Here is a 100,060-nt window from a genome sequence, read left to right as displayed (position 1 = left end):
CAGGCTCTATTATTAATAGCTTTAATTGCTCAGTACACATTGTATCTTATTGGAAAGGCAGCAGAAATATTAAAATATCATTACCACTTCCAAGCAAACACAATAAAGAAAAGACGAGTATTATCTTATTGTTATTTGGGAAAAAGAATTCTGGTACATAAAAATTATCATATACCAGAATGTATCATTAAAAAGGCTCAAAGAAGCCTCATAAATGAGATTAAATAAAATGGAAAAGATATGGGGAGCCCTAAGGCTAAAGCCTCACCTACATAAATATGGTTAAATTTTTTTGTAGATTGGCCTTAGGCTAATGATTTGATTAAAGTTATAAAATTGTTGGCTAGTAGTTATGTGCTCTTGTATTGCTCGTTACTCCGTAAGGCTAAAGTCTCACCTACATAAATATGTAGGGTGAGCTTTAGAAAATAGTTATCAAAATTAATAAAACGCTTAATTAAATACCTTCTACCATCAAGCGTGTATCAGGTAAGTTTGCTAAATGCGCTATTTCTAAATCAGGGCGGGCAATTCGACTTACAACATTTAATGCTGCTGCAATTGCACCTTCTTGCCATCCCGGTAATGACGATATTTGATCTCCAACAATGAAAAAACAGGCATCACTTATTGAGCCATCGTTATTATAAACACCTGTTCCTTGTGCTATCACGTTGAATTGTTTTGTTGCGAAATTAGCGTCACCTACTGCTTGCCAATAAGCCCATCCGCCTTTTATGTAAGGCATGTTTTGCCATGCGATAGCCAAACCATCACCTAAGCCAAGCGCAAATTTTTCATTGAATTTACTGGCATCTGATCGTGCTTTTTCTAATCTTTCACTTACAGGTAACTTGCCCCATTCATGAGCGATTTTATCAAAATTATAAGCGCCTGTGAGCACTCCTTTTTGATCTTGATAAGCACTAGAGGGGTACCAAATTTGTTGTATTTCATTATCTGTCCAAGAAATTCCACCAAAAATAGGTACTACACCGACTTCAGAATCTTCAATACCAGAGACATGGGCCGACAATTCTACTTTATGTGTTGTACATACTTGGCTACCTTGCCATAAATATCTATCTGCTTGCCAACCAACTTTTGAAGTCGATGCTAAAAATTTAGGCGTATATCCATCTTCACTCGCTTGGAATCCAGGTGCGTTAGTTGGATCAAATTGTGCGACATATACGGCATCCAGGGCATTTTTGAATTTATTTTCGAACCCTGATTGAGTCGATTTTTTTTGAAGTTTATCTGACAATATTTTACTTAAGAATGGCATTGCTAAATTACAGATACAATAATCAGCCTCGTACTCTATTAAGTCTTCGGTACCTACTTGGCTAACATATATTTTAAATTTTTTGTTTGCTTCATCCCAGTCTATGGTTTTTACTGGGCTGTTTAAATGAATATCTCCACCTAATGCTGCAACTTGTTGAGAAAAAGCATGTTGCACCTGATCCATGCCTCCAACGGGTTGAAATAATGTCGGTTGCCATAGAAAATCAACGGGTTGATAGAATTTAGTGCCTTCCCAAAACTTAGACTCTAATAAGCTATCAAAACTTAAAGCTTCAGCAACTTTGCCTGTTGCAACACCTGGTAATACTGTATAACCAGCCCTAGTTTTACCATTTTCAAATCCTTCAGTGCCAGCACTTACTTGATAGTTTCCTTCGCTGTCTAGTTCTCCAAAACTTATCATTAAACTACGTAACGCGTTTATGCGTTCAGTCATTACTTTTTTATCGATACAAAAACTTGGGTTATCTAGTAATTCCTCTGCATTACTAAATACCATTTGAGCTAACCAGCCACGGGTATTGTGATCTAAACGGCGATATGTAACGGCATTGCCACCAAAGCTTTCATTTTTCTGAACTAAGTTTGATTCACTGTTCATCATATATACTTCTATTTCTACAGAGAACTTTTTCAAATATGATAACAAACGTTTATGGCTACTTGGAATTCTTCCAGGTCCTGCATTTAAATAGGGTTGGCTGTCACCAGATGGGCGTTTAAAACGTACAACCTGAGGCTTAGAAGGTTTAGAATTGAATAAATTACTATTTATATCTTCTGTTAATGTATCACCTGTTCTTAAGCTTAAGCAACGACCACCGGTGCGATTTTGAGCTTCTAATATGGTGACTTGTGCACCGGATTGTTGCTCTAATATTTCATAGGCTGTAGTAAGGCCTCCCACACCAGAGCCTATGATGACAACTTTTTTATCTTCAAGTTGGCCCTGTTTCAATTTTATTGCGCCATCAGTAATTGTTTGTTGCTGTAGAGTTGCATTTGCTAATGCTGCAAAAGCACTTGCTTTAGGGTTTTTATTCAGAAAATCGGACCGACTTTTGTAATGAGACATGTGGATTTACCTTATTGTATTAAAAGTTACATTCCTTTATCGGTACAAATGTAGTTCATTTTTACTTAAAGTAAATTAATTGGTAAATAATCACAGTGTGTAATGGTGCTCTTTTAACTTGCCTATATAAATGTATCTTTGATGTTTTATACAGAAATTGTTAACTTAAAGTGTGATTTAACGATAAGGATATTCTGATGAAACATTATTACTTTTTATTAATTGTTATGATTTTAACGGGGTGTAATAAAAAGTCTCAGCCTCAAGCCAGCAATACTGAAAAAGTTGATACAAATGATTTTTCATTAAGCATGTGCATCAGTAGTGCGAAAAGAAAAGTGAATGGAGATGCAAGTAAAGTAATACGTTTAGTATGTCAAACAGGTGGTGTTAAAACACTTAAAGGCATATCTGAGTTGGTTAATCTTGAGCAGTTATATTTGCAGAATAATAAAATAAATACCTTAATTGACTTAGGTAAAATGCCATCCTTAAAAATTATTTCGCTTGCTGGTAATCATGAATTAACCTCTTTGGCGGGATTAGAAGGTGCGATTAATTTAGAAGAGTTACAAGCGACTAAAAGCAAAAATTTAAAAAATATATCAGCCATAAAAGGATTAACAAAATTAAAAACAATTGCAATTATGATGGCAGATATTAGCGATATATCAGCTTTGAAAAATTTAAATGAGCTTGAAGAAGTCAATTTTAATTATAATAAGGTTCAAAATATTTCATCTTTAAGTAACAAGCCCAAACTCACATCTTTACATCTTTATAATAACCAAATAGATTCACTTGAACCTCTAGTAAATAATAAAAAAATGAAACTTGTAGGAATAGGAACTAAAAATATGGCGCACTGCGAAGTACTGATTGAGCTTGATAAAACATTAGCCAATGATGCCAGAATTTTTGGCCCTAAAGAGTGTGGCGTTAACCCTGAATAGTTTTGTGTTTGTAGATTGATCTTTAGGTTAATGATTTTACTTTAATGTTTTATGAACAAATGTATGGTTACCGGAAATTTAACTTAGGGTTATGAATTCATAACACTTAATTCGAATTAAAATATCACTAATTTATTATTGGTTTTTACTGAAATCTTATAATTAGCAAAGTCAGATAATTTTTTAATAATACTCAGCCCCTAGACCGTGATGTCCCGTATGAGGTCTTGCTTTATCTATCTGATAAAAAGGTTATTTAGTTCTGAATCATTCAGCATACTAACTTCCTCATTTATGATACTGATATTAATGTGAAACAAGCCAATTGCGAGAGGGCAATTTTTATAAACCTATTGTAATTTATAGAATAAACAATATTAGTTTCCATTTAATAAAACTAATTAACATGTGAAGTCTTGTTCTATCCATGTACTTTATATGAACTATAATTTTGATTAGTGATATAAATATCACTCTCAACGCTTGGATATAAGACAAAATTTGTAAAAGTAGCAGAGTATTTCTTTAACAAAGAGGCAAAATGAACAAGTATATTATTTTCTTTTTGATTATAAATTTTTCATGGCTAAATTGTAGCTTTGCTACGCCTCTCACAATGGCACATACACAGAGGCCCCCTTATCACTACAAAGAAGGTGAGCAATCGATTCCAAAAGGAATCATGGCTGATATTGTGTTAAAGGTCTTATATGACGCTGGGATTGAGGTAGAGTTTCAAGTGATGTCTGCAAATCGAATTATGTTAGAAACTAAAAGAAAATCCTCATTTTGTTCATTCACCTGGTTTAAAAATTCTGAACGTTCTAAGTTTGCAAAATTTACCGAGGCGCTTTGGCAGGATCAACCTTTTGTGGTTGTTACCAGTAGAGAGAAAATAGAACTTTTCGAGCAACATAGAACATTAGCTGAAGTGTTCATGAGGATGAACTTGTCGTTCGGAACAAGAGATAAAATGTCCTATGGTACATATATTGATGAATTATTAAGTCATCCAGATGTTAAGTTAAATATAATCAAAGTTGTCAATACACAAAAAAATACGGCAAGGATGTTAAAGAGTCGAAGAGTCGAAGATTCGATTTTATGATTCTTTCTCCTGAAGAGATTGAAGAAATATTTAAAATTGCCGGAATCGAGTCATCAAATTACGTTTCAATACAATTTGATGACATTCCTAAAGGTAATAAAAGGCGAATTATGTGTAGTAAAGGAGTGAGCGATAGCTTGATAAAAAGCATGAATAATTCAATCCGAAAATTTATTCCTTCTGCTATTCTTTATTAAATGGTAAAGGTACAATTCAGCCCAAATTAGAGTTCAAGGTTTTCGAAAAGAGAGAAAGAGGTCACATCACTTTCTTCATACATATTAAAAAATAATTATAGATAAATATCATGTTGACATTTAGTTGAAAATACAAAAAAGGTCATCGTGTGCTGTAATGCCAGTCAGTTAAGCTGATTGGCATTTTTGTTTTTATTCGCAGTACAACACTAAGGGTTATGGTTAATTCATTTTCAAAAAACATAAAAAATCCGGTACCATTCAATGACATCGTATTCTGAATGATTAAAAAGCTCGGTAAAATTTCTTAACTGAGCAGCATTATATAGTGCGTGGCCTTTTTCTATATATTTGGCCCTTAGATTGATTTGAATAAATATGAATTTAAGTATTGAGCGGTGAGTTGTTCTTACTTAATTCAGTCTGATATTAATAATATAATACTTTGCTTATTATAGAGTATTGCCCATATTATTCTTAATAATATGGGCAATACTAGCCAGTGGTTAGGCTGTAATACCGGTTACATAGGCAAACTAGTGAAGCCTCATTGAGTGGTGACACCAGTTATATTATGTGATTCTTGTGTGAAAAAGTAATATTAGGGTGTTTCAGTGTTTACAAGTCGAAGTTTGAAATGATTAAAATTCTGAGGCCGTCAATGAAAATATACTCTAACTTTGCAATAACTATTTTTGCCAGCCGCGGCATAATCAAATGGTCTCAATATGAAAGGGGTAGAAAAAAGAATAACAAAACCAAAATGAAAAGCTTCAAGTTTGAAAATAACATTTGTAACACCCTCTAAAAAAAATTAAACAAAGCAGTAAAAAGAAGTGATAAATAATGAATTGGTTGCTACTACATTGAAAATGTGTTGTTTTATAATTTTGTATCGCAAACATGCTTTAAACCATCTAATCAAAGAGGTTTAGTGAAAAATTTGATACTTAAGAAGCGCTGAAAGAATACTATGCGTTTACTTAAGATTTTAATAGCCCGTATATTCAAACGCATAAGTTGTAAATTAAATACAAGCATATATTTAAAAATTATTGCAATTAAAACAAAGCCGATCAATTATTGTAATAGGATAATAATGAGTCTTTTTTATGCATTTTATTTTTAATAATATAAAACATTATTATGTGTGTTTTTTATTGTTAGTACTCCCTTTGTTTGCCCATACAAAGACATTTGATGTTCTACTTTATAACGATGGTAACCCTCCATATAGTATGTTCAATAGTGGGCAAAAATCAGGCATATTCATTGATATTTTCAAAAGATTAAGTGAGTTAACTGGTCATAAATTTAATTTTAGGCAGTTACCTGTTGCACGTGGTTTAAGAGAATTTGATATGGGTAATATAGATATAGAGCCTGGAATAAATATTAGTTGGCGAAAAAGTAGGGCCGAGGTTGGGTTATATACCATAGCTTATGCATCATCAACGGAAGTTTTATTTGGAAAAAAAATAAAAAAAATCGGCTCAGCAACTGATATTTATCACAGCATGGTTGGTATTGTTAGAGGTTACAAATATGCTGTTTTAGAAAATCACTTTAGTAAAGATAAAATAATAAAAATTGAAAATCGCTCAGAGAAAGAATTATTAAAACAACTGGTTAGAAATCATATCGATTATGTTTGCATAGGATATATCACTGCAAAATACTACCAATTACAAAACCCGCAATATCGCATTTTTGAAAATGTATTTGAACTAGGAAATGCTGATGTTTCTATGCGATTACATCCTAAAAATGAAAAGTACCTTAGTGAATTTAATAAAGCTTTGGCGTTCATGATAAAAAATAAAGAAATTGACGCTATCTATCAAAAGTATACTTTTTCAAAGTTAAAATAAACTTATAAACTAGTTGGAAATTTTGATTGTATTATCTTAATTCATGACCCAGGCATCTTCTTTTAATAACTCGGATTTATTATCAATTATTTGATTAATCATATCTCTTAACCAAGCTAGTCCTAAATCTTGATTATTTCTATTATGCCAGGCCATTGAAATTTCAGCTGGCGCTAAATTAAAGGGTAATATTTTGGCAATTAATGTACCGGATTTAATATCATTAGAAACAATAGAATAAGGCAAAACAGAAATTAAATTACTGTACTTTAGTAAATAAGTCGCATTTGCAAAACTATTCACTGTCATAGCAATACGGCGTTTTAATTTGAGCTCATTGAGTTTTATATCAACAGCACCAGATGCATTGCCTGATAATGAAACCAATACATGTTCAGCTTGAACGAATTGTGCTAAAGAAAGGGTTTCATTGGCTAATGGATGATTTGCAGACATAACCGCAACAAAATAGTTATTACATAAAAATTGGCGCTGGATTGGTTCTCCTAAATTTGGTACATAATCAGCCACTAAATCAACGTGTGCATTTTGCAATAATGATTGTGCATTCATAGTATAAGGCACTGCATGTATATCTATATTTGGCGCTTGGCGTTCAATGATTTTCCTAATATCTAGCCATAATAATGTTGCCATACCATCTGTTAATGCAATTCTAAAGCATCGGTTAGCTGTTTCAGGTATAAACTTGTCAGGATTCACTGCTTGTGAAATGGTATGTAGTGACGATGAAATATGCAGCCATAATTGCTCTGCATAAGGCGTTGCTTTTATACCTCGTCCTGATTTTACAAATAAAGGATCGCGCCAAGCATAACGCATCCTAGAAACGGCATTTGATACAGATGGTTGTGTCATAGCTAAACGTTCAGCAGCGATACTTATGGATTGTTCTTGCATTATAGCGTCAAAAATTACCACTAAATTTAAATCAGGTTTGTTCATATTTAACTCATCATATAAATCAATGTATAGTATATTAACTATCAATTATTCAATATCAATATTTTTTAGCATACTGGTTTCATCAAAAAAAAATACCAAATTTAATACGAGGATTAATATAATGAAAGCAGCATATATAAAACAATACGGCGCAGTAGATAATTTAGTTGTTGGTCAATTAAGTAAGCCTAGTATTTCTGAAACACAAGTACTGATAAAAGTAGTTGCAGCGGGAGTTAATCCTGTAGATTTTCATATCAGAAATGGTATGTTGCAAGACACTGGAACACATAAATTACCACTTGTAATTGGCTGGGATGCATCAGGCATAATTGAAGAAATAGGCTCTCAAGTTACTGATTTAAGCATAGGCGATGAAGTATATGTTTATACACCTTTGACAGAGCAAGGAACGCAAGCCGAATATGTCGCAGTCAATGCAAATATTGTTGCCCATAAACCTAATGCATTAACATATATTCAAAGTGCAGCAGTTCCTCTTGCGGCATTAACTGCTTTACAAGCTTTAACTGATGAAGGGCAAGTTAAAGCGGGTAATAAAGTGTTGATACATAATGGTGCGGGTGGAGTAGGGAGTTTTGCGATTCAAATTGCTAAACACTTAGGTGCTTATGTAATTGCAACTGGTTCAGAGGCAAAAAAAGACTTTATTATGCAACTTGGCGCTGATGAATTTATTGATTATAAACAAGATAACTTTGAACAAAAGGTATCAAATGTTGACTTAGTTTTTGCTGCCGTAGGCGGCAATAATATTGTTGAACGTTCGCTTGATATTATTAAAGAAAACGGACGGTTAATATCAGTTTTAGATGAAATTTCAGTTGAAAAATATGAGAATAAAAATATTCATTTTAATCGCATGCTCGTTAATCCATCTCGTGAAGGGTTACGTAAATTAACAGATTTAATTGAAAATAAAGAAATCAAAATTACGATAGATTCAGTATTTAGCTTAGATGAAGCAAAGCAAGCAATGGTTCGCAGTGAAAGTGCAAGAGCAACTGGAAAGATAGTCATCGAAGTAATAGACGAGAACTTATTATAAGTATTGAGTTTTAGATATTTACAATAAACTCATTAATTAAAACAAGACTCATATGTCACTAAAAAAGTATCTATGAGTCTTAATTAAATATGGCATGTTTTTAATAAAACACATTAGTACTTTATATTTGAATTCACTGCGTTAAGTTTTGTTTTTAAGTAAGTTTATAATTTCCTGAGCAACTAAAACCGATGATAAATGATTTTGTCCTGTTATTATTCGGCCATCCACTTCAACATGAGGTTCACCTTTGGCTGATGTTTTAAAAATGCCTTTTCTATCTTCAATGGTTCTTTGAATTAAAAATGGAAATTGTTTGAAGTATTCTGCATTTTGGTTTTCATAAGCTTCGGGGTAACCACTTATCTGTTTATTATTAACTAAATACTGACCATCTTTGGTTTTCAAATTAACGATACCCGCAGTGCCATGGCAGACGGAAGAAATGATGCCATGATGTTTTTCATAAATATCCATAGCGATTTTTTGAATTTGAACATTTTCAGGCACACCATAAATTGCACTACTACCACCTATGTAATGTATCGCTTTATAATTTTTAGATATTATTTCAGTAGGCTGTTTAGTATGTTTAATAGCATACATAAAATCACTATTATATAGGTATTGTTTATGTAAAGTGTTAGACGTATTAATATAAGCAAGTGTTATAGCACCACCTTGGGGGCTTACAAAGTCAACTATATAGCCGGCTTTAACAAATGTATCGTAGGCTTTAATGATTTCTGAAAAACTGCTGCCAGCAGGTTTTGTTGAAGTACCATGAAATTGGGCGTTGGAGACAACAAATAAAATACGCTCACCTGTTGCATTTGATTTTTTACTTGCAGCTGTTTTACTTATTATTTTCCACTTACTCGCAATTTTACGTAATAAAAACAAATCCGTATATATGAGTTCATATTCAGGAATAGTGATATTTACTTTTGCTGTTGCGACATCATCCTCTATTTGAATATTCGTTATATGACCGTATCGACCATTAAAGGTGTCTTTATTTTTGTTATACCAATTTGCATATTCGGTAGAAGGTACAATCCAGAGATCTTTATCTTGTTTTCTAGGTGATAAAAATAAGTTTGATTTAGGGTGAAATGCATGTTTGATTTGTTCTGTACGATTATATGAAGTACCTTCGATATAGTTATTTAATGTATGTTTAATTAAATAATGATCTGACTGTGCAAATAATGAATTGTTCATTAAAAAAAACATAATTAAAACTAGTAAATTAATCTTCATAGCTGACCTCTTTTATTAATAGAAAGGCCAGCATAAAAATATACTTTAAAGAATGCTTTAATGAATGATAATTCCGTTCTCCTAAATTATAAAACAGGAATCATTATATTTTACTATCTCTATATTTTGCGGGCGTTGTATGGGATATTTTCTTAAATGCAGTATAAAAAGTAGATTGAGAGTTAAAACCACTTTGCTGTGCTATATCGTCCATTTTCATTGCTTTTTCACCCGTTAACAACTGCTTTGCAGCTTGGATCCTAAATTCATTAACATAAAATGAGAATGATTTTTTTAGGTTGTCATTTAATAATTGAGACAAATGCTGTGTACTGATAGTTAATTTTTTAGCAAGTATTGGCAAGGTTAAATTAGCATCTTTATAAAGCTGTTGTTCAGTCATAATATAATTTAACTGGCTGATTAAAGGCTGTGCATTAGGTTCAATTATTTTTTTATCAAGATATTTTATTGGCAATTTTTGTACGTTTTTTTGATGTTTAAAAAAAGCAATAAGTGCCATTATATAAAAAATAAAAGAGAATGAAATCGCACCAAGTATGTAAGAGGTATAGGCTGATGTATAAAAAGCAAACCAAATAGCAAAGTTACCAGCAAATATGCTTAATTGCCAAATAGTTTCTTCATCGGTTTTAAGTTTTAATTGCATTACATTTTTAAATTTAGGTGCTAAAACAAAGCTTGATAAAACAATATAAAAGAGCCAAACGTAATTGATAATTTTATAGAGAACGTTTCCCCATAACTGGCTATTGTTTTGGTATGGGTATATTAGACCTAATATAAGAGTTATTAATATTAGGCCACCAAGATGAATTGGCCATTTGATTAGTTGCTCTTTTAATTGGTCTGTTTTACTTAGGCAATAAAAATATAATAAGGGGCCAATTAAAAAACATGCAGATAAGCCTATTTGTAATATTGTTTTTGTGATCTCTGAATTAAAATAATAGAGGACTGATTTTAAAACACGAATACTGATCATTAAGACCATTGCACCTAAAAATTTATTAGACAGATCCTTTGGTTTTGAAATAAAAAAATATATGGCAATAAACAATCCATTAAATGCACCAAAAGCACTTAATAGCAATAGAATTTGACTATCTAAAGGCATTATAAAAATATCAATCCTAATAAGTAATACATGTGATAATAACGTTTAATTTGAAATAGAGAAATGTAATTTTACTTTGTCCATAAGTAAAATAAAAAACACAGCATAAACTGTGTTTTAAATATTAACTTTGTTTTTTAATCCACATTTTAAGTGATATTATATTGGTACTACTTTTAATGATACTAATACCCACTAAATAGTGTTTATCATTTTTAGTTGTTGTCCAATGTCCACCTGCTGTTGTTGCTCCTAACCAATTTGAATCATTTGACCAACCTTGTTGCATTAATTGTGGTACAAAATGTTGATAAATATCTCCAATAGACATTTTGCTTGAAATACTTGTATGTGTTGTTCGCTCTCCTCGGCCACTTGAGCTTCCTGAAAGCCCCATGAGTGCTTGGTTGTGTGTCATCTCATTATCATGTGTAATATTTTGATCCGGTAGTTCAAGTTCTGGCATAGGAAGTTGTTCTTTTGTCATCAAAAATGGGTTTTGATTTACATCTGGTAAATTGCATCTCATGCTATGCTTTTGATGTGGTGAGTACGACAATTTAGCAAAACTACCTGACTTAAGTTCACTAATCGTAAGCGTAATATTACCAAACTTTTCATGACAGTACGGCAGTAGTGATTTATAAATGTTTTTTTCATTTTTAACTCTAAAACCATTATTAAAATTCCCTGGGTAATTATGGGGAACACGCCAGTTATTTGCGTTTAATTGTTGTTTTATTTTCTCTCCAAGTACTGTTTTACTTAAGCGTGTTATATAAAAATTAGTTTCAGATTTATGGCCAAATGAACTGGCTGTGCTACTACCATATAAGGTTATTTTTTTGTCAAAATTCAGTTCCGGAAACTTTTTATTTGCAGTGCCAAGTTGTAGATGTGTTTTGCCTGTATGGCTAAGCAAGGCTTCTACTATCTCAATTGGAATTTTCTCTTGTGTGGCAAAGGTTAACGAAGGGGTTAGTATTAATAATAAAAAGGGTAGAACGCGTTTCTTATTGAATTGATTCATAGCTATCCATAGTTTATGTGCATTAAATTTAATATAGAACAAAAATCTGTCAATGAAATATGCAAAGACCATAAATAAGGGAACTTTTGAAAAGCCCCTCATATTCATTTTTTCAGGCTCAATGAATTATATCAGAGCGAGTCGCAATGAGACCACTTGTGTTTACATTGACCTGATAGGGTGTTGCATAAATGTCATAAGCTTTAAAAATAATATTATCTATATCAAAAATAAGAGGAAGGTTAAGCGCAAATTTTTTAGCAAAGGTCTTTGCTATATTTTGATCCACATAAAATGAACTTATCACTCCAATCCAGTTTCTAGAATGATCACTTTTAACTAATTTATTTACCTTAGCCAGTTTTTCTTCGCATAAAGGGTAATGTGGCATAGGGCAAAGTGAGTCCATAAATATAATACTGATGGGTTTATTATTTTTTAGTGATTTCATCAATGAAACAGTGCCTCCATTTAGTGTTTTTTGAGAAAAAACAGGAGCCAAATCGCCTATCAAAGGTTTAATTGGGCCCTTTGATGATAATTTAATTGAGGTGTTTTCTGATTTTATATACTCTTCCATTTTTTCTTTTTTAGATAATAACTTATCACTATTTTTATAATCATTATGCTTAGTTTCAGGTTCATAAAGCTTTCCAACATATTTTTGTAACGATTGCCCATCTCCTGAAAAAATCACATCATCCTCTTTTAATAAAACATGATAGGGAGACTGCCATACATTGAATGCACGCATTATTTTGGAACCTTTATCTAATATTAATGGTGAAGCATTTGGAAAAAATTGTTGGAACTGTGATAATTGTGTCTCAGTTACATTAAACTCTCCCTGAAGCCATATTTTTTGGCTTGTTTGTAAAAAACTCTTAGGTAATTTGTCTAACATAGCCTCATCACCTGCGCCGTTATAACTACGCCAAATATCAATAAAAACCAAATGCGTTACTTTAGATTTATCTAATATAACATTCGAAGGTAATTCACTTTTAAGTTGCACTATTACTTTACTAGGTGTCGCTAAAACTATGGTAGGCAAGCTTGTTAAAATAAGTAGTAATATTGAAATTAATTTCATTTTTGTATCCCCACCTTTGAGTTAGTCGCAGTGTTTTGTTTTAAAGAATGATCCGACCAGTCTTTAATTTGATTATCTAAATGATCGGTAGATAAAAATGTGCGATAAGCAATTTTGCCATTAGTGTCTATTAATATGTGATGGGGTGTACCTACTACACCAAAACTGTTGGTGAGTTGTCCTTTTTTATCAAAAACGGTAGGCAGTGCATAATTATTTTTATCGTAGAGTTTTTTTATATTATTTATTGAATCATTCATGCCAATATTTATTGCAACAACCTGAATATCTTCACCAAATTCATTATATATGCTTTGTAGATGCGCAAATTCATATTTACAATAACTACACCATGTAGCCCAAAATTTAAGATAAATAGGCTTTTTTCCTTTTAATTCACTTAATGAAATAGACTCCCCTGAAAGTGTTGTTACATTAAAGTCGGGTGCAATATCACCAATTTTTAATGTTTTTGCATTTATGTTGATTGAAAAAAATGTTAGTGAGATAGCAGCAAGACTGCTATAAATTTTAACTTTGGTTTTCATGTTATTTCCATATTAAAGTAAATTGTTTTAAGAAACGGCTGTAAAAATCAAATAAATACTTGCGCCAAACATAGACAGAGCCATTAACCATTTAGTGATGTTCAACCAATTACCTGAGCGGGGTAATGAAGTTAAAAACCCACTAAAACAGCCTGCAATTATAAGCAATGCACTCATGCCAAATGCAAAAGTAAACATTAATAAAGCAGCCCAAATTTGGCTTCCTTCACCAGCGACATACATCAAAAGCATTCCCAAAACTGGAGAAGTACAAGGTGCCATGATTAAGCCTGACAACCCTCCGGTGATGAAAATATTAATCGGAACGTACTGGGTTTTTATTTGATGAGATAAAGTGATATTAGGTAATTTTAACCAGCCTAAAATCCACATCGCCATTAATGAACAGAATGCGGCAACTAAACTTAGCGTGATAGGGTGGCTAGCAATGGCACCAAATAACTGTCCGGTACTTGCTGCTAGCATACCCAAAGAGGCATAAACAAGCGCTAAACCTGATACATAAATAAGTGAATAACCAATGCTTTGAGATTTATTTTTTGCCTGACTGCCTATCACAGAAACTGTTATCGGTAGCATGGGATAGATACAAGGGGTTAAGCTGGTTAAAAGTCCTGTAGCAAATATTGCAGCTACAATAAACACTGATTCTTGTCCGTTTTGTAATGCGGACTGAATAATAAATTCCATTATTTATATCCATTTCATTTTTGGTATTTGAGTTATAACTAAAAAATTGAAATAGGTTATGAAATGGAAGTAAAATCTATATAAAATCTTTGTGATATTTTTATTTTATAAATAAAATCATGAGGATAGTTCTTTTGTTTGTGCTTAATAAAAATGTTTTTTGAAGTGCTTTATTGTAGAATATGCCGATAAATTAGTAATGAATATACAATAGAGAAGTATGCCATATTATCAATTTGCACAATTTTGTTTTGATGTTAATAAAGGAAGCCTCATTAATCATCAGCAAATTGGAACTGAACAAGAAATACAGCTAAGGCATAAAGTTGCCAATTTACTTGCATATTTAATTGAAAATAGAGATCGCATTGTAAGTAAAGAAGAGCTTCTAAATGAATTATGGCAACATGGTGACTATAGAGAAAACTCTCTAATACAAAGTATTAGAGAGTTACGCTTAGCATTAGGAGATAAAGCAAAAGATGCTACTTTTGTAAAAACCTATCCACAACGGGGTTATCAATGGATTTGCGAAATAGAAGATACAGATAATAAACCTGAACATATTCAAGCTGATTATGAAACACAAAAAATAGCAGTTACAGATCCTGATAAAAAATATAAAGCACCATTAATGAATTATTATTTTATTATTTTATTTGTGTTGATGTTTATAGCGCTTTCATATTGGTTTATTTTTAACAAAACTGACTATTTTCAACAAACTGAATCGAAGCAATACAGAGCAATAGAATCGGTTTTAGTATTGCCATTTATAAATGATACTGAGCAGTCTAATATGGCGTGGTTAGAACTTGGTCTTGCAGATATGCTCGCAATTGATATTCAAAGACACATTCAGCTGAAAGTCACGCCACCTGCGATTGCAAACGCGCTTATGCTTGATGCGCAAATGCAATGGCCAAGTTTGCCCGTACATATCCGAAGCCTGTTAAAAGAACATCAAATACACGTGGCCTTATTTGCAAGTGTTAGATTACATAATAAACAACAAGTACTCGATTTTCAGTTGATTTACGCAGATGGTAAAACAAAGCAGGGTAGTATCAGTTATCCTTCTTTACCCAGTGCCGCGCAATCTATTACACAACAACTTCTATATTTATTATTGCCAGACGAAAAAAATAGGCTTCCTATTAAGGATGAAAATCCAATAGCTGCTTTGGCTTTAGTTGAAGGGATGCAGGCTTTGCAAAAAGAAGGCCCGCTAAAAGCGCAAAAATATTTTAAAGCCTCTCTGACATTAAATGAAACGAGCCACTGGACTCGTGCTTATTTAGCTAGAAGCTTGTATTCACTGGGGGATTGGCAAAGGGCTGAATCGCTATTTGATGAAATCTCAAATGAAATACTCATCAAAGATCCCAGTTTAGATGCTTTTGTTCAATATTGGCGAGCTGAACTGGCTTTTCGACGTGGTGATAAAAATGTCAGTGAACGCATTGATATTGCGTTGAATAAAGCTGAAATAGCCGTAGATACACAACAAATGGCACTCAGTTATAGGTTAAAAGCTAAGATAGCATGGGATAAAATGCAGTGGTCTGAATATAAGATATGGTCAACAAAAGCAAAAAGGTTATTTGGTAATAAAAATGCGTTAAATATTGAAGCCCAAAAACAATTTTACTTAGGTAACCCGAGTAATATCGGGCTGGAGAAATCTCCTGATATCGATTTAAAGTTAAACCAAGTTAGATTACTCAAAGCACTCAATTTTTATCAGCAATTAGGTGATTTAAGCATGGTAGCTGCAAGCCAGTTAGCAATTGCACAAAACTACACATTTGAGCTTGAAATACGTGAAAAAGCGCTAAAGCAGGCTTTGTCTTTATATGAAAAATTAGAACATCCATATGAGCTAGCATTAACACTTGTTTATGCAGGTTTTTACCATATGCAGCTTCATGATGGCCTCACTGCAAGTCAGTATTTTTATAAGGCTAAAAACATAGCCGTTAAAATTGGCGCAAAGCCATTAATTATCAATATCGATTTTTATTTGGCATTTGCGAACTTAGATTTAGGGTTAGATCAAAGCACAATTGGTGGGCATGACAAAAATGAAGCTAAATTACTTGAATCGATAAAACAGTTTGAACATTTTATTGCTAAAAGCCCATCTGAGGTACTTAAAGCGAATGCCTTGGTTTTTTTAGGATGGGCAAATACAGATTTAGGTAATTTTGATATTGCACTTGAACAGTTAAAACAAGCAAAAAAATTAAATGTAAAATTGAAAATGCCAACAAGTTTTGGTTATAGCAGTTATTCAATTATGCGAATTCATTTAGAACGACAAGATTATGATTCGGTGACTAATATGTTGGATGATACAATTACAACAAGACTACAGGCAAACTTTTTAGCGCGCGCTTTTTATGAAAAGGGGCAAGTTCAGCAAGCTATAAATGTATTGAATGATTTTAAACATAAATTACCACAATTATGGCAACCAGATGATACACAGCGTTTAGGTTTATATGAAAATGCGATAACGGGTGATAAACCTATTTTATTACCAGAGCCAAAAGCACATTTAGTATATTGTGAGTCAGATTGGATACAATAAATGAGCATAGTTGAGGTGAAAATAAAGAAGTTTGAACAATTAAAATCATTAGACTCGTAAACTTTTTTAAAAAATATAGCCTGAAATCACTTTAATTTTTAAAGATAGATTTACAAATTAAATTTTTAAGCTGCAAAGTGATATGGTACCCCCATTTTGTGTACTAACCGTTGTAAATGAGCTAAAGGTTGTCTGAAACTCCTCTGAGTTTATAGTGCAGTATGGCACGGGATTAATTTGTTTTTTTGAAATTAACCTATGTGTTTGATAATGCACAAACCTGTAAATGAGGTTGTAAAATAATAAAACTTGGTAAAGAAGATATAAGGAAATGAATGAATAAAAAAGTGGCTATAATAACGGGAGCAAGTCGTGGTATTGGCGCTGCGACTGCCAAACTTTTTGCTAAAAATGGTTTTACTGTATGTATAAATTATAAATCTAACTTTAAAGCTGCAAATTTAGTGGCAGGTGAAATTAAAAGTGATGGTGGTAATTGTATTATCGTTCAGGCGGATGTTTCTAATGAAAATGATGTTATTAGATTATTTGAAACGGTAGATAAAAAACTGGGGGCTATTACTGTACTGGTTAATAATGCAGGTATTTTAAAAAAGCAGTCTCGTTTACAAGATATGACAGCACATAGAATAAATGAAATTTTAACAACTAATGTCACGAGTTATTTTTTATGTGCACGTGAGGCAGTTAAAAAAATGTCAACTAAACAACAAGGTTTAGGTGGTGTCATCGTGAATGTTTCATCGGGTGCTGCAAAGTCAGGTTCGCCTAATGAATATATCGATTATGCCGCCTCAAAAGGTGCGATTGATACATTAACACTGGGTTTATCACGAGAAGTAGCCGATGAAGGGATACGTGTTAATTGTGTACGTCCGGGATTAATTTATACTGATATGCATGCCGATGGCGGCGAATCTGAACGAGTTGAGAGACTTAAAAATATCATCCCAATGCAACGAGGTGGTAAGGCCTCTGAGGTTGCTGAAGCGATATTTTGGCTAGCGTCAGATAAAGCCTCTTTCTCTACTGGTAATTTTTTAGATTTAGCGGGTGGATTGTAGTTTTAAGCCCATTTTTTTAGTTTATTATAATTGCTTTTCTAAAACATAATTTTTTAGAACTTGGCCTCGCACATTGTTCTGATTTTCACGTGAAAGGGTAAAACAAAAATGTTCAAAAAAAGGTTTTGCTGTAATGCTCACATGGCTATACAGGTGTGATATCTTTTTGTCAGTTGCATCTTGTAAAATTTTGTTTATTAAAGTTTTTCCAATTCCCTTTCCTTGAAATTGTGTATGACAAAAAAAATGATCAATTAGACCATCATCTTGTAAGTCAGCATACCCTACAATTTGTTCATTAATGGTGGCAATATATGGATTCATTTTTTGCATACGTTGCTCCCATAAAGCATGGTCATATTGTTCAGGCGCCCAAGCTTCAACTTGTTGTTGTGTATAGTCTTTAATATTAATATTTCTGACGGTATTAAAAAAAATAGTGTGTAGTTTAACTGCATCACTTATTTTAAAAGCACGAATTTTAATCATAAATAAACCTAAAAGTTAGAAAGATATTTTATTGAAAAGGAATGTATGTGAAACCATTAAAACAAATCATAAGTCGTATTGCGCTTGTTGATGATAATTATGATGATGCAATTTAATTTTACACTAAAAAATTACAATTCACCTTAGTTGAGGATACAAATTTAGGTCAAGGTAAGCGTTGGGTATTAATTTTTCCTCCTAATAGTAACGGTACTAACTTATTATTGGCGTAAGCTGCATCGGGTGAACAAACAAAATCCGTAGGGTATCAAACCGGTGGGCGCGTTTTTTTATTTTTGCAAACAAATGACTTTTGGCGTGATTATGAAAAAATGATTTTAAATGGTGTTAAATTTAATGAAAAACCAAGAGAAGAGAGCTACGGTACAGTCGTTGTATTTGAAGATTTATATGGTAATAAATGGGACCTTTTAGAGTTAACACAGAGCGAACTTAAAACATTTTTGATGTCCAAGCTTAACCTATAACTACAAAAAAACCTATCAAATGATAGGCTTTTATTTTTAATTTTATTTTATCAATAAATTAATGATTTGCATCTGCATATTCTGAACATGCTTTCGTATCACTACACTCACCATATAAATATAATGAATGATTTGTTAAACGCACACCATTTTTTTCAGCAATGCTTTCTTGACGATCTTCAATAATTTCGTCATGAAATTCAATAACTTTACCACACTTTAAACACACAAGATGATCATGGTGTGTGGTACCAGATAATTCAAAAACGGACTTTCCGCCTTCAAAGTGATGACGCGAAACAATGCCTGCATCATCAAACTGGTTTAGTACACGATATACAGTGGCTAAACCAATTTCTTCATCTTTATCTAAAAGAATTTTGTAAACGTCTTCAGCACTGATATGTTGATTTTCAGGTAATTGTAAAATCTCAAGAATTTTAATTCTTGGCAGTGTTACTTTTAAGCCTGCTTTTTTTAATTCTAAATTATGATCAGTCATTAAATTTTTTCTCAAATATCATTATTGTTTACTGTGTTTTAAGACAATGTTTATTATATCTTAATATACACGATATAATTGAAATAAACAGGAATTTACTGTTTTACTAATCGGCTAATTCAGCTAAACACATTTCTTCAAAAATTTGTGCACACCATTGCTTAACACGATCATTTGTTAATTCAGGTTGTCGGTCTTCATCTATACCTAAACCAACAAAGTGTGAATCATCAGCCATGCCTTTTGATGCTTCAAAATCGTACCCTTGACTAGACCAATGTCCAACAACAATGGCGCCACGTTCAGTTACAATATCATTAACCATTCCCATCGCATCAAGGAAGTATTCTGCGTAATCTTCTTGATCTCCACAGCCAAATATAGCAACTAACTTTTCGTTAAAATCAATTTCTTCTAATTCAGGGAAAAAATCATCCCAATCACACTGTGCTTCGCCGTAATACCAAGTCGGAATACCAAATAATATTAAATCAAACTCAGCTATGTCTTCTTTACTGCTTTTTGCAATATCAAAAACATCAACCATTTTTTTACCAAGCTCTTTTTGAATAAGCTTAGAAACATGCTCTGTATTACCGGTATCACTACCAAAAAATATACCTACACTTGCCATGATGAAATAACCTTCTATCTATCAAAATCGTATTATTCAATTCTATATGCTAATTTTTCTTGCAGTATCATCTCTACAAGCGCACTTCTGCTAATATCTTGTGCATCAGCCATATCATTTAATGCCTGATAAAGTTCTGCAGAAACTTTAAATTCAACTCTTTTTAATCCACGTGCTTTATCCCGTTTCAACTGATTTCTTTTATTTACTTTCAGTTGTAGCTCTCGCGATAACGGATTCGTTTTTGGTCTACCTGGACGTTTCTCATTTTCAAATAAGTCAATCGTCGTTCTATCTGTTTGTGCTTTTGCCATATTAGCTGACACCCGCGCCTTGCCAAAAGACTTGGATCAAGCCTTTAGCGATAAAACCAGAACATCCTAAAAAGAGTACTAACCAAACAACTGCACGACCAAAGAAAGGCACATTTCCTTTTTTTAAAACATCTTGAATCGCCATTCCAATAAAGAAAAATAAAGCTGCAAGGCCAAAATATAACCCTAAGGTTTCAAATTCATTGATTAATTTACTGATCATTTGTTGACCTATTTAAGATGACCTATGAAATAAACGGCGGCACTATAGCATAATTTTAACGAATTAATTAGCAAATATTGTATTAAGATAAAATAAAGTCAGTGATTGATTTATTCACTGCGGTTGGTTTCTCTGCATGGAGCCAATGGCCTGTACCGTGAATGACTTTAGCTTTACAGTTTGGGAATAGCTTTAAAAAAGTATTACGCATTGCAGATGTAATGTATTGTGAGTTACCCCCTTTTATAAATAGCGTATCCCCCTCAAAAGGGTGCCCTGAAGGAGCTGCTAAAATTTGGTGATATTTATTTTCTATTATTGGTAAATTGAAACGCCATTGAAATCCAGCCTCTGATTTTACAAAACTTTTAAGTAAAAACTGCCTAACGCCCATTTCTTTAACAAATTCACTCATTAAATTGTCCGCATCTTGTCTGTTTGAAGTGGGGGAATTATTCACGGCGTTTAATGCTTTGAACACATCATCATGTCGCGCGTCATATGCTACAGGGGCAATATCTAATACAACTAATTTATTTACTTTTTCAGGGTGAGTCAAAGCCATTTGCATCGCAACTTTACCTCCCATGGAATGCCCAACAAATATCGCTTCTATAATATTTAATTGAGACATCAAATGAACAACATCTTGACACATATCAGGATATGTCATTTCTGTCTTGTGCATTGAGCGGCCATGGTTTCTCAAATCAATCGCTGTAACGGTGAAAAACTCAGATAAAGGTCGCGCAATTACATTTAGATTTTCAAAAGAACCAAATAAACCATGAATTAAAATAAGGTGAGGACCTTGACCTGTTTGTTTGTAATGTAATTGCATTTTTGCTCCGAATACTGCCCATGTTTAGAAAAATAATTTTAACATACAAGATTTAGGCATTATATAATGTTCAATTGAAAATTTTGTATTCAAAGCATTTGAATTTAATTTACAAATTCAAATGTGCCCATAGAGTATGAAGTTAAAAAAAGATATAATGCGCTCGAAACGCTATCCCAAAGCAGTTAAGACAGGAAAATCATGAAAAAAATAGAAATAGATGACGAGTTATATCACTACATTGCAAGTAATACGCAAAGCATAGGTGAAAATGCCACTCAAATTTTACGTCGTTTATTAAACTTGTCTCCTATTACTTCTTCGGCTCAAGATGTTACTTCTGTACAAGTCGAAACTATACAAGATGATTTAAAAACTGATGTTGCATCAGAAAAAACAAATACAAAAAATAGCAAAAAAGCAAAAAAGCTACCAAGTGCAAAATCAAAAGGTGACGTATTCAATCTTCTAAACAAAGAAGAGCTAGCAATTCAAAAAGGTGTTGTCGGAAGGTTTTTATTTATTTTAAGCGCACTGCATAGAACACATAAAGATGCTTTTGATAAAGTACTCGAAGTGAAAGGAAAGCACCGTATTTATTTTGCAACCAGTAAAGAAGCCTTATTAGATTGCGGTAGCAGTATGAATCCTAAAAACATACCAGAATCAGACTATTGGGTTATGACCAACTCTAATACAACTCGTAAAAAGTTGATGCTTCACGAAGTTGCAACAATTTTAGATTATAGTGAGTCTCAAGCTGAAAAATTAAGAGATTATTTATAATTAAATATATTATTAAAAAAGGAAATTAAATGGCTATTCATGACAACGCAGGAAAGCGCGCTACCCAAGCTGACCTAGTTAATATTCCAAAATTAATGTCAGCATATTATTTAAATGAACCAGATATTGAACAATTTCCAGAACACAGAGTGGCATTTGGTACATCAGGGCATCGTGGTTGTTCATACAATACGCAATTTAATGAATCACATATTTTAGCAATCACACAGGCAATTTGTGATTACAGAAAAAATAATAATATATTTGGGCCTTTATTTTTAGGTAAAGATACTCACGCTTTATCAGAAGCTGCATTTAATTCAGCAATAGAAGTACTTGTTGCAAATGAAGTACAAGTAATAACACAAGAAAATGGTGACTTTACGCCTACACCTGTTATTAGTCATGCCATTGTTACTCACAATGCTAAAAATCCTCATGAACTAGCCGATGGCATTGTTGTTACGCCTTCTCATAACCCACCCCAAGATGGCGGTTTTAAATATAATCCACCCAATGGTGGTCCAGCTGATAAAGACGTAACAGATTGGATTGAACAAAGGGCTAATCAGCTACTCATTGAGGATTTAGTTGAAGTTGAACTATATCCATTTGTAAAAGCATCACGTTCGGGTTTTACAAAATATATTGATATGATCACCCCTTATGTTGAAGACTTAGGTAATATCATTGATTTTGAGTCTATTGCAAAATCGGGAGTTCATATTGGTATTGACCCTTTAGGGGGGTCAGGTATTAATTTTTGGCCTGTGATCGCACGTCACTATGGACTTAACATTACAATAGTGAATGATGAAGTCGATCCGCGCTTTGGTTTTATGCCGTTGGATAAAGATGGCAAAATCAGAATGGATTGTTCGTCTAAATATGCCATGACAAACTTAGTTGCCCTTAAAGATAAGTTTGATATTAGTATCGGAAATGATCCTGATTACGATCGACATGGCATAGTAACACCTGATGGATTAATGAACCCTAATCATTTCTTAGCAGTGTCAATTGATTATTTATGTAATCATCGTGAACATTGGCGCAAAGATTTAAAAATAGGTAAAACTTTGGTATCAAGCGGCATGATAGATAAAGTGGCACAAAAAAATGCCCGTGACGTATATGAAGTACCTGTTGGATTTAAATGGTTTGTTGAAGGGTTAAGCAATGCAACATTAGCATTTGGTGGTGAAGAGAGTGCTGGGGCATCATTTTTACGCTTAGATGGTTCTGTATGGTGTACAGACAAAGATGGTTTTATAATGGGGTTATTAGCAGCAGAAATATTAGCTGTTACCGGAAAGTCTCCCTCAACGATATATCAAGATTTTGAGCATGAATTTGGAGCGCCAATATATAAGCGAATCGATGCGCCAGCAACAAGTCTGCAAAAAGAAAAATTATCTAAACTTCAATCGTCTGATGTTACTGCAACTGAGCTTGCTGGTGAAGCAATTATTACCAAACTGACACATGCACCTGGTAATAATGCCGCAATTGGTGGTTTAAAAGTGGTAACTAAAAATGGCTGGTTTGCGGCCCGACCTTCTGGTACAGAAGATATTTATAAAATTTATTTAGAGTCATTTAAAGGTGAAGAACACCTGGCTTTATTAGAGGTTGAGGCTAAAAAATTAGTTAACTCGGTCATTAAATAATCGAAAAATGATAAAAAAGGCGAATTTATTCGTCTTTTTTTATGTTTACAGTAAAACAATTGTGGGTTGGGCTTTAGCCTAATAATAAAAGTTTTTAAAAATATAACGTTAGGTCAAACAATGTATATCGAAACATTAAAGAAAACAGGCGATTTTTTATCTATAAGTCGTAAAAATGAATGGTCTTTAAACCCGTGCTCTTTTGAACTTTCAAATGGTACTTTAGTTGAAGTACTCGACACTGGCGTGATCCAATTCACACCTAAAACTGCCACCCAAAAAGACATCGTTTTATCCAGCGCTGTGCATGGTAACGAAACGGCTCCAATTGAAATATGTGATGAACTTATTCAAAATATTATTACACAAAAAATCACATTGAAACAAAGAGCTTTGTTTATTTTTGGTAACCCAGCATCAATCAATATTGGCAAACGTTTTGTTACTGAAAACTTAAATAGATTATTTAGTGGTGAACATTCTAAAGGTGAGGGTTTAGTTAACTTAGAGCGTAAACATGCTAAGAAATTAGAGCAATATGTGACGCAGTTTTTTACCTCCCAAGAAACGGGGCGTTATAGATGTCACTATGATCTTCACACTGCCATTAGAGGCTCAAAAAATGAAAAGTTTGCTGTTTATCCCTATTTAAATGGTAAACCTTGGAAAAAGCACCAACTTAATTTTTTACTCGCTTGCGGTGTAAATACGGTTCTAATGATGAAATCAGCCGCCACCACCTTTAGTTATTTTGCATCAAATGAATTAGGGGCCGATGCATTTACAATAGAACTTGGTCAGGTACGTCCTTTTGGTGAAAATAATATGGCGAGTTTTGATAAAGTAAAAAATACTTTAACTGCGCTTTTAACACTCGAAGAACTTGTTTTACCTGAGTATAAATCAGAAAATTTTGAGCTTTTTGAAGTATATCGTGCAATAAACCGCACTAAAGAGGATTTTTCTTTCTCATTTTCTGATGATGTAGAAAATTTTACAGGTTTTGAAAAAGGTGCACTTATGGCAACTGATGGCGATAAACATTATGTTGCAGAAGTGGATGGTGAAGCGATAATTTTTCCAAATGCCCAAGTTGCATTAGGTCAAAGAGCACTATTGACTGTGATCCCATTACTTTCAAAAAATATTGTATAGATAACTTTCCACCTTTTTAATAAACCATGCTTATAAATCACGGATATTCATCTAAACTTAGTTGAATATCCGTTTACGTTAACGTAAAGTCTTAACAGTTTTAATTTAAACTAAGCAAGTTTGATGACCAATTATTACCAAACACCTGAAAAAATTAGAAATAAAATCTAAATATTATCTTTTTAATGAATAAAAAAGCTGTATTTAGATAAGGTAATGGTAAAAATGAATATAACAGTTCATCAACTTAGCTTTAACAACAAGAGTTGACAGGTTATGAGTAATCCAAATAACGTATCGATGAATGTAAAGCATGATTTAGAATTTATAGATGGTCATGCTTTAAATATTCCGACACTAAAAGTTTTAAATGCCAATGGGGAAATTTACCCCGGCGCAGTTGAGCCAAATATGAGTCAAGACACTGCATTGCATTTATACCGCACAATGCGCTTTATTCGCGCTTTAGATGAACGCATGCAAGCAGCTCAAAGGCAGGGACGTGTTAGTTTTTACATGCAATGTCTTGGTGAAGAAGCGGCAATTACAGCAAGTGCGGCCGCTTTAGATAAAAATGATATGATAATGGCGCAATATAGAGAACAAGCAGCGTTACGTTATCGTGGTTTTACTTTAGATCAATTTATGAATCAGATGTTTTCAAATGAATTGGATCCGGCCAAAGGTCGTCAAATGCCAATTCATTATGGTTCTAAAGAATTGAACTATATGACAATTTCTTCTCCACTTGCAACGCAGATCCCACAAGCTACGGGATATGCATATGGTCAAAAAATTAAACACGTAGACAAAGATACCAATACGCTTTCAAGTCAAATAGATAATATTACTTTATGTTATTTTGGTGAAGGTGCAGCCTCTGAAGGTGACTTTCATGCGGGTTTAAATATGGCCGCTGTATTAAAAGCGCCAGTAATATTTTTTGCTCGTAATAATGGTTATGCAATTTCAACACCTGCAGAAGAGCAGTTTGCAGGAGATGGCATTGCAAGTCGTGGTGTTGGTTATGGCATAAAAACTATTCGAGTTGATGGTACCGATGCTTTAGCAGTATATGCTGCAACACAAAAAGCACGTGAAATGTGTACAATGACAGGCGAACCAATTTTAATTGAATCAATTGCTTACCGCGTTGGTGCACATTCAACATCTGATGATCCATCTGGGTATCGTTCTAAACAAGAAGAAGCAGATAATAGTGAAACGTGCCCAATTAAGCGTTTTGAATCTTGGTTACTCAAAAAAGAATGGTTAGATTTAGAAGCTGAAAATAAATTAGATGAACAAGTAAGAGAGCAAGTACTCGAAGCATTAAAAGTGGCAGAAAAAGTAGCAAAACCTGAGCTAATGGATTTGATCACTGATGTTTATGATACACCTATCCCAGCTTTAACTAAGCAGTTTGATGAATTAGAGTCTCATATTAAACAGCATCCTCACGCGTACCCGACAACGTCAGGGAGATTGAAATAATGGCTAAAGTGAATATGTTAAAAGCGATTAACTCCGCTTTAGAAATTTCAATGATTGAAAACCCAATGGCGTGTATCTTTGGTGAAGATGTGGGCGTTTTTGGTGGTGTATTTCGTGCAACTTCTGGATTACAAGAACAGTTTGGTCGTCATCGTGTATTTAATACACCATTAACTGAGCAAGGTATCTTAGGATTTGCCAATGGATTGGCCGCATTTGGTGCACCAACAATAGCTGAAATTCAATTTGCAGATTATATTTTTCCTGCATTTGACCAAATCGTAAATGAAACTGCAAAATTCAGATATCGTAGTGGTAATGAATTTAATGTGGGGAACTTAACAATTCGTACCCCATACGGTGGTGGTATTGCAGGTGGTTTGTATCACTCTCAATCACCAGAAGCGTATTTTGCACATACACCCGGTCTTAAAATTGTTGTTCCAAGAAACCCATATGAAGCTAAAGGTTTATTAAGAGCAGCGATAAAAGATCAGAACCCCGTTTTATTTTTTGAACCTAAACGTTTATATCGTGCTTCAATTGGTGAAGTACCTGAAGATGATTACATTATTCCATTAGGCAAAGCACAAGTTGTAAAAGAGGGCTCAGATGTCACTTTATTAGCTTGGGGTGCGCAAATGGAAATTATTGAAGATGCAGCTAAACAAGCCGAGGAAGCAGGGATCAGTTGTGAAGTTATTGACTTACGTTCAATTATTCCTTGGGATGTTGAAACAATTGCTAAATCAGTGACTAAAACAGGCAGATTGATAGTGAGTCATGAAGCACCTGTGACAAATGGTTTTGGTAGCGAAATAGCAGCTACGATAGGTGAAGAATGTTTCTTACATTTAGAGTCTCCTATTATGCGTGTATGTGGCTTAGATACGCCATATCCACTGGCTTTAGAAAAAGAATATGTGCCAGATGCTTTAAAAGTATTGGCAGCAATAAAGAAATCAGTTTCATTTTAAAGAGCCATTATCAGGGAATATAAACTTATAAGGTTTTATATTCCCTGTTATTGATTAAATAAGTGATTGCATGCTGAATATACAATAATATTTTGAGGTGATTTTAATGTTACAAGATTTTATTTTACCTGTTATTGATAAAAATAGAGAAGGCATGTTTAAGTTTACAATAATTTTTCGAGGTGATTTTAATGATACAAGATTTTATTTTACCTGTTATTGATAATAGTAGTGAAGGCATGTTTAAGTTTACAATAATTTTTCGAGGTGATTTTTAATGTCACAGGATTTTATTTTACCAGATATTGGTGAAGGCATTGTTGAATGCGAAGTTGTAGAATGGCTTGTAGTTGAAGGCGATACAGTTAATGAAGATCAGCCTATTTGTGATGTAATGACAGATAAAGCTTTGGTACAAATCCCGGCTGTACATAATGGTGTGATCAGTAAGCTTTATTATGCAAAAGGCGATATAGCAAAAGTACATGCCCCTTTATTTGCTATGAATGTTAATGGTGATACATCTGTAGCGCCTATTTCAATTTCTGAGCAAACTGCAGAGCAGGTTGTTGAAGTTGAAGCACCACTAGAGAACTCTGGTGATCCGCATTTAGATGATTTTATTTTACCAGATATTGGTGAAGGCATCGTTGAATGTGAAATTGTGGAATGGTTAGTCGAAGAAGGCCAACACATTGTTGAAGATCAAGCTGTCTGTGATGTGATGACAGATAAAGCTTTGGTTCAAATCCCTGCTAAATATTCAGGGATAGTTGAAAAGCTTTATTATGCTAAAGGTGATGTGGCACAAGTGCACAGTCCTTTATTTCAAATGCGCTTACAAAGTGGTGCAAGCTCAAGCCAAGTTCCCGCACCGACAGTTATAGCAGCATCAAAATCTTTAGAGCTTGAAAAGTCAGCTCCCGTCATTAAAAAGGCCCAAAGCGCTATACAGACTATTATTAATGATAAAGCGGTTGCTTCACCAGCAGTTCGACGTCGTGCACGTGAAATGGACTTAGACATAAAGTGTGTGCCTGGTTCTGGAAAAAATGGCCGTATTTATAAAGAAGATTTAGCACGTTTTATAGAAGAAAAAACAAGTATAACAACGCCTGATAATGTAACACCAAGATCTATTGCCATGAGTGAAAATTCCTCGGATCATGTTGAACCAATTCGTGGCATCAAAGCTGTTATGGCAAAATTAATGACGGAATCAGTTTCAACTATTCCACACTTTACTTACAGTGATGAAATTGATTTAACACAATTAATAGCCTTGCGTGGTGATATTAAAGAAGAGTATAAAAAGCAAGGTATTAAAGTCACTATGATGCCATTCTTTATCAAAGCTTTGTCTTTAGCGATTAAAGAGTATCCAGTACTTAATTCAAAAGTAAATGATGATTGCACTGAGCTTAAATATTTTGGCGATCATAATATTGGTATGGCTGTAGACTCAAAAGTAGGCTTATTAGTGCCAAATATTAAACAATGTCAAAATAAAAACATTGTTGATATTGCACAAGAGGTCTCGCGTTTATCAGACTCTGCCAGAACTGGCCGTGTATCACCTGAAGACTTAAAAGGCGGTACCATTACAATTTCGAATATTGGTGCAATTGGTGGCACAATTGCAACACCTATCATTAATAAACCTGAAGTTGCGATTGTTGCACTTGGTAAATTACAACATTTACCACGTTTTGATGATCAAGGTAATGTGGTATCCCGGGCAATTATGCAAGTTAGTTGGTCTGGCGATCATCGTGTAATAGACGGTGGTACAATTGCGCGATTTAATAACTTATGGAAAGATTATTTGGAAAATCCATCTAAAATGATCATGGCAATGAGCTAAACCCTGTGAGATTTTAACCAAAAGTAATGTAATTAATTATTAAAGTCAGTGTATTATTACACTGACTTTTTATTTATTTTTGGACCATTCTATTTTGCTTCAATATCCTTTGCTTTTAATTGCACATTTAATTGGATGGGCTTTATATGGATTATTTGAACATATAAGTCATCTGGTTTATGGCTCTAACCATTGGTTCGGAAGCTTTTTTAGTGCATTAATTGGTTGTTTATTAACAGGTGTTTTAGGGATCATTTTTGATAAAATAAAAGAATTCCAGCAAATACTTCGTACTCTTTTACTTATTTCTTTTGCACTTGTTATTTCTCTTTTTTGGCATAATATAAGCCGAATATTACATGATCGCATTTCATATCAGAGCTTAATTAATTCATCGTTAGATGTTTGGTTTAGTGGTGGTTCTTATTCCGTATTGCTTATTGCAGCATGGTGTGGACTGTCTTTTTCCCTTTTATTTTATTTACAAAATCAGCAAAAACAAAAAGAACTTTTATTATTAAGTGTCCAAACTAAAGAGGCGCAGCTTCAAAGTTTAAGGTATCAACTTAATCCACATTTTTTATTTAATGTTCTTAATAGTATCGATGTGGCTGTACAGGAAAAAAATACTGATATTGCACATAGTATGTTATTAAAATTAAGCCGCTTTTTAAGAACAACGCTTGAACTTGATTACTCAGATAAGGTGCGCCTATCAGATGAAATGTCTTTATTAAGCGACTTTATTGAAATTGAACAGCAAAGGTATCAAGGGAAAATCAGTATAAACAAACAGGTTGACTTGCAATGTGAAAATGCATTTATACCGCCATTAATTTTGCAACCTTTAATCGAAAATGCAATTAAATTTTCATGGCAAAATAAATATGAAAAATACATTGAATTAAGCTGTCACAAAGTATCTGAAAAATTAATAATAAAAATTACAAATCCAATAAGTCGTGAAAAATATAATGTAAAAAATAAAGGGGTAGGAATAGGATTGAAAAACACGGCCTCACGACTTTCTATGTTATATGGGACTAAGGCACATGTAACAAGTATTACCGAATCAGAAAGATTTATTGTTACTTTAGAACTTCCTTGGGAAGAAGGTTTTTGATGAAATATAGATGCTGGGTGGTGGATGATGAAATTGCAGCCCATAAAGGGCTATCTATGGCATTTTCTGATTATAAAGATTTTATAATGTGTGCGCATTATTATTCAATTGATGAATTACCGGAACAGCAGCCTAAAAATGTAGATGTTATATTTTTGGATATTGAAATGCCAAGAGCTGATGGCTTTTCGTTATTCGAATTATGGCAAAACCCTTTACCTTTGGTTGTATTTGTCACAGCGTACAATCGTTATGCGCTTAAAGCATTTAAGTACAATGCTTTTGATTATTTGCTCAAGCCGTTAGAAAAAGACATGGTTGAGCAACTCGTTGAAAACTTGAGACAGAGATTACTCGAAAAACAGGCGTTCACGCAACAAACTAAATTTAAATCTATGATTGAACAATTTAATATTACGCCTAACTCGCAAGCAATCAGTTTACAAACTGATGAAGGCTTGTTTAGGGTAAAGATCAAAGATATTTTTTATTTAGAAGCCGTTGGAGATTTTGTTGCTGTATATTTTAATGATAAAAGCCTGTTAACGCGTAGCACCTTAAAAGGGCTAGTATTAGAACTCAATAATGAGATATTTGTACAAATTCATCGTTCATTTGTTATTAATACAACAAAAATAATTAAAATTGAAAAAGGGCGTTTTGGTGATGGGCAAGTTCGTCTGAATAATGAACAGGTTTTAAAAGTAAGCCGTAGATATAAGCATCAAATTTTAAATGTAATTACAAAATAATAGCCTCTTAACTTATTCTATTAGCCGCCTAACTTATGCACTCTTTTTCATTATTTTAGTTTCGATACACTCCATTTTACTTTAATTTTAGGAGTTCCCAATGAAACATATTTTAATCGCCTTTTCATTATTGACCATCTCATCTGCAAGTCATGCATTAAAACCAAGTCCTTACTTTGTTGTTGCCGATGACTATATTGCACCAGCACTTGTAAAGGATCATGAAAAAGCGCTTGTTGATTTTAAAGTACAAGCGGATAAAAATGGATATAAGGGGAGTTGGCGGTTTTATGCCTTTGATGATGGGCGTCATGTTGCTTTTAATAAACAAAAAAATCACGATTATGAGGCACAAGATAGTGCGTTATGGGAACAAGTGTCAAGTAAGTTCTCAAAAGATTTTTTGAACTCTAATGATGCTGTTTATCGCAAAACTATCGTAAATCAAAATTTTTATTTGATGCGCCATTTAGTTGAATTATCAAATGAGCCCAAATCAATGCAATATGAAGCATCTCCTAATATGGTGTGGTTAGAGCTTCAATTATTGAGGGTTCCAGTAAAAAAGTATTTAGTACAATGGAGTAAAGATCTTAAAAAGCAAAACAGTCAGCTTCATTTCTCTGTTTATTCTAAGCAATATGGCGCAAATTTACCAAGCGTATTTATCGCCTTTCATACGACATCTATTGTTGATTTTTATCAGATGATGGCTAAAAAAGGAATTCATGATCCAATTAAATTATTACCCGAAAAGCTATTGGAAGGTGTTGAAAAATATAATGTGAGTTTGGCAAAATATATCCCAGAAATTAGTTATTAATATCTCAGTAGAATATGAAGTGAGTTTGTAAAAATGATAAATATCTTCTCTTATCATTTTTACAAACAAGATTATTCAAAAAAGCCATATACAAAATAACCAATTAATAATGCAGGAATAGTAGAGTAGAGGGTCGCCATTAGCGCTGCTTTTGGCGCAAGTGCAATAGCGGGGAACAAGGCATCTCCATCATTTGATATTGCATTTGCCATTAGCGCTGAAAAAGGAATAATGCCTTGAATATATAAAGTTGTTACCACTATTTGAGGACCACAGCCTGGCAATAGCCCAATTAGAACGCCAATTAATGGCGCAAATATACCATAGCTGGCAAACCAAGATTTTAAATCTAGACCTAAAAAAGTAATTGTAACTTCGTATAAGACAAATGCTGCAATAACCCAAGCAGTTACAAAGTGAGTATCTTGCATAACCTTATCAATAATTGAGGGTTGTGCGGTATTTGGTTCCTCGGCAGTAACTTCTTTATAAGTCACTCCTTTTGATGAAAAAGACCAAAATAATACCGTCAAAAAAGCACAAGCAGTACCAAAAAATTGAATTTGTGTATTCAAATATGTTGAAACAGTTGTAAAGTTAAATTGAAATGCCAGTAGAAATGCAATTATTAAACTTGGTATAAAGACGAGTTTCCAGAATGTTCTGCTTAAAAAGTGAATCGGATTATTAACTGATAGACTAGTATTGTTTTCAGATAAAGGTGTTTTGGGTATCAAATAATCACTGTGATGTATTTTATTAACAATATAGCCAGATAAAGTGCCCACTATTAGTCCACTCGATAAAACGATAAGCCCATCAAAAGGGCGTGTGGCTAATAATAAAAATGCAGCATCTCCCATAGTCGCCGTTAATACCGCAACAACAGAGCCAAAACTAGCTTGTCCTTTGGTAAATTGTGTTACAACTATGATAGCACCCCCACACCCAGGTAAAGCACCTAAAAAGGAAGCTAATGGTATTTCTAATGCAGGTGCATTCTGGCGTATATAACTCATTTCAAATTGCGGAAATTTTTCCGCAAGGTAATAATATAAAAATAAAGTAGCAGCAACAAAAATAGACACCTGCAAAAAAGCATCTGATAAGGATTGAATAATGATACTTTGAGTATGTTCATTGAAAAATAAGAGAGTTAAAATTAATGGTAGTAAAGCGCGCTTAAATGAAATTTTGCGTGTATTTAAGTATTGTTGAAATATTAATATTTGCTGAAAAGTCATAAAAGTTCTGGTTAAATTGTAAAGTATAATCACTTTAATTTAAATCTAAATGATATTCAATATCATTTAGATTTATTTTTTGTGTTTAATTCACTTTGTAAATAGCTTACCCCTAACAAGATATATTTCCTTGTTATTTCAATTGAATTATTTATTTATCTCGCTAATAGCACTTTTATTAAAACTATGATGTATTTTTACGGTAAAATACATTTATGAGTGATTGGCACTCAATTTTATTGAAAGGTACTTCTCAAGGTGAAAATAAGGTTTGAACCAGAGCAAAACTGGTCATTAGATTTTTTAAAGTTTGGCTTGTTTGATCAATTAAATAAGTTATTTGCACTAGATAATAACCCTCAGTGGCCTAATTGTGACTGGTTAAACTCACATGCACCAGAGTTAACTTTAGCCAGTGGTAATACTTTAAAGTTTGTTCCGGATCCTGAGGTTAAAGATGACCCTAGATATTATGAACAAATTATTTATGAAACAGGAAATGTGCCAACACGTATAGATAATTGGCATGATTTATTTGGTGGTTTAATTTGGGTTTTGTTTCCTAAAACAAAAACTTTATTAAATAAAATGCATATAGAACAAATAAATGAACATGGTTTAGTGAAGCGATCGACTTCAAGGAATGCGATTACTTTGTTAGATGAGTGCGGTGTATTATTACCCTATAATGTGGATGATAACATTGGTAAAGAAATTAAGTCGCAATTACAAAACCATCTATGGCATGAAGTATTTGTAACCAACCGAGCGTTATGGAATAAGCATATTTCAGCTTTTATGTTTGGCCATGCTAATTATGAAATGGCAACAAAACCGTATTTAGGTTTAACAGGAAAAGCCTTGTTTCTACCTGTGAGTGAAGATTTTTACCGCTTATCATTAAAAAGACAATATAAGTACCTCGACACTGTACTTTATAAGCAAATTATTGATAATCACTTATTAAAAAATAATAAGTCATTATCACCTATGCCATTTCTAGGTATTCCCGGCTGGTATGCCGATAATGAAAATGTTGAATTTTATAATAATGTTAACTATTTTCGGCCGAAGAACCATTCAAAACAAAGGAAAGTAATATGATTGAAGTTGTGGGACTTAAAAAACGTTTTAAGTTAACCAAAGATCATAAAATTGATAAACATGAAGATATCGATCCGCGTCAAGATTCAGATTATTTTAATTCTGTAAGAGATGTCAGTTTCCATTGTGAAAAGGGGGAAGTTCTAGGTTTGCTTGGCCCTAATGGTGCGGGTAAAACGACCACACTACGTATGCTTTCAACTGCTTTACTACCTGATAACGGCAAAATACATATAAACGGTGTTGATGTCGTTAAAAGTCCACTGTTAGCACGTAAAAAAATTGGTTTTTTGTCCGGTTCAACTGGTTTATACGGACGCTTGACAGCCAAAGAAAATATTGAGTATTTTGGTCGCTTGCATGGCATGAATAAAAAGACTTTAAAAAATCGTACTGAAGAGCTGTTTGAAATATTAGACATGAATAGCTTTGTACACAAACGTGCTGAACATTTATCGACGGGCATGAAGCAAAAAACGAATATTGCGCGTGCGGTTGTACATAGTCCGGAAGTTGTTGTGCTCGATGAGCCAACAACAGGGTTAGACATTATGACAACTCAAACCGTGATAAAATTTATTCAAGACCTAAAAGCCCAAGGAACCCCTGTCATTTTTTCAACCCATCATTTAGATGAAATCGATTTATTATGTGAACGTGTCTCGGTCATTAATGAAGGGCTTAGTTGTTTTAATGGTACTTTGGCAGAATTTAAAGAAACCGGTAAAAGCCAAGTTCTCAATCAAGCTTTTCTTAATATTTTGCAGGAGCAATCACATGTTTGAAGTCTTTAAGAAGGAAGTTAAAGAGCTTTTACGCGACAAAAAAACGTTATTATTTGTAGTTGCTTTGCCTGTATTAATTTTCCCTATTTTATTTGGTTTAATGGGGTTCTTAATGAGTCAGGCGAATTTAGAAGCAGAACAAAAAGTTCATATTTATGCGATAACCGGGAGTCAATATGCGCCCGAATTCTCTGAAAAAATTAAATTTCATAAAAGTTTTAAATTGAGCAAAATAAAATATGAAAGCATAGAAGAGATGAAAAATGCCGTACGTACAGGCGTTTTAGATGTTGGTATTTTTATCTCAAGTGATGCAAGAGCGTCTTTGACACAAGGCTTGCAAAGTAATTGGAAAGTTGTATTTAATGACGCATCAGCACTGAGCTTTATTTATAAGCGTGTTAATGATGCTATGAAATCGTTTAGTGAAATTCTTCAGGCTGAAAAGTTTGAGTCATTAGGGGTATCTAAAGAACAAAGCATTGCATTACTTAATCCAATTAAAATAGAAAAAATTGATACAGCCGATAAACGTGAAAACATAGGCGAAAAACTTGGCGCTTTTATTCCTTATTTATTGATACCTCTGGTACTTGCAGGAGCAAGTTATCCTGCTATTGATTTAGGTGCAGGTGAAAAAGAACGAGGTACATTAGAAACCTTATTATTAACACCTGTAACTCGTACTGAACTAGTGCTCGGTAAATTTTTTACTGTATTGGCTTCTTCCTTAATGACCGCACTCATCACAGTTGTCAGTATGGGATTTTGGGTCAGTATTGCGAGTAACTTTGTTGATGCAAAAATAATTACAGATGTAATGGGTACTATTGGCGTATTAGACTTAAGCTTAATTTTGCTTATGCTAGTGCCGCTTGCTGGTATATTTTCATCTTTAGTATTGGCAATCTCTATTTATGCGCGTACTTTTAAAGAAGCGCAAAATTACATGGGGCCGTTATCTATGGTGGCATTTATGCCTTTGGTTGTTGCTATGATGCCAAATATGGAGTTGACTATGAATACTGCAATGATCCCTATCACAAATGTGGCTTTAGCAATTAAAGAGTTAATTAAAGGTACTGTAGATTATTCAATGGTGGCTATGATATTTGTTGCAACATTTGCTCTTGCGGGAATATTAATGGGGTTTTGTGTTCACTGGTTCAAGAAAGAGTCTGTTTTATTTAGATAATCCTATTTTGTAAGATAAAAATAAACCCAGCATATGCTGGGTTTATTGATTCAAGGGAGGTTAATCGTTTTAAAACTCGTATGAAACGCTTAAAGTGAATGAGCGAGGCAATATATAACGGGCATTAGCAGCAAGTGGGTCTGTATTTCTTGGATCGCCTTCTGTAATACCTTCAGAGTCAGTTAAATTGTCGACTGAAGCTTGTATTTTTAAGTTATCAGTAGGAGAAAATATAACGCCAAAATCTATTTTTTCGTAACTTGATAATACGTTTTCTTTTATATTGGCATTGGTTGAATATCTATCATCAACAGCTGAAAGCGTACCGTATATAGAGGCCCACATACCATTTTCAAACTCCATATCATAACTTGGTGTAATACGAAGTTGCCAGCCAGGCTGACGTTGCGCTTGGTTTCCTATTAAATTTTCATCAGAATGCTCTGTAATTTCAGTTTCTTGTACAGTTGCATTGGTATTGACTGAAAACCCAGAGTCGTGAAAGTAATTAAAGTCAATTTCTACGCCATAAGCTTCGTTAGTGAAGCGCTCAGCAGGTGCACCAGGGCGGGGCACAAATACATCGCCTTTTACTTCATTGGCAAAAAATGTAGCGTATACACTGATATTTTCTTCAGCTAGTTTATATCCTAATTCAAATTGGCTAACATCTTTGATTAAGTCTTCACCAGATTTATATGCATCAAAATTATCTCTAAAATCATCAAAGAAAGGCATTTTGCTTCCCTTATTTACTCGAGTAAATATTCCTGACTTTTTATTGATGGTGTAATTTGCACCTGCGGTCCATGAAAATGTATTTTCATCATATTGCACTGATTGAGTGATTTTCCCGTCAAGTCCTTCATCGACGGTATAATTTATTTCATGGTCTTCACTACGTAAACCAAGATCTAATGTGAGATTTGATAAAACTTTAATTTCATAAGCAGTATAAAAAGCACGGGTATTACCATCACCAGTTGAATTTATATCGTAATTCCAGTCACAACTGTCTGCATTGTCATTGCAATCAATGCCTGTTAATGCTTCACCACCAGGTGTTACAACATGGTAGGCTTGATTACCTATTGACCACCAATCATTTGCTGAAAAATTTGCGTTATATAAACCAAAACTGGCCTTGCTATTTTGCCATTCTTTGGTGAAAGCCATATCATTGGTGAAAGATTCTATTTGTTTACGTACTACCCAACGGCCAATTTTTTGTACATAAGTATCGCCTGAATATGTATCACCCGTGACTTGTCCTATTGCGGAACTGCCATTATCTGCAACATTTGATAATAAAACGGGTCCGTCTTCTGGGACTAAACCTAGAGTATCTGCATCGCCTTGAGTGTAGTTGAATTTATCAAAAAATGACCAGCCATCATCTAATTCCAAATGTATACTGGCACCTGATATTGAACCTTTCCAACCACGACCTTCGCCAAAGTCGAAACTTTCACTTGTACCATCAGGTCCATATTGAATTGTTGCTTGGCGATTTAATGGGCCAATTTGAGTATATGTATTATCTACCCCATCAATTTTAATGGGAATAGGCAAATACCAAGTACCATGATCGTCAGTTTGACGAGTGTAAAAGTTTAGCTTTCCGTTATCTAACTCTTTTGTGATATTAATAGTGAACTGATTGCCTTTTTCCGCATTAAAGCCTGCGTCTCGAGCACCTGGCGAACTTTTTACATATCCACCTATCATATAATATAAACCATCAGAGAGGCTGCCGCTTAACACTGCATCAACTCTTTGTAAGCCAAAATCAGAGGTTGTAAATTTAAATAAACCTTCTGTATCTTCTGAACCTTCTTTAAGTTTAAAATTAGTTGTTAAACCGGGTTGACCATTTGACAAAATTGGATTTGGTCCGCCTCGGAGGCCTTCCATATAATCTATGGTTTCATCAAGTCGAAACATGGATGAATTTTCAAGGAAAGATAAGGTTGGTGGGGCATAAATAGGAGAATCTTGCAATTGAATTGTTAAAAATGGCGCATCACCTCCTGCTGGAAAACCACGAACAAATACATTGGCACCTGCAACACCACCGGAGCTTTCAGCCCAGACACCTGGAATGGCTTTAAAAAGATCAGCCGTACTTTTAGGGGCTAATTTTTTCATATCATCATCGCTTAAAGTTGATACAGCATAGCTGGCATCAACTTTTCTAATAGCCTTACCACTGGCATTACCAGTAATTATGATAGATTCCATTTGATTATTATCATTTGCTTGAGATTTTTCTTCTTCTGCTAAAACATTGTGTGATAATAAGGTTGAGATCAGTGATGCGACAAGTGTCAGTTTGTATTTTTTTGTACTCATAGTTGTATTCCCCAGTCTTGATGACTTCATCACTCTTTATTAGCGTAATGAAACACGGAACATAAAGCCAGTAGCTGTATGCAGAATTATCATGTTGTCAATAACTACAATTATTAATAAATTGTTGCAGTTTCATTTTTACAATAAGATGCTTTGCAATCGATTGCAATAAGTTTTTTGCATTCGATTGCAAAGTGCTTGTTGTGGATTGGTTTTAATTGAACTAACTTACAGATATAATTTGTTTTTATGATTTGATTAAGAGATAGATTTTGGTAAAAAATGAAATGAAAAAAGCAATAACAATTAAAGATATTGCCAAAATTGCTCAAGTGTCGGAATCTACAGTATCTCGAGCTCTGAGAAATAACGAAGTGATCAATAAAAAAACCAGAGAACGAGTGCAAGCAATCGCAAAAGAAAATAACTTTAAAATAAATGCCGCGGCTCGAAACTTAAGACTTCAAAAGACCAATACCATAGCTGTTATCATTTTATTTAATGAAAAGTCAGGGCAATCAATATCAGATCCATTTATGTTAGAACTGCTAGGAACAATTGCTGATGAGCTGACGATACAAGGTTACGATATGTTGTTAACAACCAGCAAAACGACACCTGGAGATTGGGGGAATTACTATTTTGAGTCAAAACGTGCAGACGGCCTAATTGTGATAGGTCAAGGCGAAAAAGATGAAAGAATAGGCTTACTTGCCGGTGAAAATACACCCTTTGTCGTATGGGGGTTACCTGACGAAACAAAAAACTATAGCACAGTAGGCAGTGATAATATTAAAGGCGGTTATCTCGCGGTATCACATTTAATTGCACAGGGTTGCAAACGCATTGCTTTTTTTGGGGATATTAAACACCCGGAAATTCTAGCCCGCTGGCAAGGGTATCAACAAGCACATAAAGAAGCTGGGCTGATAGTTGATGAAAATTTGAGAACAAATTTAGACTTCACTTCAGCTGATGGTTATAAACATGCAAAAAATGTTTTTTCTAAGAATGTTATTTCAGCTGATGCTACTTTTACTGGGAAAAATTGTCCTGATGCATTATTTGCAGTGAGCGATGCTATTGCACTGGGGGCAATGAAATACTTTAAAGAAAGTGACATTAGAATGCCTGAGCAAGTTTCAATTGTTGGTTTTGATGATATAGCCCAATCTGAATATGCTCATCCATCTTTAAGTACTATTAAACAAAATACCAAGCAAGGTGGCGTGATTTTAGTGCAGAATTTACTTAAAAAGTTAAAAGGTGAAGTGATTAAAACACAATTACTTGAAGTTGAATTGGTAAAAAGAGAGTCGAGTGCGAGTTAAAAGGGTTTTTGGAAAATTAAATCGGTACTGATAACTTTGCTTTGTTGTAAAAATAAGGTACAGATTTTCATTATCACTTGAAAACAGGACAAATTTAGAAATTGGGTTTTGACCAAGTTTAAATCACTGTTTTAAACAATTGATATATTGTATTTCTCATCTCATTTATAAATAAATAGATGAAGTCTTGGTAAAGTTATAACTGGTGCAGTTTCAGGGAGATGGTAGAATATTTTATAATTAAACGACTGACATTCAGTAAACAGATGAGTATGTTGACCGAAACTCAAAATGACTAACGGGGCTGTATGCGGTAGTTTTGTTTAATCTTCTTATATGGATTCTGCCTAATAAATGGAACCTGTTAATACTATTTTTACAATTATTTGTGGGAGAGCTTTAATGATTTCTCAATCAATTTTTAATATTATGTTTACTTTTCTAACTGGAGTTAACCCTTGAATAAGTATCTTTTTTATATATCGCAAGATTATAGCTTTGCTATTCTACGTCCACTTCAGGAAATACTGGTAGCAAGAGGAGATGAAGTTAAATGGTTTTTTGAAGGTAATAAAGTGACTAAAAGTTACCTGACCAAAAATGAGATACTAATTGATACTGTAGTTGATATTTTTAAGTATCAACCTGATGTCGTTGTTGCTCCAGCAAACAGTATTCCTAGCTTTTTACCTGGGTTGAAAGTAGCTGTTTTTCATGGTTTTGATGCTGGAAAACTTGATAATAGAGGGAATAATGATCATTTTAAAATTAGGGGGTGCTTTGATCTTTATTGTACACAGGGGCCTAGCACAACAAGTAAGTTTAAAGAATTACAGCAAAAACATAAATTTTTTAATGTAATAGAAACTGGTTGGCCAACCTTGGATAAACTCTTTAAAACAGTTGATGATACAAATAAAAACAAACAACCGACTATTTTCCTTGGTTCCACTTTTAGTAAGCGTTTGACCCAGGCGATGTATATATTTCCGCAAGTTAAAGAGTTATGTGAAACAATGGATTGGAAATGGATTGTATCACTACATCCTAAGTCAGACCCAAATGTTATTGAAATGTATCGTTCAATTGAAAACAAAAACTTAAGCTACGTAGCAACTGATGATCTTCTCCCTATATTGCAAGAAGCTGATATAATGGTTGGAGATACTTCTTCTTCCTTAACAATGTTCATCGTTCAGAATAAGCCAGCTGTAACCGTAAAAAATATAGACGCTAAGCCATATTTACTTAACATTGCAGATGCAAATGATTTAAAGTCAGCTCTAGAAAAAGCATTATCTTATCCTGATGAACTAATGCAAAAAATTTCAGATTATAATGAGGAAACACACCCTTACCGCGATGGTGATTCATCCAAAAGAGTTATCAAGGCCATAGATGATGTGCTAGCTGGTAAATACCCACTAATAAAATCAAAACCTTTTAATTTATTAAAGAATTTAAAATTTAGAAAACGCTTAAGTTATTGGCGACTGTAGCAAAATAATTTTGACTTTTATTTTTCTGAATTGAAATCTGTCTAGTGAAATTTGGGAAGTCCAAGGTGATAAAAAGTATTTCAGCCAGAGAGTTTTTCAAATTATATCCAGATATTAAAAGACGTTATTTCTGGGGTGGGAAACCTTGGACTCAAAGTTATTTTGTTGAAACAATAGGAAATGCAACAGAAGATACTATTCGTAAATATGTGCAAAACCAATTGATTGAATTAGATAAAAAAGAAGTTCACGGAAGTCAGCTGGGACTCTTTTAAACTCGGCCGCTTGCGGCCGATCCTTTGAGATTAAATATTATGACCCCCTAAAAGGCTTTTATTAAGAAGCCTTTTTTATTCCTTTGAAATAACTTTTTACATTTATAGAAAAATCTTTTTAAACCTTTTGTGAAATTCCTTCGACTTAATAAAGAAATAAAAGTCGGGGAAAATAAATGAACAAAATACCAGATACCAGTGCGCAAGACTTACAAATTGTGCCTGATAAATCATACAAAAAATTATATTTAACAGCGACTATTGTTGCAATGCTAGCTGCATCTAGTTTTTATATTACGCCAGCTTTAAGTAAATGGAGTAGTAGTGAATATACTGTTTCAAAAGAAAGATTAAGAACTGCAATTGTTGACAGAGGTTCATTCACAAGAGATGTTTCTGTACAAGCACGTGTTGTCGCAGCTGTTAGGCCTGTTTTATATAGTCCAGCACAGGGAACTGTCACATACTTGGTTGATGCAGGTGATGAGGTTAAAAAAAATCAAACCCTTTCAGTAATCGAAAGCCCTGAATTACAAAGTGAATATAACCAACAGCTAGCAAGTTTAGTTAGATTACAAACTCAGTTAGATAGACAAAAAATCCAGTCCAAAACAGCCATTCTCTCTAAAGAAAAAGATGCTGATAAAGCCAAGGTTCTGCTTAATGCTGCAACAAGAGAAATGCGCCGCTCTGATGTTGCTAATAATAAATCATTAATAAGTGACATCGATTTTCAAAAAGCAAAAGATGATTTAGAAAATGCACAACTTGAATATCAACATGTTCTTAAAGAAGCAAAATTATTAGATGAGAGTTTAAAATTTGAAGTGAAAAGCAAAGAGCTTGAGGCACAATCTCAGCAAGTTTTAGTTGATGAATTACAAAGACAAGTCAAAGCATTAAACATTATTTCTCCTGTATCAGGTTTAGTGGGGAATTTGTCTGCAGAACAAAAAAATGCAGTTGCAAAAAATCAAGCCTTGTTAAATGTCGTTGATCTATCTCGGTTTGAACTTGAATTAGGTATTCCTGAAAACTATGCAGATGATTTAGCTTTGGGTATGAAAGCTCAAATTTTATTTAATAATGACCACTACGAAGGCACTTTAGTTGCGATTGCACCAGAAATTATAAATAACCAGGTGCAAGGTAAAATTCGTTTTTCAAGCAGATCACCAATAGGGTTAAGACAAAACCAGAGATTAACTACCCGGATATTACTTGAGGAAAAAACGGATGTTTTATATCTCCCAAGAGGACAGTTTCTAGATAGCAATGGGGGAAGAGTTGCATATGTTGTTAACGATGATATTGCCCATAAAATGAAAATTACCACAGGTGCTCGCAGTCTATCTAAAGTTGAAATCTCAAATGGTTTAAATATAGGTGATGAAGTTGTGATCTCAAACACCGAACAGTTCCAAGGCGCAACTCAAGTCGTAATAACACAATAATAAGGAAAATAATCATGTTGAAAATGCATAATGTATCTAAAGCTTACATCACAGATTCAGTAAAAACTCAGGCATTACAATCATTTAGTTTAGAAGTGAAAGCAGGAGATTTTATTGCTGTTACTGGACCTTCTGGTTCAGGAAAAACAACATTTTTAAATATATCAGGACTGCTTGAAGGTTTTTGTGAAGGGCAATATTTATTAGATGGGCAAGATGTCAGTAAATTAAATGATAAAGACAGGTCGCGATTAAGAAATGAAAAAATAGGATTCGTATTTCAAAGCTTCAATTTAATTCCAGAGCTTAACTTATTTGATAATGTTGATGTGCCTTTACGTTATAGAGGCTTTAATAAAGCACAACGAAAACAAAGAATTGAAGAGGCATTAAATAAAGTCGGTTTAGCTGGAAGAATGAATCATTATCCTACTCAATTGTCTGGAGGGCAACAGCAAAGAGTTGCAATAGCACGTGCGCTAGCTGGCTCTCCCGCATTTTTATTAGCAGATGAACCAACAGGAAATTTAGATAGTCAGATGGCCGATGGTGTTATGGCGCTTTTAAAAGAAATTAATGCTTCAGGAACTACCATTGTTATGGTAACCCATGATCAAGAACAAGCCCTTCAAGCAAGCCGTATCATTCATGTACGTGATGGTCAGGTAGAAGAAGTGATACATGAACAAAAAGCAATTGCTTAGGAGCTTAGTATGTTTAGTTATTATATAAAACTGGCTTTAGTAAGTATGCGTAAAACCCCAGGGTTAGTGGCATTAATGGTACTTGCTATTGGGTTAGGGATAGGTGCTGCGATGACGACTGTAACAGTCAATTATTTGATGGGCACCAACCCGATACCACATAAAGGAGATGATCTTTTTGCGATTCAATTAGATAGCTGGGATCCTAATGAACCTCACAGTGAACCAAATTTACCACCAGATCAGGTAACTTATACGGATGCGATAAACTTGATTGATTCGGCGCCTGCATTTCGACAAACTGCACAATCTAGAACCGCTCAGGTAATTGAGTTAACTGGGGAGCAAGGAAAAGAACTTAAACCATATTTGGCAACTGCACGAACAAACTATGCTGATTTTTTTCCTATGTTTGATGTGCCATTTTTATATGGTAAAGGTTGGACAAAGCAAGAAGATTTAAATAGTGCATTTGTTGCTGTATTAAGTAAGCAGACAAATGAAAAACTATTTGGAGGTGAAAACTCCGTAGGTAAAACATTTTTATTTGGTGCAAAAGTAATGCAAGTTGTGGGCATTTTAGATACTTGGGCGCCTTTGCCAAAATTTTATGATTTAACAACGGGGGCATTTGATGAACCTGAAGCGCTATATATTCCGTTTACAACACAAGTTTCAAATGAATGGGGGCGCTCAGGTAATACTAATTGCTGGAAACCCGTTGATGGTGAAGGTTATCAAGGGTTTATACAATCAGAATGTGTTTGGATCCAATTTTGGGCAGAACTACCAAATGAAGAAGCAAAGCAAGATTACAAAAGCTTTATTGATAATTATGCTCGAGAGCAAAAAAAACTAGGGCGTTTTCCTCGTCCTTTAAATAATCGTTTGAATTCAGTTCCACAGTGGTTAGAAGTACAAAAAGTCGTAACAAATGATGCGCAAATTTTAATGTGGTTATCAGCTTTATTTTTACTTGTGTGTTTATTAAATACCATAGGTTTGATGTTGGCTAAGTTTATTGGTAAGTCTGGGGAAATTGGTTTAAGAAGAGCTGTAGGTGCCAGTAAACAAAGTATTTTTAATCAACATTTGATGGAAGCGACATGTGTTGGGTTATTAGGTGGTTTATTTGGTCTTTTTTTAACATGGCTTGGCTTACAAGGCATACAAAGTTTATACAGTAATTTAAATAACGCTTTAATGCAATTAGATATAAAGATGGCACTCAGTGCTGTATTACTTGCAATACTTGCAACGGTATTAGCGGGCTTATATCCAACAATAATGGCAAGTAAAGTTTTGCCTGCAACGCAACTTAAAAGCCAATAGGAAAGAATAATGAGAGATTTATTTCCAATACTTAAAATTATTAAAAAACAGAAAACGGCTCCTTTATTATTAGCCTTGCAAATGGCGGTGACATTAATGGTTATAGTTAATGCAGCATTTATTATTACAGACCGTAATCGCTTAATGGAACGCTCATCAGGTCTGGATGAAGATAATATATTTTATATCTCATCAACTGCTTATCAAGATGATTATGCGCTAGAAAATAATCTAAAAAATGATCTTGAGATGATCCGTAATACTTTAGGAGTGATCGATGCAACACCCATAAATGCCATTCCGTTGAGTGGAGGCGGTTGGTCAATGGGGCTGTCTCGTACAGCAGGAGCAAATAGTGATGGTGCTGGTAGTGCTATGTATATGGTTGACGAACATGCACTTGGTGCTTTGGGTATTTCATTAATTGCAGGTGAATTTTTTAATGCTTCTGATATTAAATTTAGAACTAGAACTAATAATAATTGGCCACCTGTTGTAGTGATCACAAAAGCATTGGCACTAGAATTATTCCCCGATGATTATAATGAGGCATTAGGAGAAACTATTTATATTGAGGATAACGATCCTATGGTGATTAAAGGGATAGTAGATACTCTGCAGGCTCCTTGGAATGGTTGGAGTGGTGTAGAACGCTCAGCCTTAATTCCTACTCCTTTATTGTTTAAATCTATTACTTATATGATTAGAACTGAACCTGGCCAAAGGGATCTCTTAATGGCTCAAATCGAAAATAAAATGTCGAAAACACCAGGACGCTTTATTCGCAGAGTTCGCGATATGAGTGAAGTTAGAAAACGCAGTTATTCATTTCATAGCGCAACTAATTCAGTTTTACTGGCTGTCATTACTGCACTAACAGTAGTAACAGGCTTAGGTATAGTGGGGCAGGCAAGCTTTTCTGTTAATAAACGAAAAAAACAAATCGGGACTCGCCGTGCGCTTGGGGCAAACAAAGGACAAATAGCCGGTTATTTTATGTTAGAAAATGCAGTAATAACCAGTTTTGGCATCGTCTTAGGTTTGATAGCAAGTATTGGTTTGAATATGGTCTTAGTCGAAGCGTTTTCCTTGCCGCGACTGCCTTGGCATTATTTAGTTATTGGTTCAGTTGTTTTATATATTTTAGGACAACTTGCCGTTGCGTATCCTGCACAACGTGCTTCAGCCGTTTCCCCGGCAATAGCAACACGCAGTGCATGATAATATATTTGATTAATTTTGCTAAAGTTAATTAAATATATTTAAAGCCTCCTCTTTGGAGGCTTTGTTTTGTTAACAACTTTCTCTGATTTCCAATATTTATTTGTTTCCTGATTATAAAATAGACTCAAATCTAAAAAGTTAAGTTATTATAACAAAAAGTTATAAGAAAATGTATTTAATGACTTAATGCCGATAAAACAGTAAGTTACCGATACAGGTCCGCTGTTGTTAATTATTAGTGTTTACATTGATATGATGACATCGTTGTCATTTCTAGCTGTTATAAAAGTCATTTAAAACAACCGGTTATAAATTATGGTATGGGCATGAAACTGCTCTTTGTCATTTTTTATTTACAGTAGGTGTTTTAGTTTAACCAATAAATAACATTTACTTCTTTTGATTAACACTATTTAATGCTGTGAGTTCCGAAAAGAGAACTACAAATAATAATGAGAAATTCAGGGGATATTATGACTTTCAAAAAAACGTTACTTGCTACAACAATTGCATTTATGAGTGCAAATGTTAGCGCAGATATAACGGATTCTACTTTTGTTCTAGCTGCGGGCGATCCGCTTGTATCTCAACAATGGCACTTACAAAATACAGGTCAAAGTGGATACTCTTTGTCATCTGGTGTGGCTGGTAATGATTTAGATATAGATTTTTCACATTTAATGGGCATTAAAGGTCGCGGGATCACAGTATCAGTTATTGATACTGGTGTAGAAATCGCGCATCCAGATTTAGCTGCGAACGTGGTGCCAGGTTCAATTAATTTATCAGATGGTACTGATTCACCAATTGATTTAAATGGTCATGGTACTTCTGTTGCAGGATTAATCGCAGCAGTAGAATCAAATGGTATTGGTGGTCGTGGTGTTGCACCACTTGCAAATTTAATTGGTTTCAATTATTTATCAAATCAGACGGTTGCGTCTTGGTTTGTATCTCATGGTTTGTCTGAGGATTTCCGTCAACTTGATCGTTTTACCGATCCCCGTGTATTTAACCAAAGTTATGGTAGTACACCTGCAGTACCTCAAGCACTTGATTATGTAGCGAATCCATTTACCGAAGTACAAGATTTGGTTTTACAGGATATTACACAAAATAGTCACTGGGGCAGAGGTGCGGTTTTTGTAAAATCGGCAGGCAATTCCTTTGGTTCATATAATACTTATTACAAAGGTTTACCAATTCAAGTTCTACCTTATGAGGATGGTGTTTTCTATAATAATAATGGGTTACCATTTCATAGTTCAAATATAAGTGCTGAAAATAATAATTATTGGAACTTGGTTGTTTCGGCAACTAACGCACAAGGTAAGCTTTCATCATATTCATCTGTAGGCTCTAGTGTATTTTTAACAGCCCCAGGTGGTGAATACGGTGTAAATGCACCCGCTATGGTCACAGTAGACTTGATGGGGTGTGACAATGGAATGAATCAAGAGGGTGAACATTCTAATAGTTTACATGGTGGTAGTGAATTAGATCCAAACTGTGATTATAATGGTGTCATGAATGGCACTTCATCAGCTGCGCCAAATACATCGGGCGCAATTGCTACTATTATGTCGGCTAATCATGCACTTGACTCAAGAACTGTTCGCCATTTACTTGCGACAACTGCACGTAAAACGGATGCAGACAATACGGGTGTTGATTTATCATTTGAAGATGCGGCAGGAGAGTTAGTAACTTATAACGCAATTCCAGCATGGCAAACAAATGCTGCGGGCTATAATTATCACCATTTTTATGGTTTAGGTGCAGTGGATGTTGATGCTGCCGTATATAAAGCACTTTTTACCGGCGTGTCTTTACCTAAGCAACAAATTACACAATGGAAAACAACGACTTCAAATGTTGAAATTCCAGATGCATCTTTGAATGGTGCACAAAGCACAATAACGAATGAAAGCGCGCTAATTGTTGAGTCTGTTCAAGTAAAATTGAATATAGATCATAGTCGTTTACGTGATTTGGCTATTGAGCTTGTTTCTCCATCAGGCACAAGAAGTGTACTAATGAGTGCCAGAACAGGTTTCTTAGGTGGTAATGAAGGTGGTTACACTGATGCCGTTATGCTTAATACCCATTTTTATGGCGAAGAAGCTAAGGGTGATTGGACTTTAAATGTATTTGACACAGATAAAGGTACTAGTTATACATTAGGCTACAATCCACAAATTGGATTAATTGGCTTCAATAGTCGAAATAATGAAATAGCAGGTGTATTAAAAGACTGGTCTATTCGTATATTTGGTCATTAATCAGGAGTTGTAACCATGAAATTATTAATTTTAGCAAGTAGTCTTTTAAGTATGAGTGTTTTTGCCGAAGATGTGAGCTCAGTTGATTTATCTAAACTGACAATCACCCCTGTTGAGTCACTAAAACTGTCACAAAAAAACGTCACGATAAACGGTACCATTTATCAACAAAATATAAGAACAATCTCAAAAAATGGCATTAAAAGCTTTACAGTTGATACACCGATTTTAGTTGTTGGTGAAATTGTTAATAGTGTCGACGGGTTTAGTTCATATGATGTGACGGGGGAAATTATTGTTAAGCTATCGGGTGATGCTGATTTAGAAAAGTTTACGCAAGATAATAACTTATCAATTAAACAAGCTTATAAGAGCTTCTATATATTAAAAGCAAGTGATAAAAATAACTTATTGCCAATTGTAGCGCAACTTAAAAGCTTGCCAAATGTTGTATCTGCGACCATTGACTTGGCTGATAAAAGCATAAATACACATTAAAACCTGTTATTAAATGATTTTAAGCCCCCTTTATGGGGGCTTTTTTATTACTTTAACCCTTCCTTAATAATGGTTAGTATTTTTAACTAATAAATAGCCTAGTGTGGTTTCTTTTAGAGAAGTCACACCTACAAAAAATTGATTTGAAGTGTTAAAAGTCAGTTTAAACTATTTTACATGTAAATAATTCGATACGTTTCTTAGTTTTATGAGCATATGTGAAAATATTTTAATATACCTAATTTTTGCATATATATTTATGTTTGCTACCATGCCTTTGTTAATGACGGAGAGATGGCAGAGTGGTCGAATGCACCGGTCTTGAAAACCGGCATGGGTTTATAGCCCATCTAGGGTTCAAATCCCTATCTCTCCGCCACCTCATTCCCTAAAGCCACCTTGCGTGGCTTTCTTCTTTTTTAAATATATAAAGTAAGGTTTATGAATCTTTAACTTCTTAAACTAGATTTTACCCCCGTCACCCATTTTTATCGGCTTTTTCCAGTAAGAGTATTGTGGTGTCCAATTTGTTGAATCAATACCAGCTAGTCTAAGTAAACTCCACCTTGAACAATAAAGCTATCCAGGACCAAATATACAACTGTTTCTGATAAATATTTGATCTAATTTGTGTTCATATAAAACAGCGCGGGGCATATTAGTCTGATCTTTTAATAACGACATGCTTGGCCCATATTGTGAATTAGCAAAAGTTTATCGTTTTGACCAAATAAATCTATTAAGTTAGTTTCACAACTTTGAGTTGAAAATGTATAGTTTGGTATGGCTTCTTGGGAAAGAGTGGATTTACGTAAAGCTATTAACTTAAGGTTTAAGTCATATATTTGTTTTTCTATTTTTTGTATTTCAGATTTTGCCATAACTTTATACCTATAATTCTGATTATTAAAACTATAGATAAGAATAAAAAAACCAGATCAGAGATCTGGTTTTTTTATTTAAACAGTAAGAACCTTTATGCCACAGTTAAAATTTTCATTGTATTACTCGCACCAACAGTTTCCATTGCATCACCATGGGTTAAAATGACTTTGTCACCTGAAGATAAAATACCTTTAGCAACTAAGGTTTTTAATGCTTCTTTTGTTAAATCAGTGGCATCAAATTGCGTTGAATCAAACTCAACAGGGTAAACACCACGATAAAGCGCTGTCTGGCCTAAGGTTAATGCGTGACGAGATAAGGAGTAAATAGGTAATGCAGATGTAATGCGTGACATTAGCTTTGCAGTGCTACCTGATTCAGTTAAAGCAACAATCGCTTTGATACTATCTAAATGGTTTGCAGCATACATAGCAGCAAGTGCAACTGTCTCTGATGTGTTTTCAAACATGCATTCTAGTCTGTGTTTAGATACATGTGCTTCCGGTTGTGATTCAGCACCTTTACATACGCGAGCCATAGTCGCAACCGTTTCTTCAGGGTAATCACCTGCAGCTGTCTCAGCCGATAGCATTACTGCATCTGTGCCATCTAAAACCGCGTTTGCAACGTCCATTACTTCAGCACGTGTTGGCATTGGATTATCTATCATCGACTCCATCATTTGTGTTGCTGTGATCACAACACGATTTAATGTACGGGCTCTTTGAATGATTAACTTTTGTTTACCTACCAGCTCCGCATCGCCAATTTCAACCCCTAAATCACCACGGGCAACCATAACGGCATCTGATGCAAGCACGATATCATCAATTGCTTCAACAGATTCTACCGCTTCAGCACGTTCAATTTTAGCTAAAAGTTGTGCTTTACTGCCTGCTTTATTTGCAAGGTTTCTAACGTGACGCATATCATCACCACTGCGCGGGAATGAAACTGCAATGTAATCAACACCAATTTGCGCTGCTGTAATTAAATCAGCTTCATCTTTTTCAGTAAAAGCAGGGGCCGTTAAACCACCACCTAGGCGGTTAATGCCTTTATTGTTAGATAAAACACCACCGACAGTAACAGTCGTAAATACTTTATTACCATCAATAGAGTCAACAGTTAATTGAATTAACCCATCGTTTAATAATAACAAATCATTTGGTAATACATCGTTAGGCAGCTCTTTATAATCTATGCCAACAGCGTTGATATCGCCTTCACCTAAACCTAGATCAGCATCAAGTATGAACTTTGCACCAACTTCTAATGTTACTTTAGAATCTTTGAATGTAGAAACTCGAATTTTAGGGCCTTGCAAATCAGCAAGAACAGCAATATGACAACCTAATTTTTTAGCAATTGCGCGAGTTTGATCTGCACGATCTTTATGGTCTTGAGCTACGCCATGAGAAAAGTTCAAGCGAACAACGTTTGCACCAGCTTTGATAATTTTTTCTAAATTGTTATCTCTATCTGTAGCGGGTCCAAGTGTAGCGACGATTTTAGTGCGTCTAGGCATCTTATGCTCCTGATTGTATATACTATATTACGGTCTAATCTGTTAGATATATTAGCATACTGACGGTCAAATGTGACAAGAGTATGACACCGGTGTCATCTTTCGTCAACAGAATTGTAAAAACGGTGAGTTATTTAATAAAAAACATGCTAATTTTAGCTTAATTTTAATCTAGCATTGAAAGGAATATATAATACCCTATAATGCGCGACTTTATCATTCTTATAAAACTGAATGGTATTTTGGTTGTAAATCAAACTCAAATTTGAAATTAATACTTTCGCTCTTCGGGAGATAATACATGCAAGTTGCATTAGTTGGTTTAGGTGTCATGGGTAAAAACCTTGCACTCAATTTGATTGAAAAAGGTGTCACTTTAGTTGCGTATGACAAAAATCCAGATGCAGGAGAAGATTTATTACGTTTAGCTAAGTCAGAAGGTACAGCCGAGCGTTTGCATATAGTCTCAGATATTGGTGACATGGTTCGTCGATTACAGGCACCACGTTCAATTTTATTATTGGTTCCAGCAGGTGAATTAGTTGACCGTGTATGTACTGAATTAGTTGATGCGGGTGTTGAAATTAACGACATGATCATAGATTGTGGTAATAGTAATTACAAAGATGGTATCTCCCGTAAACTTAAATATCAAAACAAATTTGAATTTGCCACTATGGGGATTTCTGGTGGAGCAGAAGGTGCGCGTCATGGCCCTGCAATGATGGCGAGTGGTTCTGAAGGTGGTTGGGAACGTATAGAGCCCTCTTTTGAAAAAATTGCTGCAAGCTTTAATAATGAATCATGTTTTGCACGTGTAGGTCATTCTGCGAGCGGCCATTTTGTAAAAATGGTTCATAACGGGATCGAATATGCATTAATGCAATTAATTGCTGAGGTATATCAGTTACTTCGTTTAGGTTGTGGTAAAACACCTAAAGAAATAGCTGCAATTTTTGAAACATGGTCAGAAGGTGACTTGCACAGTTATTTATTGTCAATTTCTAGCCATATTTTAAGATTAGAGACTAAAAGTAATGAAGCTCTAGTTGATCTAATTGATAACCGCGTTGGGGCAAAAGGTACTGGTTTATGGACGGCGCAAAATGCATTAGAGCTTGGCATTGCTGTACCATCTTTAGTTGCTGCTGTACAAGCACGTCATTTAACAAATACTAAAGAAACGCATGCTGCTAAAGAAATGAAATATGCGGCTAAAAGCACCAATAAAGTGAAAGTTGATTTGGAAGAGTTAAAAGATGCTTTCCATCTAGCAAGTTTGCTGGCATATCGCCAAGGTTTAGCCTTGATCAAAGGTGCATCTCGCTCTCATCAATGGAAAGTTGATTTAGCTAAAACACTACAAACTTGGCGTGCAGGTTGTATTATTCGTGCTGATTATTTAGATCAAATAGCAAAAAATGTTGAATTTGTAGATACATTAACGACTGAGTCTGATGCTTTACGTAAAGTATCTGGTTTGGCAATTGCATCAGGATTAGCATTTCCCGTTTTAACAGCAAGCCAAACTTATCTTGCAACACTTACAACACCTAGTAATGGTCACTTAGTACAAGCACAACGTGATTACTTTGGCGAACATGGCATTAAGACGCATAATGATGGTACTTGCCATTTAACTGATCTTGTCGAAATTGATGCTAAAGTAAGATAGTACTCATTTGGTTTAGAAAACAAGCTTAAATGAATTATCCCTGATATTATTATCAGGGATTTTTTTGTTATAAAATAAGAGTAAGTCATGAAAACGTGTTGGACAAAACATTTATCTGATGAACAAAAAGCTGTATGTGAAAATGGGGGGACAGAGTATCCATTTAGTGGAGAATATAACGACCATTTTGAGTCGGGAGTTTATGCCTGTGTCTGTTGTAAACAAGCTTTATTTGATGGTTCAAGTAAGTTTGAATCTGGCTGTGGTTGGCCTGCTTTTGCTACACCTATCGAAAATTCAGTGAGATATATAAGTGATGAATCGCATGGTATGAAACGTATTGAAGTTCGTTGTAATAAATGTGATGCACACTTGGGCCATGTATTTAATGATGGGCCTGCACCTAAAAACACAAGGTATTGTATTAACTCAATTTGTTTAAGCTTTGATTAAGGTGTGTTGCTGTGCTTTACAAGGATATAAACAAATTTTAAAACTTAATTAAATGAACCTTGGTGGTGCATATCTACTTATTGGATAAAGTATCAGTTCATGAGGCCTAATTTCCATCTACTTAGTTGCGAATATTTTTATTTTTTGGAAGTAGGGTGTGTGTAATACTTCTGCCTCAGCAGTATATTTTTTTGGTAAATATACAATTATACCTGAGATGCTAGCGTCTTAATTTATTACTTTTAGTACTTAAAAATGAAGGTTTGGTTTATTTTAGTCATTACACAGCAATTATAAACAAGATTTTAGTGTAAGGTTAATTGGTTTAGTTGGATTTTAAACAAAAAAATCCCTCTTTCGAGGGACTTTGGGGTTTCTCAACATCTGTGACGCTGGGAATGAGGTCGGTATATTTACAATGTTTCAATAACACATTGTGATCAATGTTTTGATGTTTAAATTAGCTTGCTTTAAGCAAAAGCCATTTCAGGTATATCGCCGTCAACAATTAATTTACCGGCTGTTTTTTCTATGATTTCATCAACAGGTACGCCTGGTGCGCGCTCTATTAAATGAAATGCACCATCTTTAACTTCTAATACAGCTAAATCGGTCACTATTTTTTTAACACAATTTACGCCTGTTAAAGGTAAAGTACAGCTCTCTAATAGTTTTGACTCGCCATGTTTATTTGCATGAGTCATAGTCACTATAATATTTTGTGCGCCAGCAACTAAGTCCATTGCACCGCCCATGCCTTTGATCAGCTTTTTTGGGATCATCCATGAAGCAATAGATCCATTTTGATCAACTTCAAATGCACCAAGAACTGTTAAATCTACGTGACCACCTCGGATCATTGCAAAGCTCTCAGCACTATTAAATATTGCAGCGCCAGTGGCTGCTGTAACGGTTTCTTTACCTGCATTGATCATATCAGCATCAACCTCATCCTCGGTTGGGAACTGGCCCATACCTAGAAGGCCATTTTCTGACTGTAGCATTACTTCAATATCGTTGGGCACATAATTTGCTACAAGTGTTGGAATACCTATGCCTAAATTAACGTAATAACCATCTTTCAACTCTTGTGCAACACGTTTAGCAACTTGTTCTCTAGATAAAGCCATGATATTTCTCCGAATTGCTTAAGATGAAGGACGTGTTGTCACACGTTCAATGCGTTTCTCAAATTGACCTAAAATCACACGATTTACATAAATCCCAGGTGTATGAATTTCACTTGGAGCAAGTTCACCTGGTTCAACAATTTCTTCAACTTCGACAACGGTAATTTTACCTGCTGTGGCTGCCATTGGATTAAAATTCATTGCCGTGTGACGGAAAACTAAGTTTCCGTATCTATCAGCTTTCCATGCTTTCACTATGGCAAATTCACCCGTGATCCCTTCTTCTAAAATATAGGGGCGGCCATTAAATTCTTTTACTTCTTTACCCTCAGCGATAGGAGTACCGTAGCCTGTTGCGGTATAAAAACCTGGAATACCAGCACCGCCAGCACGCATTTTTTCAGCTAGCGTGCCTTGAGGTGTTAATTCCACATCTATTTCACCGCTTAATAGCTGCTGTTCAAATAAAGCATTTTCACCAACATAAGACGCGATAATTTTTTTTATTTGTCTATCTTGTAATAAAATACCTAAGCCAAAATCGTCAACACCACAGTTATTTGAAACTACAGTTAAGTCTTTTGTGCCGAGTTTTTTAATTTGTGCAATTAAACCTTCTGGTATACCACATAAACCAAAACCACCGGCAATTACTGTATCGCCATTTTTAAGGCCTTGCATGGCCTCTTCATAACTTGAAACTACTTTATCGAAACCCGCCATTTAGCTTGCTCCCTTAATTTAATTGATGTTAGTGCTTATGTTCACTATGCTTCATTTGCTTGAAATGCGAGCGAAACTTTACTTGCAGGTGCTTTATTTAATACGCCTGATATTTGCCAGCCAGCTTTGCAGAGTCTTTTTATATCAATATTGGTGTTAATGCCAAGCCCATCAAGCATATAAATTAGGTCTTCAGTGGCAACATTTCCTGACGCACCTTTAGCATAAGGGCAGCCACCTAAACCCGCTACAGCCGCGTCAACAGTAGCTATACCGAGTTTCAGAGCAGCGTAAATATTTGTCAACGCCTGACCATATGTATCATGAAAATGTACAGCAAGCTTATTTGCTGGAATATCTTGTAATAGGGCTGTGACTAATTGTTCTGTTTTTCCTGGTGTGCCAACACCGACAGTATCGCCCAAACTGATTTCATAACAGCCGAGCTCAAGTAATAATTTAGACACTCTGACAACTTCAGAAATTTCAACATCACCCTGATATGGGCAACCCATGACACAGCTAACATAACCACGAACCTTGATGTTATTTTCATTTGCAAAGGTCATGATTTCTTTAAAGCGACTGATACTTTCGTCAATTGAACAATTGATATTTTTTTGACAAAAAGCTTCGCTTGCGGCTGTAAATATTGCAAATTCTTTAATGCCTGAGTCTAAAGCCAGTTGTGCACCTTTTAAGTTCGGCGTTAAAGCACTAAAGTGTGCAGTACTATGATCTAATGACTCAATTACAAGCTTAGAATCGGCCATTTGAGGCACCCATTTGGGTGATACAAATGCACCTGCTTCGATGTGTTTTACACCTGCGTCTACTAAGTTTTGTATTAAAGCTATTTTATCTTCAGTCGTAACCTTAGATTCATTCTGAAGGCCATCACGTGCACCCACTTCAACAACTTTAACAAAAGAAGGTAATAGGGATTGTGTCATGATTATGCGCCTTCCTGATCAACTATGGCTAATAGGTCGCCGTGTGATACTAATTCGCCTTCATCAAAGCAGAAACTTGTTAGTGTGCCATCATAAGGTGCAGTAAGTGTATATTCCATTTTCATGGCTTCAATCACAACAATCGCATCACCTTTTTCGACTTTGCTGCCAAGTTCTAAAAGATGTTTAACAACAGTGCCATTTAAAGGTGCAGCTAAAGATGCATCATCATTTTCTACATCACTGACATAATGTTTGTCTTTTAATTGGTATCTGTGTGTTGTTGCTAAATACATTAATTCAATTTGATTCTGATCTAATACATAATCAGCAGTGTATTTAATACCATCTATATTCGCGTTGATATGGGTATCATTGATAAATATATCAGCTGTGATAGTTTGACCATCAAGGGTTAAACTATAACTCGCACCATTGCATACTGCAGAAATGTTAGATAACTCGGTAAATGGAATTTTAATATTATTATCTTGGTTTAATCTGAAGCCTTGTTGCTTATTCCAAGGCGAAGCACAATTTTGATTTTTAATAGAATCCAGATATACAAGACTTGCCAGAATATTACAGATTTCAAGATCAGCATTATCTACCTTTACTAACTCATCTTGGTTTTCATCAATAAAATGTGTATCAGGTTGTGTTTTAACAAAGCCATCATGACTTGCTAAGTTATGTAAAAAAGCCACATTGCAATGGAAACCAGCAAGGTGAAACTCTTCTAAGGCTGATTGTAATCTTTTAATAGCAAGATCTCGGGTTTCATCCCATACAATTAGCTTTGCAATCATAGGGTCGTAAAAACTACTGATTTCACTGCCCGTATTTACACCGGTATCAATGCGGATATGTTTAGAGTTTTGTGGCGTAGCTAGTAGCTTGATAACACCTGAACACGGCATAAAGTCAGCTGATGGGTCTTCTGCATAAATACGCGCTTCTAATGAATGACCTGTTAAAGTGATATCATCTTGTGTTAAAGCTAACGTTTCATTTGATGCAACACGAATTTGCCACTCAACTAAGTCAACACCCGTTACCATTTCTGTTACAGGGTGTTCCACTTGAAGTCGCGTATTCATTTCCATAAAGAAAAATTCATCGCCACATAATAAAAACTCGACTGTACCTGCACCTTGGTAATTAATGGCTTGAGCACACCTAACTGCAGCTTCACCCATTTCTTTTCTAAGTTTGTCTGATAGCTGTGGTGCAGGGGCTTCTTCAATTACTTTTTGATGACGACGTTGTAATGAACAATCTCTATCGCCTAAATAAACACAATTACCGTGATTATCTGCAAAAACTTGTACTTCAACATGACGTGGCTTAGTAACATAACGCTCTAGTAGCATTTGATCGTTACCAAACCCTGAAATCGCTTCACGTTTAGCTGATGCAAGCATCGCCATAAATTCATCTTCTGAATTAACGATACGCATGCCTTTACCGCCACCACCAAACGCAGCTTTTAGCAGTATTGGGTAACCCATTTTATTTGCTTCTTCAAATAAAAATGATTCATCTTGATTATGACCATAATACCCTGGTACTAATGGTACATTTGCCTCAGCCATGATTTCTTTTGAACGAGATTTAGAACCCATAGCTTCAATTGCAGATTCAGGCGGTCCTACAAAAGCAATATCATTTTCTTTACATAAACGTGAAAATTCACAGTTTTCTGATAAAAAACCATAGCCTGGGTGGATGCAATCGGCACCTGAGCGTTTTGCTACTTCAATTATTTTACTTGAAACTAAATATGAATCTTTACTCGGTGCAGCACCGATGTGATAGGCTTCATCAGCTTGTTGCACATGAAGAGAATTTTTATCTGCATCTGAATAAACAGCAACAGTTTTTAAACCTAAACGCTTGGCTGTTTTTATTACGCGGCAAGCAATTTCACCACGGTTTGCAATAAGTATTTTTTTTAACATTGTTTATTACCTTTTTATGCTCAATCGTTTAAGTATTATTGTTGCCAATTTGGCGCGCGTTTTTCAAAAAAAGCACTTAAGCCTTCTTGGCCTTCAACTGATACACGAATTGACGCAATACGTTCAGCCGTTAGATCTTGCAATGTTTGATTAATTTCTTTATTTGCAACATCTTGAATAAGCTCTTTTGCAGCAATCACTGCTTTTGGACTGTTATTGAGTATATTGTTTATCGCATCATTAACGCTTGTTTCAAGTTCGTCAGAAATTTCGTGTATCAAACCAAGCTCTAACGCTTTATCTGCTTTAAATATTTCAGCTGTTAAAAAGTATCGGCGAGATTGGCGCTCACCAATCGCTTTTATAACATAGGGGCTGATCACAGCAGGGATTAATCCTAGCTTAACTTCACTTAAACAAAACTTAGCATCTGGGCTTGCAAAAGCGATGTCACAACAGGCAATTAGGCCTAGTGCACCACCAAATGCAGCCCCTTGTATTTGGCAAATCGTTGGCATAGGGCAGTTTGCAAGCGTATGCATTAATTTTGCTAATTGTTGAGAGTCAGCAAAATTATCATCAAAGTCATTATCAGCCATTGATTTCATCCAGCCTAAATCTGCACCAGCAGAGAAATGTCTCCCTTCACTCTTTAAAACTAAAGCACGCACATCCTGTTCACATGCCTGTGTAATAACATCTATTAGTTGTATTATTGTGATGTCATCAAATGCATTGTGAACTTGAGGGCGATTTAAAGTGATTGTTGCAACTTTGTTTGAAATCGTTAAATTTACAGACATGAGATTTCCTGTCAGTTTTAGAGGTGTTACCACCTCTATTTTAATGCCACAAAGTGGCTAAAATTGATAACCACAGTGTGGTCTTAGTAAAACTGTATTGCAGTTTTACTTACATACGAAATACACCAAAGTTAGACTCTTTTTCAGGTGCGTTTTTAGAGGCACTTAAAGCTAAACCTAATACATGGCGTGTTTGAGCAGGGTCGATTATACCGTCATCCCATAAACGGGCACTGGCATAATAAGGGTGACCTTGTTCTTCATATTGATCAATAATTGGTTTTTTAAAGTCAGCCACTTCTTCATCTGACATAGAAGCACCTTTACGTGCTAAACCGTCTTGCTTTACTTGTGTTAATACGCCTGCTGCTTGTTCTCCACCCATTACTGAGATACGAGAGTTTGGCCACATCCACATCATAGTCGGTTCAAATGCACGACCACACATACCATAGTTACCAGCGCCGTATGAGCCACCAATTAGGACCGTAAATTTAGGCACATCAGCACATGACACGGCCATTACCATTTTTGCACCATGTTTTGCGATGCCTTCAGCTTCATATTTTTGACCAACCATAAAGCCAGTAATATTTTGTAAAAACACTAATGGAATTTTTCTTTGCGCACATAACTGAATAAAGTGAGCACCTTTTTGTGCAGACTCAGAAAATAAAATGCCATTATTTGCAACTATGCCTACTGGCATGCCATAAATTTTAGCAAAGCCACACACCAGCGTTTCGCCAAAATATTTTTTGAATTCATCAAATGCAGAGTCATCAACAGTACGGGCGATTACATCACGCACATCAAAAGGTTTTTTAAGATCTGTTCCCACAATGCCATAAATTTCTGAAGCGTCATATCTAGGTGGTTTTACTTCATCTAATAAAGGTGCAGTAGGGCGGTTATGATTAACACGTTCAATACATTGGCGTGCAATTGATAAAGCATGTTCGTCATTGTCTGCATAATGATCGGCAACACCCGACACTTTACAATGCACATCAGCGCCCCCTAAATCTTCAGCAGATACAACTTCACCCGTTGCCGCTTTAACTAATGGGGGACCTGCTAAAAAGATAGTGCCTTGATCTTTTACTATGATGCTTTCGTCAGCCATAGCTGGTACATATGCACCACCTGCAGTACATAAACCCATAACCACAGCAATTTGAGGAATGCCTTTTCCTGACATGCGAGCTTGGTTATAAAAGATGCGACCAAAATGTAATTTATCAGGGAAAACTTCATCTTGTTCAGGTAGGTTTGCACCACCTGAATCAACAAGATAAATACAAGGCAAATGACATTGCTCTGCAATATCTTGTGCTCTTAAATGCTTTTTTACAGTGAGCGGAAAATATGTCCCACCTTTAACAGTGGCATCATTGGCTATGATCATACATTCAATGCCTTTAACGCGACCAATACCTGCAACTATGCCTGCACATGCAATATCTTGTTTATATACACCATGTGCTGCAAATTGTGAGATCTCTAAAAATGGTGAGCCCTCATCAATTAATGTATCAATACGATCACGCACAAACATTTTACCGCGACCTTGATGCCTTTCGATTAATGCATCACCGCCACCTTTAATAAATTTGGCAGTTTGCTTATGCAAATCTTTTACTAATTCATTCATTGCAGCTTGTTTTTCAACAAAGGCTGGATCGTGACTGTTAATTTGAGATTTTAAAATTGTCATATTTTCCCCTGAACTTATACGCTTTTATTAGTTATGTGAATGTGTGTTCTAACGACTTTCACTAAATAATTCACGACCAATTAGCATACGACGGATTTCAGAAGTACCTGCGCCAATTTCATATAATTTTGCATCACGTAATAAACGCCCAGCTGCAAATTCATTGATGTAACCATTACCGCCTAAAATTTGAATGGCATCTAATGCCATTTTTGTTGCAAGTTCAGCTGCATATAAAATAACACCCGCAGCATCTTTACGTGTTGTTTCACCGCGATCACACGACTTTGCAACTGTATATACATAACTTCGTGCTGCATTCATTTGTGAATACATATCTGCAATCTTGCCTTGGATAAGTTGGAACTTACCAATTTCTGTATCAAACTGCTTACGCTCATGTATATAAGGTACTACTAGGTCCATACATGCTTGCATTATGCCTAAACACCCACCTGAAAGCACAACACGTTCATAATCTAGACCGCTCATTAATACTTTAACGCCTTGATTTAATTCACCAAGTATATTTTCTTCTGGTACTTCACAATCTACAAAAACAAGTTCACATGTATTTGAACCACGCATACCTAATTTATCGAGTTTTTGTGCTTGCGTAAAACCAGGGAAGTCACGCTCAACGATGAATGCTGTAATACCTTTTGAATGTGCTTCCATATCAGTTTTTGCATAAACAACATATGTGCTTGCATCAGGACCATTGGTGATCCACATTTTATTTCCGTTTAAAATGTACTTATCGCCTTTTTTTTCTGCTTTGAGTTTCATTGATACAACGTCTGAACCTGCATTTGGTTCACTCATAGCCAATGCACCTATATGTTCACCGCTAATAAGCTTAGGAAGATATTTTTCTTTTTGTGCTTGATTGCCATTGCGGAATATTTGGTTTACACATAAATTTGAATGTGCGCCGTAACTTAAACCGATAGACGCACTGGCGCGGCTGATTTCTTCAACAGCTAATACATGCTCTAGGTAACCTAATCCTGAACCACCAAACTCTTCACTTACAGTAATACCTAACAAACCCATTTCGCCAAGTTTTGGCCAAAGTTCATTGGGAAACTCATTATCTAAGTCTGTTTTTTCAGCAATTGGTGCAATTTCAGTAGAGGCAAATGAGTTAACGTGATCTTTGATCATGTCTGCGGTTTCGCCTAAACCAAAATTAAGTTCTTTATAAAGAGAGATAGTGCTCATGATGTGTCCTGTAATATTTAAGTATGGTTTAGTCTTTTAAACTTTTTAATGTATCGCGACAGCGTTTTTCAGCAGTCATCAGTTCCATTAGCACAACTTTGATGTCATCCATTTGTTGTGTAAGGTGTACTTTTTTATCTTGTATGAGTTCTAACATGATATTCAACTGATTAGGACTTGATTTATCTGCATCATATAATTCAAACAAACGTCCGGTTTCAGCCAATGTAAAGCCTAATCTTTTACCACGTAATATGAGCTTTAACCGTACTTTATCGCGCTTTGTATAAATACGGGTTTGTCCATTACGTGTAGGAGTGATTAATCCTTGGTCTTCATAAAAACGAATACTACGTGTTGTAATATCAAATTCTTTTGAGAGATCGCTGATGCTAAATGTTTCTTCCGAGTTTTGGTCGTAGATGTTTTCGTTCATTATTTTACCTTGGATCAGCATCTTCATATTTTGAGTACAATATAAGTGAAGTTTACGTAAAGGTAAAGCAGTCGTGTTATACAAATGTAAAAAATGACTTGTGTAATAGTGATTAAATATAGAATATTTTTTAATTGGAAAATGTTGGAATAATAAATTGAAAATGAAACTGGCAACTTAAGTTGTCAGTAAAATTTACATTTTAAATAAATATGACTAAAGATTTTCAAGTTGACGTTGGCGTAAACGTCAATTTTGTGTATCCTCATATCATTATTATAAATAAACATGATTCAAAGAGAGCTAATATATGTCAGTTCAAGATCCGATAGTAATTGTAAGTGCAAAACGTACTCCTATGGGTGGCTTCATGGGCACTTTAAGTGGCGCAGCTGCAACAGATTTAGGTGCAACTGCAATTAAAAGTGCAGTTGCAAACTCTGGTCTAGTAGCTGGTGATATAGATGAAGTTGTTATGGGGTGTGTATTACCAGCAGGTTTAGGTCAAGCTCCTGCGCGTCAGGCAACCTTAAAAGCCGGTCTTGAGCAAAAAACAGGTGCAACAACAATTAATAAAGTATGTGGCTCAGGTATTAAAGCAACTATGTTAGCACATGATTTAATTAAAGCCGATAGTATTGAAATTGCAGTAGCCGGTGGTATGGAAAGCATGTCAAATGCCCCGTACTTTTTACCAAAGGCGCGTGGTGGTTTTAGAATGGGACATGGTGAAATTAAAGATCACATGATGGCTGACGGTCTTGAAGATGCTTATGAAAATAAAGCCATGGGTTGCTTTGCACAAGAAACAGCAAATGAATATAAGCTAACACGTGAAGATATGGATACTTTTGCTATTTCCTCTCTTCAAAAAGCACAAACAGCAATAGAAAATGGTAATTTTGAAAATGAGATAGAACCCTTTATTGTAAAAAACCGTCGTGGTGATGTTGAGGTTACAACTGATGAGGGTCCAGGTAACGCTAAGATAGATAAAATACCAGGTTTACGTCCAGCATTTGCAAAAGACGGTACTATTACTGCTGCAAACTCATCATCTATATCGGATGGTGCAGCAGCTTTAGTATTAATGCGTGAATCTACAGCCAAAGCGAAAGGTTTAGTGCCTTTATGTCGTATTGCTGCACATGCAACACACTCACAAGCACCTGCTGAATTTACGGTAGCGCCAATTGGTGCAATTAATTCGGTATTAAATAAAGCTGGTTGGACAATAAATGATATTGATTTATGGGAAATCAATGAAGCATTTGCCATGGTCACTATGCTTGCAATTAATGAGCTTAAATTAGATGAAAGTAAAGTTAACGTGAATGGCGGTGCATGTGCATTAGGTCATCCTATTGGTGCAAGTGGTGCGCGTATTTTAGTTACGCTTATTCATGCATTAAGAAATCGTGGTTTGAGTAAAGGCATTGCGACTTTGTGTATTGGTGGTGGTGAAGCCGTTGCGATAGCGGTAGAAGCAGTATAAAGAGTATAAAAAGGTGCTGTGAAGCACCTTTTATCGTTATATCTAAACAACTATTTAGAAATTTACATATCTTGAAGTTTTTTAGATATAACAATTTGATGATATTAGCTAAAAGTCTAAATGCTTTTAGTTTGAAAAGTATAATAATGAGAACACTATGAATTTTAATTTATCTGAAGATCAAATCGCTTTTGCTGAAACGGCACGTCAATTTGCATTAACTGAAATGCTTCCAAATGCAGCAAAATGGGATGCTGAACATATTTTCCCTAAAGATGTTATTCAGGCCGCTGGTGAACTTGGTTTCTGTGGCCTTTATACACCTGAAGAATCAGGTGGCTTAGGTTTATCTCGTTTAGATTCAAGCATCATTTTTGAACAACTTGCAATGGGTTGTACGGCAACTACGGCAATGTTAACAATTCATAATATGGCTACATGGATGATTGCAAGTTTTGGTACACAAGAAATAAAAGACCAATTGTGTGATGAGCTTGTAATGGGTGCAAAACTAGCCTCATATTGTTTAACTGAACCGGGTTCTGGTTCTGATGCTGCATCATTAAGAACAAAAGCAGTGCCTGATGGTGATGATTATATTATTAATGGTTCAAAAATGTTTATTTCTGGTGCAGGTGAAACAGATGTTTTAGTTGTTATGGTGCGAACTGGAGAAGCGGGTCCTAAAGGGATTTCTGCAGTTGTGATCCCCGCAGATGCTCAAGGCATTATATATGGTAAAGCAGAAGAAAAAATGGGATGGAATGCCCAGCCTACACGTTTAGTTACTTTTGAAAATGTCAGAATTCCAAAATCTCACCTATTAGGTAATGAAGGTGACGGTTTTAAGTTTGCTATGCAAGGCTTAGATGGTGGCAGAATCAATATCGCAACGTGTTCAATCGGTACGGCTCAACAAGCTTTAAATACAGCTACTGAGTATATGAAAGAACGTGAACAATTTGGTAAACCACTTGCAGCATTTCAGGCTTTACAGTTTAAACTAGCAGATATGGCAACAGAACTCGTTGCAGCACGTCAAATGGTGCGTTTAGCTGCATTTAAACTTGATACTAAAGACCCAGAAAAAACAGCGTATTGTGCTATGGCAAAAAGATTTGCGACAGATGTGGGCTTTACTGTATGTGATGAAGCATTACAGTTGCATGGTGGTTACGGCTATATTAAAGAATATCCATTAGAACGTCATGTACGTGACGTACGAGTTCATAAAATTCTAGAAGGTACAAATGAGATCATGCGCTTGATCATAGCGCGTCGTATTTTAGCCGAAGGTGCAGGCGAAATTTTATAATAATTATTTTATGCGGGAACTTTCTCCCGCATTTTTATGTGTGAATGAGTGGCATTTCATTGAATAAATGCCTATTCAAAAAATGAGGAATATTCAAATGTCAGCTCAAATTAAATTAGAAAAACAAGATCATATTGCTGTTTTAACCATGTCAAATCCACCAGCAAATACTTGGACACGCGATACATTAGTGGCATTAAAAACATTAGTACATGAACTCAATGCGGATAAAAATATTTATTCTTTAGTGATCACAGGGGAAGGTGAAAAATTCTTCAGTGCAGGTGCAGACTTAAATGTATTTGCATCAGGTGATAAAGGTATTGCTGCTGATATGTCATTTGTATTTGGTCAGGCATTTGAAGCTTTATCTGATTTTAGAGGCGTTTCAATTGCAGCGATTAATGGTTTTGCTATGGGTGGTGGATTAGAAGTTGCGTTAGCGTGTGATATTAGAATCATTGAACAACAAGCACAAGTGGCATTACCTGAGGCTAAAGTGGGTTTATTACCTTGTGCCGGTGGTACTCAAAATTTAGCTACTTTAGTTGGTGAAGGTTGGGCAAAACGCATGATCTTGTGTGGCGAACGTTTAAAAGCAGATAAAGCATTAAGTATTGGTTTAGTTGAAGAAGTCGTTGATACCGGCGCGTCATTAGCGCATGCATTAGCACTTGCTAAAAAAGTAGAAGATCAAAGTCCAGTTGCCGTAGCTGCGTGTAAAACACTGATTCAACAAGGACGTTTTGGTTCAACCCGAGGGGCTTTACCATTAGAACGTGAAATGTTTGTTGGTTTGTTTGATACAAAAGATCAAAAAGAAGGTGTTCAGGCTTTCCTAGAAAAACGTAAAGCAAATTGGGTGAATGGCTAATGAGTTGCGTTTTGTTTAAAGAATTAGAGTCTGTATATGGTTTAAAAATTGGTATTGCGACTTTAAATTCAGAAAAATCACTAAATGCACTTAATATGGATATGATCCAACTGTTAACACCGCAGTTGGAAGCGTGGCAAAAAAATGATGATATTGCGCTTGTTGTATTGGAAGGTGCAGGTGAAAAATCATTTTGTGCTGGGGGTGATGTTGTAAGTCTATATAAGGCGATGGCAACTGAAGTTGATAGTAAAAGCGATCCTGATAATTACATTGAAAGTTTCTTTAGCGCGGAATATAAATTAGATTATTTAATACACCGTTTTGAAAAGCCCATTTTACTATGGGGCAATGGTATTATTATGGGGGGCGGTCTTGGCTTAATGGCTGGTGCGAGTCATAAAGTTGTGACTGAAACAGCACGCATTGCAATGCCAGAAATAACCATAGGGTTATATCCTGACGTGGGTGGCAGTTATTTCTTAAATAAAATGCCAGATCAAGTTGGTTTATTTTTAGGACTAACAGGTGCTTCTATGAATAGTGAAGATGCACGTTTTGTGGGCCTTGCAGATTATTTTATTAAACACAGCTTTAAATCAGACTTAATTGAAAAGCTTTTGCTTACCAAATGGGGCAAAACAAAAGCACTTAACCACGATAAATTAAGCGAAGTATTACAAGGATTTCAAAATACTTCTGGAAAACCGCCTATATCAGAAGTAAAAAAGCATATTGATTTAATATCTAAGATGTCAAAGCATAATGCTTTAAGCGATAAAGTGAACTACGTACTTAATATAGAGATAGAAGATAAGTGGTTTAACCGTGCACAAAAAGGTTTAAACCATGGTAGTCCACTGAGTGCCCATCTTGTTTTTCAACAACTAAAGCATGCTGATGGTATGAGTTTAGGTGATTGTTTTAGACAAGAGTTATCTATGTCAGTGCAATGTGGTCGTTTTGGGGAGTTTCAAGAAGGTGTACGCGCTTTATTAATTGATAAAGACGGTAAACCAAACTGGAAATACCCTGATTTAAATTCAGTACCTGATGAACAGATAGCACCATTTTTTGAGTCCATATGGGCTAAGGGCCAACACCCGTTACAAAATTTAGGAAAGGATTAATAACATGGCAAATATCGGATTTATTGGCTTAGGTAATATGGGTGGTCCAATGGCTGCTAACTTAGTTAAAGCAGGGCACACTGTTACAGTTTTTGACTTAAGTGAACAGGCAATGCAAACATTGGCAGATGCAGGTGCTACTATTGCAGCACATGTCAATGACTGTGCAATTGATAAAGATTATGTCATTAGCATGCTGCCAGCAGGTAAACACGTAAAAGGACTATATTTAGGTGAAACTGGCTTAATATCTGTATTAGATAAAACAACACAAGTGATTGACTGTAGCACTATTGATGCTGAGTCTGCGCGTATTGTTGGCGCTGGTTTAGCTGATGCAAATATTAGTTTTGTTGATGCGCCCGTATCAGGTGGTACCGCAGGTGCAACAAATGGTACTTTAACTTTTATTGTGGGTGCCAATGGCAATGATTTTGCTAAAGCAGAAATTGTTTTAAAAGACATGGGTAAAAATATATTCCATGCCGGTGATATTGGTGCAGGGCAAGTTGCTAAAATATGTAATAACATGTTGTTAAGTGTCTTAATGGCAGGTACCAGTGAAGCTTTGCAAATGGGTATCGATAATGGTCTTGATCCTAAGGTTTTGTCTGAGATCATGCTACAAAGCTCTGGCCGTAATTGGACATTAGAATTATATAACCCTTGTCCTGATGTACTTGAGAACGTGCCTTCATCAAATGATTATAAAGGTGGCTTTATGGTTGACTTAATGGCTAAAGATTTAGGTTTAGCCATGGATGCAGCTAATCATAGTAATTCAAGTACGCCTATGGGGGCACTTGCTAAAAACCTTTATAACTTGATGCAAAACCAAAATATGGGTTCTCAAGATTTTTCTTCAATTTTTAAATTGTTTTCAAAAGCAGAATAATATGAAACAGATTGCAGTAATTGGTTCAGGTACTATGGGTAATGGCATTGCCCATGTATTTGCACAAAATGGTTTTAAAGTTAATTTAGTTGATATTTCACAAACGGCACTAGATAAAGCACTTACAACAATTGCTAAAAATCTAGACCGTCAAGTAAAAAAAGAAGCGATTACAGAACAAGTTAAGCGTGATACATTAAACAATATTTCAACATTTACCCAAATGAAAGCTGGTGTTGAAACTGTTGATTTAGTTGTAGAAGCAGCAACAGAAAACCCTGAAATTAAACTTAACATTTTTAAAGAGTTAGATGAATATTGTAAGGCTGATGCCATTTTAGCATCGAATACTTCTTCAATTTCAATCACTAAAATAGCCAGTGTAACAAAACGTGCTGAAAAAGTGATTGGCATGCACTTTATGAACCCTGTGCCTGTGATGAAGTTAGTTGAAGTTATTAATGGTTACTTAACATCTAAAGAGACAACTAATTGCATTATTTCATTATGTGATAAGTTACACAAAACAGCTGTTCCAGCAAATGATTATCCAGGTTTTGTAGCTAACCGTATATTAATGCCAATGATCAATGAAGCGATTTTATCTCTTCAAAATGGTGTTGCCGGTGTGAATGAAATAGACCAAATAATGAAGCTTGGTATGGCGCATCCTATGGGACCATTACAACTAGCCGATTTTATCGGCCTAGATGTATGTTTATACATAATGCGTGTTTTACAAGATGGTCTAGGTGATGATAAATATGCACCTGCACCATTACTGGTAAATATGGTTACTGCAGGGCATATGGGCGCTAAATCTGGCCATGGTTTTTATGACTGGTCTAATGGCATGAAAGACTTAGTGGTATCTGCGCAATTCAATAAATAGTTTAAAGAAAGCATTAAATAAATTTGTTAAGCAAAAAAGCCTTATGAAATTAATTTATAAGGTTTTTTTTTGCCATTAATTTAAGAATTCGATATTTTAAGTAAAAAGAGTGAATGAGCGCATAATATGAATATTAAAAATAAAACGATTGTCATTACCGGTGGTGCACAAGGTTTAGGTTTTGCAATGGCACAATCATTTTTTAAACAAGGAGCAAATATTGCTTTAATTGATATGACACAAACACAATTAAGTGATGCTATATCTTTATTAACTAAAGGGGATATAACTAAAGAAGGCTCAAGTTCCGATACAAGTAAAGTGCTTGCGTATGTGGCAAATGTCACTAATGAAGATGAGGTTATTAAAGTATTCAAGCAAGTTAATCATGATTTTGGTTCTATTGATGTTCTTATCAATAATGCTGGCATAACCCGAGATGGTATGTTTATAAAAGTCAAAGAGGGTGAAATAGTTGACCGAATGTCTTTAAGCCAATTTCAATCTGTTATAGATGTAAATCTGACTGGTGTATTTCTATGTGGCAGAGAGGCGGCTACCTATATGATTGAAGCACAAAAAAATGATCCTTGTTCTGGAGTGATCATCAATATGTCGAGTATTTCACGTGCAGGTAATATGGGGCAAACAAACTACGCTGCGTCAAAAGCGGGTGTGGTTGCATTAACAACCACTTGGGCTAAAGAACTTGGTCAATTTAATATCAGAGTTGCTGCAATTGCACCGGGTGTTATTGATACACAAATGACACGTGCAATGAAACCTCAGGCACAAGCTAGAATGATACAAGGTACGTCAGTAGGTCGGTTTGGTACTGCTGAAGAAATTGCACACTCTGCGCAATACATAATTGAAAATGACTTTTTTACAGGCCGTGTAATTGAAATCGATGGCGGAATTAGGATTTAAAATAGGTTTTAGTAAGCGAGTTTGTTTTAAATCGTTAGGTTAATCAAAAAATGAAAAAAAATGGCAAAATTATTGTACTTAATGGTACTTCTAGTTCAGGGAAAACAACATTAGCACGAGAATTACAATCACAATTTCAATCCAGGTTCGCAGAAGTTTATTTATTATGCGCATTAGACGCTTTTTGGGATATGACTCCTTATGACGTTCCTGCAGGTTCAAATAACTTCCCTAATATGAAGTTGGCTATTGCAAAATCAATTAAAGCCCTTGCTGAGACAGGACATAATGTCATTGTTGATATCGTTTTTTGTGGTCAAAAAACTTATACAGAGTTTATGGATGAGCTTAATGGCTTTAATCTGAAAATATTTAAACTTGAGTGCCCGCTAGATGAGCTAACTAAGCGTGAACTAGCCCGAGGAAATCGTGCAATTGGGTTAGCCGCCTCACAATTTGAAAGTATTCACGAAGGCGTCTTATATGATATGCATTTAAATACATTCAATTACTCTCCTTCACAGTGTGCACAAAAAATTATTGAGACAGAATTTTAAGCTATATTTTATAGAGTATTCATTTTTAGTGATGCAGTTTTATTTTGAGGTTTGTTATGGCACTTGATTTTAACATCGCGTTGGTTTCACCTGAATATAAGGAGGCTATTTTTAGTCGGGGTAGCCTTGAATTGACTCATACATTGATTAAACTGGTTGAACCTGAGTTAGCGCACCAGATTAATATATTATTGTCTAATCAACCTGTTGAAAGGTTAAATTATCAGCCTGAAAATATTCACCTTGATAGCTTTTATGTATCTTTAAATTCCAGACAAGTCAGAAGAATCGTTGAGGTATTATCTTTGACAATAAATAGTAAACCAAAAGAGTCAACTTTGGGCACGATTGTATTGGCTAAATCTTTATTTGAAGAGTGGATGAAATTGGCTGCGGCTATGATGCATGAACTTAATCGACATGAATAGCGTTTTTTAAATTACTGCTATACTTTAAGCAAATAGTGGGTAGATGATTTATTTACTGTGCTGAAAATATTAATCGTAAGTCACGAAAGATGGCGCGGTACACCTTTGTATTTAAAAGGAGTATGTCATGATTAGACATTATTACGTTACAGAAGATCTTGATGATCTAGAACAAGTAGAGCAAGAGCTAGAGTCTCAAGGTTTCACCGAACCTCAAATACATGTATTAAGTGAACACGACTTTGAGGTGGAAGAGCACCATCTGCATGAAGTTGAATCTGTGTTGAAATTAGATGTTGTTCATTCAACTGAGGTTTGGGGAGCAATAGGCGTTGTAAGCGCTATTTTAACTTTAGCCGTCGCTTATTTTATGGGATGGACACATAGTGAAGCAGGTTGGATCCCTTTCATTTTTCTTTCTATTATTATACTTGGCTTTTGTACATGGGAAGGGGGTTTAATTGGTATTCAAAAACCAAATATTAATTTTGAACGCTTTCAAGAGTTATTGCACAAAGGTAAACATATATTTTTTGTTGATGTTGACCCAGATCAAGAAATGATAATAGACACTGTAATGAAACATCACCCTCAACTACAAATGGCAGGCGTAGGTAAAGCGACACCACATTGGGTTGTGCGTGGACAGGATAACTTTAAACGCTTAATGAAATTTATGCCATAACCTTTAATAAATTAAGCCAGCACGCGACCTTAACCCTGCTTTGTAAAATAATGAAATCGAAGTCTCTTTCTTATTTTATATCGTTGACCTTAAGCGTGATACAACTGAAAAATTAGCACAATATATTTCATGTTTTGATAATGTTTTATAGGGTTAAGAAAGAGTAACGATAATCGCTATCTTGATTTTGAGCATAGTTTAGGAATGAAAGTAAAAATTCAGAATTTAAATAATCAGTGTAATGTTAGTCATGGGTTATCAATTTATTTAATTCGTAAGCAAAATTAGATGTCATTTTTAAACCACTAACAAACTCTTTGAGTTGTAGGCAATAAACCCTTTATAATTTATTATTAGTTGCTAGATCAAATCTAAAAATAATGTATAGATGAGATAGAAGCACATTATGAATTTTAAATTGAATGGCTTCTAATATAGCGTTTTATATAATCTACTTAGCCATAATTATTTATGAATCACCACAGAATTACCGTTTAGTCGCTTTAATTTTAGTTGATTTTGGATCTGAAACAGGGGGAGTCACGGTCATTTCATCTAAAGTTACTATTATGCGTACTGCACCATCGCTTGTTTTATCATCAATGGTTAATTCACAGTTAAATTTACCTAACTGGCTGGCATAATAGGTTTCAAAATGTTCAAACTGTACCCACCAAAAATTAGCCGCATCATTTTCAGATTCGGTCCAAAATGTTACTTCTCCAACGCCTATCGTTTCGCCTTTTTCTATCGTTGCGGTTCTTCCTTCATTATAAGCATCATTTTTATAATTATGTAAAAAGCTTACATCGTATATGGTTTCACCCGTTAGATTTGTAATTGAAACATTTAAATTGCCTTTACTCATAGCTCTCACCTAAATATGTTTATTCAGTTTGAATTTAGAATTATTTTATTAATTACATTAAAAGTGATTATTTCTATGTGGTTTTATTGCAACACTTATTAATGTAATTGATATAAGCATAGGCGATAAAAGATAACTGAGGAACATAAAAATAAATAAAATATATCTTTTATATCCATTAGTTAGAGATCTAGGTATGGAAGCCTTAAAGAGTAGCTGAAAATAATATTTAAAGCGTGTAGGCTGTCACTTTATAAAATTGATCTGATAATATAAATTTGAGACTTAAAATGAGATAACAATGACTTTTACCTCTTGGTTGATATTTTTTATTCCTAAGTTTAGCTTTGCAACTAGTTCACATATCATAAAAACCAGCGTTAGTCACATAAGTGAGACTGTTTTCCACTTGTATATGGTGATATTTTATCTTTTGCGCAGTTGCTATAATCATTTTTGCAATGATGTTTTGAGCGATAATTTATCATAGAAAGTCTCTTTCTTTGAGGGAGATGTTAAAGATTGGCTAGCGGTACAGACTCAATAAGGCTAACTTAAAATGTACTTATTCGTAAAGTCATTAATAGCGTGAGTATTTTATGATAGATTTAGTACAGTTTCTCTTTTTAAACATTATCTCTAAAATTAAAACAGGTATTTAGTAAGGCAGATGAAAATAAAATCAATAACTTCTTTAATGTTCGTTTTCATCGTATCCGTAACAGGCTGCACAATGAAGGACTCCTCCAATGGAAGAATAAAGCTATACACTATGGATTGTGGCATTTTTTATGTATCTGATATGAGTGCTTTATCTGAGAAAGGTAAGTTTGATGGCGAAAAAACCACCTTGGCCAATCCATGTTTTTTGATTCGTCATCCAAAAGGTGACTTACTTTGGGAAACCGGCCATAAAGAAACTTTAGCTGACCTGCCTGATGGAATAAAACAAGGCGTATGGCATTCTAAGTTAAATACAAAACTGACAAAACAACTCAAAAAGCTAGATTTAAAACCTCTCGATATTGATTACCTATCGCTTTCACATATACATCCTGATCATTCAGGAAATGCAAACCTGTTTGCCAAATCAACATTTATTATTAATGAACAAGAACGTTTATATATGTTTGAAAATAATACTAAAACAATGTTTGGAAAATTTTATATGGCACTAGAAGGAGCTGATACCATAACATTTAGAGACAAATATGATGTATTTGGAGATGATTCTGTTGTCACTTTGTCTATGCCTGGTCACACTCCTGGTGGTTCCGTTCTTTTAGTCCGATTAGAAAACTCAGAAAACATATTGTTAACAGGTGACCTATATATACACCGCAGAGGGCGTAAGTTACAAACATTACATAAATATAATACAGATCAACAAGCCATAAAAACATCAAGAAAAAAATTTGAAACACTCGTTGTAAAAGAAAAGGCTAGGGTGATCATTCATCATGACAAACAAGACTTTGACTCTCTACCAAAATTTCCTAAATTTTTAGATTGACGAGTCCCCTTAAGTTGAAGTTGTTGCCAGTTATTACTTAACCTTTGATTTAATTATGTTTTTATCAATTTAAAGCTATAATAAATTAGTTGTCTAGATGCTGATACTTAAGGTTACTTGTGAGCAGTAAACCTGTGATTTTAATCCTACAAGTTTATAAAGGCACTTCTATAAAAGCACTTGCCCTTAAAAAATTATAAAGTTTAACCACTCTTATTTGCTGGTGGCTTTAATTGAAAAATTGTCATTCTGTAACACCTTCCCAATACTTCACAACAATATTCAACTAAGTTTATTAAGGTACAGCTTACAACAGTAAATTAACTATTTTCATCGTTATAACAGCTTCACTGTACTTGAAAATTATATTAAATATAAGGAAGGATCCAATGATAAAACAAATGAATGTAAAGTTATCTTTAATGTCAAAACTGACTCTGTTATTGCTAAGTTTATTGAGTATTTCAAGTTTTGCAAAAGATCCCGTTGGTTTTTATTATCAAAATACCTTTGATATGCAAATGTTAAATTATGAAAAATTGATCTTGAATGCAGAGGCCTTTAGCGAAGAAGAAATCAGCCTGTTAAAAGATCATGGTACAGAGGCCATTGCTTATTTAAGTGTGGGGGAAACGGAATCACATAACTTAGTTGTAGGTAATGGTGAGGGGCCTGGCGGTTATGCTTCTTGGTATATCGATGTTAATCCTGCAGATAATTTACCAGATAAAAATCCTAATTGGGGTTCATATTATGTCAATGTTGGTGATCCTGCTTGGCAGAGTTATTTATTCAACAGGGTAGATGAACTTGCGTACAAAGGAGTATCAGGCTTATTTTTAGATACGGTTGATATCGTAGATGTAATACCTGATAGCCGCTTTGCTATGGTGGCATTAATAAAAAGTCTTAATGAAAAAGTAAATTCGACCAATTTTGAACAAACTTATGGTAAGCGTTTATCTATAGTGCAAAATCGGGGTTTCAGCATTATTGAAAATACTGCTGTATATTTAGATGCTGTATTGTTTGAAGGGCTCACTGGAAGTTATGACCACACCAGTCAGTCTTATATTTTGGCAGATACGATTCAAACCGACAATGTTGCCAGACGATTGAACCAGATCCAAAGGCACAGTTATTTTGAGATCTGGTCTTTGGATTATCTGAATCAAGGAGACAGTGCTGCACTAAAAATGATAATCGAAAGATCGCAACAATATCAGTTTACTACGATTACTTCTGATATTGATATTAGTCGATTTGATAACATTAATTTAAATAGTGCAAATGCAAAACCAGAAGGGCTACTGGATACTTTTTCTGTAACAGAAAGTGATGCGTTTACTGTGTTTGAGGTTATCAGCAAAGACACACTAGATTTATCTGCTCATAGGGTACAAATATTGATTAATAGTCAAAAGGGACATGCGAGTTATATAGAAGAGGGGATCACGGCTGATTACATGCTAGAAAATGGCACGCTTTATCAATACTCAGGCAATGGGGGTAACTGGTTGTGGGATTTAGTTATAAGTGATGCGGTACAAAGTCAGCAAAGTGATAGTTACCGGGTAAGCCTTCAAAATATACAGTTTGGACTTGGTCAGAATGAATCTATTGAAGTGCTGGCTCGGGTTTTTAATGACAATGAAACGTTAGTGGAGATAAGCCCTGTAGTCCGCTTGGTTAGTGAAACGACACAATATGTTCGCCAAGATGAACTTGATAGCAGTTTAGTGGGGAGCCAAGATATAATCTCAGTAGTACTAGAACAGACAGGTTTTGAACTCAAGCTATCACTTTCTTTACGTGAAGCTATGGGTAGTACTGAACACTATAGCTTTTATATTGATACTAATGACTTAAGCGGTTATCAATTTTATGATATAAGTGCATCTTATATGTTAAAAGATGGCCATTTATACCAATATACAGGCGATGGTGTTTCTTGGAGTTGGCAGTGGCTGAAATGGCTACCACTAAACATAAATGGTACATCTTTAGGGTATTCTCTTAGTTTAAGCGATATATCATTACTACAGGCGCAGTCATTTGAAGTTATAGTCGTGACTGAAAATGCAGATTGGCAAACTACTGATCAAACCAAAGCTTTGCAAGCATTCATTAAATAAACTCTGATGTGCTAATTCCTAAAACGATTTAAAACTGGAATTAGCATTTAAAAGTATAACTTCACGTTGATGCCATAATGTATAACATCTGCAATTCCCTGTTTGAGAACTTTTCACTTTATAACCCTTAAAAATAGCTGCTATTAAAAATATAGAAGATTTGAATAGGGATGTTCTATTTTAATGCTTTATATATTACTTAGTTACAGAATCATTGATTTTCAATTAAATGCCGTATTTATTATCAATTATCGAACTAAATAAATAAGAGTGTAATACTCCTTAGTACCTGTTATGGTACTTTCTTGATTTTAGAGTTAGTCTATGAATGAAGTATCCATAATCTGACTTGCTAAAGGCTGTCACTGAGGATACCGCATACCGAAGTTGAATATGCAGTGTGTTAACTTAGAACACATAACAGGCTCAGAATCTTTACAAATGAGGCACCTTAGGTGCTTTTTTGTTATTTGCTAAAAAATGATTTTAACAAGATAAATGCATATTAAAAGGGGCAAGGAATGAATAACGAAAAGATTATTAGCTCTATAACGCAATTATTAAAAAGTGAAAAAATTGTGTTACCTATTAATTATATTTACAAATCAATAAATGGATGTTTATTGCAAATTGATCGAAGAGGAAACGATAATGATGAATAACCCTTATATATTGTTAGTTGATCCCTTGCATACGGGACTCGCTTATATAGATTATGTAAAAGCATTAGGGTATTAGCCTATTATTGTTTTTAGTATGTCAAAAGAGTTTCTTCTGCAAAAAGGTTATATTTCGTTATCGGAATTAGAAAGTATTGAGTTTTATGTAGAGGCAATCAGCGTTGAGCAGATCAAAGCCTATTTAGATTCTTCGAAAAAAAATATTGTTGCTTGTGTACCCTGTACTGAACCTGGAGTCTTTTTAGCATCAGAAATAGCTCAAGCTTTTAATTTACCTGGAAACTCTGTTAATACCTCACAAATATGTCGCGATAAATGGCTGATGCGTAGTGCTTTGCATGATGCTAAATTGCAAAATACACAATTTATGCGATGTCACGATATATCCGATGTTTTAACATTCACAGAACAATATCAATTTCCTATCGTGTTAAAAACACCAAGTGGCGCGGGTACAAATCATGTCTATTTATGTCACGATCAGCATATTGCTGAAAAACGTTTAGATACAATTTTAAATACACCTAATTTATTTGGAAAAAAAGCTGATTATGCCTTACTTGAATCTTATATAGGTGGCATGGAATATATCGTAAATATGTTTATCGATGCTGAAAAAACACATCTGATAGATGTTTGGAAATATAAAAAAATAAATACAGAATATGCTGATTTTATTTATTGCGACATCATATTAGAAGATAGGTCACATTTACCTTTTGATGTGATTACATACGTAGAAAATGCTATCAAAGCAGTGGGGATTGAAAGGGGAGTTGTTCACGCTGAAGTTAAAATAAATAGTGCAGGTGAGGCGGTTTTAGTCGAATTAGGCAGTAGAATTCCGGGGGGATCTATCCCTAGCTTAGTTTCGTCTGCAAGTAATTTTAATTATTACACCGAAAACTTGAATGTATTTTTGAAGGATAATTATTTACTATCACAGGAAATTAAATTTTACAGTCATTGTCATGTTGTTTTTATACCTTTATTTGTGAAGGGGAAAGTCATTGCCATTGATGGAATAAACGAAATTAAATTGCTGTCTTCTTATGTTAATCACGAGCTGTATTTACAGATAGGTAATGTGGTTGAACCAACTAAAGATCTTCAAAACTCACCTATCATGGTTTTACTTCAAAATGAATCTAAAACAGATCTATTACGCGATGTTGATTTAACCAGAGCACATTTTAAAGTACAACTTGAATCAAAAATACAAGTTAAATCAATAGTAACTTCCTAAAAGGACTTATTTTATGGAAATTTTTTTAAGCGATCTCGCTAATTTATTTGGGCAGCAGATAATAGTTGAGCAGGCAGATGTTACTGCGTATAACAAAAATGTTTCGGGTTATGACGGTAAAATTGAAGTTGTGTTATTACCAGATAAAAAAGAACAAATTCAAGAAATAGTTAAGTTAGCAAATAAATATGGTATTGCACTATATCCAATTAGTGGTGGTAAAAACTGGGGGCTTGGTTCTCGATTACCGGTAAAAAGTGACTGTATCATTGTCGATTTATCTAAATTACGCACGATCAGTGAAGTGAATGAAGAGTTTGGTTACGCTATTATTGAGCCTGGTGTAACTCAAATACAGTTAGCCGATTATTTAAAAGAAAAACAATCTAATTATTTTCTGGATGTAACAGGTTCAGGAAAAGAAACAAGTGTGTTAGGTAACTGTTTAGAAAGAGGCACTGGTTACAATGCTTTAAAAGCTGATTTACTTTTAAACATAGAAGCTGTATTGGGAACTGGAGAAGTATTAAAAACAGGATTTTGGCACTATGAAAATTCAAAGGTGACACATATTTTTAAACATGGAATAGGACCAGATCTCACTGGCACTTTAGTTCAATCGAATTTCTCTATTGTTACTTCTATTGCCATTCAACTTTTACCCGTGCCCAAAGTGCAAACTTCATTTTCAGTTAGAGTGACTGATGATAATTTACTAGAATTTATTGAGAAGTTAAGTGAACTCAGGCAGCTTAAAGTTGTAAATAGCATAGTTCATATTGTAAATAACCAACGCTCTAAAATATCATTAACACCAATAGTCTATGATCTGATGAAGGCTGATAACCCTAATTTGGACTCCGTTGTACTGCGCGATAAAGCAAACACAGTGGTGGGGGCTAATTTAAAAAAAGGTTGGGGTGCAGTTGGTAATTTAATGGGGACGCCTCAGCAAGTCAAATATGCAAAAAAAATGATCAAATCGTTTTTAGGTCCATTAGGTAAGGTCGATTTTATTGATGAGAAAAAGCTTAACAGGTTAGAAGTGGTTTTACGTAAATTACGTCTTAAAAAAACATGGTATTTCATTATGGCCTATAAAAGGGTTTATGGCATGATGAAGGGCGCACCTCAAAATGAGAGTTTACGAAGTATTTACTGGCCTAATGCTGAGGAAGATGAAAACTGGGAAAACCCTGATCTAGGTAAAACAGGTCTCGTTTTCTTTGCCCCTGTGATCCCGTGCAGCGCTGTTGATGTAAAAAAAGCATTAGACATAGTAAACAATATAGCTAATAGATACCAATATAATGTGGCGCTCACTCTAAATACATTATCAGATAAAGTACTGGAAGTCGTTATTGGCGTTGATTTTAATTTAGATCTAGAGAAAGAAAAGAAAAAGGCGCATGAGTTTTCTGAGGAATTGATCAAACAATACAAAGCCGAAGGTTTTTATCCATATCGGTTAGGTATTAAAGATATGCCGGTCATGCTTGATCAAAATGATCCCTACTGGCTAGTTATTAAAGAAATGAAAAAGGTTTTTGATCCAAACAATGTAATATCACCGGGTCGATATAATCTGATTTAGTCTATCGCTGGTGGTTTTATTAATCTTAAGTATAAATAGTACCACCAGCTATTGTTATTTTTACAATAAATAGATTCTAAGTCTTGTGATTTCTGATCCACAATACAAGTTCATCAATTGGCATAGGTTTAGCGTAAAAGTAACCTTGTATTAAAAATACATCTCGTTTTTGTAGGTAAGATACCTGGGCTTCTTCTTCAACGCCTTCTGCTATCATGTCTAAATTTGAAGACTTTGCAAAAGAAATAATAGACTCTAATACAGAACTTTTTAAGTCATCTTTATCGATAGTATCAACAAACATTTTGTCAATTTTTATAGTGCTAATTCCAAGCTCTTGTATGTAAGAGAATCCACCATAAGCTGTACCTGCATCATCAAGTTTTAGCTCTATTCCTTTGTTATAAAAAACGTTTAAACTTTCGCGTGCTTCTTCAAGGTTTTCAATTTTTAATCTTTCAGTAATTTCTAATGACAATGCACTGGGCGGTACTTTATTATCTTCTAATAGCTTTTCGATTAATTCGTAAAGGCGACTATTTTCCAAATGTTCAGGCACTATATTAACACTAATAAATTGGTCTGTTTTATCCCAACCTAACACTTTGATATCTTGAATTGACTTTTCAATGAGTTGCTCAGAAATTTCAACAATTAAACCACTATCTTCAGCAAAAGGAATGAATTGGTAAGGGGGCACAACTAAACCATCTTTATGTACCCAACGCGCTAGCATTTCTACCCCCACAATATGACCCGTTTTACTATGAACAATAGGCTGATAAAAAGGAGTAAACTCCTTATATTTAAGTGCGTCTTTGATAATATGTTCAAGAGATTGTCTGATAGTCAGCAGCTTGTAAGATAGTAATGTAATAATACTGGCAAACAATAATGAAAATATGATAGTACTAAACCAGCTTAGCTCTTTGTAATAATTATAAAATTTTTCAGTGCCTCGTAACTTCAATTCGATCTTTATACTTTCTTCAAGTCTAGATAAGTTATATTCAATAAAACTTTCTTGTGCCATTGAGCGACCACTAAATTTTAATTTGGGCTCACTTCCAATAATAAACTCATATTCAAGGCAATTAGTACAAGCAAACTCAGTTAAATAATTGACCATGAATGGATTAATACTTGCAAAATACTTGCTGTCGGCGTGCGACTTAACTAATAATAGATCTATGTGTTTATCGCCGTGAGAAACAGTCGCTAAAGAATAATTATTACTGAGTTGATGTTTGCTGGGGTTTAAAACACGCTCATGGTAATTACGTATATCAATATGCACATCTTGGCTGGCACAAGCTTGTTTATTGTCATGAAATACTCCAACTAGACGTACATTAGGGTGCTCAAACTCGAGCATTGCGAGTTTTTCAATATTTTTGTTATCACACTGAAAATTTTCAGGTTCAGGTAGTGAGTCTAACATTTTATGAGCTTCAACCACTGAATCATGAAATTGAAATAACAGTTGTTCAGCATCACTTTTGAGTGCTTTTTTTGCGTAAAAGTGATTGAAAAAGTTTACAGTGGCCAGCCCTGCTACAAAGGTAATTAAAAAGATACTTGACGTAATTTTGATAATTTTCACTGTACAGTAATCTCTTTTTCATGATGAATAAGGAAAACTCAGTATGTAGAAAGATTTAAAGAGGTGCAAGGTAATAAATTACTTTAGTATGTTGTTTCATTTACAAAAAAGTTTGATTATGTTTTTAGATAACGATTAAGGGAATACATTAAACTTTATAAATGAACATGCTTAAAATTATTAGTTGGATGTGTAAGAAGGGATTTTTATGGTTTATTTTATGTGTGCTGTGTCAATTATCACTTTAACTATAGTGATTTGTTTTAATATTAGAAAAAAACGGATCTTTTTCATTAAGTCGTATAAATTTCCTCCAGGAATTAAAGAGAAAATAAAAGTTAAATACCCCCATTTAACTGATGCTGAATTAAGCACAGTGCTTGATGGTTTAAAGTCATTTTTTATTATATCACTCAAAGCGAAGGGGAGAATGGTCGCTATGCCATCTCAGGTGATAGATTTTGCATGGCATGAATTTATTTTATTTACGCGTACTTATCAGCAGTTTTGTAAAAAAGGGTTAGGTAAATTTTTACACCATACACCCTCTGAGGTAATGCAAAGTCAAACTCAAGCGCAAGAAGGTATTAAAAGAGCGTGGCGCCTTGCTTGTGATCAGGAGCAAATAAATGTTAAAAAGCCTAAAAAGTTACCTTTACTTTTTGCGATAGATGGTGATTTTAAAATCGAAGGTGGATACATCTACAGCAAAAACTGTAAAGATAAAAATACTCCTAATTTTGGTCGTGATTATTGCGCTAGCCACATAGGGTGTTCCTCAGGTTGTAGTGGTTCATCAGGTGGAGTCTCAGATTCAGATAGTTCCTGCAGTTCAAGTAGTTGTGGTAGTGGCTGCGGCGGCGGGGACTAATGTTAACAATGAAAACTCAGAATAAATAGCTGCTTTAATTTAAATAACCACTACAGCTATTTTATCTAGGTTTATTGTACTAATTCAGCACGCAGTACGGAGTTTTAGTTTTCTACTTTCAAGTAGTTTAGGTAATACTTGAATACCAAAAACAGACAGAACAACAATCGCGATCCCAATAATGGCGGTAAAATCAAGTGAGGTGCTGGTTATTTTGTCTGGCCACCAACCTAAATAGGCGACAAAAGCAGTGCTTGAGAAGCTTAAAATAGGCGTTAACGCAATCATAGGTCCTACTTGAGATGTAGGCCAATACTTCATCGATTGTGCAAAACATCCGTAAGCAATTAACGTATTGACCGCACAAAACAAAACAATCCACCATTCATTTATATTCATTTTCAAAAAGTAATTTAAATCACTAAATGGCATCATGGCAAAAAGGCCAAAACCATAAATAAACAATAAAATGTTATTTGGAGATAAGTTCTTAACCAGTGATTTTTGAATGAGTGCATAACATGTCCATGATAATGCTGAAAACTGCACTATCAAAATGCCTAACCAAATTTTATTATTTTCAGTATTTGAAAAATCTAAATAAGGATTAAAAAATAGCATCATGCCCAGAGCTAATGTGGCAAAACACATCATTTGTACTGGTTTTAGTTTTTCTTTAAAAAGGATTAACCCACCAAATGCTAAAAAGAAAGGCGCAGTTTGAAAGTTGAGTTGTGCTTGGCCCGGAGAGAGGTATTCTAAACAGTATACAAAGGATACATAGTTAAATATCGAAAATATCGCTGCAATTGCAAGTTTAAGCCAATGTGCTTTTGTAAGCTGCTTAAATTGCTGTAGTTTTCCCGTAAAAAACTGAATAAAAAAGCTTACAATTAATGCAATTAAAAACCTGAACCAAGTTAAAGTGACGGGATCAATAAAACTGGCCGATAATTTAAGCGCTATGGGTAATATGCCCCAAAAAATCACTGCCGTTGAAATAAAAAATAAACCTAACCTAAAATTTAATATCACTTAACGTCCAAAATACAACTTCTTCATTTAGGGCTATTGTGCGCTTTTTATATTATTCGATCCAATGCATAATACCGTTAACTATTATTTAAAATACGCATAGAGGTTCAATGTCATTATCTCAGGTTGATTTTAAGTTATTACAGAGCTTATTAAGCTTACTAAAGTACAAAAATGTCAGCTTAGCGGCTGATCATATGAATATGACGCAACCAGCAATGAGTCGCTCACTTGCAAAATTACGCGATATTTTTAACGATCCACTATTTGTTAGAACATCGCAAGGTATGGAACCAACCCATAAAGCTTTGACTTTAACGCAACCATTAGAGAGCGCACTTAATCAATTAACTTTACTATTAACAAATGAAAGTTTTTCGCCAGCTTTGTGTCAACGAAATTTTAGATTACATATGAGTAGCTATATTACGCAGGCTCACCTTCCTGATATTGCCGAAGCGTTTTATAAAGCTGCGCCCAATGCACAATTAGAAATAGTCAATTTAAAAGAAAAATCATTACTGAATGAAAGTGCCCAAAATGTTGATATTGCGATATGTAGTCAGGCAATGCGTATACCAGAATATTTTCACCAGTTACTTGTAGGTCATGAGTCAATGGAATGTTTTATGTCACAGTCCCATCCTCTGAATAATAAAGACCTGACTTTAGATAATTACTTAAGTTTTTCACATATTTTAGTATCACTTGGCGGCGGGCCAAATATTCCAATAGAAAATAAATTATCAAAATTAGGGCGAGTACGAAAAGTAGGCATGCGAGTTCCACATTATCTTGGTGCATTAGAAGTGATCAGTAAAACACAGATGTTATTTACTTCGAGTACATTTGTACCCAAACGTTTTAGAAAGCAATTTAAAATTATTTCAAAGCCTTTGCCATTTTCTCAAGAACCTTTGAATTATGCTTTGGTTTGGCCGCCAACAGTACATAAAGATCCTGCACAGTTATGGTTACGCACTTTGTGTGCTGATATCATTAAAAATAATCTAACAGGATATTAAATAAAATAACCAATTAAAAGGCTTAAAATGGAAATGGTATTAGCACAGGAGAAACATTTAAAGTCTTATGAAGTGTTTTTATCTGAATGTTTTACGAAAGGTATCGAAAAATATGGCGTTGCGCTTGATGATCCGAAAGCATATTTAGCTAAGGTTATTAATCAATCAAAAGGCAAAGAGTTACCTGAAGGTTTCCCACGAACATCTACCTATTTTTGCATATACAATGATGAAATAATCGGTGCTATTCGATATCGACATGGTACAAATGCGTATATTGAAAATGTAATTGGCCATATAGGTTATGAAACTAAACCAGAAGCCAGAGGGAGGGGGGTTGCCAAGTTTATGTTGTCATGGTTACAGCAAAATATATTAATAGGTAATGCCATTATTACCTGTGAAGCTAATAATCCTGCTTCAAGAAAAGTAATTGAAAATTGTGGCGCTAAGTATATTAATCAAATATTTTCTCGCGAAAAAAATGGTGATGTTATTAGATTCCAATTGACATAAATATTATGATTTGGATCCTGATAATAAGCATACAAGACTAAACTTATTATAAAACTCATAGGAAGAAAAAATGCAGATTATACAATGTAACGAGCAGTATTTAGCTCAGTTAGTTATTCTTTTTGAAGAATATAGATTATTTTGTAATTTTAAAGCAAATCCAAAAGCCACTGAAAAATTTTTACGCAGTTTAATAATCGGTGAAGATTCAGTCATATTTATTGCTGTTGACTCAGATTCTGATGAATTAATGGGTTTTGTAAACTTATACCCTAGCTATTCATCTTTGGCATTAAAGCGTTTATGGATATTAAATGATTTAGGTGTATCTCAAAATTTTAGAGGGAAAAATGTATCTAAAGCACTCATAAGTAGAGTACTTAGTTTTGCAAAAGAAACACATGCCGTACGAATTGAATTAAAAACTGAAAAAACAAATGAACGCGCATTACAGTTGTATAAAACAATGGGCTTTGAAATTGATATTGATAATGTTTATTATCGCGTTCCAAGTTAAGATAAAATGTAGAAATTAGCAGCCAAATGACTGCTATTTTTTTACAATGCTAAAATCGATTCTAATTTTAGATTTTTTAAATGCTTATAAACCATATCAGCCTGTGATAATTCATTACTGCAACCTATTCCGATTGCTTTCATATTAGCCGATTTAATAGCGCTAACACCGGCTTTTGCATCTTCAATCCCAATACAGTTTTTAGGGTCGCAGCCTAAACCTTCAGCAGCTTTTAGAAAAATTTCGGGATCAGGTTTTGAGTTTTTAATGTTATGGGCATCAGCAATATAATCAAACACATCAGAAATGCCTAAATTTTTAATGACTAAGCGAGCATTCTTGCTAGCAGAAGCGAGTCCTATTTTTATGCCTTGTGCTTTTATATCAGTGAGTAAAGCTGTGCTACCATTAAATAAATCTTTACTTGAAATCGTTTTAATGAGCTCTAAATAATGACTATTTTTTTCTTCACATAATTTATGTTTATCTTCAAGGTTCATTTTTATATCAGACAGATTGAGAATGTATTGCAGGGAGTTCATTCTATCAATCCCTTTGAGTTCCTCATTATTTTTAATTGTAAATTCAATATTCAATTTTTTAGCGAGTGTTTGCCAGGCTACAAAGTGTAAGTGTGCGGTATCTGTTAAAACACCATCTAAATCAAAAATAATACCGCGTTGATTGTGTGTATTTATCATTATTTAAGCTCCAGTAGTCTGATTTAGGGCAATATGTTTAATGCCTTCTTTGAGTATGATTTTTTGGTTGAAGTGCGTAAGGGATAATTCACTTCCATTTTTTAAAAGGTATTTTGTATCGTTTTTACAAATTTCAATTTCTATTGTTTTACCTTGAAATTGCATTAAAAAACTAAAGCTAGGCCATTCTTTTGGTAAAGAAGGTGATAAAAACAAACCTGTTTTGCGTACTCGCATGCCAGCAAAACCATTTACAATTGCAATCCAACTACCAGCCATGCAGGCTGTATGTACGCCATGTTCAGTATTATTATGTGAGTTATCTAAGTCCATTTTTACTGTTTGCGAAAAGAAATCAAAAGCTCGTTCACTATCACCTGTTTCAGCATATTCAACTGCATGTATACACGTAGATAGGGTAGAGTCATGTGTCGTTATAGGTTCGTAATAAGCGAGATTATTTTTCTTAAGCTCAATATCAAATTCTTCATCTAATAAATACATTGCCAATACGACATCTGCCTGTTTAAGCACTTTATGGCGATATATCACTAGAGGATGAAAGTTGAGTAATAAAGGGTATTTTTCTTTTGGCGTATTTTTAAAGTCCCATGATTTTTTAGCTAAAAAACCATCATCTTGTGGCGATATGTTTAAAGTCTCGTCATGGGGTAAATACATTTCATCTGCAGCAGTAAACCAGAGAGTTATTTCATTTTCATCCAATTTTATATTTTCACATAAATGCTTATATATTTTTGGTGCTTTATTTTGCATTAACTGTGCTATTTCAACAGCAAATAACAAATGCATTTTTGCCATTGCATTGGTATAAAAATTATTATTAACAACTGCAGTGTATTCATCAGGGCCTGTTACTGCATCGATACAAAATTGATTATTTTTATAAGAGGAAAAATGGCCAAGTTCAAGCCATAAGCGAGCAGTTTCAAATACCATTTCACCACCAAATTGACATATAAAGTCAAAATCATCAGTTGCACGATAATAACAACGTACCGCATATGCCACAGCTGCATTAATATGGTATTGAGCCGTACCTGCTGGGAAAAAAGCAGAGCATTCTTCTCCCCCTATCGTACGCCATGGATATAAGGCTCCCGTATCATGAGACATTTCTTTTGCACGGTCTCTTGCTTTATTTAAAGAGTGATATCTATGGAGTAATAGTGATTTTGCATATTCTGGCTGGGTATAAGTTAAATAAGGTATGATATATATTTCGCTATCCCAAAAATAATGCCCCTCATATCCCGGGCCTGTTATGCCTTTTGCCGAAATATTACGTTTCCCGTCTTTACCGACAGATAAAAATAAACTGAGTTGATTAAAACGAATTGCTTGTTGTAGGCTGATATCACCTTCAATTTTTACATCAGCTTGTTGCCAAAAGCTAACTATCTTCTGTGTATGTAATTGACTTAATTCTTTAAATCCAATTTCAGATGCTTTTTTAAGATATTCAAGTACTGTGTTTTGTAGGTTTTGAGCATTATCTAAAGAATCAGCATAAGCGAGGTATTTACTAAGGGTGTATTTTTTGCCTTGTTCTACATTTATTTTTAGCCGTGTTTTACTGTTATTTTCATCTGAGGCTTGAGGTTCAACTGTAAAATTAACACAGCTTTGATGTAACATAGCTGATGCGACAGACTGCGGTGTATTTTTTATTTTATGAACTAAACACGTCGAAAGTTCATCATTATAATGTGAATATAACTCAAGACTTGAGGCTAAGCTGAGCTCTGCAACTCTGGGATCATCGCTCTCAATACTATTATGCTCTTCGGTTGATAAAACGGACTGTATATTAATGTGACCGTCAAAGTTCAAAGGGGTGAATTCATACTCTGTACATAACAAGTTTGAGTGTGTTAAAGAAGCAAACCGATTACTTTTAACCGACAGTAGTTTATTGTTTTGTGTTTTTAAAATAATAACTCTTGTTAAAATACCCGTAGACATATCCAGGTAGCGTTCATTATCTACATGATCCAATTGCGCTTTAAACTCAAATTCATCAATAAAAATTTTAATGTCTTTACCATCTGGTACTTTTAATATTTGGTGATTCTCTTTTGCAAACCCATATGCTGATTCACCATATTCAATTGCATGTTTACTATAAACACCATTTAAATATGTGCCACTACAGCTATTGGTATTTGCAGGTGTACCTTCATCAAAAGTTCCTCTGCTACCTAAATATCCATTTGCAACTGCAAATATTGTTTCTTTGAATTCGTGTGTTTTAGAATTAAAACCAGGATCTATTATTTTCCACTCGTCTAATGGCCAATCGACTTTATGTGCATGTAATTGAGACAAAGCAGCCCCCAAATATAGGATTAAATATAAATTTAAGCTCATAATACATTTTTTGCAATCGATTGCAAAATAATTTAAAAGGGTTATGCTAGGATTATAAAATCTCATAGATGTTATGAAATAAAACAATAAATAAACAGGTGATAAATGATAAATTGGCAAATAAAATTATGTTTATTAATGACCTACTTTGTTTTTGCTATTATTTTAAATAGTGTAGGCACGGTGATATTGCAGGTTGTTAATCATTATGATGTTACAAAAGAGGGAGCAAGTATATTAGAGGGATTTAAAGACTTACCTATCGCGATTGTATCTTTTTTAATTGCAGCCAGATTACCGCAATTTGGTTTTAAAAATGCGATGGTAACAGGTTTATTATTAATTGTATTAGCAAGTATTATGATGCCAATTTTACCTAGTTTTTGGATGACTAAAATATTCTTTTTAATATCGGGAATATCATTTGCTTTAGTGAAAATTTCTATCTACTCGATTGTTGGTCAAATATCTGATTCAAGTAAAAAGCATGCCTCTTTTATGAATACCTTAGAAGGGTTATTTATGGTTGGAGTGTTATCTGGTTATTGGCTATTTGCTTGGTTTATTAATCCAAGTGACCCTAATGCTTGGCTAAATGTATATTGGGTGATTTGTATTTTATCTATTATTACGTGTTTATTAATTGTTAAAACGCCTTTTAATGAAATGAAGAATATTGATAAAAGTAACGCTGAACAATCGAGTTATACATCTGATTTAATTGCTATGTTGAATTTAACAAAAATGCCTATGGTATTTGTTTTTATCGCTTCTGCATTTTTATATGTATTAGTAGAGCAGGGGATAGGTACTTGGTTGCCAACTTTTAATAATGAAGTTTTAAAATTACCTATTGATATGAGTGTTGCTATGACGAGTATTTTTGCTGCATCCCTGGCAATCGGACGTTTAAGTGCTGGGGTGATCCTTGCACGTATAAATTGGTATTTTTTAGTTAATATTTGTTTAGTTGCTATTGGGGTATTAATAATACTGGTTTTGCCATTAACAAAAAACATTCAACTAGTTGATAACTTAAATTGGTTTAATGCACCTTTTGCAGCTTACATCTTCCCCCTGATTGGTCTATTTATGGCACCTATCTATCCCGCTATTAACTCAGCAATGCTAAGCGCTTTACCTGTCCAGAAACATGCTGCTATGACAGGTTTAATTGTAATATTTTCAGCATTAGGTGGTACTACAGGCTCTATTATTACAGGGTTTACTTTTGCACACTTTGATGGTCAAACGGCATTTTACTTTTCGTTACTACCGCTTAGCTTGATTATGCTTACCTTATTTATTTTTAATAAAATAAATACATTTAACCAGCAAGAAAAAATCATGTGCTAGCACATTCATTTTTTATTAAAGCAAAAATTATATTGTGGAATTAGGCAATATAATTTTTGTCTTTCAATATATATTATTCTTAATATGATTTTCAATCTACGAAACTAGCTAAAATAGAGGTTATATTTTACACTCAATACAATAAGTTTTTACTTTTAAAAGTATAATTTTAAATAGCAAAATGTATTGGTAAATATATGTGTATTAAGCGTAAAGCTATAAAAGTTAGCTGGTATTTAGTATATGTTCTATTTTCATTTGCTGTTTGTGCTTCTGACAGTGAAGATGATTTATTTATGATGGATTTAGAAGAGCTTATCAATGTTCAAATAACTTCTGCGTCTTTGACATCAAATTCTCAACGCTTCTCACCGAGTACAATTTCATATATTTCTTCAAAAGCGCTCAAAAAGCGAGGTGTGAGAACCTTATCGCAGGCATTAAGTTTTCTTCCCGGTACCGATATTCAAAAACGCAGAAATGGGCGTGATATGGTTTGGTTTAGGGGGATCCCCAGCGGCAGAAATACAAAAATAATGTTACTAGTCGATGGTGTTCCTTATAGAGAACCGGTGTTTGGTGGTTGGTCTCCAGATGAAGAAGTTCCCCTCAATAATATTCATCATATTGAAGTGATCCGTGGCCCAGGATCAGCGTTATACGGTGGAAATGCTTATTCAGGACTGATTTCTATTTTTACAAATGATAAAGCGCCAGATAAAACAGAAATAAAACTGACAGCGGGGTTATTTGATACTCATAGCTTGCGGCTAAATACTGGCTATGAGTTAGATAAGGGAAGTTTAATTTTTTCAGGTGAAATGTTTAAAACTCAAGGCCATAAAATGAGTCGAGACCGCAAAGGAAATGAAACAGATCATAAGAATAATGTTTTCTCTTATAATAGCCATTTTAAAATAAATTGGCAGAACTTCAAAGCAAGTATCAATACCAACCACTACAATACTGAATATCCGCTTTATTCAATCAAGCAAACAAAACCCCAAGACTATAAAATATTCAGCGCAAATTTAGAGCACAAGGTGCAATTGGACAAAATAGATTGGTTAAATAAAATTTATACTTATCAAGTTGATAGACAAATGAATAGACGTAGATGGGATGATAAAGGGGAATTGTTTTTTCAAGCGACTTCATTTTTAAATACGCGTTTATTTGGTGCAACAAGTCGAATGAATTATAAGGGACATAATCAAAATATATTAGTTGGTCTGAGTGCTGAGTCTTCTATAGTCGCAGAATATGCTGAAATCATAAATTTAAATAATTATCAAAAAACACATGTTCTTCAGTCTGTTTTAGATAAAAATGGTGATAATAGCCCTGAGACAAAAAACTTTGCCATATTTGTTCAAGATGAACTGTTTTTGTTAAATAATAATTTAAGACCTACCTTTAGTTTAAGATATGATAAATATGAAGCGTTTGATGCGGAATTATCTCCTAGAGTGGGTCTTGTTTATGCGATTGGAAACCGCTGGACTGCTAAAGCTTTGTGGGGAAAAGCATTTAGACCACCATCAAACTTACAGCAATACGAAGTGAGATCTGATGGCAACTCTCCGGGAAGCTCTGACATTGAACCTGAAAAAATAATTTCAAAAGAGTTAGATATTAGCTATCGCATTAATCAAAGTCATAATATGAATATCAGATATTTTCATAATACGCTTTCAAATTTTATTCAGTCTATCAATGCAGAACCTTATGCTAATTCTGAATTTTCTAAATCGTCATCAGGCTTTGAGCTTGAGTATATTGCTAATCTTGATATGCAAATTTTCGATTCTGAACATATGCAACTGCGTATAAATTCAACATATTTAAACTCTAATGAACCGTCGGTTTCACCTGTTAATAATAGCATTCAAGGTATAATTGACTTCAACTTTTCAAGTTTCACATTTTCCATTAATCATAATGGTCGTAGAAATACATCAAAAACGTATCATACACGAGTGGGTGATAATGAATATAAGGCCATTAATAACAAGAATTCATATGTTACTTTTGACCTGAATGTATGGATTAAAAAACCTTTAGATTTGCCTATTGATATTGAACTCAGTGCGTTAAATATTTTTAATACACAATATTACAATCCAACCTATGCGCCAGATAGTTACTATGACGTAACAAGGGCGCCTCGTTTTTTCAGTATCGGCATACAGTATTCTTTTTAATGGGTTATTTCTTTCAAAAAATTGACCTAGAAAGCTTATTTGTGAGTAACTCAAGCGCTGCAATTCCTGCAAGAGAATTACCTGACTCATTTAATTCCGGTGACCAAACACAAATGCTCATTTCTCCAGGGATCACCGCAATGATGCCTCCACCGACACCTGATTTGCCAGGCATACCAACACGGTAGGCAAAATCACCCGCTTCATCATATAAACCACAAGTTGCTAATAAAGCATTAATTTGTTTACTCATTTTTGGACTTATAAGCGTTTCTTTATGCCCAACCGGTGTGCCTCTGTTTGCTAAAAAGCTAAAAGTTTTAGCAAGGTCAATGCAGTTCATTTTGATTGAACATGCTTGAAAATAATCTTTTAAAACGGTTTCAACCTGGTTCTTAAAGTTGTCATAGTCTTTCATTAAATAGGCAATTGCACTATTGCGGGCCGAATGTTTAAATTCTGAACGGGCAACACCTTTATCAAACTGAATTTTTGGATTGTGCGATAAGTGACGGATTAATTCCATTAAAGAAAATCTGGGCGTGATCAATTTATCTGCTAATAAATCGCTGATCACTAATGCGCCTGCATTTATAAAAGGGTTACGTGGAATACCATGCTCAAGTTCGAGCTGCACTAATGAATTAAAGGCTTGGCCTGAAGGCTCTTTGCCTACACGGGACCATACTTCTTGTTCTTCATAAACAGATAAAGCTAAAGTGAGACTCAGTGCCTTAGAAATACTTTGAATTGAAAATGCTGTACTTGCATCACCAGCATGATAAATACGACCATCAAGTGTATAAACTGCGATGCCTAATTGATTATTATTAACTTGTGCCAAAGCAGGAATATAGTCTGCGACTTTACCTTTACCAATCAATGGCTTTACTTCACTAATAATTTCTTGAAGCATTTCATTACTTAAATCTTTCAAATATTTGTATTTCCTTGTCTGTATTCGCCAGGTGTGATGCCTGTTAATTTTTGAAACCATCGGTAAAAAGAGCGAGATTCACAAAAACCTAACTCAATGCTGAGCTGTGTTAATGGTAAATCGCTGTTTGCTAGTACGAGTTGTGCTTTTTTTAATCTTACAGTATCTAATAATGTTTGAAATTGAGTGTGCTCAGATTTTAATTTTCTTTGCATTGTTTTGGTACTGACTTTCAATAAATCGGCAATATTTTGTTGGTGATAGCTTCCGCTTTGTAAATTGCTTTCAATCAAATCTGACACTTTACTTGAAAAGTCATCAGTATGACCAAGTTTATTTATGAGTTGTTCTGCATGCTCTTCTAAAGTAGATAATATTTGTTTATTACCTTTGTTTAGGGGTAAATTAAATAATTCTTGTTCAAATACAATAGCGTCTTGTATTTGATTAAATAAAACAGGGCATTTAAAAAGTGCTTGATATTGTGCTTCTTGCTCCAAAGTAGGCATAGAACGCTTTAATAATACTTGTTTAGGTAGGCTATTTTCTTTGAATTTAGGGTCAACTAAAAATTGTGCGAAGGTAAACCACGAAGCTAAACAATTATCTATCATGTGTTGTTTAACAATTTCATTTGGGAAAATACAATTCCAACTTATATAAAGTTCTGAGTTTTTTTTGGTTAGCTCTGTTGTGCCCATATCGCCAACTAGTTTTTCAAAAGGTTGGATTTTTGTGATAGCTTCTCCCAAAGTTTCACAATTCATGGTGATAAAACCAAGTACACTATAAGAGCCCGGCTGAACAAATTTAGCCGTATGTAGACCAAATAAAGGGTCATTGCTTTGTCCAACAAGTTCAAAAATTAATGCTTGGAATAACTCACCACTTATCTGTTTGCTATTGTCAGCAAGTAGATCGTGATTCATATTGAGCTTTTTTAAAATATCACTTACATTGATATTTTGCTCTTCAGCTAATTGAAGATATTGATTGACAGCAGGAATAGAGGCATAACCTAAAGGTTTTAGAGTTTTACTGTGAGTCATTACGAGTGCGCTAACCTTGTACTTTTTTATTCTTTTATGGTGTCTTTTTAGGACTCATTTAATTAACCCATTATTACTATCGCGGCCAAAAAATCAATAAAAAATTAATGCAAATTCTTTTAGTTTAGAGAGACAATTTAGATGTGAGGAATTTTTCAAGGGCAAGTATTTGACTGAGTCAAAGTTGGTTATTGTAACTGAAAATAAGTTGCATACACTAAGCGTAAACTTACTAAAATTGAAATTCATTAATATTCATAGCTTTGTTATGAATATTTGCTTGTTTGGTTTATCGTTCATATTTGTTCAATAAAACTAGAAAACAATTATATGTGCTAGTTTTATTTTAGGTAAATACACTTTGTCAGAACAATAATAATGATTAAATATTTTTAATCATTAAATTCAGGTTCATCATTTTCAAAATTAAGAGAGAAATTACCATTTCTGTGTATAGAGAATAGGGCGCGGTGCCATTTTTCATCTGATTGTTCAGTAGCTAGGTTAAATAACTGCTCAAACTTTTCTTTAATTTCAGCCGTTATGGTTATTTCTACAGTTTGATTATCTGAATTATTCTGTTTCTCAGGTATAAATGAAGCACTACATTGTATTTCTGTGTCGTGAGTATCATTCTTTTTAGGGTAATCTAATATCATTAAGGCACTTAACCAAGGCTGATTAATATTTTGATATAGGTACTGACCAAGTGATTTTGAAAGTTGTTTTTGCATGCTAATATTTCCTTATTTTTATGTCTGATAGAACATATTGATTTGTCGTTGATGTGAATTTTACTATGCATATTAAAATGTTAATAATGAATTATGTCATTTCACCGAAGAATAAACACTCGAGGGTTGGATTAACCGCTTCCCCTGCATTTTTAATGATTAAATTACCTTTATCTTTTATAGCTGCACCAAACAGGGGAATAAAACCAATTTTTGGAGTATGTTGTAAGATGAAAGTTCTTGGCTTAATACATTAGGAAACCTCAGTACAAAAACTTAAATGCACTGAGGTTGTGATATTTATTCTTAAAAAGAAAGAAATGACGTGTTGATATTTTACTTTCAATAAAATTAAAGTTGTTTTAAAGCGTCTAATAAACCACCTTCAAGTAACATTAAATCAGTAATAAAAAAATCTTGAAAGTCATCATCATCGTAAATTCTACTAGGGCGGCTAAAGTTGGTTAAACGAAAACCTTTTTGATTTTTCGCACCGACATTCATTTCACGATATAGAGCAAGTTTTTCACCATTTACTTCTTCTTTATATGAATATGTCCCTGAGGGTAAACCGCCTTGAGCAGCACTCTTCCAAAACTTATCTTCAATAGTGTTAATTAGCCATTGATTAGCTATATAAGGGAGTTCTATTTGATCTACAGAAAATCCAGGTATGTCCTCACCGAAAGTTGGGGGGCAAATATTTTGTAAAATTAGTAATTTTTCCCCAATAATAACTTTAAATGTTTCATCTTCTTCATTTTCATTTAGAGAGGGTCGGTCATAGAGAATCTGGTAGTTTTTATCTAATTGAAAAGGATTTAATAACTGCATTTTATTTGACCTTATTTTTTTAAAATGGGTTCCGCTGGGATTAATGTGATAGCTTCGCCTAATTCATTAATGATTAGTGGAACGCGCTCAAAGGTAAAGGTTTCAGCAACACCTGAATCAGTATTAATGTTTTCGCCCTATTGCGAAGTTTTTTTGTCAAAGTTTTTGTGTATATTCGATAAATTTAAACAAACTCTATAACGCTTTTTAATTAAGGTCTGATAAAATATCATAAATAAGGGTGCAAGGGCTTAATATAAAAGAAAAATATAAAAGATATCCCGTCATGTAAGAACCATTAATATTGCTCGAAAATACAGCGGGCAGAGACAACGCGAATAATATAGAAAAATTCTAGCAAGCCCGCGCTGCCGCGATTTTATAATGGAAAAGAAAGAATAATACCGGTAAAGATTATCAAGTTATTTATCATCGCATCTAAAACGGAAAATAACATTTTGCTCTGTTTCTATTATAAGTTTACAACGTACCATTTTTGTATTTAGTGGCTAAATCTTTCCATAAATCTAATAATCCACCTTGGTATAAGTAGCTGTCTGAAAAAGTAACTCCTTGATCTCCCGCAATTAAGCCGGGTTAATGTAGGGGCGCGAGCTGAGACATCTGTTCTTTTAGTTTTTATTTTGCAATTGCCTTTGCGTCTTTTAAATAAATGTCACTTTTTTCTAAGATTTTCATTATTGATTTTTTTATCTGTTGTTCGGCATTTTTCTTTAAGCTTTGTTCGGCAGTATCTGAGAGTATCCAAGTGGCATTGCTATTTAAAATACTGAGCAGGGCATCACGTATACCAACTATTTTTTCTTTGATTAATGCAGTCGCTTGTTTGGTGATATCTGCCCAGTCAATATTCTTGAGGTATTTAACTGGATCGCCTTTGCCAAGTTTGCGTAATACGGCAAGAGCGGCGGATAAACTTTCGTGGGCATTTTTAACTATAACCTTACCAACACCTTTTACGGCCGAACCAAAAAGAGGTATAAATCCAATTCCTGTTAATGTAAGCGCAATCCAGCCATCACTGTCGTTGGCTTGTTCGTCATCAGTAAGCATCATGGTATTGGCACAGACATCTCGACAATCCATTACTTGGTCGCTTACTTTGAAACAAAGGAGGTATCATCGAAATAATAGTGCCAACAACTATTTGGCTGGTGGAAGGGTCTTTATTGAAATCTCCCTGTAAAGTTCCCCATAACCAGTCACCGCGGTGGGGGTTCATTAATTTTACAAGGGGTCTGGTTGCTGCGGCTTATTAGTTAACACAAAAAAGAAAATACCCCAGTGCATTTTGAAAGATGCACTGGGATACTCACTTTAAGTAATCACCTCATGTAATCACTTCAAATTTTCATCAAATTGTTAAAGAGCGGCTATAAGCAGGCTTAAGTTAATTACGCATTCGAATTAACTGGGGTTAGACCTTCTTTAAGTGCTTGAGGTAAAGCTTCTTTAAAGTTAGGTACCAACTTTACGGTATCACCTGATACATCAACTAACTCATTACGTAAATGAAACATACAATGGTTGAACTTTTCGTCAAACTGCGGGATAAGTTTACTTAACCCTGATGTTGCCGCTAAAACTGCTATTTTTGCAGGAGTTATTACTTTGCTTTGATAACTTTCATTATGACTAATACTCGCAGGTGATAGTGTTCTCATTTTCTCTAAAACAGGTTGAATGTGGGGTTCAAGTATTTTTGTTGCTTTTGATGTTGCCGCATCACCTGCGGCGGCTTTGAGTTTTCCAAACATAGTTCTTTCTTGGGTTATAACTATAAATTTACTCGATATATAAATGCTTTATTTAGTTTTTAATTACATTAAGAGTGAATGTGAACAAATAAGCTTGAAGTCCATTTAAATTGTTAAAAAGTAAAGTATTAAACACGTATTCGGTTTAATACCATTTCTTAATAAGTCATCTACTGTCCTTGGGAAGAAAGTCATTTTTTGTAGGTATCATCTAGTTAATTGGTTGCCGGTTTGCAGTCTAACTTCAATTAAGAAATGTCTTTAATTTTCTCACTTGTTTTTAAGTAGTTTAATAATTCGTCTTCGTCTATTGTTCCTGTGATTTCTTCATCTAGTATTTCATCATTATCCCAATAACCACTAATGGTATAATCAATATTATTACCTGTTATTTGTGCTTTATTTAAAGCGCTATCAAACGCATCAGCAAATTTTTTGTCAATATGCTGCCACCATTGTCCAAAACCACCAATGTTATCAACATCTTTTGACAAACCACGGAGGTTGCCTGCCGAGCTGGATATGCCAGTTAAACTACCATTTTTTGCTCGCTCTAAGCACTCTTTTGCATTCTTAGCACCACGCTGTAAGTTAGGTAGCCCTCTATTTTCCCAATCTTCAAAATTATCAGGGTCTAGCGTCGGGTTTTGTTGATAAAGGTGTTTAAATTCACTCATACCCACAATAAGCGCATCTACCATTTCATTAAAGTATTGAACATATTCACTCATATATTCAATTGATGTAAACTTTCGGGCAAGTAGTATTTTTTTTGCTTTATTATTCATTAAATCGCATCCGGCCAGTTGGTTAATTGGGGTTGTATTTGTGCGTCTTTTAGTAGTCCATATTCAGCAAAAATTTGCGTATTCCCACCCTCCAAGTAAAAATTATCAGTATTAAATTCTTCATAGCGCTGCCCAGCAACACCACCTGTCCAGACTTTTAAATCTTCTTCTAAGGTGTGCTCAATATAATGACCATTATCATTCCATGAGTCTTTTACGGCATAATCTTTTCGCCATTGAGTTTTTGTGGAGGGTAAATCAAATGCCCAATAGCTTCCTGAGTTTTTTTTAGTCGCTTCAGAGGTGCCTTCGTCAATTATACGGTAAATTTTTGTGCCTTTAGGCAATGTAGCGGCTTCTAGGTTTGTAAAGTTTGCAAAATCTGCTCTGCTGGCAATATCAGGCCAGCCTTCATCAATTCGTTTTTGTGCGTCAGCTGGTAGCTTTTTTATCCCTTTGAATTTAGCAGGCATAATACCTTCAATACTGCCCATTGGTTTACCGTCGGGCATTAGAGTGTAGCTGTCAGGCCACATGCCTTCTTGCTGACCATCTTTATGTATACGTTTGAAAATAATGGGAGAGCTATCAAATGCGGATAAACCTTTTTTAATTTCATAAGGTAAAGGAATTGTACTTGCATCTAACTCGGCGGTTTTGGCTTTTAAAGGGGAGCTAGTGTTCCCCGTTGCTAATCGCCCTTTACTTTGCCCAGCTAACGCTTCATCCACATAACCTCTAATACGTCCCATACCTTGGTTTATGCCATCACCAAGGCGCTTTTCAAAGGCAGACATTTTTCCTAAACCATCTTCAATCGATTTAAGGGCATTGTTATCAAGTAGTTTTCGCATAAACCAAGAATTTAATATAGTTTGTAAGCTATCTTTCATGGTATTAAGTAATTGCTTCGATGCATTTGTTGCATCTGAGGTTAGTTTTGCCCAGTCAAGATTTTTTAAGAATTTTTCAGGATCACCCTTACCCAGTTTGCGTAAAATAGCAAAAGCAGCATCTAGGCTTGCTCCCGCATTTTTAATGATGACCTTAAATGTGCCTTTTAGGGCAGAGCCTAAAATTGGCACTAAACCTATAGCCGTTAAAGTTAAGGCTAACCAACCATCACTGTCATTTTTATCATCCTCGTCTGTAAGAATTGCCATATTGGCACAGACATCTCTGCAATCCATTACTTGGTCAATAACTGGTATCATCGAAATAATAGTGCCTACCACTATTTGGGTGGTGGAAGGGTCTTTATTGAAATCTCCCTGTAAAGTTCCCCATAACCAATCACCAGCACCTTCGGCAATATCACCTGCTTGGTTTAGCAAATCGGTATCACCAGATTCCACCATTTTAACTGCTTGCTCTGGCGAAATTTTACCAAACAGTGGATTAGCTGTGGTATTTTCGACAGGTTCAAATTCACGACTGTCTTCACCATATTGTATAGTGTATTGCCCAGCGGGCATATTTTCAATCGTGGCTTTGCCGCTGGCATCTAGTGTGCCTTCAATGACTGAACCGTCATCTAGGGTCAGGGTATAGGGCGCATTTTGAACAGGGCT

87 protein-coding genes, 1 tRNA gene and 3 pseudogenes are annotated in these 100,060 nt (G+C 34.6%); 52 read left to right on the top strand and 39 right to left on the bottom strand.

Going from position 1 to position 100,060, the window contains the following annotated elements; genetic code table 11:
* Positions 1 to 228: pseudogene (locus BM088_RS28110) on the top strand (IS4 family transposase); the annotation flags it as partial.
* Positions 229 to 457: 229 nt separating this feature from the next.
* On the opposite strand, the gene BM088_RS12885 reads toward BM088_RS28110, so the two are convergent.
* Positions 458 to 2,386 carry a flavin monoamine oxidase family protein gene (locus BM088_RS12885; RefSeq protein ID WP_091984458.1) on the bottom strand — a complete coding sequence of 643 codons (1,929 nt, stop codon included), beginning with the start codon at positions 2,384 to 2,386 and terminating at the stop codon, positions 458 to 460.
* Between the two features lie 197 nt (positions 2,387 to 2,583).
* Here BM088_RS12885 and BM088_RS12880 point away from each other — a divergent pair, with 197 nt between their 5' ends.
* The 3 genes from BM088_RS12880 to BM088_RS12865 all read left to right on the top strand — a co-directional run bounded on the left by BM088_RS12880 (position 2,584) and on the right by BM088_RS12865 (position 6,515).
* The gene (locus BM088_RS12880; RefSeq protein ID WP_091984455.1) at positions 2,584 to 3,339 is read left to right on the top strand and encodes a leucine-rich repeat domain-containing protein; all 756 of its coding nucleotides are present in this window, start codon (positions 2,584 to 2,586) and stop codon (positions 3,337 to 3,339) included.
* Between the two features lie 541 nt (positions 3,340 to 3,880).
* Positions 3,881 to 4,447: a transporter substrate-binding domain-containing protein gene (locus BM088_RS12875; protein ID WP_091984453.1), complete on the top strand. Its 567-nt coding sequence runs from the start codon at positions 3,881 to 3,883 to the stop codon at positions 4,445 to 4,447.
* Positions 4,448 to 5,756: 1,309 nt separating this feature from the next.
* The gene (locus BM088_RS12865) at positions 5,757 to 6,515 is read left to right on the top strand and encodes a substrate-binding periplasmic protein (protein WP_091984448.1); all 759 of its coding nucleotides are present in this window, start codon (positions 5,757 to 5,759) and stop codon (positions 6,513 to 6,515) included.
* A gap of 36 nt (positions 6,516 to 6,551) precedes the next feature.
* Here the strand turns inward: BM088_RS12865 and BM088_RS12860 are convergent, their stop codons facing one another.
* Complete coding sequence (locus BM088_RS12860) at positions 6,552 to 7,481, bottom strand: LysR family transcriptional regulator (RefSeq protein WP_091984445.1); 930 nt, start codon at positions 7,479 to 7,481, stop codon at positions 6,552 to 6,554.
* Between the two features lie 121 nt (positions 7,482 to 7,602).
* Between BM088_RS12860 and BM088_RS12855 the strand changes: the two genes are divergently transcribed.
* Complete coding sequence (locus BM088_RS12855) at positions 7,603 to 8,550, top strand: NADP-dependent oxidoreductase (protein ID WP_091984443.1); 948 nt, start codon at positions 7,603 to 7,605, stop codon at positions 8,548 to 8,550.
* Positions 8,551 to 8,691: 141 nt separating this feature from the next.
* On the opposite strand, the gene BM088_RS12850 is transcribed toward BM088_RS12855, so the two are convergent.
* The 6 genes from BM088_RS12850 to BM088_RS12825 all read right to left on the bottom strand — a co-directional run bounded on the left by BM088_RS12850 (position 8,692) and on the right by BM088_RS12825 (position 14,333).
* Positions 8,692 to 9,774: a nuclear transport factor 2 family protein gene (locus BM088_RS12850; protein ID WP_218156518.1), complete on the bottom strand. Its 1,083-nt coding sequence runs from the start codon at positions 9,772 to 9,774 to the stop codon at positions 8,692 to 8,694.
* A 142-nt stretch (positions 9,775 to 9,916) separates the two neighbouring features.
* Complete coding sequence (locus BM088_RS12845; RefSeq protein ID WP_091984438.1) at positions 9,917 to 10,951, bottom strand: AraC family transcriptional regulator; 1,035 nt, start codon at positions 10,949 to 10,951, stop codon at positions 9,917 to 9,919.
* Positions 10,952 to 11,075: 124 nt separating this feature from the next.
* Positions 11,076 to 11,981, bottom strand: a complete 906-nt coding sequence (locus BM088_RS12840; RefSeq protein WP_143085073.1) for a hypothetical protein — start codon at positions 11,979 to 11,981, stop codon at positions 11,076 to 11,078.
* A 118-nt stretch (positions 11,982 to 12,099) separates the two neighbouring features.
* Complete coding sequence (locus BM088_RS12835; RefSeq protein ID WP_091984434.1) at positions 12,100 to 13,074, bottom strand: peroxiredoxin family protein; 975 nt, start codon at positions 13,072 to 13,074, stop codon at positions 12,100 to 12,102.
* Entirely contained in the window at positions 13,071 to 13,622 is a 552-nt protein-coding gene (locus BM088_RS12830; protein ID WP_091984432.1) for a TlpA family protein disulfide reductase, read from the bottom strand. Before BM088_RS12830 ends, BM088_RS12835 begins: the two co-directional genes overlap by 4 nt.
* Positions 13,623 to 13,649: 27 nt before the next feature.
* Positions 13,650 to 14,333, bottom strand: a complete 684-nt coding sequence (locus tag BM088_RS12825; protein ID WP_091984430.1) for a cytochrome c biogenesis protein CcdA — start codon at positions 14,331 to 14,333, stop codon at positions 13,650 to 13,652.
* A 220-nt stretch (positions 14,334 to 14,553) separates the two neighbouring features.
* On the opposite strand from BM088_RS12825, the gene BM088_RS12820 reads away from it, so the two are divergent.
* Entirely contained in the window at positions 14,554 to 16,926 is a 2,373-nt protein-coding gene (locus BM088_RS12820) for a winged helix-turn-helix domain-containing protein (RefSeq protein WP_091984428.1), read from the top strand.
* 335 nt (positions 16,927 to 17,261) lie between these two features.
* Positions 17,262 to 18,011: an SDR family oxidoreductase gene (locus BM088_RS12815; protein ID WP_091984426.1), complete on the top strand. Its 750-nt coding sequence runs from the start codon at positions 17,262 to 17,264 to the stop codon at positions 18,009 to 18,011.
* A gap of 24 nt (positions 18,012 to 18,035) precedes the next feature.
* Here BM088_RS12815 and BM088_RS12810 read toward each other — a convergent pair whose 3' ends face one another.
* Positions 18,036 to 18,500 carry a GNAT family N-acetyltransferase gene (locus BM088_RS12810; RefSeq protein ID WP_091984423.1) on the bottom strand — a complete coding sequence of 155 codons (465 nt, stop codon included), beginning with the start codon at positions 18,498 to 18,500 and terminating at the stop codon, positions 18,036 to 18,038.
* Positions 18,501 to 18,541: 41 nt separating this feature from the next.
* Here BM088_RS12810 and BM088_RS12805 point away from each other — a divergent pair.
* Positions 18,542 to 18,988: pseudogene (locus BM088_RS12805) on the top strand (VOC family protein).
* A 58-nt stretch (positions 18,989 to 19,046) separates the two neighbouring features.
* On the opposite strand, the gene fur reads toward BM088_RS12805, so the two are convergent.
* The 5 genes from fur to BM088_RS12780 all read right to left on the bottom strand — a co-directional run bounded on the left by fur (position 19,047) and on the right by BM088_RS12780 (position 21,502).
* A complete protein-coding gene (gene fur, locus BM088_RS12800; RefSeq protein WP_091984421.1) occupies positions 19,047 to 19,490 on the bottom strand; it encodes a ferric iron uptake transcriptional regulator in 444 nt (147 codons plus the stop codon).
* A gap of 106 nt (positions 19,491 to 19,596) precedes the next feature.
* The gene (gene fldA, locus BM088_RS12795; protein WP_091984419.1) at positions 19,597 to 20,124 is read right to left on the bottom strand and encodes a flavodoxin FldA; all 528 of its coding nucleotides are present in this window, start codon (positions 20,122 to 20,124) and stop codon (positions 19,597 to 19,599) included.
* Between the two features lie 32 nt (positions 20,125 to 20,156).
* Positions 20,157 to 20,438, bottom strand: a complete 282-nt coding sequence (gene ybfE, locus BM088_RS12790; protein WP_091984418.1) for a LexA regulated protein — start codon at positions 20,436 to 20,438, stop codon at positions 20,157 to 20,159.
* Between the two features lies 1 nt (position 20,439).
* A complete protein-coding gene (locus tag BM088_RS12785; protein WP_091984416.1) occupies positions 20,440 to 20,661 on the bottom strand; it encodes a DUF2788 domain-containing protein in 222 nt (73 codons plus the stop codon).
* A gap of 82 nt (positions 20,662 to 20,743) precedes the next feature.
* Positions 20,744 to 21,502, bottom strand: a complete 759-nt coding sequence (locus tag BM088_RS12780; RefSeq protein ID WP_091984414.1) for an alpha/beta fold hydrolase — start codon at positions 21,500 to 21,502, stop codon at positions 20,744 to 20,746.
* Between the two features lie 201 nt (positions 21,503 to 21,703).
* Between BM088_RS12780 and seqA the strand changes: the two genes are divergently transcribed.
* The 9 genes from seqA (at position 21,704) to BM088_RS12735 (ending at position 32,146) form a co-directional block, all read left to right on the top strand.
* Entirely contained in the window at positions 21,704 to 22,288 is a 585-nt protein-coding gene (gene seqA / locus BM088_RS12775) for a replication initiation negative regulator SeqA (RefSeq protein ID WP_091984412.1), read from the top strand.
* 29 nt (positions 22,289 to 22,317) lie between these two features.
* The gene (pgm, locus tag BM088_RS12770; RefSeq protein WP_091984410.1) at positions 22,318 to 23,958 is read left to right on the top strand and encodes a phosphoglucomutase (alpha-D-glucose-1,6-bisphosphate-dependent); all 1,641 of its coding nucleotides are present in this window, start codon (positions 22,318 to 22,320) and stop codon (positions 23,956 to 23,958) included.
* Between the two features lie 120 nt (positions 23,959 to 24,078).
* Positions 24,079 to 25,113: a succinylglutamate desuccinylase gene (gene astE, locus BM088_RS12765; RefSeq protein WP_091984408.1), complete on the top strand. Its 1,035-nt coding sequence runs from the start codon at positions 24,079 to 24,081 to the stop codon at positions 25,111 to 25,113.
* A gap of 276 nt (positions 25,114 to 25,389) precedes the next feature.
* On the top strand, positions 25,390 to 26,607 hold the full coding sequence (locus BM088_RS12760) for a thiamine pyrophosphate-dependent dehydrogenase E1 component subunit alpha (protein WP_091984406.1): 1,218 nt from the start codon (positions 25,390 to 25,392) through the stop codon (positions 26,605 to 26,607).
* A complete protein-coding gene (locus tag BM088_RS12755) occupies positions 26,607 to 27,584 on the top strand; it encodes an alpha-ketoacid dehydrogenase subunit beta (protein WP_091984404.1) in 978 nt (325 codons plus the stop codon). Before BM088_RS12760 ends, BM088_RS12755 begins: the two co-directional genes overlap by 1 nt.
* A gap of 277 nt (positions 27,585 to 27,861) precedes the next feature.
* A complete protein-coding gene (locus BM088_RS12750; protein ID WP_091984402.1) occupies positions 27,862 to 29,448 on the top strand; it encodes a dihydrolipoyllysine-residue acetyltransferase in 1,587 nt (528 codons plus the stop codon).
* Between the two features lie 94 nt (positions 29,449 to 29,542).
* Entirely contained in the window at positions 29,543 to 30,571 is a 1,029-nt protein-coding gene (locus tag BM088_RS12745) for a sensor histidine kinase (RefSeq protein WP_143085072.1), read from the top strand.
* The gene (locus BM088_RS12740; protein ID WP_091984398.1) at positions 30,571 to 31,323 is read left to right on the top strand and encodes a LytR/AlgR family response regulator transcription factor; all 753 of its coding nucleotides are present in this window, start codon (positions 30,571 to 30,573) and stop codon (positions 31,321 to 31,323) included. Before BM088_RS12745 ends, BM088_RS12740 begins: the two co-directional genes overlap by 1 nt.
* Before the next feature lie 100 nt (positions 31,324 to 31,423).
* Positions 31,424 to 32,146: a hypothetical protein gene (locus BM088_RS12735; protein ID WP_091984397.1), complete on the top strand. Its 723-nt coding sequence runs from the start codon at positions 31,424 to 31,426 to the stop codon at positions 32,144 to 32,146.
* A 71-nt stretch (positions 32,147 to 32,217) separates the two neighbouring features.
* Here BM088_RS12735 and BM088_RS12730 read toward each other — a convergent pair whose 3' ends face one another.
* Positions 32,218 to 33,390, bottom strand: a complete 1,173-nt coding sequence (locus BM088_RS12730) for a putative manganese transporter (protein ID WP_091984395.1) — start codon at positions 33,388 to 33,390, stop codon at positions 32,218 to 32,220.
* Between the two features lie 258 nt (positions 33,391 to 33,648).
* Between BM088_RS12730 and BM088_RS12725 the strand changes: the two genes are divergently transcribed.
* Genes BM088_RS12725 through BM088_RS12715 form a run of 3 tightly spaced genes read left to right on the top strand, consistent with a single transcriptional unit; the run spans position 33,649 to position 36,474 of the window.
* Entirely contained in the window at positions 33,649 to 34,494 is an 846-nt protein-coding gene (locus BM088_RS12725; protein WP_245763819.1) for a DUF3025 domain-containing protein, read from the top strand.
* Positions 34,491 to 35,279, top strand: coding sequence for an ABC transporter ATP-binding protein (locus tag BM088_RS12720; RefSeq protein ID WP_091984393.1), 789 nt, complete (start codon positions 34,491 to 34,493; stop codon positions 35,277 to 35,279). Before BM088_RS12725 ends, BM088_RS12720 begins: the two co-directional genes overlap by 4 nt.
* Positions 35,272 to 36,474, top strand: coding sequence for an ABC transporter permease (locus BM088_RS12715; RefSeq protein WP_091984389.1), 1,203 nt, complete (start codon positions 35,272 to 35,274; stop codon positions 36,472 to 36,474). The genes BM088_RS12720 and BM088_RS12715 overlap by 8 nt, the downstream gene beginning before the upstream one ends.
* A gap of 69 nt (positions 36,475 to 36,543) precedes the next feature.
* On the opposite strand, the gene BM088_RS12710 is transcribed toward BM088_RS12715, so the two are convergent.
* On the bottom strand, positions 36,544 to 38,826 hold the full coding sequence (locus BM088_RS12710) for a TonB-dependent receptor (protein WP_091984385.1): 2,283 nt from the start codon (positions 38,824 to 38,826) through the stop codon (positions 36,544 to 36,546).
* A 287-nt stretch (positions 38,827 to 39,113) separates the two neighbouring features.
* Here BM088_RS12710 and BM088_RS12705 point away from each other — a divergent pair, with 287 nt between their 5' ends.
* The 10 genes from BM088_RS12705 to BM088_RS12660 all read left to right on the top strand — a co-directional run bounded on the left by BM088_RS12705 (position 39,114) and on the right by BM088_RS12660 (position 49,804).
* Positions 39,114 to 40,157 carry a LacI family DNA-binding transcriptional regulator gene (locus tag BM088_RS12705; protein WP_091984460.1) on the top strand — a complete coding sequence of 348 codons (1,044 nt, stop codon included), beginning with the start codon at positions 39,114 to 39,116 and terminating at the stop codon, positions 40,155 to 40,157.
* A 458-nt stretch (positions 40,158 to 40,615) separates the two neighbouring features.
* Entirely contained in the window at positions 40,616 to 41,656 is a 1,041-nt protein-coding gene (locus tag BM088_RS12700; RefSeq protein ID WP_091984382.1) for a polysialyltransferase family glycosyltransferase, read from the top strand.
* A 65-nt stretch (positions 41,657 to 41,721) separates the two neighbouring features.
* Positions 41,722 to 41,931 carry a transposase gene (locus BM088_RS12695; protein ID WP_245763818.1) on the top strand — a complete coding sequence of 70 codons (210 nt, stop codon included), beginning with the start codon at positions 41,722 to 41,724 and terminating at the stop codon, positions 41,929 to 41,931.
* 176 nt (positions 41,932 to 42,107) lie between these two features.
* Positions 42,108 to 43,385 (top strand): efflux RND transporter periplasmic adaptor subunit, encoded by a 1,278-nt coding sequence (locus BM088_RS12690; protein ID WP_091984380.1) that lies wholly within the window; start codon positions 42,108 to 42,110, stop codon positions 43,383 to 43,385.
* A 14-nt stretch (positions 43,386 to 43,399) separates the two neighbouring features.
* On the top strand, positions 43,400 to 44,089 hold the full coding sequence (locus BM088_RS12685; protein ID WP_091984378.1) for an ABC transporter ATP-binding protein: 690 nt from the start codon (positions 43,400 to 43,402) through the stop codon (positions 44,087 to 44,089).
* Positions 44,090 to 44,098: 9 nt separating this feature from the next.
* A complete protein-coding gene (locus BM088_RS12680) occupies positions 44,099 to 45,421 on the top strand; it encodes an ABC transporter permease (RefSeq protein WP_091984376.1) in 1,323 nt (440 codons plus the stop codon).
* Positions 45,422 to 45,430: 9 nt separating this feature from the next.
* On the top strand, positions 45,431 to 46,642 hold the full coding sequence (locus BM088_RS12675; RefSeq protein ID WP_091984374.1) for an ABC transporter permease: 1,212 nt from the start codon (positions 45,431 to 45,433) through the stop codon (positions 46,640 to 46,642).
* A gap of 476 nt (positions 46,643 to 47,118) precedes the next feature.
* Entirely contained in the window at positions 47,119 to 48,927 is a 1,809-nt protein-coding gene (locus BM088_RS12670; RefSeq protein ID WP_091984372.1) for a S8 family serine peptidase, read from the top strand.
* Positions 48,928 to 48,942: 15 nt separating this feature from the next.
* Positions 48,943 to 49,425, top strand: coding sequence for a hypothetical protein (locus tag BM088_RS12665; RefSeq protein WP_091984370.1), 483 nt, complete (start codon positions 48,943 to 48,945; stop codon positions 49,423 to 49,425).
* Positions 49,426 to 49,713: 288 nt separating this feature from the next.
* A tRNA-Ser gene (locus tag BM088_RS12660) sits at positions 49,714 to 49,804 on the top strand.
* Positions 49,805 to 50,096: 292 nt separating this feature from the next.
* Here BM088_RS12660 and BM088_RS27560 read toward each other — a convergent pair.
* The gene (locus BM088_RS27560) at positions 50,097 to 50,306 is read right to left on the bottom strand and encodes a hypothetical protein (protein WP_218156517.1); all 210 of its coding nucleotides are present in this window, start codon (positions 50,304 to 50,306) and stop codon (positions 50,097 to 50,099) included.
* Between the two features lie 95 nt (positions 50,307 to 50,401).
* Positions 50,402 to 51,838 carry a pyruvate kinase gene (gene pyk / locus BM088_RS12650; protein WP_091984368.1) on the bottom strand — a complete coding sequence of 479 codons (1,437 nt, stop codon included), beginning with the start codon at positions 51,836 to 51,838 and terminating at the stop codon, positions 50,402 to 50,404.
* A gap of 301 nt (positions 51,839 to 52,139) precedes the next feature.
* Here pyk and gndA point away from each other — a divergent pair, with 301 nt between their 5' ends.
* Both gndA and msrB read left to right on the top strand, forming a co-directional pair.
* Positions 52,140 to 53,513: an NADP-dependent phosphogluconate dehydrogenase gene (gndA, locus tag BM088_RS12645; protein ID WP_091984365.1), complete on the top strand. Its 1,374-nt coding sequence runs from the start codon at positions 52,140 to 52,142 to the stop codon at positions 53,511 to 53,513.
* 87 nt (positions 53,514 to 53,600) lie between these two features.
* Positions 53,601 to 53,966, top strand: coding sequence for a peptide-methionine (R)-S-oxide reductase MsrB (gene msrB, locus BM088_RS12640; protein WP_091984363.1), 366 nt, complete (start codon positions 53,601 to 53,603; stop codon positions 53,964 to 53,966).
* Positions 53,967 to 54,436: 470 nt separating this feature from the next.
* Here msrB and BM088_RS12635 read toward each other — a convergent pair whose 3' ends face one another.
* From BM088_RS12635 to BM088_RS12600, 8 genes are all read right to left on the bottom strand, one after another.
* Positions 54,437 to 55,096: a 3-oxoacid CoA-transferase subunit B gene (locus BM088_RS12635; protein ID WP_091984361.1), complete on the bottom strand. Its 660-nt coding sequence runs from the start codon at positions 55,094 to 55,096 to the stop codon at positions 54,437 to 54,439.
* Between the two features lie 18 nt (positions 55,097 to 55,114).
* Positions 55,115 to 55,819, bottom strand: coding sequence for a CoA transferase subunit A (locus tag BM088_RS12630; RefSeq protein WP_091984359.1), 705 nt, complete (start codon positions 55,817 to 55,819; stop codon positions 55,115 to 55,117).
* 44 nt (positions 55,820 to 55,863) lie between these two features.
* The gene (locus tag BM088_RS12625) at positions 55,864 to 56,772 is read right to left on the bottom strand and encodes a hydroxymethylglutaryl-CoA lyase (protein ID WP_091984357.1); all 909 of its coding nucleotides are present in this window, start codon (positions 56,770 to 56,772) and stop codon (positions 55,864 to 55,866) included.
* 2 nt (positions 56,773 to 56,774) lie between these two features.
* Positions 56,775 to 58,733: an acetyl/propionyl/methylcrotonyl-CoA carboxylase subunit alpha gene (locus tag BM088_RS12620; protein WP_091984354.1), complete on the bottom strand. Its 1,959-nt coding sequence runs from the start codon at positions 58,731 to 58,733 to the stop codon at positions 56,775 to 56,777.
* A 35-nt stretch (positions 58,734 to 58,768) separates the two neighbouring features.
* On the bottom strand, positions 58,769 to 59,536 hold the full coding sequence (locus BM088_RS12615) for an enoyl-CoA hydratase-related protein (RefSeq protein ID WP_091984352.1): 768 nt from the start codon (positions 59,534 to 59,536) through the stop codon (positions 58,769 to 58,771).
* A gap of 109 nt (positions 59,537 to 59,645) precedes the next feature.
* Positions 59,646 to 61,253: a carboxyl transferase domain-containing protein gene (locus BM088_RS12610; RefSeq protein WP_091984350.1), complete on the bottom strand. Its 1,608-nt coding sequence runs from the start codon at positions 61,251 to 61,253 to the stop codon at positions 59,646 to 59,648.
* Positions 61,254 to 61,301: 48 nt separating this feature from the next.
* On the bottom strand, positions 61,302 to 62,477 hold the full coding sequence (locus BM088_RS12605; protein ID WP_091984347.1) for an isovaleryl-CoA dehydrogenase: 1,176 nt from the start codon (positions 62,475 to 62,477) through the stop codon (positions 61,302 to 61,304).
* A gap of 28 nt (positions 62,478 to 62,505) precedes the next feature.
* On the bottom strand, positions 62,506 to 62,913 hold the full coding sequence (locus BM088_RS12600; protein ID WP_177208038.1) for a MerR family transcriptional regulator: 408 nt from the start codon (positions 62,911 to 62,913) through the stop codon (positions 62,506 to 62,508).
* Between the two features lie 310 nt (positions 62,914 to 63,223).
* On the opposite strand from BM088_RS12600, the gene BM088_RS12595 reads away from it, so the two are divergent.
* The 10 genes from BM088_RS12595 to BM088_RS12550 all read left to right on the top strand — a co-directional run bounded on the left by BM088_RS12595 (position 63,224) and on the right by BM088_RS12550 (position 72,114).
* Entirely contained in the window at positions 63,224 to 64,408 is a 1,185-nt protein-coding gene (locus BM088_RS12595) for a thiolase family protein (protein ID WP_091984341.1), read from the top strand.
* Between the two features lie 157 nt (positions 64,409 to 64,565).
* Entirely contained in the window at positions 64,566 to 65,723 is a 1,158-nt protein-coding gene (locus tag BM088_RS12590) for an acyl-CoA dehydrogenase family protein (protein ID WP_091984338.1), read from the top strand.
* A gap of 97 nt (positions 65,724 to 65,820) precedes the next feature.
* Positions 65,821 to 66,597 carry an enoyl-CoA hydratase gene (locus BM088_RS12585; RefSeq protein WP_091984336.1) on the top strand — a complete coding sequence of 259 codons (777 nt, stop codon included), beginning with the start codon at positions 65,821 to 65,823 and terminating at the stop codon, positions 66,595 to 66,597.
* Complete coding sequence (locus BM088_RS12580) at positions 66,597 to 67,727, top strand: enoyl-CoA hydratase/isomerase family protein (RefSeq protein WP_091984334.1); 1,131 nt, start codon at positions 66,597 to 66,599, stop codon at positions 67,725 to 67,727. The genes BM088_RS12585 and BM088_RS12580 overlap by 1 nt, the downstream gene beginning before the upstream one ends.
* A 4-nt stretch (positions 67,728 to 67,731) precedes the next feature.
* The gene (gene mmsB, locus BM088_RS12575; RefSeq protein ID WP_091984332.1) at positions 67,732 to 68,622 is read left to right on the top strand and encodes a 3-hydroxyisobutyrate dehydrogenase; all 891 of its coding nucleotides are present in this window, start codon (positions 67,732 to 67,734) and stop codon (positions 68,620 to 68,622) included.
* A 1-nt stretch (position 68,623) separates the two neighbouring features.
* A complete protein-coding gene (locus tag BM088_RS12570; RefSeq protein WP_091984330.1) occupies positions 68,624 to 69,514 on the top strand; it encodes a 3-hydroxyacyl-CoA dehydrogenase family protein in 891 nt (296 codons plus the stop codon).
* A gap of 126 nt (positions 69,515 to 69,640) precedes the next feature.
* Positions 69,641 to 70,444, top strand: coding sequence for an SDR family oxidoreductase (locus BM088_RS12565; protein ID WP_091984328.1), 804 nt, complete (start codon positions 69,641 to 69,643; stop codon positions 70,442 to 70,444).
* A gap of 50 nt (positions 70,445 to 70,494) precedes the next feature.
* On the top strand, positions 70,495 to 71,001 hold the full coding sequence (locus tag BM088_RS12560) for a chloramphenicol phosphotransferase CPT family protein (RefSeq protein WP_091984326.1): 507 nt from the start codon (positions 70,495 to 70,497) through the stop codon (positions 70,999 to 71,001).
* Between the two features lie 56 nt (positions 71,002 to 71,057).
* Complete coding sequence (locus tag BM088_RS12555) at positions 71,058 to 71,429, top strand: hypothetical protein (protein ID WP_091984324.1); 372 nt, start codon at positions 71,058 to 71,060, stop codon at positions 71,427 to 71,429.
* Positions 71,430 to 71,556: 127 nt separating this feature from the next.
* Positions 71,557 to 72,114, top strand: a complete 558-nt coding sequence (locus tag BM088_RS12550; RefSeq protein ID WP_091984322.1) for an NAD/FAD-utilizing enzyme — start codon at positions 71,557 to 71,559, stop codon at positions 72,112 to 72,114.
* A 487-nt stretch (positions 72,115 to 72,601) separates the two neighbouring features.
* Here the strand turns inward: BM088_RS12550 and BM088_RS12545 are convergent, their stop codons facing one another.
* A complete protein-coding gene (locus tag BM088_RS12545) occupies positions 72,602 to 72,982 on the bottom strand; it encodes a hypothetical protein (RefSeq protein ID WP_091984320.1) in 381 nt (126 codons plus the stop codon).
* Positions 72,983 to 73,715: 733 nt separating this feature from the next.
* On the opposite strand from BM088_RS12545, the gene BM088_RS12540 reads away from it, so the two are divergent.
* The 4 genes from BM088_RS12540 (at position 73,716) to BM088_RS12525 (ending at position 80,150) form a co-directional block, all read left to right on the top strand.
* Positions 73,716 to 74,495, top strand: coding sequence for an N-acyl homoserine lactonase family protein (locus BM088_RS12540; protein WP_177208037.1), 780 nt, complete (start codon positions 73,716 to 73,718; stop codon positions 74,493 to 74,495).
* A 389-nt stretch (positions 74,496 to 74,884) separates the two neighbouring features.
* The gene (locus tag BM088_RS12535; protein ID WP_091984314.1) at positions 74,885 to 76,630 is read left to right on the top strand and encodes an endo alpha-1,4 polygalactosaminidase; all 1,746 of its coding nucleotides are present in this window, start codon (positions 74,885 to 74,887) and stop codon (positions 76,628 to 76,630) included.
* Between the two features lie 756 nt (positions 76,631 to 77,386).
* Complete coding sequence (locus BM088_RS12530) at positions 77,387 to 78,556, top strand: ATP-grasp domain-containing protein (protein ID WP_091984311.1); 1,170 nt, start codon at positions 77,387 to 77,389, stop codon at positions 78,554 to 78,556.
* Positions 78,557 to 78,569: 13 nt separating this feature from the next.
* The gene (locus tag BM088_RS12525) at positions 78,570 to 80,150 is read left to right on the top strand and encodes an FAD-binding oxidoreductase (protein WP_091984308.1); all 1,581 of its coding nucleotides are present in this window, start codon (positions 78,570 to 78,572) and stop codon (positions 80,148 to 80,150) included.
* 76 nt (positions 80,151 to 80,226) lie between these two features.
* Here BM088_RS12525 and BM088_RS12520 read toward each other — a convergent pair whose 3' ends face one another.
* Positions 80,227 to 81,753: an EAL domain-containing protein gene (locus tag BM088_RS12520; protein ID WP_091984306.1), complete on the bottom strand. Its 1,527-nt coding sequence runs from the start codon at positions 81,751 to 81,753 to the stop codon at positions 80,227 to 80,229.
* A 208-nt stretch (positions 81,754 to 81,961) separates the two neighbouring features.
* On the opposite strand from BM088_RS12520, the gene BM088_RS12515 reads away from it, so the two are divergent.
* Positions 81,962 to 82,624 carry a glycine-rich domain-containing protein gene (locus BM088_RS12515; RefSeq protein ID WP_177208036.1) on the top strand — a complete coding sequence of 221 codons (663 nt, stop codon included), beginning with the start codon at positions 81,962 to 81,964 and terminating at the stop codon, positions 82,622 to 82,624.
* Between the two features lie 84 nt (positions 82,625 to 82,708).
* Here BM088_RS12515 and BM088_RS12510 read toward each other — a convergent pair whose 3' ends face one another.
* Positions 82,709 to 83,659: a DMT family transporter gene (locus tag BM088_RS12510; RefSeq protein ID WP_091984303.1), complete on the bottom strand. Its 951-nt coding sequence runs from the start codon at positions 83,657 to 83,659 to the stop codon at positions 82,709 to 82,711.
* Between the two features lie 110 nt (positions 83,660 to 83,769).
* Here BM088_RS12510 and BM088_RS12505 point away from each other — a divergent pair, with 110 nt between their 5' ends.
* The 3 genes from BM088_RS12505 (at position 83,770) to BM088_RS12495 (ending at position 85,717) form a co-directional block, all read left to right on the top strand.
* On the top strand, positions 83,770 to 84,684 hold the full coding sequence (locus BM088_RS12505; RefSeq protein WP_091984301.1) for a LysR family transcriptional regulator: 915 nt from the start codon (positions 83,770 to 83,772) through the stop codon (positions 84,682 to 84,684).
* 27 nt (positions 84,685 to 84,711) lie between these two features.
* A complete protein-coding gene (locus tag BM088_RS12500; protein WP_091984298.1) occupies positions 84,712 to 85,200 on the top strand; it encodes a GNAT family N-acetyltransferase in 489 nt (162 codons plus the stop codon).
* A 70-nt stretch (positions 85,201 to 85,270) separates the two neighbouring features.
* Complete coding sequence (locus BM088_RS12495; RefSeq protein ID WP_091984296.1) at positions 85,271 to 85,717, top strand: GNAT family N-acetyltransferase; 447 nt, start codon at positions 85,271 to 85,273, stop codon at positions 85,715 to 85,717.
* 41 nt (positions 85,718 to 85,758) lie between these two features.
* Here BM088_RS12495 and pgmB read toward each other — a convergent pair whose 3' ends face one another.
* Both pgmB and BM088_RS12485 read right to left on the bottom strand, forming a co-directional pair.
* A complete protein-coding gene (gene pgmB / locus BM088_RS12490) occupies positions 85,759 to 86,418 on the bottom strand; it encodes a beta-phosphoglucomutase (RefSeq protein WP_091984293.1) in 660 nt (219 codons plus the stop codon).
* Between the two features lie 3 nt (positions 86,419 to 86,421).
* Positions 86,422 to 88,767: a glycoside hydrolase family 65 protein gene (locus tag BM088_RS12485; protein WP_177208035.1), complete on the bottom strand. Its 2,346-nt coding sequence runs from the start codon at positions 88,765 to 88,767 to the stop codon at positions 86,422 to 86,424.
* A gap of 147 nt (positions 88,768 to 88,914) precedes the next feature.
* On the opposite strand from BM088_RS12485, the gene BM088_RS12480 reads away from it, so the two are divergent.
* Both BM088_RS12480 and BM088_RS12475 read left to right on the top strand, forming a co-directional pair.
* Positions 88,915 to 90,165, top strand: coding sequence for an MFS transporter (locus BM088_RS12480; protein ID WP_091984288.1), 1,251 nt, complete (start codon positions 88,915 to 88,917; stop codon positions 90,163 to 90,165).
* A gap of 197 nt (positions 90,166 to 90,362) precedes the next feature.
* Positions 90,363 to 92,369, top strand: coding sequence for a TonB-dependent receptor plug domain-containing protein (locus tag BM088_RS12475; protein ID WP_091984285.1), 2,007 nt, complete (start codon positions 90,363 to 90,365; stop codon positions 92,367 to 92,369).
* Between the two features lie 13 nt (positions 92,370 to 92,382).
* Here the strand turns inward: BM088_RS12475 and glsB are convergent, their stop codons facing one another.
* The 8 genes and pseudogenes from glsB to BM088_RS27245 form a co-directional block, all read right to left on the bottom strand.
* On the bottom strand, positions 92,383 to 93,285 hold the full coding sequence (glsB, locus tag BM088_RS12470) for a glutaminase B (protein ID WP_425439308.1): 903 nt from the start codon (positions 93,283 to 93,285) through the stop codon (positions 92,383 to 92,385).
* Positions 93,286 to 93,302: 17 nt separating this feature from the next.
* Entirely contained in the window at positions 93,303 to 94,355 is a 1,053-nt protein-coding gene (locus BM088_RS12465) for an AraC family transcriptional regulator (RefSeq protein WP_091984279.1), read from the bottom strand.
* 392 nt (positions 94,356 to 94,747) lie between these two features.
* Entirely contained in the window at positions 94,748 to 95,089 is a 342-nt protein-coding gene (locus BM088_RS12460) for a hypothetical protein (RefSeq protein WP_091984276.1), read from the bottom strand.
* Between the two features lie 351 nt (positions 95,090 to 95,440).
* Positions 95,441 to 95,923 carry a hypothetical protein gene (locus BM088_RS12455; RefSeq protein ID WP_091984273.1) on the bottom strand — a complete coding sequence of 161 codons (483 nt, stop codon included), beginning with the start codon at positions 95,921 to 95,923 and terminating at the stop codon, positions 95,441 to 95,443.
* Positions 95,924 to 96,562: 639 nt separating this feature from the next.
* Complete coding sequence (locus BM088_RS12450) at positions 96,563 to 97,030, bottom strand: hypothetical protein (protein WP_091984270.1); 468 nt, start codon at positions 97,028 to 97,030, stop codon at positions 96,563 to 96,565.
* A 308-nt stretch (positions 97,031 to 97,338) separates the two neighbouring features.
* Positions 97,339 to 97,701, bottom strand: coding sequence for a hypothetical protein (locus BM088_RS12445; RefSeq protein WP_091984267.1), 363 nt, complete (start codon positions 97,699 to 97,701; stop codon positions 97,339 to 97,341).
* Positions 97,702 to 97,949: 248 nt separating this feature from the next.
* Complete coding sequence (locus BM088_RS12440; protein ID WP_091984264.1) at positions 97,950 to 98,489, bottom strand: hypothetical protein; 540 nt, start codon at positions 98,487 to 98,489, stop codon at positions 97,950 to 97,952.
* A pseudogene (locus BM088_RS27245) lies at positions 98,489 to 100,060 on the bottom strand (hypothetical protein); the annotation flags it as partial. The pseudogene BM088_RS27245 and the gene BM088_RS12440, both read right to left, overlap by 1 nt.

Source organism: Pseudoalteromonas denitrificans DSM 6059 (assembly GCF_900112265.1).
Taxonomy (GTDB): domain Bacteria; phylum Pseudomonadota; class Gammaproteobacteria; order Enterobacterales; family Alteromonadaceae; genus Pseudoalteromonas; species Pseudoalteromonas denitrificans.
The sequence above is the reverse complement of the archived record's forward strand: the minus strand, read 5'-3'. Positions and strand labels throughout refer to the sequence as shown.

Excerpts from the sequence above, each read along its gene's own strand:
- astE (WP_091984408.1), top strand. The coding sequence starts at position 24,079 with ATGTATATCGAAACATTAAAGAAAACAGGCGATTTTTTATCTATAAGT.
- BM088_RS12665 (WP_091984370.1), top strand. The coding sequence starts at position 48,943 with ATGAAATTATTAATTTTAGCAAGTAGTCTTTTAAGTATGAGTGTTTTT.
- BM088_RS12880 (WP_091984455.1), top strand. The coding sequence starts at position 2,584 with ATGAAACATTATTACTTTTTATTAATTGTTATGATTTTAACGGGGTGT.
- BM088_RS12675 (WP_091984374.1), top strand. The coding sequence starts at position 45,431 with ATGAGAGATTTATTTCCAATACTTAAAATTATTAAAAAACAGAAAACG.
- pgmB (WP_091984293.1), bottom strand. The coding sequence starts at position 86,418 with ATGATAAATACACACAATCAACGCGGTATTATTTTTGATTTAGATGGT.
- BM088_RS12505 (WP_091984301.1), top strand. The coding sequence starts at position 83,770 with ATGTCATTATCTCAGGTTGATTTTAAGTTATTACAGAGCTTATTAAGC.
- fur (WP_091984421.1), bottom strand. The coding sequence starts at position 19,490 with ATGACTGATCATAATTTAGAATTAAAAAAAGCAGGCTTAAAAGTAACA.
- BM088_RS12555 (WP_091984324.1), top strand. The coding sequence starts at position 71,058 with ATGGCACTTGATTTTAACATCGCGTTGGTTTCACCTGAATATAAGGAG.
- BM088_RS12845 (WP_091984438.1), bottom strand. The coding sequence starts at position 10,951 with ATGCCTTTAGATAGTCAAATTCTATTGCTATTAAGTGCTTTTGGTGCA.
- BM088_RS12685 (WP_091984378.1), top strand. The coding sequence starts at position 43,400 with ATGTTGAAAATGCATAATGTATCTAAAGCTTACATCACAGATTCAGTA.
- BM088_RS12445 (WP_091984267.1), bottom strand. The coding sequence starts at position 97,701 with ATGTTTGGAAAACTCAAAGCCGCCGCAGGTGATGCGGCAACATCAAAA.
- BM088_RS12550 (WP_091984322.1), top strand. The coding sequence starts at position 71,557 with ATGATTAGACATTATTACGTTACAGAAGATCTTGATGATCTAGAACAA.
- BM088_RS12780 (WP_091984414.1), bottom strand. The coding sequence starts at position 21,502 with ATGCAATTACATTACAAACAAACAGGTCAAGGTCCTCACCTTATTTTA.
- BM088_RS12715 (WP_091984389.1), top strand. The coding sequence starts at position 35,272 with ATGTTTGAAGTCTTTAAGAAGGAAGTTAAAGAGCTTTTACGCGACAAA.
- BM088_RS12595 (WP_091984341.1), top strand. The coding sequence starts at position 63,224 with ATGTCAGTTCAAGATCCGATAGTAATTGTAAGTGCAAAACGTACTCCT.
- BM088_RS12565 (WP_091984328.1), top strand. The coding sequence starts at position 69,641 with ATGAATATTAAAAATAAAACGATTGTCATTACCGGTGGTGCACAAGGT.
- BM088_RS12875 (WP_091984453.1), top strand. The coding sequence starts at position 3,881 with ATGAACAAGTATATTATTTTCTTTTTGATTATAAATTTTTCATGGCTA.
- BM088_RS12590 (WP_091984338.1), top strand. The coding sequence starts at position 64,566 with ATGAATTTTAATTTATCTGAAGATCAAATCGCTTTTGCTGAAACGGCA.
- msrB (WP_091984363.1), top strand. The coding sequence starts at position 53,601 with ATGAAAACGTGTTGGACAAAACATTTATCTGATGAACAAAAAGCTGTA.
- BM088_RS12450 (WP_091984270.1), bottom strand. The coding sequence starts at position 97,030 with ATGGATTGTCGAGATGTCTGTGCCAATACCATGATGCTTACTGATGAC.
- mmsB (WP_091984332.1), top strand. The coding sequence starts at position 67,732 with ATGGCAAATATCGGATTTATTGGCTTAGGTAATATGGGTGGTCCAATG.
- BM088_RS12495 (WP_091984296.1), top strand. The coding sequence starts at position 85,271 with ATGCAGATTATACAATGTAACGAGCAGTATTTAGCTCAGTTAGTTATT.
- BM088_RS12475 (WP_091984285.1), top strand. The coding sequence starts at position 90,363 with ATGTGTATTAAGCGTAAAGCTATAAAAGTTAGCTGGTATTTAGTATAT.
- BM088_RS12885 (WP_091984458.1), bottom strand. The coding sequence starts at position 2,386 with ATGTCTCATTACAAAAGTCGGTCCGATTTTCTGAATAAAAACCCTAAA.
- pyk (WP_091984368.1), bottom strand. The coding sequence starts at position 51,838 with ATGCCTAGACGCACTAAAATCGTCGCTACACTTGGACCCGCTACAGAT.
- gndA (WP_091984365.1), top strand. The coding sequence starts at position 52,140 with ATGCAAGTTGCATTAGTTGGTTTAGGTGTCATGGGTAAAAACCTTGCA.
- BM088_RS12560 (WP_091984326.1), top strand. The coding sequence starts at position 70,495 with ATGAAAAAAAATGGCAAAATTATTGTACTTAATGGTACTTCTAGTTCA.
- BM088_RS12730 (WP_091984395.1), bottom strand. The coding sequence starts at position 33,390 with ATGACTTTTCAGCAAATATTAATATTTCAACAATACTTAAATACACGC.
- BM088_RS12865 (WP_091984448.1), top strand. The coding sequence starts at position 5,757 with ATGCATTTTATTTTTAATAATATAAAACATTATTATGTGTGTTTTTTA.
- BM088_RS12785 (WP_091984416.1), bottom strand. The coding sequence starts at position 20,661 with ATGATCAGTAAATTAATCAATGAATTTGAAACCTTAGGGTTATATTTT.
- ybfE (WP_091984418.1), bottom strand. The coding sequence starts at position 20,438 with ATGGCAAAAGCACAAACAGATAGAACGACGATTGACTTATTTGAAAAT.
- BM088_RS12690 (WP_091984380.1), top strand. The coding sequence starts at position 42,108 with ATGAACAAAATACCAGATACCAGTGCGCAAGACTTACAAATTGTGCCT.
- BM088_RS12465 (WP_091984279.1), bottom strand. The coding sequence starts at position 94,355 with ATGACTCACAGTAAAACTCTAAAACCTTTAGGTTATGCCTCTATTCCT.
- BM088_RS12815 (WP_091984426.1), top strand. The coding sequence starts at position 17,262 with ATGAATAAAAAAGTGGCTATAATAACGGGAGCAAGTCGTGGTATTGGC.
- BM088_RS27560 (WP_218156517.1), bottom strand. The coding sequence starts at position 50,306 with ATGGCAAAATCTGAAATACAAAAAATAGAAAAACAAATATATGACTTA.
- BM088_RS12820 (WP_091984428.1), top strand. The coding sequence starts at position 14,554 with ATGCCATATTATCAATTTGCACAATTTTGTTTTGATGTTAATAAAGGA.
- BM088_RS12835 (WP_091984434.1), bottom strand. The coding sequence starts at position 13,074 with ATGAAATTAATTTCAATATTACTACTTATTTTAACAAGCTTGCCTACC.
- BM088_RS12860 (WP_091984445.1), bottom strand. The coding sequence starts at position 7,481 with ATGAACAAACCTGATTTAAATTTAGTGGTAATTTTTGACGCTATAATG.
- BM088_RS12480 (WP_091984288.1), top strand. The coding sequence starts at position 88,915 with ATGATAAATTGGCAAATAAAATTATGTTTATTAATGACCTACTTTGTT.
- BM088_RS12635 (WP_091984361.1), bottom strand. The coding sequence starts at position 55,096 with ATGGCTTTATCTAGAGAACAAGTTGCTAAACGTGTTGCACAAGAGTTG.
- BM088_RS12840 (WP_143085073.1), bottom strand. The coding sequence starts at position 11,981 with ATGAATCAATTCAATAAGAAACGCGTTCTACCCTTTTTATTATTAATA.
- BM088_RS12720 (WP_091984393.1), top strand. The coding sequence starts at position 34,491 with ATGATTGAAGTTGTGGGACTTAAAAAACGTTTTAAGTTAACCAAAGAT.
- BM088_RS12455 (WP_091984273.1), bottom strand. The coding sequence starts at position 95,923 with ATGCAGTTATTAAATCCTTTTCAATTAGATAAAAACTACCAGATTCTC.
- BM088_RS12825 (WP_091984430.1), bottom strand. The coding sequence starts at position 14,333 with ATGGAATTTATTATTCAGTCCGCATTACAAAACGGACAAGAATCAGTG.
- BM088_RS12625 (WP_091984357.1), bottom strand. The coding sequence starts at position 56,772 with ATGACACAATCCCTATTACCTTCTTTTGTTAAAGTTGTTGAAGTGGGT.
- BM088_RS12585 (WP_091984336.1), top strand. The coding sequence starts at position 65,821 with ATGTCAGCTCAAATTAAATTAGAAAAACAAGATCATATTGCTGTTTTA.
- BM088_RS12850 (WP_218156518.1), bottom strand. The coding sequence starts at position 9,774 with ATGAACAATTCATTATTTGCACAGTCAGATCATTATTTAATTAAACAT.
- BM088_RS12830 (WP_091984432.1), bottom strand. The coding sequence starts at position 13,622 with ATGAAAACCAAAGTTAAAATTTATAGCAGTCTTGCTGCTATCTCACTA.
- BM088_RS12500 (WP_091984298.1), top strand. The coding sequence starts at position 84,712 with ATGGAAATGGTATTAGCACAGGAGAAACATTTAAAGTCTTATGAAGTG.
- BM088_RS12630 (WP_091984359.1), bottom strand. The coding sequence starts at position 55,819 with ATGGCGGGTTTCGATAAAGTAGTTTCAAGTTATGAAGAGGCCATGCAA.
- BM088_RS12740 (WP_091984398.1), top strand. The coding sequence starts at position 30,571 with ATGAAATATAGATGCTGGGTGGTGGATGATGAAATTGCAGCCCATAAA.
- BM088_RS12810 (WP_091984423.1), bottom strand. The coding sequence starts at position 18,500 with ATGATTAAAATTCGTGCTTTTAAAATAAGTGATGCAGTTAAACTACAC.
- glsB (WP_425439308.1), bottom strand. The coding sequence starts at position 93,285 with ATGCTTCAAGAAATTATTAGTGAAGTAAAGCCATTGATTGGTAAAGGT.
- BM088_RS12460 (WP_091984276.1), bottom strand. The coding sequence starts at position 95,089 with ATGCAAAAACAACTTTCAAAATCACTTGGTCAGTACCTATATCAAAAT.
- BM088_RS12535 (WP_091984314.1), top strand. The coding sequence starts at position 74,885 with ATGATAAAACAAATGAATGTAAAGTTATCTTTAATGTCAAAACTGACT.
- BM088_RS12755 (WP_091984404.1), top strand. The coding sequence starts at position 26,607 with ATGGCTAAAGTGAATATGTTAAAAGCGATTAACTCCGCTTTAGAAATT.
- BM088_RS12570 (WP_091984330.1), top strand. The coding sequence starts at position 68,624 with ATGAAACAGATTGCAGTAATTGGTTCAGGTACTATGGGTAATGGCATT.
- BM088_RS12515 (WP_177208036.1), top strand. The coding sequence starts at position 81,962 with ATGGTTTATTTTATGTGTGCTGTGTCAATTATCACTTTAACTATAGTG.
- BM088_RS12580 (WP_091984334.1), top strand. The coding sequence starts at position 66,597 with ATGAGTTGCGTTTTGTTTAAAGAATTAGAGTCTGTATATGGTTTAAAA.
- fldA (WP_091984419.1), bottom strand. The coding sequence starts at position 20,124 with ATGGCAAGTGTAGGTATATTTTTTGGTAGTGATACCGGTAATACAGAG.
- pgm (WP_091984410.1), top strand. The coding sequence starts at position 22,318 with ATGGCTATTCATGACAACGCAGGAAAGCGCGCTACCCAAGCTGACCTA.
- seqA (WP_091984412.1), top strand. The coding sequence starts at position 21,704 with ATGAAAAAAATAGAAATAGATGACGAGTTATATCACTACATTGCAAGT.
- BM088_RS12680 (WP_091984376.1), top strand. The coding sequence starts at position 44,099 with ATGTTTAGTTATTATATAAAACTGGCTTTAGTAAGTATGCGTAAAACC.
- BM088_RS12440 (WP_091984264.1), bottom strand. The coding sequence starts at position 98,489 with ATGAATAATAAAGCAAAAAAAATACTACTTGCCCGAAAGTTTACATCA.
- BM088_RS12670 (WP_091984372.1), top strand. The coding sequence starts at position 47,119 with ATGACTTTCAAAAAAACGTTACTTGCTACAACAATTGCATTTATGAGT.
- BM088_RS12615 (WP_091984352.1), bottom strand. The coding sequence starts at position 59,536 with ATGTCTGTAAATTTAACGATTTCAAACAAAGTTGCAACAATCACTTTA.
- BM088_RS12750 (WP_091984402.1), top strand. The coding sequence starts at position 27,862 with ATGTCACAGGATTTTATTTTACCAGATATTGGTGAAGGCATTGTTGAA.
- BM088_RS12620 (WP_091984354.1), bottom strand. The coding sequence starts at position 58,733 with ATGTTAAAAAAAATACTTATTGCAAACCGTGGTGAAATTGCTTGCCGC.
- BM088_RS12855 (WP_091984443.1), top strand. The coding sequence starts at position 7,603 with ATGAAAGCAGCATATATAAAACAATACGGCGCAGTAGATAATTTAGTT.
- BM088_RS12735 (WP_091984397.1), top strand. The coding sequence starts at position 31,424 with ATGAAACATATTTTAATCGCCTTTTCATTATTGACCATCTCATCTGCA.
- BM088_RS12605 (WP_091984347.1), bottom strand. The coding sequence starts at position 62,477 with ATGAGCACTATCTCTCTTTATAAAGAACTTAATTTTGGTTTAGGCGAA.
- BM088_RS12705 (WP_091984460.1), top strand. The coding sequence starts at position 39,114 with ATGAAAAAAGCAATAACAATTAAAGATATTGCCAAAATTGCTCAAGTG.
- BM088_RS12600 (WP_177208038.1), bottom strand. The coding sequence starts at position 62,913 with ATGAACGAAAACATCTACGACCAAAACTCGGAAGAAACATTTAGCATC.
- BM088_RS12760 (WP_091984406.1), top strand. The coding sequence starts at position 25,390 with ATGAGTAATCCAAATAACGTATCGATGAATGTAAAGCATGATTTAGAA.
- BM088_RS12710 (WP_091984385.1), bottom strand. The coding sequence starts at position 38,826 with ATGAGTACAAAAAAATACAAACTGACACTTGTCGCATCACTGATCTCA.
- BM088_RS12540 (WP_177208037.1), top strand. The coding sequence starts at position 73,716 with ATGAAGGACTCCTCCAATGGAAGAATAAAGCTATACACTATGGATTGT.
- BM088_RS12610 (WP_091984350.1), bottom strand. The coding sequence starts at position 61,253 with ATGACAATTTTAAAATCTCAAATTAACAGTCACGATCCAGCCTTTGTT.
- BM088_RS12530 (WP_091984311.1), top strand. The coding sequence starts at position 77,387 with ATGTCAAAAGAGTTTCTTCTGCAAAAAGGTTATATTTCGTTATCGGAA.
- BM088_RS12525 (WP_091984308.1), top strand. The coding sequence starts at position 78,570 with ATGGAAATTTTTTTAAGCGATCTCGCTAATTTATTTGGGCAGCAGATA.
- BM088_RS12545 (WP_091984320.1), bottom strand. The coding sequence starts at position 72,982 with ATGAGTAAAGGCAATTTAAATGTTTCAATTACAAATCTAACGGGTGAA.